Source organism: Citreimonas salinaria, from assembly GCF_900107235.1.
Lineage (GTDB): Bacteria > Pseudomonadota > Alphaproteobacteria > Rhodobacterales > Rhodobacteraceae > Citreimonas > Citreimonas salinaria.
The window spans coordinates 1-98,300 of sequence record NZ_FNPF01000017.1; the positions used below are offsets into that span (position 1 = coordinate 1).

At 66.3% G+C, this 98,300-nt stretch carries 106 protein-coding genes and 1 tRNA gene; 48 read left to right on the top strand and 59 right to left on the bottom strand.

All coding sequences use genetic code 11. From position 1 onward, the window contains the following. Window positions 1–348: transposase (locus tag BLW27_RS16640; protein WP_143042316.1), on the bottom strand; the 348-nt coding region annotated here is incomplete at its 3' end. Between the two features lie 119 nt (window positions 349–467). On the opposite strand from BLW27_RS16640, the gene BLW27_RS16645 reads away from it, so the two are divergent. The 16 genes from BLW27_RS16645 (at window position 468) to BLW27_RS16715 (ending at window position 12,335) form a co-directional block, all read left to right on the top strand. After that, window positions 468–1,583, top strand: coding sequence for a recombinase family protein (locus BLW27_RS16645; RefSeq protein ID WP_089885024.1), 1,116 nt, complete (start codon window positions 468–470; stop codon window positions 1,581–1,583). Between the two features lie 217 nt (window positions 1,584–1,800). Next, window positions 1,801–2,964 (top strand): tyrosine-type recombinase/integrase, encoded by a 1,164-nt coding sequence (locus BLW27_RS16650; RefSeq protein WP_089885026.1) that lies wholly within the window; start codon window positions 1,801–1,803, stop codon window positions 2,962–2,964. 70 nt (window positions 2,965–3,034) lie between these two features. Further along, window positions 3,035–3,235: a helix-turn-helix transcriptional regulator gene (locus BLW27_RS16655; protein ID WP_089885027.1), complete on the top strand. Its 201-nt coding sequence runs from the start codon at window positions 3,035–3,037 to the stop codon at window positions 3,233–3,235. Between the two features lie 778 nt (window positions 3,236–4,013). Further along, window positions 4,014–4,265 carry a helix-turn-helix transcriptional regulator gene (locus BLW27_RS16660; protein WP_089885029.1) on the top strand — a complete coding sequence of 84 codons (252 nt, stop codon included), beginning with the start codon at window positions 4,014–4,016 and terminating at the stop codon, window positions 4,263–4,265. Window positions 4,266–4,371: 106 nt separating this feature from the next. Further along, window positions 4,372–4,728, top strand: coding sequence for a hypothetical protein (locus tag BLW27_RS21475; RefSeq protein ID WP_218141138.1), 357 nt, complete (start codon window positions 4,372–4,374; stop codon window positions 4,726–4,728). A gap of 109 nt (window positions 4,729–4,837) precedes the next feature. Next, window positions 4,838–5,041, top strand: a complete 204-nt coding sequence (locus BLW27_RS16665; protein ID WP_089885031.1) for a transcriptional coactivator p15/PC4 family protein — start codon at window positions 4,838–4,840, stop codon at window positions 5,039–5,041. Next, on the top strand, window positions 5,038–6,000 hold the full coding sequence (locus tag BLW27_RS16670) for a hypothetical protein (protein WP_245710920.1): 963 nt from the start codon (window positions 5,038–5,040) through the stop codon (window positions 5,998–6,000). Before BLW27_RS16665 ends, BLW27_RS16670 begins: the two co-directional genes overlap by 4 nt. Further along, complete coding sequence (locus tag BLW27_RS16675; RefSeq protein WP_089885032.1) at window positions 6,000–6,503, top strand: GntR family transcriptional regulator; 504 nt, start codon at window positions 6,000–6,002, stop codon at window positions 6,501–6,503. Before BLW27_RS16670 ends, BLW27_RS16675 begins: the two co-directional genes overlap by 1 nt. Before the next feature lie 180 nt (window positions 6,504–6,683). Beyond that, complete coding sequence (locus BLW27_RS16680; RefSeq protein WP_089885034.1) at window positions 6,684–6,908, top strand: hypothetical protein; 225 nt, start codon at window positions 6,684–6,686, stop codon at window positions 6,906–6,908. Next, window positions 6,896–8,311, top strand: coding sequence for a hypothetical protein (locus BLW27_RS16685; RefSeq protein WP_089885036.1), 1,416 nt, complete (start codon window positions 6,896–6,898; stop codon window positions 8,309–8,311). The genes BLW27_RS16680 and BLW27_RS16685 overlap by 13 nt, the downstream gene beginning before the upstream one ends. Beyond that, the gene (locus BLW27_RS16690) at window positions 8,308–10,890 is read left to right on the top strand and encodes a hypothetical protein (protein WP_089885037.1); all 2,583 of its coding nucleotides are present in this window, start codon (window positions 8,308–8,310) and stop codon (window positions 10,888–10,890) included. Before BLW27_RS16685 ends, BLW27_RS16690 begins: the two co-directional genes overlap by 4 nt. A gap of 4 nt (window positions 10,891–10,894) precedes the next feature. Next, entirely contained in the window at window positions 10,895–11,326 is a 432-nt protein-coding gene (locus tag BLW27_RS16695) for a DUF5681 domain-containing protein (RefSeq protein WP_089885203.1), read from the top strand. Further along, window positions 11,323–11,559 carry a hypothetical protein gene (locus BLW27_RS16700; protein WP_143042318.1) on the top strand — a complete coding sequence of 79 codons (237 nt, stop codon included), beginning with the start codon at window positions 11,323–11,325 and terminating at the stop codon, window positions 11,557–11,559. Before BLW27_RS16695 ends, BLW27_RS16700 begins: the two co-directional genes overlap by 4 nt. 28 nt (window positions 11,560–11,587) lie before the next feature. Then, a complete protein-coding gene (locus BLW27_RS16705) occupies window positions 11,588–11,785 on the top strand; it encodes a hypothetical protein (protein ID WP_089885041.1) in 198 nt (65 codons plus the stop codon). Beyond that, window positions 11,782–12,036, top strand: a complete 255-nt coding sequence (locus BLW27_RS16710; RefSeq protein ID WP_089885042.1) for a hypothetical protein — start codon at window positions 11,782–11,784, stop codon at window positions 12,034–12,036. Before BLW27_RS16705 ends, BLW27_RS16710 begins: the two co-directional genes overlap by 4 nt. Further along, window positions 12,033–12,335 carry a hypothetical protein gene (locus BLW27_RS16715; RefSeq protein ID WP_089885043.1) on the top strand — a complete coding sequence of 101 codons (303 nt, stop codon included), beginning with the start codon at window positions 12,033–12,035 and terminating at the stop codon, window positions 12,333–12,335. The genes BLW27_RS16710 and BLW27_RS16715 overlap by 4 nt, the downstream gene beginning before the upstream one ends. Window positions 12,336–12,345: 10 nt before the next feature. Here the strand turns inward: BLW27_RS16715 and BLW27_RS21480 are convergent, their stop codons facing one another. From BLW27_RS21480 to BLW27_RS16725, 3 genes are all read right to left on the bottom strand, one after another. Next, window positions 12,346–12,483 carry a hypothetical protein gene (locus BLW27_RS21480; RefSeq protein WP_218141139.1) on the bottom strand — a complete coding sequence of 46 codons (138 nt, stop codon included), beginning with the start codon at window positions 12,481–12,483 and terminating at the stop codon, window positions 12,346–12,348. 140 nt (window positions 12,484–12,623) lie between these two features. Then, window positions 12,624–12,938 (bottom strand): hypothetical protein, encoded by a 315-nt coding sequence (locus tag BLW27_RS20880; RefSeq protein ID WP_143042320.1) that lies wholly within the window; start codon window positions 12,936–12,938, stop codon window positions 12,624–12,626. Between the two features lie 129 nt (window positions 12,939–13,067). Continuing rightward, window positions 13,068–13,337 (bottom strand): helix-turn-helix domain-containing protein, encoded by a 270-nt coding sequence (locus BLW27_RS16725; protein WP_089885045.1) that lies wholly within the window; start codon window positions 13,335–13,337, stop codon window positions 13,068–13,070. A gap of 93 nt (window positions 13,338–13,430) precedes the next feature. On the opposite strand from BLW27_RS16725, the gene BLW27_RS16730 reads away from it, so the two are divergent. Genes BLW27_RS16730 through BLW27_RS16750 form a run of 5 tightly spaced genes read left to right on the top strand, consistent with a single transcriptional unit; the run spans window position 13,431 to window position 15,344 of the window. Next, complete coding sequence (locus BLW27_RS16730; RefSeq protein ID WP_089885046.1) at window positions 13,431–14,054, top strand: hypothetical protein; 624 nt, start codon at window positions 13,431–13,433, stop codon at window positions 14,052–14,054. A gap of 26 nt (window positions 14,055–14,080) precedes the next feature. Beyond that, window positions 14,081–14,398 carry a hypothetical protein gene (locus BLW27_RS16735; RefSeq protein WP_089885047.1) on the top strand — a complete coding sequence of 106 codons (318 nt, stop codon included), beginning with the start codon at window positions 14,081–14,083 and terminating at the stop codon, window positions 14,396–14,398. Beyond that, window positions 14,391–14,597: a hypothetical protein gene (locus tag BLW27_RS16740; RefSeq protein ID WP_089885048.1), complete on the top strand. Its 207-nt coding sequence runs from the start codon at window positions 14,391–14,393 to the stop codon at window positions 14,595–14,597. Before BLW27_RS16735 ends, BLW27_RS16740 begins: the two co-directional genes overlap by 8 nt. Further along, window positions 14,594–14,833, top strand: coding sequence for a hypothetical protein (locus BLW27_RS16745; protein ID WP_089885050.1), 240 nt, complete (start codon window positions 14,594–14,596; stop codon window positions 14,831–14,833). The genes BLW27_RS16740 and BLW27_RS16745 overlap by 4 nt, the downstream gene beginning before the upstream one ends. A 4-nt stretch (window positions 14,834–14,837) precedes the next feature. Continuing rightward, window positions 14,838–15,344 carry a hypothetical protein gene (locus BLW27_RS16750; RefSeq protein ID WP_089885051.1) on the top strand — a complete coding sequence of 169 codons (507 nt, stop codon included), beginning with the start codon at window positions 14,838–14,840 and terminating at the stop codon, window positions 15,342–15,344. A gap of 7 nt (window positions 15,345–15,351) precedes the next feature. On the opposite strand, the gene BLW27_RS16755 is transcribed toward BLW27_RS16750, so the two are convergent. Continuing rightward, window positions 15,352–15,660 (bottom strand): thermonuclease family protein, encoded by a 309-nt coding sequence (locus BLW27_RS16755; protein ID WP_143042322.1) that lies wholly within the window; start codon window positions 15,658–15,660, stop codon window positions 15,352–15,354. A gap of 196 nt (window positions 15,661–15,856) precedes the next feature. Here BLW27_RS16755 and radC point away from each other — a divergent pair, with 196 nt between their 5' ends. Both radC and BLW27_RS20885 read left to right on the top strand, forming a co-directional pair. Then, window positions 15,857–16,801, top strand: a complete 945-nt coding sequence (gene radC / locus BLW27_RS16760) for a RadC family protein (protein WP_089885055.1) — start codon at window positions 15,857–15,859, stop codon at window positions 16,799–16,801. 250 nt (window positions 16,802–17,051) lie between these two features. Next, on the top strand, window positions 17,052–18,353 hold the full coding sequence (locus BLW27_RS20885; protein ID WP_143042323.1) for a hypothetical protein: 1,302 nt from the start codon (window positions 17,052–17,054) through the stop codon (window positions 18,351–18,353). Window positions 18,354–18,749: 396 nt separating this feature from the next. On the opposite strand, the gene BLW27_RS16770 is transcribed toward BLW27_RS20885, so the two are convergent. Further along, window positions 18,750–19,613: a M48 family metallopeptidase gene (locus BLW27_RS16770; RefSeq protein ID WP_089885058.1), complete on the bottom strand. Its 864-nt coding sequence runs from the start codon at window positions 19,611–19,613 to the stop codon at window positions 18,750–18,752. A 116-nt stretch (window positions 19,614–19,729) separates the two neighbouring features. On the opposite strand from BLW27_RS16770, the gene BLW27_RS16775 reads away from it, so the two are divergent. From BLW27_RS16775 to BLW27_RS22145, 3 genes are all read left to right on the top strand, one after another. Then, window positions 19,730–20,359 (top strand): SOS response-associated peptidase, encoded by a 630-nt coding sequence (locus BLW27_RS16775; protein WP_089885059.1) that lies wholly within the window; start codon window positions 19,730–19,732, stop codon window positions 20,357–20,359. Between the two features lie 327 nt (window positions 20,360–20,686). Continuing rightward, entirely contained in the window at window positions 20,687–21,427 is a 741-nt protein-coding gene (locus tag BLW27_RS16780; protein WP_089885060.1) for a HipA family kinase, read from the top strand. Then, window positions 21,424–22,236 carry a DUF3037 domain-containing protein gene (locus BLW27_RS22145; protein WP_177177960.1) on the top strand — a complete coding sequence of 271 codons (813 nt, stop codon included), beginning with the start codon at window positions 21,424–21,426 and terminating at the stop codon, window positions 22,234–22,236. The genes BLW27_RS16780 and BLW27_RS22145 overlap by 4 nt, the downstream gene beginning before the upstream one ends. Before the next feature lie 37 nt (window positions 22,237–22,273). Here the strand turns inward: BLW27_RS22145 and BLW27_RS16790 are convergent, their stop codons facing one another. Next, entirely contained in the window at window positions 22,274–22,597 is a 324-nt protein-coding gene (locus BLW27_RS16790) for an H-NS histone family protein (protein ID WP_089885063.1), read from the bottom strand. Between the two features lie 225 nt (window positions 22,598–22,822). Here BLW27_RS16790 and BLW27_RS16795 point away from each other — a divergent pair, with 225 nt between their 5' ends. After that, window positions 22,823–24,076, top strand: a complete 1,254-nt coding sequence (locus tag BLW27_RS16795) for a hypothetical protein (protein WP_089885065.1) — start codon at window positions 22,823–22,825, stop codon at window positions 24,074–24,076. A 98-nt stretch (window positions 24,077–24,174) separates the two neighbouring features. Here BLW27_RS16795 and BLW27_RS16800 read toward each other — a convergent pair. From BLW27_RS16800 to BLW27_RS16865, 14 genes are all read right to left on the bottom strand, one after another. Beyond that, window positions 24,175–24,251: transfer RNA gene (locus BLW27_RS16800), tRNA-Met, on the bottom strand. 72 nt (window positions 24,252–24,323) lie between these two features. Beyond that, a complete protein-coding gene (locus BLW27_RS16805) occupies window positions 24,324–25,634 on the bottom strand; it encodes an ATPase (RefSeq protein ID WP_089885205.1) in 1,311 nt (436 codons plus the stop codon). Window positions 25,635–25,739: 105 nt separating this feature from the next. Next, complete coding sequence (locus tag BLW27_RS16810) at window positions 25,740–26,234, bottom strand: prepilin peptidase (RefSeq protein ID WP_089885066.1); 495 nt, start codon at window positions 26,232–26,234, stop codon at window positions 25,740–25,742. A gap of 3 nt (window positions 26,235–26,237) precedes the next feature. Further along, a complete protein-coding gene (locus BLW27_RS16815; RefSeq protein ID WP_089885068.1) occupies window positions 26,238–27,098 on the bottom strand; it encodes a tetratricopeptide repeat protein in 861 nt (286 codons plus the stop codon). Between the two features lie 28 nt (window positions 27,099–27,126). Then, entirely contained in the window at window positions 27,127–27,681 is a 555-nt protein-coding gene (locus tag BLW27_RS16820) for a tetratricopeptide repeat protein (RefSeq protein WP_089885069.1), read from the bottom strand. A 3-nt stretch (window positions 27,682–27,684) separates the two neighbouring features. Continuing rightward, window positions 27,685–28,656: a type II secretion system F family protein gene (locus BLW27_RS16825; protein WP_089885071.1), complete on the bottom strand. Its 972-nt coding sequence runs from the start codon at window positions 28,654–28,656 to the stop codon at window positions 27,685–27,687. A 4-nt stretch (window positions 28,657–28,660) separates the two neighbouring features. Continuing rightward, window positions 28,661–29,620, bottom strand: a complete 960-nt coding sequence (locus BLW27_RS16830; protein ID WP_089885072.1) for a type II secretion system F family protein — start codon at window positions 29,618–29,620, stop codon at window positions 28,661–28,663. A gap of 12 nt (window positions 29,621–29,632) precedes the next feature. Then, entirely contained in the window at window positions 29,633–31,084 is a 1,452-nt protein-coding gene (locus tag BLW27_RS16835) for a TadA family conjugal transfer-associated ATPase (RefSeq protein WP_089885074.1), read from the bottom strand. Window positions 31,085–31,098: 14 nt separating this feature from the next. Continuing rightward, window positions 31,099–32,334, bottom strand: a complete 1,236-nt coding sequence (locus tag BLW27_RS16840; RefSeq protein WP_089885076.1) for a CpaE/TadZ family protein — start codon at window positions 32,332–32,334, stop codon at window positions 31,099–31,101. 197 nt (window positions 32,335–32,531) lie between these two features. Further along, window positions 32,532–33,203, bottom strand: coding sequence for an OmpA family protein (locus tag BLW27_RS16845; RefSeq protein ID WP_089885077.1), 672 nt, complete (start codon window positions 33,201–33,203; stop codon window positions 32,532–32,534). Window positions 33,204–33,206: 3 nt separating this feature from the next. Next, window positions 33,207–34,610, bottom strand: a complete 1,404-nt coding sequence (locus BLW27_RS16850) for a type II and III secretion system protein family protein (protein WP_089885079.1) — start codon at window positions 34,608–34,610, stop codon at window positions 33,207–33,209. Window positions 34,611–34,770: 160 nt separating this feature from the next. Then, window positions 34,771–35,646, bottom strand: coding sequence for a Flp pilus assembly protein CpaB (cpaB, locus tag BLW27_RS16855; protein ID WP_089885081.1), 876 nt, complete (start codon window positions 35,644–35,646; stop codon window positions 34,771–34,773). Window positions 35,647–35,755: 109 nt separating this feature from the next. Continuing rightward, window positions 35,756–35,941: a hypothetical protein gene (locus BLW27_RS16860; protein ID WP_089885083.1), complete on the bottom strand. Its 186-nt coding sequence runs from the start codon at window positions 35,939–35,941 to the stop codon at window positions 35,756–35,758. Window positions 35,942–36,024: 83 nt separating this feature from the next. Further along, on the bottom strand, window positions 36,025–36,213 hold the full coding sequence (locus BLW27_RS16865; RefSeq protein WP_089885085.1) for a hypothetical protein: 189 nt from the start codon (window positions 36,211–36,213) through the stop codon (window positions 36,025–36,027). Window positions 36,214–36,561: 348 nt separating this feature from the next. On the opposite strand from BLW27_RS16865, the gene BLW27_RS16870 reads away from it, so the two are divergent. Beyond that, the gene (locus BLW27_RS16870) at window positions 36,562–37,392 is read left to right on the top strand and encodes a lytic transglycosylase domain-containing protein (RefSeq protein WP_089885087.1); all 831 of its coding nucleotides are present in this window, start codon (window positions 36,562–36,564) and stop codon (window positions 37,390–37,392) included. Here BLW27_RS16870 and BLW27_RS16875 read toward each other — a convergent pair. The 11 genes from BLW27_RS16875 to coxB all read right to left on the bottom strand — a co-directional run bounded on the left by BLW27_RS16875 (window position 37,389) and on the right by coxB (window position 47,376). Further along, complete coding sequence (locus BLW27_RS16875) at window positions 37,389–38,813, bottom strand: FAD-binding oxidoreductase (protein ID WP_089885090.1); 1,425 nt, start codon at window positions 38,811–38,813, stop codon at window positions 37,389–37,391. The genes BLW27_RS16870 and BLW27_RS16875 overlap by 4 nt on opposite strands. Window positions 38,814–38,851: 38 nt before the next feature. Then, on the bottom strand, window positions 38,852–39,673 hold the full coding sequence (locus BLW27_RS16880; protein WP_089885092.1) for an MBL fold metallo-hydrolase: 822 nt from the start codon (window positions 39,671–39,673) through the stop codon (window positions 38,852–38,854). A 119-nt stretch (window positions 39,674–39,792) separates the two neighbouring features. Then, window positions 39,793–40,377, bottom strand: a complete 585-nt coding sequence (locus BLW27_RS16885) for a GNAT family N-acetyltransferase (RefSeq protein ID WP_089885093.1) — start codon at window positions 40,375–40,377, stop codon at window positions 39,793–39,795. Beyond that, window positions 40,377–41,639: a M16 family metallopeptidase gene (locus tag BLW27_RS16890; protein ID WP_089885095.1), complete on the bottom strand. Its 1,263-nt coding sequence runs from the start codon at window positions 41,637–41,639 to the stop codon at window positions 40,377–40,379. The genes BLW27_RS16885 and BLW27_RS16890 overlap by 1 nt, the downstream gene beginning before the upstream one ends. Further along, window positions 41,636–43,024, bottom strand: a complete 1,389-nt coding sequence (gene thrC, locus BLW27_RS16895; protein ID WP_089885096.1) for a threonine synthase — start codon at window positions 43,022–43,024, stop codon at window positions 41,636–41,638. Before thrC ends, BLW27_RS16890 begins: the two co-directional genes overlap by 4 nt. Before the next feature lie 4 nt (window positions 43,025–43,028). Beyond that, window positions 43,029–43,703: an SURF1 family protein gene (locus BLW27_RS16900; protein WP_089885098.1), complete on the bottom strand. Its 675-nt coding sequence runs from the start codon at window positions 43,701–43,703 to the stop codon at window positions 43,029–43,031. Between the two features lie 166 nt (window positions 43,704–43,869). Beyond that, complete coding sequence (locus BLW27_RS16905) at window positions 43,870–44,676, bottom strand: cytochrome c oxidase subunit 3 (RefSeq protein ID WP_089885099.1); 807 nt, start codon at window positions 44,674–44,676, stop codon at window positions 43,870–43,872. Window positions 44,677–44,694: 18 nt separating this feature from the next. Then, window positions 44,695–45,276, bottom strand: a complete 582-nt coding sequence (locus BLW27_RS16910) for a cytochrome c oxidase assembly protein (protein ID WP_089885101.1) — start codon at window positions 45,274–45,276, stop codon at window positions 44,695–44,697. Then, window positions 45,266–45,436, bottom strand: coding sequence for a cytochrome C oxidase assembly protein (locus BLW27_RS16915; protein WP_089885103.1), 171 nt, complete (start codon window positions 45,434–45,436; stop codon window positions 45,266–45,268). Before BLW27_RS16915 ends, BLW27_RS16910 begins: the two co-directional genes overlap by 11 nt. Before the next feature lie 4 nt (window positions 45,437–45,440). Further along, window positions 45,441–46,373 carry a heme o synthase gene (cyoE, locus tag BLW27_RS16920; RefSeq protein ID WP_089885105.1) on the bottom strand — a complete coding sequence of 311 codons (933 nt, stop codon included), beginning with the start codon at window positions 46,371–46,373 and terminating at the stop codon, window positions 45,441–45,443. A 121-nt stretch (window positions 46,374–46,494) separates the two neighbouring features. Then, complete coding sequence (gene coxB / locus BLW27_RS16925; protein WP_089885107.1) at window positions 46,495–47,376, bottom strand: cytochrome c oxidase subunit II; 882 nt, start codon at window positions 47,374–47,376, stop codon at window positions 46,495–46,497. A gap of 171 nt (window positions 47,377–47,547) precedes the next feature. Between coxB and tldD the strand changes: the two genes are divergently transcribed. The 6 genes from tldD (at window position 47,548) to BLW27_RS16955 (ending at window position 54,812) form a co-directional block, all read left to right on the top strand. Continuing rightward, entirely contained in the window at window positions 47,548–48,969 is a 1,422-nt protein-coding gene (gene tldD / locus BLW27_RS16930; RefSeq protein WP_089885109.1) for a metalloprotease TldD, read from the top strand. 129 nt (window positions 48,970–49,098) lie between these two features. After that, the gene (gene dprA / locus BLW27_RS16935; protein WP_089885111.1) at window positions 49,099–50,280 is read left to right on the top strand and encodes a DNA-processing protein DprA; all 1,182 of its coding nucleotides are present in this window, start codon (window positions 49,099–49,101) and stop codon (window positions 50,278–50,280) included. A 135-nt stretch (window positions 50,281–50,415) separates the two neighbouring features. Next, complete coding sequence (gene topA / locus BLW27_RS16940; protein WP_089885113.1) at window positions 50,416–53,160, top strand: type I DNA topoisomerase; 2,745 nt, start codon at window positions 50,416–50,418, stop codon at window positions 53,158–53,160. 91 nt (window positions 53,161–53,251) lie between these two features. After that, window positions 53,252–53,974, top strand: coding sequence for a CoA transferase subunit A (locus BLW27_RS16945; protein WP_089885115.1), 723 nt, complete (start codon window positions 53,252–53,254; stop codon window positions 53,972–53,974). Further along, window positions 53,971–54,186 (top strand): hypothetical protein, encoded by a 216-nt coding sequence (locus BLW27_RS16950; protein ID WP_143042326.1) that lies wholly within the window; start codon window positions 53,971–53,973, stop codon window positions 54,184–54,186. The genes BLW27_RS16945 and BLW27_RS16950 overlap by 4 nt, the downstream gene beginning before the upstream one ends. Further along, a complete protein-coding gene (locus tag BLW27_RS16955; protein WP_089885119.1) occupies window positions 54,186–54,812 on the top strand; it encodes a CoA transferase subunit B in 627 nt (208 codons plus the stop codon). The genes BLW27_RS16950 and BLW27_RS16955 overlap by 1 nt, the downstream gene beginning before the upstream one ends. A 328-nt stretch (window positions 54,813–55,140) precedes the next feature. On the opposite strand, the gene BLW27_RS16960 is transcribed toward BLW27_RS16955, so the two are convergent. Both BLW27_RS16960 and BLW27_RS16965 read right to left on the bottom strand, forming a co-directional pair. Then, the gene (locus BLW27_RS16960) at window positions 55,141–55,617 is read right to left on the bottom strand and encodes a phasin family protein (protein ID WP_089885121.1); all 477 of its coding nucleotides are present in this window, start codon (window positions 55,615–55,617) and stop codon (window positions 55,141–55,143) included. A gap of 139 nt (window positions 55,618–55,756) precedes the next feature. Further along, entirely contained in the window at window positions 55,757–57,562 is a 1,806-nt protein-coding gene (locus tag BLW27_RS16965) for a PHA/PHB synthase family protein (RefSeq protein WP_089885123.1), read from the bottom strand. 138 nt (window positions 57,563–57,700) lie between these two features. On the opposite strand from BLW27_RS16965, the gene phaZ reads away from it, so the two are divergent. After that, window positions 57,701–58,969: a polyhydroxyalkanoate depolymerase gene (gene phaZ / locus BLW27_RS16970; RefSeq protein WP_089885125.1), complete on the top strand. Its 1,269-nt coding sequence runs from the start codon at window positions 57,701–57,703 to the stop codon at window positions 58,967–58,969. 81 nt (window positions 58,970–59,050) lie between these two features. Here phaZ and BLW27_RS16975 read toward each other — a convergent pair whose 3' ends face one another. From BLW27_RS16975 to BLW27_RS16985, 3 genes are read right to left on the bottom strand one after another with little or no spacing between them, the layout of a single operon-like run. Further along, on the bottom strand, window positions 59,051–59,584 hold the full coding sequence (locus BLW27_RS16975) for an adenine phosphoribosyltransferase (RefSeq protein ID WP_089885127.1): 534 nt from the start codon (window positions 59,582–59,584) through the stop codon (window positions 59,051–59,053). Between the two features lie 33 nt (window positions 59,585–59,617). Next, complete coding sequence (locus BLW27_RS16980) at window positions 59,618–60,493, bottom strand: S-methyl-5'-thioadenosine phosphorylase (RefSeq protein ID WP_089885129.1); 876 nt, start codon at window positions 60,491–60,493, stop codon at window positions 59,618–59,620. A 28-nt stretch (window positions 60,494–60,521) separates the two neighbouring features. After that, a complete protein-coding gene (locus BLW27_RS16985) occupies window positions 60,522–61,127 on the bottom strand; it encodes a flavin reductase family protein (RefSeq protein WP_089885132.1) in 606 nt (201 codons plus the stop codon). Between the two features lie 75 nt (window positions 61,128–61,202). On the opposite strand from BLW27_RS16985, the gene BLW27_RS16990 reads away from it, so the two are divergent. Next, on the top strand, window positions 61,203–61,694 hold the full coding sequence (locus tag BLW27_RS16990; protein ID WP_089885134.1) for a GNAT family N-acetyltransferase: 492 nt from the start codon (window positions 61,203–61,205) through the stop codon (window positions 61,692–61,694). A 50-nt stretch (window positions 61,695–61,744) separates the two neighbouring features. Beyond that, window positions 61,745–62,524 (top strand): EcsC family protein, encoded by a 780-nt coding sequence (locus tag BLW27_RS16995; RefSeq protein ID WP_089885136.1) that lies wholly within the window; start codon window positions 61,745–61,747, stop codon window positions 62,522–62,524. Window positions 62,525–62,844: 320 nt separating this feature from the next. Here BLW27_RS16995 and ptsP read toward each other — a convergent pair whose 3' ends face one another. The 11 genes from ptsP to BLW27_RS17050 all read right to left on the bottom strand — a co-directional run bounded on the left by ptsP (window position 62,845) and on the right by BLW27_RS17050 (window position 73,791). Next, complete coding sequence (ptsP, locus tag BLW27_RS17000) at window positions 62,845–65,085, bottom strand: phosphoenolpyruvate--protein phosphotransferase (RefSeq protein WP_089885138.1); 2,241 nt, start codon at window positions 65,083–65,085, stop codon at window positions 62,845–62,847. 41 nt (window positions 65,086–65,126) lie between these two features. Then, entirely contained in the window at window positions 65,127–66,365 is a 1,239-nt protein-coding gene (locus tag BLW27_RS17005; protein ID WP_089885141.1) for an aspartate kinase, read from the bottom strand. Window positions 66,366–66,467: 102 nt separating this feature from the next. Further along, window positions 66,468–66,983 carry an SgcJ/EcaC family oxidoreductase gene (locus BLW27_RS17010; RefSeq protein ID WP_245710921.1) on the bottom strand — a complete coding sequence of 172 codons (516 nt, stop codon included), beginning with the start codon at window positions 66,981–66,983 and terminating at the stop codon, window positions 66,468–66,470. Further along, window positions 66,904–67,548, bottom strand: coding sequence for an SDR family NAD(P)-dependent oxidoreductase (locus BLW27_RS17015; RefSeq protein ID WP_089885144.1), 645 nt, complete (start codon window positions 67,546–67,548; stop codon window positions 66,904–66,906). The genes BLW27_RS17010 and BLW27_RS17015 overlap by 80 nt, the downstream gene beginning before the upstream one ends. Continuing rightward, entirely contained in the window at window positions 67,548–67,970 is a 423-nt protein-coding gene (locus tag BLW27_RS17020; RefSeq protein WP_089885146.1) for a DUF1178 family protein, read from the bottom strand. The genes BLW27_RS17015 and BLW27_RS17020 overlap by 1 nt, the downstream gene beginning before the upstream one ends. 60 nt (window positions 67,971–68,030) lie before the next feature. Beyond that, window positions 68,031–69,251 carry a 3-deoxy-D-manno-octulosonic acid transferase gene (locus BLW27_RS17025; RefSeq protein ID WP_089885148.1) on the bottom strand — a complete coding sequence of 407 codons (1,221 nt, stop codon included), beginning with the start codon at window positions 69,249–69,251 and terminating at the stop codon, window positions 68,031–68,033. 128 nt (window positions 69,252–69,379) lie between these two features. Next, window positions 69,380–70,303: a hypothetical protein gene (locus BLW27_RS17030; protein WP_089885150.1), complete on the bottom strand. Its 924-nt coding sequence runs from the start codon at window positions 70,301–70,303 to the stop codon at window positions 69,380–69,382. Then, window positions 70,300–71,085, bottom strand: a complete 786-nt coding sequence (gene nagB / locus BLW27_RS17035; RefSeq protein WP_089885152.1) for a glucosamine-6-phosphate deaminase — start codon at window positions 71,083–71,085, stop codon at window positions 70,300–70,302. The genes BLW27_RS17030 and nagB overlap by 4 nt, the downstream gene beginning before the upstream one ends. A 3-nt stretch (window positions 71,086–71,088) precedes the next feature. After that, window positions 71,089–72,189: an N-acetylglucosamine-6-phosphate deacetylase gene (locus BLW27_RS17040; protein WP_089885153.1), complete on the bottom strand. Its 1,101-nt coding sequence runs from the start codon at window positions 72,187–72,189 to the stop codon at window positions 71,089–71,091. Further along, the gene (locus BLW27_RS17045; RefSeq protein WP_089885155.1) at window positions 72,186–72,896 is read right to left on the bottom strand and encodes a GntR family transcriptional regulator; all 711 of its coding nucleotides are present in this window, start codon (window positions 72,894–72,896) and stop codon (window positions 72,186–72,188) included. Before BLW27_RS17045 ends, BLW27_RS17040 begins: the two co-directional genes overlap by 4 nt. Beyond that, window positions 72,889–73,791: a glucosamine kinase nucleotide-binding domain-containing protein gene (locus tag BLW27_RS17050; protein WP_089885157.1), complete on the bottom strand. Its 903-nt coding sequence runs from the start codon at window positions 73,789–73,791 to the stop codon at window positions 72,889–72,891. The genes BLW27_RS17045 and BLW27_RS17050 overlap by 8 nt, the downstream gene beginning before the upstream one ends. 311 nt (window positions 73,792–74,102) lie before the next feature. Here BLW27_RS17050 and BLW27_RS17055 point away from each other — a divergent pair, with 311 nt between their 5' ends. The 4 genes from BLW27_RS17055 to BLW27_RS17070 are packed head-to-tail and all read left to right on the top strand — an operon-like array spanning window position 74,103 to window position 78,369. Then, entirely contained in the window at window positions 74,103–75,362 is a 1,260-nt protein-coding gene (locus BLW27_RS17055) for an ABC transporter substrate-binding protein (protein ID WP_089885159.1), read from the top strand. A 58-nt stretch (window positions 75,363–75,420) separates the two neighbouring features. After that, a complete protein-coding gene (locus BLW27_RS17060) occupies window positions 75,421–76,389 on the top strand; it encodes a carbohydrate ABC transporter permease (RefSeq protein WP_089885161.1) in 969 nt (322 codons plus the stop codon). Between the two features lie 52 nt (window positions 76,390–76,441). Continuing rightward, window positions 76,442–77,272 carry a carbohydrate ABC transporter permease gene (locus BLW27_RS17065; protein WP_218141141.1) on the top strand — a complete coding sequence of 277 codons (831 nt, stop codon included), beginning with the start codon at window positions 76,442–76,444 and terminating at the stop codon, window positions 77,270–77,272. 5 nt (window positions 77,273–77,277) lie between these two features. After that, complete coding sequence (locus BLW27_RS17070) at window positions 77,278–78,369, top strand: ABC transporter ATP-binding protein (protein WP_089885164.1); 1,092 nt, start codon at window positions 77,278–77,280, stop codon at window positions 78,367–78,369. Here the strand turns inward: BLW27_RS17070 and BLW27_RS17075 are convergent. Next, entirely contained in the window at window positions 78,366–79,217 is an 852-nt protein-coding gene (locus BLW27_RS17075) for a MurR/RpiR family transcriptional regulator (RefSeq protein ID WP_089885166.1), read from the bottom strand. The two genes, BLW27_RS17070 and BLW27_RS17075, sit on opposite strands and share 4 nt — an antisense overlap. Before the next feature lie 98 nt (window positions 79,218–79,315). On the opposite strand from BLW27_RS17075, the gene murQ reads away from it, so the two are divergent. The 7 genes from murQ to BLW27_RS17110 are packed head-to-tail and all read left to right on the top strand — an operon-like array spanning window position 79,316 to window position 87,445. Beyond that, window positions 79,316–80,245, top strand: coding sequence for an N-acetylmuramic acid 6-phosphate etherase (murQ, locus tag BLW27_RS17080; protein WP_089885168.1), 930 nt, complete (start codon window positions 79,316–79,318; stop codon window positions 80,243–80,245). 25 nt (window positions 80,246–80,270) lie between these two features. Beyond that, window positions 80,271–81,779, top strand: coding sequence for an ABC transporter substrate-binding protein (locus tag BLW27_RS17085; protein ID WP_089885170.1), 1,509 nt, complete (start codon window positions 80,271–80,273; stop codon window positions 81,777–81,779). 28 nt (window positions 81,780–81,807) lie between these two features. Beyond that, window positions 81,808–82,767, top strand: a complete 960-nt coding sequence (locus tag BLW27_RS17090) for an ABC transporter permease (RefSeq protein WP_089885173.1) — start codon at window positions 81,808–81,810, stop codon at window positions 82,765–82,767. Continuing rightward, entirely contained in the window at window positions 82,767–83,606 is an 840-nt protein-coding gene (locus BLW27_RS17095; protein WP_089885175.1) for an ABC transporter permease, read from the top strand. Before BLW27_RS17090 ends, BLW27_RS17095 begins: the two co-directional genes overlap by 1 nt. After that, a complete protein-coding gene (locus BLW27_RS17100) occupies window positions 83,603–85,306 on the top strand; it encodes an ABC transporter ATP-binding protein (RefSeq protein WP_089885177.1) in 1,704 nt (567 codons plus the stop codon). Before BLW27_RS17095 ends, BLW27_RS17100 begins: the two co-directional genes overlap by 4 nt. Beyond that, window positions 85,303–86,274: a serine hydrolase domain-containing protein gene (locus tag BLW27_RS17105; RefSeq protein WP_089885179.1), complete on the top strand. Its 972-nt coding sequence runs from the start codon at window positions 85,303–85,305 to the stop codon at window positions 86,272–86,274. Before BLW27_RS17100 ends, BLW27_RS17105 begins: the two co-directional genes overlap by 4 nt. Before the next feature lie 4 nt (window positions 86,275–86,278). Continuing rightward, window positions 86,279–87,445, top strand: coding sequence for an anhydro-N-acetylmuramic acid kinase (locus BLW27_RS17110; protein WP_089885181.1), 1,167 nt, complete (start codon window positions 86,279–86,281; stop codon window positions 87,443–87,445). A gap of 74 nt (window positions 87,446–87,519) precedes the next feature. Here the strand turns inward: BLW27_RS17110 and BLW27_RS17115 are convergent, their stop codons facing one another. The 10 genes from BLW27_RS17115 to BLW27_RS17160 all read right to left on the bottom strand — a co-directional run bounded on the left by BLW27_RS17115 (window position 87,520) and on the right by BLW27_RS17160 (window position 98,029). After that, a complete protein-coding gene (locus tag BLW27_RS17115; protein WP_089885183.1) occupies window positions 87,520–88,239 on the bottom strand; it encodes a FadR/GntR family transcriptional regulator in 720 nt (239 codons plus the stop codon). Further along, on the bottom strand, window positions 88,239–89,072 hold the full coding sequence (locus tag BLW27_RS17120; RefSeq protein ID WP_245710922.1) for a sulfite exporter TauE/SafE family protein: 834 nt from the start codon (window positions 89,070–89,072) through the stop codon (window positions 88,239–88,241). Before BLW27_RS17120 ends, BLW27_RS17115 begins: the two co-directional genes overlap by 1 nt. A gap of 1 nt (window position 89,073) precedes the next feature. After that, window positions 89,074–89,829: a DUF1028 domain-containing protein gene (locus BLW27_RS17125; protein WP_089885186.1), complete on the bottom strand. Its 756-nt coding sequence runs from the start codon at window positions 89,827–89,829 to the stop codon at window positions 89,074–89,076. Window positions 89,830–89,831: 2 nt separating this feature from the next. Further along, a complete protein-coding gene (locus BLW27_RS17130) occupies window positions 89,832–91,622 on the bottom strand; it encodes a gamma-glutamyltransferase family protein (protein ID WP_089885188.1) in 1,791 nt (596 codons plus the stop codon). 14 nt (window positions 91,623–91,636) lie between these two features. Next, the gene (locus BLW27_RS17135) at window positions 91,637–92,536 is read right to left on the bottom strand and encodes an ABC transporter permease (RefSeq protein ID WP_089885189.1); all 900 of its coding nucleotides are present in this window, start codon (window positions 92,534–92,536) and stop codon (window positions 91,637–91,639) included. After that, entirely contained in the window at window positions 92,536–93,480 is a 945-nt protein-coding gene (locus BLW27_RS17140; protein WP_089885191.1) for an ABC transporter permease, read from the bottom strand. The genes BLW27_RS17135 and BLW27_RS17140 overlap by 1 nt, the downstream gene beginning before the upstream one ends. 57 nt (window positions 93,481–93,537) lie before the next feature. Further along, window positions 93,538–95,052 (bottom strand): ABC transporter substrate-binding protein, encoded by a 1,515-nt coding sequence (locus BLW27_RS17145; protein WP_089885192.1) that lies wholly within the window; start codon window positions 95,050–95,052, stop codon window positions 93,538–93,540. 56 nt (window positions 95,053–95,108) lie between these two features. Further along, window positions 95,109–96,212 carry an ABC transporter ATP-binding protein gene (locus BLW27_RS17150; protein WP_089885194.1) on the bottom strand — a complete coding sequence of 368 codons (1,104 nt, stop codon included), beginning with the start codon at window positions 96,210–96,212 and terminating at the stop codon, window positions 95,109–95,111. Then, a complete protein-coding gene (locus BLW27_RS17155) occupies window positions 96,212–97,225 on the bottom strand; it encodes an ABC transporter ATP-binding protein (protein WP_425429304.1) in 1,014 nt (337 codons plus the stop codon). Before BLW27_RS17155 ends, BLW27_RS17150 begins: the two co-directional genes overlap by 1 nt. Before the next feature lie 522 nt (window positions 97,226–97,747). Next, entirely contained in the window at window positions 97,748–98,029 is a 282-nt protein-coding gene (locus BLW27_RS17160) for a metal-sensitive transcriptional regulator (protein WP_089885198.1), read from the bottom strand. Window positions 98,030–98,300 lie beyond the last annotated feature (271 nt).

Here is a 98,300-nt window from a genome sequence, read left to right on the forward strand (position 1 = left end):
CAGCGGCCCGTCGGCGCGGCGATAGGGGACCTGAACGGCCAAGGTCTTCTGCCTCCGGCACAGGGTGGAGAAGTCCGGAACGGGCCAATCCAGCCCCGCCAGTTTCAGCAGGCTCGCCACCATCCCGGCGGTCTGGCGAAGCGGCAGCTTGAACAGGATCTTGATAGACAGGCAGAGTTGTATGGCCGCATCGGAAAACACTGGCGGGCGTCCCGGCCGACCGTCATGCGGCGCGCGCCACGTCATGTCCTTATCGACCCAGATCAACAGCGATCCCCGCTTCCGCAGTGATGCGTTGTAGCTGGACCAGTTCGTGGTGCGATAGCGGGCGGGAGGAGGCTTGCTCATGCACCGCGTCTAACGCCATGGATTCGAAAAGTGAATCCTTCGCCGTCTGACTTGTGCAACAACGCCGTCTCACGGGGGTAATCTTCTTCAAGGATCTGAGGGATAAGGTCCATCGCGGCATGGTCGGCAACATCCGTGAGGGCCTCAGTGCTGGCGGGAAGGCGTATGGCTACTCTCCGGTTTTCGGAAAGCCCGGCGAACTGCAGGTCGAAGAGCATGAAGCCGAGGTGATCCGGCGGATTTTCCATGAATACGCCGACGGGGCTTCCCCGCGTCAGATCGCTCATGATCTCAATGCAGAGGGGATCTTGCCTCCGAGGGGCGGGAAGTGGAACGCCTCGACGCTGATCGGCAGCGCCGATCGGGGCTACGGCATCCTCCGCAATGCCATCTACTCCGGAATCCTGGTGTGGGACCGCGTGAAGATGGTTAATGTGCCGGGATTAAAGAAGCGGATCAGCCGCGTGAAACCGCGCGAGGAGTGGAAATACGCTGAGGTGCCGCATCTGCGGATCGTCGATGAGGTGCTCTGGGACGCTGTCCAAGAGCGGCTCTCGCAGCAGTCTCAGGCGAAATCGGCCGGTAAGTCGATGCGCACACCCGCCCGGCCATTTTCGGGCCTTCTGAAGTGCGGCTGTTGCGGCGGTGGTATGGCGATCCATGACCGAAAGGGAAGTGCGATCCGGCTCGCGTGCTCGACCTCCCGCGAGAGCGGGTCTTGCGACAACACCGGGAAGTTTCGCCTGGATCAGATCGAGGGTGAGATCTTCTCGACCCTTCACGACCATCTCCTGCATCCGGCTTACATCGAGGAGTATATCTCCGCATACGATCAGGAGCGCAGGGCATTGGCCGACGCGGGCAGGGCTGATCAGGGTAAGCTCGAGCGGGACGTCGCAGAGGCACGCAATCGGTTCGAGCGCCGTCTGAATCTCTACGAACGCGGTGTCCTCGATGGCGATGACGGCGAGGCGAAACTCCTGGACGCGAAGAAAAGTCTTCGTGCCGCGGAAGCCAAACTTGCGGCCTTGGACGCAGCTGATGAGGGTATCGTCTTCGATCCGGCCACGCCAGCGCGCTACGCGTCCGCCCTTCGCGACCTCGTGGCTTCGCTCACCTCACCTGATGGCAAGCCCGACAACAAGGCACGGGATGCGGTGAGAGGGCTCGTCTCGGAGATTATCGTCTCTCGTCCCGAGACGACGGTATCCCAGTCGAGGTTAGGGGGCGCTTGAGAGCCCTCATCTCGAACTCGATTTTCGAGTGGGGGGTGCGATGGTAGCGGAGGAGGCTACCGGCATCTGGTATCGTGCAATCTCGGTCCATCTCACAAGTCACTGTCATAACGATGTGAATCCGGCGCTTCGTTCTCATGCGGTCTTGCGCAATCTCTTCCAATCTCGTCTCAGATGATGGTAAGAATGATGGAAAGGATGAAGGGGCGAGGCCTATATGGGGAAGCTGACAGCGCGGAAGGTTGCGACGCTCAAGGACCCGGGCTTCTACGGTGATGGCGGCTGCTTGTATCTCGCGGTGGGCGAGGGGAACTCGAAGTCATGGGTTCTGCGGACCGTTGTTCACGGAAAGCGCCGCGATTTTGGCCTCGGTTCGGTGAGCCTCGTATCCTTGGCTGAGGCACGCGACCTTGCGGCCGAGCTGCGCAAGGTTGCGCGTAAGGGTGGCGACCCGGCGCTGCACCTGAAGCGTGAGACACTGACCTTCGAGCAAGCGACCCGCCGGGTGCACGAACAACTGAGCGAGTCCTTTGACAGCGAAGGGCACGCTGCCCGCTGGATAGCCGGGATGGAGATACACGCGTTCCCGAAACTCGGGGACCGCCCGATAGACACGATCCACAGCCCGGATATTCTCGAAGTCCTTTCCGTAATCTGGGTGGGTAAGCACGATACTGCCAGGCGCATAAAACAACGTATGAGCAACGTTTTCAGTTGGGCAATACAAGCCAAACATTACCCGCACCCCAACCCGGTTGCCGAGATTGAGACCGGGCTTCCGAGGATCAAGCACCAGGCTGAACACATGGAGGCTATCGACTGGCGAGAGGTCCAGGAATTTATGGTCAAACTGAAGCGCAGGGAAGGTAACGCGGCTCGCTGCTTGGAATTCATTCTGCACACGCTGGCGAGATCCAGAGAGGCACGTGAAGCGTGCTGGGACGAGATCAATGGCCAACTCTGGTTGGTGCCTCCGTCTCGGATGAAGCGTCGCATCGGGCACCGGGTTCCCTTGTCGTCCGGCGCTCTGGACGTGCTTGAGCGAATGAACGGGTTCGGGAGAGAACTGATCTTCCCTAGCGCGCATTCCAGGCGGGCAGGTGAACAACCCCTGTCTGATACAGTGTTCAAGGCGCTGATGAAGCGGATGGGGTACCCCGACCTCACTACGCACGGCTTTCGCAGCACCTTCCGCGACTGGTGTTCGGAGTACGCGAGGGTCGAGCGCGAGGTCGCTGAAGCAGCACTGGCCCACGCATACGGGGACAAGACAGAGCGCGCCTATGCGCGTTCGGATCTCTTCGAGCGGCGCGTCGAGATCATGGAGTTGTGGTCGTCCTTCCTCTCGGGCCAGGATGCCAAGGTGGTGAAGCTTGCCTAGTCCGCGGTCCTTAAACTTCGGCGAAACCGCGGCGGTTTATTCCTCCCATCAGTCATTGGAAGGAATAAGGATGATTGATCGAATACTGCGCCGACCGGAAGTCGAGGAAGCTGTCGGACTTAGCCGGGCCACCTTGTACAGAATGATCGAGCGCGGGGATTTTCCGCGGCCAACCAAGCTCGGCGAGCGAGCCGTCGGATGGCGGGAAAGTGCCGTTGAAGTGTGGCTGCATCGAAGATCCTTGGAAACGAACGCGAGTGAAGGCAAATGAAGCCGATAGATCCCGCCAGTGCCATAGATGCTGCGAAGTCATTTTTCGGACCCATTGAGGGCGAGCCGCGAGTTCCCGCCACCGCCGTGCTTCTCAGGGAAGTCATCCACGCCCTAGAGATAATGTGGGGGTACAGCGATCAAGAGCTGCAGTATGGGCACGACCCTAGAGGCGCATATGCAGTGCTCCATGCTCTAAAAAACGCCGACCTTGTCGCACGCGTTTACGACCCTGGACATCCAGTGGCCGAATTCCCGGTAATCCCGACTCCGTCGTGGCCGCATCCTCCTGACGAAGCTCCGCGCTCTTTCATGGAGCCCGATGACGCCGACGCAGTGAGCCCTGTATCTAGCTATTGGATATCGACCATCGAATATGACCAGGACTGCCGCGGCTACGTCGGACACCTCCCCGTTGTGCCGAGAGAGGAAGCGGAGGCATGGCTGAAGCGCGCTGGCGCATCACGGAATTACCCCGCCATTCCAAGGCGGCTAACTCATGCAGACACCGAAGCGGTGTTCCTAGAGTACGTTGCTGAGTTCAATAACGCCACGCCACCCACTCAGGCGGAGCGTAAAGTTTGGCGTCAGCGGCACGGAATAGGGCGGGATCGTCTAAGTGAGCTGGTGAAAGACTTGGCTCCGGAGGAATGGAGTCGGCCCGGACGGCGCAAAACCAAGATTTAATCGCGCGAAAAACTGACACCGAGCGATTTCGGCGTGATTTTCGGCGCGATTTCAGTCGGTCAGGATGGGACCATCCAAGAGAGGATGAGCCCATGACCAAGAATTTCGCAGGAAACCACGCTACAGCGCCGCTGGCGACTGCCGCCCCTCATCACGCCACAGACCATCTCTACTCCGACCGAGACGCCGCCGAACTTCTCGGTTGTGGTCGCTCCACGCTCTGGCGCTGGGCCGCCGAGGGCATCATTCCGAAACCCCTGAAAATTGGCGGCATGAGCCGCTGGAAGCTCTCGGATTTGCAGGCGGTCATCGCCAAGGCCGAAGCACAGAGGGAAGCCGCATAAGAAAACCCCCACAAACCCGACCGGGTTCGCAGGGGCGTTGTTCTTTCAGCGGCAATTGAGAGCATAGCGAAGCGGCTCGGTCCTTTCAACTCGAAAGGCCAACACCTTGAAGACCACAGACAAGAAACCGCCCGAAAACGCGCGCCGGATCTGGCGCGTCGCAGACCTCCCTCAACGTCGTGGGGAAGCATGGTACGGCATCGCGAACTACGATCAACCAGAGACGGCACACCTACTGGCGAAGCGGAAGCGCCAGGTTCTGGACCTTCTAATGCAAGGACCGGTCTACTGCGCATCCCCGGTGCGGATCAGCGACATCGTCTTCGTCTTGAAGCGCGAGAACGGGCTGGAGGTCGACACGGAATTCTATCCGGGCGACCCTGAAACCGGGGCCGGCCAATACGGCGTCTACTTCCTGAAATCGCGCGTACGCCGCCTGATCCGTCAGGAGGTCGCAGCATGAGAATTCAGGAAAATCGGCTCGACAATCAGACCCGACGCATCCGGTGGCAAACCGGACTTCCTGAAAATACCGCGCGGCTTATCGCCGGCTTGGCGTACGGGAGCGGCCGATGACGCACGTCGCGACCATCCGGAAGAACCAGCGCGAGGAAGTCCGCGTGTCCGTGGACGAGTTCAAGGGGCGGAAGCTGCTGAACGTGCGCGTCTGGTTCGAGGCTGAGGCCGGGGAGTATCGCCCCGGCAAGCAGGGCATTGCCCTTCGCCTGGACCTAGTCCCCGAACTCGTCGCCGCTATCCAAGAGGTGGGGCAATGAGCGAAGTTACAGCCAGCCGTAAAATCCCGATCAGCGGAAATGAGGCTGGCCGTAAAACCGGCCGGAACCGCGGGTATATCCCGTCCTACGCTCCGCAGGCTAAGACCCGTGAGCTGCTGGATCAGGCGCAGGCGGTCCTTGCCGAGTACCGGGAATACTGGCCCCTGACCTGTCGGCAAATCTTCTACCGGATGGTCGGTGCGCACGGCTATGACAAGACGGAGGCCGCCTACGGGCGGCTCTGTCACCACCTCGCCAATGCGCGCCGCGGCAAGCTGATCCCATTCGACGCGATCCGCGATGATGGCGTTACGACGTTCAGCGTGGGGCACTTCGATGACCGCGACGCGTTCCTGCGCCATGTCCGCCGCCTCGGTGAAGGCTACAAGCGCAACAGGCTGACGGCGCAGGGCGTCCACATCGAGGTCTGGTGCGAGGCGGCCGGGATGCTGCCCCAGCTGCACCGGGTGGCCGAATGGTACTCCGTGCCCGTGTATTCGTCCGGAGGCTTCGACAGCCTGACCGCGAAGAAGCGGCTGGCGGATCGCATCTGCCAGATGGAGAAGGAAGCTGTCATCCTGCACCTCGGGGACTATGACCCCAGCGGGGTTTCCATTTTCGACAGCGTGGCGGCGGACGTGACAGCGTTCGTCATGGCGGACCGACCCCACGGGCTGGTCAGTGCCGAGTTCGATCGCGTGGCGCTGACCCGTGAACAGGTGCAGGCCCATAACCTTCCCACGGCCCCCGCGAAAGCGACTGACAGCCGCTCCAAGGCCTGGACGGGCGGCACGTGCCAGCTGGAGGCCCTGCCGCCCAACGTGATCGCGGACATCCTGAAAGAGGCTATCGACCGCCGGATCGACTGGACGCAGTTCGTTGATGATCTCGATGCCGAGAAGCATGACCGCCTGATGATCTCGGGACTGTTGCCGGCGCCTGATGGGAGGGCCGGCTGATGGGACGTGACAAGCGCAATGAGCAGCGGCAAGAGCATTTCACGACGCTGACCCGCCCCCTGATGGAGACGGACGCATGGCGGGCGCTCTCGCCCGTCGCGCAGGCCCTCTATCCGTGGATCAAACTCGAATGGCGCGGCCCGAAGGCGAACAACAACGGGAAGATTAGCCTCAGCGTCAGGCAGGCCAAGGGCCGCATGGGCATCGGTATCAACACGGCTGCCCGCGCATTCCATGAACTCCAGGCCAAAGGCTTCCTCGTCGTCCGCGAACATGCGTGCCTTGGCATCGGCGGCGAGGCACGGTCACCGGCGTACGAGATCACCGAGATCCCGCTTCCGCATTCCGACACGAACGTAGGGCGGCGTCTCTACAACGAGTGGCGACCAGGGCGCGATTTCCCGGTTCTCAAGGCCGCAGCCCACAACCCGAACGGCAGCCGCAAAATTCAGAACCCTGTCATCAAATTGGTGACGTGCCGTCACCAAAACGGTGACGTCTGACATGGTTGCCGTCACCAAATCAGTGACGGGGCGTCACCAAATCGGTGACGAACAGGCCCGTTTCAGCACGCTCCACGTCACCATTTCAGTGACATCCTTACTTACCATACCCACAGGCGCTTGCGCTTACAGGCGACAGGCAGCGACGGCGCATCGTGGGCAACTACACGAGGTGCAAGCGTGACCCGCCAGAACCAACCCCATACCTCCCGGCGCTTCGACCCCAGCGAACCCGGCGACCGTAACAACGGGCCGGAAACGGACGCCAGCGCCGCACCCCAGATCCACCACGACACGGACGACGGTCCTAGCGAAGGCGAGAGCCTTCTCGGCTGGGTGTTCCGCAGAGTCCTGGAGCAGGACCAAGCCATGCAGGAAAAGGAGCAGGCCAAATGGCTCAACTAGACAGCCGCATCCCGATGATGGGGACGCAGCCCAACGTGGTCAACGCGTTGGCAGGCGGTGCGCAAGCCGCAAGCGCCGTCAACATGGTTCGCCGCCAGAACGCGCTGACAGACCTCTACGAGCAGCAGGGGCCGGGCATCATGTCGGGCGATCCGAACGCCCTCAACGCACTGGCGCAGCTTTCGCCGCAGGACGCGCTCGGCATCCAGAACAGCCAGCAGATAATGGATGTACGCGGGCAAGAGAACGCGCGCGCCGACGAACAACTGCAGTTGGCGCGCGAGCAGGCGCGGCGGCAGGCTGAGGCGCAGGCGGCGCAACTGAGCGCGGCCGAACGCGCCTCGGAACTGGAAGCCCTGCAACGAGGGCTCGCCGGGGCGGCCGCCATCAACGACCCACAGCAGTGGGACAGCTACATGCAGTCTCTCGGGCTGGAACAGATGGTCGGCCAGTTCGATAACCGGGAAATCGCCTTCGCGAGCGCCCTGGGCATCAAGGATGCGCTGGAGCGGGCGGCGGGGCCGGAAGCCAATTACCAGATCATCGACGGTCAGTACGTGGACACGAACAACCCGCAGGCGGGCGCGCGGGATGTGCCCAACCTGCGGCGCGAGGGCGATGCTTCTGAGGCCGAGCAGGAAATCGCCCGCCTCTTGGAGATTCCCGGCGTCAGTCGCGAGACCGCGATCAAGATCAAAGAAGGCGTCTACAGGGTCTACACGGACCCGGTTGACCGTACGACCTACATCATCGACCTCGCGACACAGCAGCCCGTGCAGATCATCGGGGCAGATGGTTCGCCGACCGGTGGCTCTCAGCCGGCAGCGCCGACCGGGCAAATGCAGCCAGGACAGCAGCCGGCCGCGCAGCCGCAAAACGGGTTGTCTTTCGGGCAGGACATTCCGACAGGCGGCGAAAGCGCGTTCGGCCTCACGGGCCTCGGGACCAACATCGCAAACACCGTCTCGGACGCCGTGGGCATGGGCGAAGTCTTTCCGAACGCAGCAGAGCAGCAGCGGTTCTTCCGGCTCATGGAAGAGGACCTGCTTGTGGATCTGTCACAGGCCTACGGTCGCCAGCCGGCTCAGCAGCTCATGGAACGCATCCGGGCACTCCTGCCGCAAGCCGGTACGCTTGAGGGCGCCGACCGTGCGCGTGGTGAACTGGCCCAGCTGCGGCGCCGGTTCAGCCGTGATCTGGAGCAGGCTGAATCCACGCTCCGCGCGCCAGGGCGGCGCATGAAGCCAGAAGACCGGGACGCGCTGCGCAATCAGGTTGGCGGTCTGCAATCTACCCTTGGTACGATTGACGAGGCGCTGACCCGTCTCGGGGCGGCCCCGGATCAACAAGGCTCGACCGGGGGCACAACATCCAGCGGCGTGCAGTGGAGTGTCGAGCAATGACCGAGCAAATCACCCTGAACATCGAAGGCCAGCGCGTGAAGGTCGGCAGCGACTTTCTCAGCCTTTCCCCGCAAGACCAGGAAGCGACGGTAGAGGAAATCGCCCGCTCCCTGGACGTGAAGCCGACGCAGGGCGGCGAAGGCTTCATGCCGAACTTGAACCGAGGCATCGCGAACACGGTCGACTTCCTGAATCCGTTCGACCAGCCGCACGCGCTCAACCCGTTCCCGAACGGTGCCAGCGCACGCGGCGGAATGGAGCGGCTCGGGATTGACGTAGCCGAGGGTGAACCCCAGACCGTCATGGAAGGCTTTGCGCGTGGCTCCGGTGAGGCGGCCGCGGCTCTGGTCCCCGTGGCAAAGGGGCTGCAAGCGCTGCGAGGCGTCGGTGGCGCCGTCGGCCAGTTCGCGGACGACGCCTATCGCTCCCTTCTCAGCGTCACCGGATCGGGCGCGGAAGTCGTGGCGGGCGGTGTGTCGGGCGCGGCTCAGGAGAAGGCCGAACAGGAAGGCGCCCCGGAGTGGCTGCAAACGACTGCGGCGGTCATGGCACCCATGGGCATCCCGGCGGCTGGAGCGGTCGCACGCGGCGCTCTAGGGGTGGCGGGCAACATGCCTGTCGGCAGCGCCATCAAGCACACGGGACGCGGCATCGCTGCTGCGGCGGCGCCCTACACCAAGACCGGGGCAAGGGAAGTTGCGCGGCGCCGTCTCGTGGACCTTTCCGGCGGCACGGAGCGCGCAGCCGAGCTGGGGGAGCGGATCACGCCGGACAACCCCCTGAGCCTGACCCCGGCACAGCAGACCGGCGACGAACGGATGATCGGCATCGAGCAACTGGCGGCCAGCCAGGACGGCGCCTTGCGTGAGCGTCTGGACCTGCGCGCAGACCAGAGCCGCCGCACCGCGGTCGACCAGATCCAGCAGCCCGGCGACATCCAGGATACGCGGGCCTTCTTCGAGACGCGCCGCCGCGAGTTTGCGAACGACCTGCAGGCGCGGGCAGACGACATCATCGCCACCACCACGAGACGGGTGGAGGGCCTCGGGCCGCAGCGCACGGAAAGCGAGAACTCGCTGCAGGTAGCAAACCAACTTAACCGGGCGCTGGAAGACGCCACCATGCGCGAGAGGGAGTTGTGGGATGCGGTCCCGCGCGGTGCGCAGGTGCCTGTCCAGACGGCCCGCCAGACAGCGCAGCGCCTCATTGCCGAGACCCCCCGTGCACAGAGGAACGACGTTCCGCGCGTGCTGTCAGACCTTCTGGGCGAGGGCGGTGAGTTCGGAGACGTGGAAACCGTGGCCGAGATGCATGGCCTCTATTCCGAACTGCGCCGGGTGGCTCGGTCGGCCATGTCTGGCAACGACCAGAACAAGAACCGGGCGCGCATCGCAAACCAGGCCGCCAACGCGATCCTGCGCGACCTGGGCGCCATCGACGGCACGACGGATATTGGTCGGCAGATCAACGAGGCGCGCGCCTTCTCGTCGGCCCTGCACGAGACCTTCGACCGCGGCGCAGTCGGCCGGCTGATGAAGCGCACCATCGACGGCGACACGTCGATCGACCCGGAGCTGGCACTGAAGCGCACGGTCGGGCGCGGAGGAGCAGAAGGCATGGTCGGATCGCGGCAAATCGAGGAAGGCATCGACTTCAACCGCCCCGATCAGGACGTGCTGCCGCAGGAAAGCGAGTTCGTCGGCGACTACATCCGCGACCGATTCCAGCAGGCCGCCATCACGCCAACGGGCGAGTTCAGCAACCGGGCGGCCGCCAAGTTCCTGCGCGACAATCGCGAACTTCTGGACAGATACCCCGGATTGAAGGACGATGTGTCCGCAGCGGTGAAAGCAAGGGACGATGCGGATGCATTCGCGCAACGTGTCACGGCCCGCATTCAGAGGCTCGAGAACGCCCGGCTCTCTGCCGGCGCGGCCCTGCTGAATGGTTCGCCGGATCAGGCACTCCGGGCGTTCACCGAGGCGCGGAACCCGGTCAGGGCCGCGCGGAGTATCGTCAACGAAGCGCGTAAAGACCCCTCTGGGCAGGCTCTTTCTGGTCTTAAAAGCGTTCTTTCTCGTGAACTGATCGACGGGAGCGCCACGACCGGCGAGGGCGTTCTGAAAGCGCTGGAGAATCCGAAGCTGAAGGCCGCGCTTCGCCAGGTCTTCACCGAGCCGGCACTGTCCCGCCTGCGCAGGATCGGCCACCAGCTTGCGAAGCTGGACAACGCCCGGAAGCCCGTACCGTCCGTGGGCAGCAGCCTTTCCGGGGCATCGACAAACCAGATGATCGAGACCGTCGCGAGGATCAAGGCGGCGCAGCTTGGCGGCAATCTGTCCAGCGGCGGGAACATGGGCGGCAGCCTGCAGAGCGCGAACATTCTGTCGAGCCGGGTTCGTGACGTCCTGGGGCGGCTGACCGCGGACAGGGCGTCGCAGATGCTGGCCGATGCGGTCGAGGACCCGGAACTGTTCAAAGCGCTCCTGACCAACCCGTCCATGAAGCTGACGCCGCAGAAGGCCAACCGCCTGTTGCCCTACCTGATTGGCGGCGGCGTTGCGGCGGGCGTGGAGTGAACACATGAGCGGCGACGAGACCACACCCGAGGGCCGTAACGCGGACGGCACCTTCGCCCCTGGCAATCCGGGGCGCCCACGAGGGGCGCGCCACCAGGTCACGCGGGCCATCGAGGAGCTTCTGGAGGGCGAGGCAGAGGCGCTGACCCGGAAGGCCGTAGAGGTTGCGCTGGAAGGCGACACAACGGCTCTGCGCCTGTGCCTGGAGCGCGTGGCGCCCGCCCGCAAGGACTCGCCGGTGCAATTCGACCTCCCGCCCATGAAGACGGCGCAGGACGCTGCAGAGGCCGCTCAGGCGGTCCTGCGGGCCGTTTCGGATGGCGAGCTGACCCCGATGGAGGCGGCGAGCGTGATGGGACTGGTGGAGACGTACCGCCGGACGCTGGAAACCAGCGAACTGGATGCACGGATCACCGCACTGGAGGGCAGGACATGAGTATGTTGAGCAAGCGGCTGGAGAAGCTGGAACTGAGAAATCTGGGCGGCCTCGTCATTTTCCTCGCGGACGAGTTCACCGCGGAAGGGGTCGAGCCGATCATCCGCCACGCTTGCCTGGACGGCACGATGGTCGAGCGGGGACCGGATGAGCCTCAGGCCGAGTTCATGAAGCGCGTGAACCCACGCAATCGGCCCGCGGCGACGCTGGAAGCCGATTGCGAGATGCTTTGATCGCGAAACAGCAAGAAGGAACGCCCCAATGACCATGAGACGACGCCTAGAGAAGCTGGAGGCTCAGAAGCCGACACCGGCGCCGCGGGACGGCCGCAAGAAGTTGGCCGCGTTCCTCGATGAACTGGCGAGCCGCCTGCAGCCGACGGAAGAGGACCAACGGGAAGCCTCGGACTGGCTGCAAACCGAGTGGCCCGGACACCTGGAAAGGATCAAAAACCGATGACTGCACTCAGCACACGTGTCCGTCGCCTCGAAAGCAGGCGGCCGGAAGGAGACGACCCTGTCGAGATCCTGCTCGTCAACTTTTGCGAGCGCGCCGAGGACGGCACCTTGGTGACGCGCCCCGGATTTGCCCGGTTCGTCGGCTGGGACATCCCGGAGATGCACCCCGAGGAAGGGGAGAGCAAAGAGGCGTTTGGCGCTCGTGCCGATGCGGCGCTGGCAGAGGCGAAGGCAGGAAGGACAACAACATGAGAGTTCAGCAACGACGGCTTAATCGACTGGAAGCGAGGCTCGGCGCCGGCCAGAAGCCGGTGCTGATCGCCTTCCTGCCCATGTTGATGGACAAGGACGACCAGCGCGTGGAAGTTGCGCGGCTGGCGGATCACGAGGGGATTCAGCCGCCCTTTGAGACCATGATCATCGAGACGAGCGACGGCAGCGCCGCGCGAGCCTCGGTTGTCGCCGACTTTGACAGCGTCTTGCGCGAAGTCGCTCAGAACAGCCGCCGTGTGGGTGAGAGGGAGGAACGTCTAAGGCGTCTTCCAACGTAGAAGGTTGGCACTACTCGCCGCTCATCCAAGATTGAAACGCAGCCAGGCTGATAATGAGCACCGAAAAGGTGGCAAGGACCAAGTAGAGCTTCAGAAGCGGCTTGCTGATCCTGATCACGATCACCTCGTGTTCTTCGGGCTTTCCCACGGGTTGCTCTACGAGAACAAACTCGTTGCGTCGTTCGATAAAGGGCACCCGCGACGCTCGCAGCCGCTCAGCTTTCTCGTCTATGTGTAGCCTTGGGTCCAATTTTAAGCTTCCGACACCTCCGCCAAATCTTTGCGCTTTCAATAGCAGGTTCGAAGCGCGCCGGTCCCGATACAGGTAGTTCCAGTACCGGGATTCGAATAGAAGCCGGAATTTTGATCACCGTAGAAGAAGTTGCCCTGGGAGTCGGTACCGCTGTAGCTCCCGTCGTAATCTTGGCGGAGGTTCCAGTTTGTGCCGCCCTGGATGTTGTTCCCGTAGGTCGTCACGCCTTGGCCGTCAGAGTAGTTATTGTACATGTTCCCTGACTGGTAGTCGAAGGTCGACCAACTATCCTGCGCGGACCCCGCTGTAGGGAAAGCCAGAGCGAATACAAAAGCTGAAGTGCGAAGCATGATGAACCCCTTGTCCTGAATGCATTCGACTCTAACGCATCCAGCGCAGATTGTCGCTCATCTAAGTCCGCATCTTAATGCGCAACGGCCGGCCCGGCTTCGAGCGGGGCAATTTTCCTGACGGCCGGGTCATGATGCTCCGTCTCCGGCGTCGGCGCTTCTATGGAATGCCACACCCGGCACGGCCGCCACCTCACCACTCTCTAGGAACTGGACTCCTTCGGCCTCGAAGTACCTCCGCAGGTGATCGAACGTAGAGTCGCGTCCTTCGCCCTTCTCGGCTCGGTTGATCGTGTTTCGATGAAGGCCGGTTTGATCCGCGAGCGCTGGGTTGGACAGGCCGAGCGCAGCCTTCGCCATCCGAACTTGGTCACCGGTGATGCGCCTATTGGCTGCCATTCGCCCTCTTTCTTGTGCAATCAGCACTAATATGTATTGACAGCACATGCTGTGAGCCTATTCTAGTGCTATCAGCACAAGGAGGCAATCCAGATGATGCACGCCAGCTTCCCCTCGACCACATCCGCAACCGCCCTCGTCGACCGTCGCGCCGTTATGCTGGAAGCTTGGCGCTACACCCACGCGCTCGGCTCCGCAATTCTGCGTTTGCACGGCGTCCGTGAGGCCTTCCGCCTTGAACTCATCCGCGCTTGGGCGACCATGAAGCGCCGTGCAACTCTCATGGCCCGCGGCGCCTACAACCTGCGCGCCGAGGCCGACGCAATCGACGCAAAGCGCTGGCTCTCCGCGGCCGAGACGGAACAGGTCCGCGAACTCCGCACCATGGCCGCTGAGGCCGAGCGGATCGAAGCCGCAGAACAGGAAGCCGCCGCGCTGGTCGCGAAGGCCTCGCTTATCGCATCCGCGGAGCGCGCGGTCGTCACCTTCACGAAGGCGAACGGCGACAAGCGCCTGATGCACGTCGAGCCCGGCGAACTGGCGCGCCGTGTCAGCGGCAAACCCTCGCCGGCTGCGCGTACCCGGAAGGCGCGCCACCCGCACCTCATGCCCGTCTGGGACGCCGAAAAGGCCGCGCTCAGATCCATCAACCTCGCGACCGTCAACCGGGTCACAATCGACGGCAGCGACCACGTCTTCAGCGCCGCGAGCGCATGAAGCCCAATCCTGAAGAGGAGGACACCATGACCATCCATGAAACGCCGAAGCACGGGGACGATCCCGCCGTACACGATGAGGCGCAGCCGGCGGCATTTGCGAAATGCGAGGCTGACCTGCGCTCCCGCATCTATGCCCTGTCCGCAGACATGACGATGCTGGTGGGCATGATCGAAGGGGCGGCTGTTCTCTACGATGCGGTTGACGCCGACCTGTCCAACAACCTGGTAGCCCGCCGCGCAGCAAACGCGATGGTGCCTATGCTGGACAACATCATCGCTGAGGCAAGCCGAATCGGTGGCGCCCTGGATGAAATCGAGATGAAGGGGTTCCGCTATGAATGAGAAGATGAACGATCCCAGCCATCGCGCCTACCAAGTCCTCGCGTTGCTTCGCTGCGCCATGCTCGCAGAAGAGAACGAGACCTCAGGCTTGGACTGGAAGGCGACCGCCACGGTGCTGGGCCTCGCGGAGGAACTCATGGCCTCCGTGATCGACGGCATCGAACTGCACGAGAAAGCGAAACGGAAGGATGCGGCATGAAAGCAGACAATCTTGCGCGCGAAGCGGAGTTGCTTCTGGCCTTTCGCAGACTCGATGAGGTTGAAAAGGTCATCCTCATGGCGAGCATGGATGCTCTCAAAGACGACACCCTGAGCATCGACATCTGGCGCGCGCACGTTGGAAGCCTCTTCGCCAAGCATCGTCGCGGCGAGGACATCACGGTGGCCGAACTGGCCGAGATGGCGAAGCGGGCTACACCCGCAGAGCCTGACTGATGCGATGCGCGACTATGCCACCAACCGGCGATGGTCTGACCAATACCTTCCCCGGGTAAAGCAGATCATCGCCGAGCATCTGTTGACCGAGGCGCCCGATCCGCTGGACTGGCACGAAGCCACGGACTTGGTGACCATGGACGTGAACCTCCGCCATGTCGCCGTCAGGGTTCGCCGCCCAGGTTATGCCCAGCGGTATCCATTCGACTTCACGGTGCGCTCCTCGCTGCCCTCCGGCGCCGAAACCGAACTAAGCAAGATAGTGAACGGGCACGGCGACTGGATGTTTTATGGGCACGCCAGCGCTTCGGGTGACGGCATCGACGCATGGTGGTTGATCGACTTGAGGGCGTTCCGTGCCGCCCTGATCCGCCGAGGCATGGCCGGGAATGGCATCCGGTGCGGGAACAGGCGCAATGCGGACGGCACGTGCTTCACATGGTTTGATGTGCGGTCCTTCCCGCAGTACCCGCCGCTTGTGGTCAGTGCCAGCCGGCCGCTGCTCATCTAGGGGACGATCAGCGGCACCAGTTTGCGTTCTTCGACGCCTTGGCCAACCCGCGCTCCATCAGCCCTTCACGGATGTCGCGGCCGTCGCTGCCGTAGAGGACTGCTAAATCCCGCCCGTAGCCGCCCGCGCCACGCCCGATGATGCAGAGTTGCCCCGGCATCATGGATCGAACGTAGCCGGTTGCTTGTGCACCCAGCTTCGCCTCCGACCGGCACTGCGGTTTCCACGTCTCCGGCGTGTCGAATGGCGCGTTCCCTTCGCCGGTCAGGCGGGCGTTGCTGCCGGACAGGCGGACGGTATCTCCATCGATGATCATGGCGGCGGTCACGGCAAGGACAGCGAGGCAGGACATATACGTAGCTCCGAGCTTTTAATGGACGTGGGTAGACCCTACCTCCTAGCATTTCGTGTACGGCGCCGATCAGTTACCCGACCCGGCTGATGCTGAGGCGTTCATAGACCATTAACCATGCCGCGTGCACCTTCTGACCGGTTCAGAAGGATATCGATCAATGTTGCGCTTGCCAGGGTGGATCGCGCGGCAACTGGAGGCCCCGGGGCATGGACGCCGGTCGCTGCCGAAAGGCGCCGCGGGACGAAGGCGCCGAAGCGGGTACGGGTTTGCGGAAGATCCCGTTCAGGGGCTGAAGGAGCTGGAGGCGCGACTTCCCCCGCCCGGCGTAGAAACGCAGCCGGCCTATCCGCCGACCTATGTGCATCGGGATCGACTTGATCCGCGGAACGCTGCCGGCGGCGGGCTGATCACCGACGACCAAGGGAACAAGAGGCCACACTACCACGGGCACAGGGAGCGCCTGCGCCAGCGGTTCCTGAAGGGCGGTCACGAGCCGATGCCCGAGTACGAGATCCTGGAACTCGTACTGTTCAACGCGATCCCGCGCATCGATGTGAAGCCGCTGGCAAAGCGCCTGCTCGCAGAGTTCGGCGACCTGAGCGGCGTCGTGGCCGCTCCGGAGCATCGCATCCTCCAGGTCGCCGGCGCCACCCAGAAGGTGTTCATCCAGCTCCAGCTTGCCCAGGCAATGGCCGTACGAATGAGCAAGGCGAGAACGCTGCAGAGGGACGTGCTGTCATCATGGGCCGCGCTCCTCGAATACTGCCGCACCGCGATGGCGCACAGGGACACGGAGCAGTTCCGCGTGCTTTACCTCGATCGCAAGAACACGCTGATCGCCGACGAGGCGCAGGCCGAGGGGACCATCGACCATGTGCCCGTCTACCCGCGGGAAATCGCCAAGCGATGCCTCGTCCTGAACGCCTCCGCCATCATCCTAGTTCACAACCACCCGTCCGGGGACACCACCCCAAGCGCTCAAGACGTCCGTATGACGGACGAGGTCATCGCCGCGCTTTCTACGCTTTCGGTGACCGTCCATGATCATGTCATTGTCGGCAAGGAGGCGGAATACTCGTTCCGCAGGAACGGGGTGCTATAGCTCCAAACCTCAGAGATTAATTCCGCTCGTCTCAACTCCACTTCTAAGACATTGGCTGTTAAGCTGTTCGCTAAGGCAGAACGATGGTAAGCAGGGGGGGCGGCCACCAGTCCAGAACCGCAAAATGTAGGCGGTCGACCGGTCTGGACGGGCGCTCAACCCGGCGTGACGAAAGGACTTGCTGTCCTAAAAAACTCCCCAAAATATTTTCGAAAATATTGCCATCTTAGAAGAGGACGGCACGCAAAAAATGAAATCTGATAAGAGGCAGGTTGCGCACCTCAGCGATATGAGTCGCTCGAAGATTGATGAGCACGTTGCTGCAGTTCAATTGGCATTCGACGAGGACTGGCTCATTAATCATGGAGACAACATCGTTAGAAATCTATGGCATAGGACGGATGCAGGTGCGACAAATGAAATTATCAATCTAGGATACGCGCTGATCGAGGCGGACAAGAAGAAAGCCGGTCTTGCTTCAAGCTTCGCGAGGAGGATCAAGAAGCAAGAGATCAATAACCAGAGAGGCCTCCTGTTCGAACTGTTCGTGATCGGGTGCATGTTCGCGCGTCGTGGCCGCGTTGAGCCAACGCCAGCGAACGAGCCTGGCTACGACTTACGGATCTCCTTCCAGGACGGCGGTGAACTTCTTCTATCACTCAAAAGCTGGGGAACTTCGACGCATGAACGAACCTTTCGAAAAAAGGCAGCGCGCCTAGATCAATTTGTTCAGAAGATTGCGCATGAAACAGCGTGCCACTCAGTAAATGTTCGAGCTGCCGCAGCCAGCTATCCGGAAGAAAAGGCATGGTCTTCACTTCGCTCGGCTTGTCAGGAGGCGCTTAGAGGTCAGCCGACTGAACGTTCGTCACGCTATGTCGGAGATGAATGGATGCTGGTCATTGGGCCGGTATGGTCGCCCAACGGCCCAATTTGTCGAAACAGATTGTCGCACGAAGTGTTCGTTCTTAGCCCTTACCACAAAAACGAGATTCCAAATTTTCGCGATAAGCTTAAGGGTGCGATTAACAATGCTGAGAGATATGTCAAAGAATCTCCTAATCGAGCGCACGGCATTATCGCGCGTGTGCCAACGAACCTCTCATGGTCGGACGCTAACGCAGTCGTCAAAAATCATTTCGATGACAATCCAAATGGACCAATCGGGATCGTATTTCTGATACAGACGGCCGTGATCACCGACGAGTCTGGCCGCTCGATGCAGCAGTTCTTTGTCCAAACGCACGTCTCGAAGGGGCACAAGTCTTGGAGTTCACCAGAGCGGGATTTCGGACTGCGCTTGCTTCTTGGGGTGGTCAGCGACAAGGCCTCTAAGAACGTAATTGCGAGTGACGATGGACAAAATATTGATTTAGAAGATTTCTACCATTACCATTCAGGGGATCTCTTCGTGCGGTTCGACGGAAACGAGGGCACGCTTGCGCGCCTCGCTCCCGGATTGCGGCAACACGCTGTAATGCGTATCGGTGCAAATGAAGTCGTCTTTTCGGGGATATTTCCGCAGAACGACGACCTTATCATGTTCGACTAAATTACCTGCTCTTCCTTCCACCGCAGACAGTCAATCGATGATCTAGCAGAGGTTCTCGCAGGGAATACCGTCGTTATCCCGGTCCAACCGCCCACCCCACGAGCAGTTGCGCATCAGCCAGTAAGCTTCGTCGCAGCTGCCCACTGTCCTCGAACAGGTCTTGCGCGGCGAGCATGAGTACGACTGGGCCAACTGGAGGAGGCGCTCGGTAGGAGATTTCCAATCCTCACGCGCCTCTTGCCCGAACTGTGAAGCGGCTGACGCTGCAGACGCACTTGCAGCGACTACGCAGGCGATAAAGATCCATTTCATGAAATTGCTCCTCCAGGACAAGCCGATGCCAATATTCTCCTGAGGCGGCGGCTGTGCGCCCTCCCAGGCTCGGGGTGCGGTAGATTACCTGCGTGAGATGCCGCCGCTCACTTCGATACCTTCGATGGTGGCCAAAACGGTGGCGAGCCGCTTTTCATCCGGCGGGTGCGTTCCCCAGAAGCTCAGCCTACCGTTGGCGGTGCGCTTCCCTTCGGGACGTGCGAAGAAGCGAGCGCCCTTCACGGGGTCGTACCCGGCGGCCTTGGTGATCGCGGTCCCGATCACGTCGCTTTCGAGCTCGTACGTCTGGGAATAGGCCATCTGACCAACGCCCGCCCCTAGCTCGATGCTGTTCTGCATGTCCCGCTGATCGTTGCCAGTGTAGCGGTACGGGTTGGCAGCAGTGGCCGAAGCCTGTCCGTAAGCCGTCAACGCACCCAGGATGAGGGCGCCGGCTACGGCCTGCTGCTGCTGCTTGTGACTGTGCTGGCCGATGTGGTGGCCCATCTCGTGACCGAGAACGAAGGCAAGCTCGTCCGGATTTCGCGCGTCCGCGATCATCGGGATGGTGAAGCCGACGACGGGTTTCCCAGCGTCGTTGTAGGTCTGATATGCATTGCGGCCCTCCATCGAAGTGTCGACCACAATCTGGATATCGCAGTCGAAGTTCTCCCGATCCGCGGTTTCCTGCTTACAGAACCGCTCCGCGACGGGCTCCACTCGGCTCACGACCTGCCGAAACTGAGCAACGGCCTGCTGGTCCGAAAGTCGACGGCCGGCCACTGCAGTCGTCGGGTTCTGCTCTTCGGCAAACATGGAAGCCGCCACGCTGACGTGTTCCTCAGATGCATCCGGCACGGCGTAGGTTGTGCTGCAGGCGGAAACGGAAAGCACGGCTAGGGCGCCAAGCGCTCGGCGGGCGAATACGCGGAACCTGGAACTGATCAATGGAATCACCCTTTACCTGTGGTGCGCCGATAACGCGAACGTGAAGAAGCTGGCAAATTGCCCCGCTCCTGTAAAGGAATACGTCCAGAGGATTGTCTGGGAGGGAGTAGGCGAGGATGTGCAACCTCTACTCATTGTCGAAAGGACAAGCCGCGATCCGGCAGCTCTTCGACGGCATCACGGATCGCGCCGGCAATCTGCCCGAGCTGACCGAACTCTACCCGGACTACAGCGCTCCCATCGTGCGGCACGGTGCAGACGGGCTGGAACTGGCGCAGGCAAGGTGGGGGATGCCCTCGCCGCAGTTCGCATTGAAAGGCAAGAAGGTCGACCGCGGCGTGACGAACATACGCAACACCGCGTCGCCGCACTGGCGCAGGTGGCTTGCCGCGCAGCACCGTTGCCTTGTGCCCTTCACGGCCTTCTCGGAGCCCAGCCGCAACGCGGAAGGCAAGTACGAGCCCGTGTGGTTCGCGCTTAATGAAGACCAGCCCATTGCGTTCTTCGCCGGGATCACAATTTCCGGTTGGACGTCAGTCAGGAAGATCAAGGAGGGCGAGGTGACAGCGGATCTCTACGGGTTTCTGACGACCGAGCCCAACGCGGAAGTCGGCGCGGTGCACCCGAAGGCCATGCCTGTCATCCTGACGAACCAGGAAGAGCGTGACGTTTGGCTGAGGGCGCCTTGGGGAGAGGCGAAGGCACTGCAGCAGCCGTTGCCTGACGGCGCGCTGGTTGTCGCGTAGCTTCTAATGCAGCGCGTCAGGCTATCCAACTTTCGCGCGGTGATGACCCTTCGAGGTATGGCGAGAAGCACCTCCGATGCGGGAACAGGCGCAACTCGGACGGCACCTGATTCACCCCGTTCGACGTCCGCTCGCTCCCTGCGCATCCGCCCGTTGTCATCGCTGCATCAGTTCAAGAATCGTCGTCTGTAAGTGATTGAATGTCTTTCGACAGAAGCCGTAACGTCCCAGAAGCTTTTCGGGTCAGTGGGGGCGTCACAGTTGGAGTGCGAGGCGGTTTCCTTCGTCAGGAGAGCTGAGAGCGGCCGATCCAGACCCCCTCTAGTAATGGCTGAAATCCCGGAAGGGGGCACCATCGATGTCTGGATCAAAGCCCCGAAACTGCATGCAACAATCTCCGATGCCGCTCCTGCCCGGGAGTGGATGGCGGCCAGGGTTGCTGAAGCCCTCGGTCTGCCATGCCCGCCGCCTGTCAAGGTGCGCATCACTCATGAATTCGTGGGTAGCATCCAGGATGCTGAACTCGTAAACGCTTTCAACTCAGGCGGAGAGGTGGTTTTCGGCGCTCTGCACCTAGGCGCCGGCTGGCGCCGCTGGAGCGAGGCCGCTGGTATGCCTCAAAGGATGCACCAACTTCATGGGGAAGCCTACCTTTTCGATACGATCATCCAGAACTGGGACAGGCGGATCGCTAATCCTAACATGTTGAAGAAGGGCGACGAGTTCAGACTGATTGACCATGAGGAGGCGTTTGTGTCGGCCACGGGGGCCGACGAAGACCGCGACGTAGTGCGCAAGCCATGGGAGGCGTTCGGTATTGACAACTTCATTGCCGGCGACATGCAGCATCCGTTCTGGCGACGGCTGAAACCGAGCAATCATGTTGACTTTGGACGAGCGGCCGACGCTTGGAAAAGTCTACCTGACGACACATTTTCCCTGTATGCGGCCGAAGCATCCGGTGACTGGGGCCGGGCAACTTGTGATAGTATCGCGGCGTACCTGGATGACGCTCGCCGGAACATCGAAGCAGTGGTAGACGCTATCCAACGGGCACGAGAGCAGTGAACAAGCACGCTTACACATACTCGGTTCTACAGTACCGCCATGACGTCTGGTCTGGCGAATGTATGAATGTGGGCGTTCTCGTGTACTGCCCAGACTTGGGTTACCTGAAGCTGCAGACACGCACAGGCGGATCGCGACTGAGTAATGCGTTCCCCGGAATCAATCGAAAAGCCCTTCTCCACGACATGCGTGAACTTGAGCGCTGGTTCGATAGGAAGTGCAGTGAGCGCGGGTCGGAGTGGATGTGGCGCTCGGCGCACGACGTCGGCCTGCGACTTCTCGGGGATGACGACAGTAGCTTCCGCTGGCACCTGAATGGGACTGGAGTGACAAACGATCCCGCCTCTACCCAAGATCAGCTGTTTCATCGTTTTGTGACTCAACACGATCCCGAGCCTGGGCGGGTCCCTCGCACTGACGAACAAGTCTTTGAAGTTGTGAGGAGCAAGCTGAAAACGTCCGAGATCCTGTCTCGAATGGAACCGCACACGGTTCGAAGCAACTATTCCGAGTTCACCTTCGAGCATTCCTTTAGGAATGGGCGGTGGCATTGCATTCAAGCAATTTCTTTAGACTCGGCGGACGCCGAGCAGATGCAAAGGAAAGCTGAGCGTTGGGCTGGCGTTCTTGTCGGCATATCCGAGGCTCCGGAGCCCTTCACGGTTTACATGGTTACAGGGCGGCCTACGAAGGCCGACCTAACCAAACAATATGAACGTATGATGGAGTTACTGCGGCACGCTCCAACGAAGCCCCTGGTCCTCGATGAGGAAGAAGCGGATGAAATTGGCAGGCGCATAATCGGCTAAGCGGACCAAGAAGGTTGCGCCGCCATCTCGAACCGCGTTAGATGGCAAACTCCTCCAGCGATTGCCCCGCTTCCAGCCGCTCTTTAATCCAGCGCGGCTGACGTCCACGCCCCGACCAGGTTAGCTCAGGGTTTTCGGGGTGGCGGTACTTCGCGGGTCGGGCAGCTCGCGTCCCGGACTTGGACCGCGCGCTCCCGACAATATCGGCCAGCGATATGCCATACTCTGCGGCTGCTTTCTCTGCGGCCGCCCGCGCTTCGTAGCGGCGCCGCTTCTCATAGCTGACGATGGCCCGGTCGATGTCCTTTCGAAGCTGCTTGAGGTCCTGGATGTCCATCTGGTCGAGTTCGTTTTTCTGCATTCAGCCCTCACGATTGCTGAAACCAATTCGCCTGCGGTAAGTGCCTCAGGTTCTTCGAATTGTAAATCGCCCGCCTAGCGGCTCACACCGGAAGCTATCCCGGGCTTCCTCAGCCGGTAGTGGGTTTCAGTTTTCTCGCACCTGCATGTTTCTTGCGACGCCACAGCCACCTCCCTCCCCGACACCAATGGGGAAAGATAAATGGCACCTAAGGCAGCTATCCGGATGGCGAACCTGACACACGGCAACGGCAAGCGCAGCCTCGCCGGCACGCAGCGCCACGCCAAGCGGCAGGACGAGGTTTCCCGGAAACGCAGCATCGGCGATCCGCTGCAGAACTACGCGTGGTCAAAGGCCGGCCTCGGCATGGCAAACGGCGGCTGCGACATCATCCGAGCCCACCAGATCCACCTGGAACAGACCGGGGCCGGGCAGCGGGCAAACAGCGCGCCCGCGATGCACCTGCTTGCGGTGGTTTCGCCGGCCTGGCTTCTGGAGACCGGCGACCCTCGCGAAACGAGCAACCCGCGCGTCAAGGATCTCATTCTCGAGGCCCAACTCTGGGCGGAAGACTGGTGCGGTCCGGGCTCTGTTTTTCACGTCCGGTACGACACCGACGAGCGCGGCGCAGGAGTCGTCGACATCCTCGTCGCCCCTGTCAGGATGCAGCGGCACAAGACCGGAGCCGAGAGACCGACCATATCCGGCCGGAAGGCCCGCGAGGAACTCCTTGCGCAGGAGCGGGCTTTCGACCCGGCCGCCACCACAGCCACCGCTGCCATGCAATCCAGCTGGGCGCGCTGGTGCCAAGCGCACCTGGACCCGCGCATCGAACGCGGAACCCCGAAGCGGCTGACGCGACGCGAGCATGTCCATGCAGAGGTCTACGGGCAAATCCGGGACGAGGTCCGCGAGGAGCTCCGGGCGAGCCTCCGCGCGGAAGTGCGAGAAGAGCTTGCGCGATCCGAGGTAGAGGCCGCCCACAAGCTGGCACAGGCAGCAATCGAACGACTGAACGAGGAGGTCGCGCGGCACAAGGCTAAGGTCGCCTCCGCACGCAGCCGGTTCTACAGGGCGAGAGCCACCAGTCAGGCCAGGCTCAGGATGTTCTCAAGGCAGCTGAAGAAGCTTGAGGAAGGGCGTGCGAGCATGGAAGCGGAACAGGCTGCCCTCCGCCGGGCGCGGGAGGGCAGCGACCCGCACCTCGATCATCTTCGGAGCCTCATAAAGGCCTTCGAAGCAGCTTCACCCGCAGACCGAGCCCACGGGACGCGGCAGGCTATCGCTGGATCTCTCGCGATCCATAAAGACCTTGAGCGCCTCGTGTTGGGAAAGAAGCACCCGACCTTTGATGCGCTCATGGACGCGCTGGAGGCGGCATGGAGAGAGAACCCGGGGAACCCCAACCTACATCCAGGCGGGAGGGCGGCATCTTCTCTTTCACGGGGCGCGCCGCACACAAGGCCCGGTTACCCCTGATGAGGACATTCCTGGCGCAGCATGATGGTAGGCGTGATGGTAAGGAGTCGGACTCGATCCGAATTTCCCTTCAATCACAATGCCCTATGATGATGTTATGGTAGCGGAGGAGGGACTTGAACCCCCGACACGCGGATTATGATTCCGCTGCTCTAACCAACTGAGCTACTCCGCCAGCGCGTGGCGGCTGATTACGGGCGGGGCCGGATCGCGTCAAGCGGAAAATCCGGCCGGCGCGCCGCGGCCGTCAGGCCATGAAGTCGTCGGCAACGAACATGTTCGACCAGGCCCGTTCGACAAGGTCGGGGCTCATTCGGTAGGGCAGGCCCTCGAAGTCGCAGATCGAGATCATCTGGTCGATCAGGAAGACCGGCTGATAGTTCGCAAAGATATTGCCAATCGTCGGGTATTTTTGCCTGAGCAGGTGCACCAGGCTCGCCTCGTCCAGCTGCAGGCCCTTCTTTCGCGCCACAAGTGCGAAGATCTTCAGGAAATCATCCTGGTTCGGGCCCTCGACCTTGATCTTGTAGAAAATCCGCCGCAGTGCCGCCTGGTCGAAGATCTCGTTGGGATGGAAGTTGGTCGAGAAGATCACCAGCGTGTCGAACGGAACTTCGAACTTCTCGCCGGATTGCAGAGCGAGGATGTCCCGCCCCTCCTCAAGTGGGACGATCCAGCGGTTCACCAGCTTCTGAGGCGGTTCCTGCTGACGCCCGAGGTCGTCGACGATGAACACGCCACCGGTCGCCTTGAGCTGTAGCGGCGCCTGGTACGTCCGTGCCGTCGGATTGTGGACGAGGTCCAGCATCGACAGGTTCAACTCGCCCCCGGTGACCACGGTGGGACGGCGGCACATAACGTAGCGGCGGTCGAAGCGATCGGTCCGCCGAAGTGCCGACACAGGTTGCACGTCGTCCTCCATCGCGGCGTGCACGATGGGGTCATAGACGGTGATGATCTGGCCAGAATACTCGATCGCGCGGGGAACGTAGATTCGGTCGCCCAATGCCTCGCGGATGCCGTTGGAGATCGAGCTCTTGCCGTTGCCGGGCGGGCCGTACATCAGGATCGACCGGCCGGAACTGACAGCGGGGCCGAGTTGCGAGATCAGGTCCTGCGGCAGGATCAGGTCTCCCATTGCCGCGCTCAGCTGGGCACGTGTCACCTGCACGTTGCGGATGGATTGCCGCTCGACCTGTTCGCGATAGACGCCTAGCGGCACCGGCATCGGCCCGAAATATTCCGACTGTGCCAGCGCATCGAGCGCGCGGGCCTTCCCGCTTTCGGTCAACTGGTAGGGCATTTCGGCGCTGACGGTGCCGCCCGGTCCCAGAGTGCCCATCGCCTCGACCAGTCCTTGGCCGCGGGCCATGTCCACAAGTTCCTGCGTGATCGGGACCGGCAGGCAGATCGTACGCGCCAAAGCGGTCACAACGTTGGTGTTTCGGCGAAACAGCGTCTTGAGCAACGTGTCGCGCATCAGGACGGGCGACAGGCCGACATCGGCGACGGATTTCGGGGCAGGAGGCGCCATGACGGCGCTGGGTTGCATGGTCATCTCGGGCTCCGCCAGGGGCATCGGTGCTTGACTGGCAGGGCAATGTGGCCAATACGCGGCGCGGCCGTGACTTTGACTTGCATTTTCAGGCGGAGCATTGGGCGGTCAGCGGCCGTAGAGCGCGCCCATGACCAGATACAGGATCAGTGTTCCCCCCAGCGCCAGGCCCATCGGGAAGCGGGAACCGCTGCGCCAGCTTTCCCAGTCGGGCGCCATGCGATGCAGCGCGGTGTGCTTGACCGCGCGGTGCACGGCAAAACCCGTCAGCAGGGTCGCGGCGAACAGGGCCAGCAGGAAACGCAGATCCGCGATGTGGACGAAGGGCGCGGCGGCGGCGGCGAACTTGGCGTCGCCCGCACCCAGGGCGCCCCCTGCGTTCAGCGCGATCCCGGCGATCAGGACGACGGCGAGGTGGACGTAGCGCCAGGCATAGACGTCCAGCGGTATGACGAAGGGCCCCAGCAGCGCGAAGACCGCGAACAGCGCGATCACCGCGTGGTTGCGGATGCGCATCGTGCTGAGATCGGTGTAGCAGACGTACAGGCAGATCGGCAGCGCCAGCGGCAGGAACCACGTGGCGACGCTGGCCGAGATCCCCAAGGCCTAGTTCGCCACGCCGGTTTCGAGCGCCGCGAGCGAGCGCGCGGCGGCGTCGAAATGCTGCGGATGCGTCTCTATCGCGTCGCGCAGCAGCGATTTTCCGGTCTGCACGTCGCCCCGCTTGATCGCAGCAAGGCCCAGCGTGTGCAGCAGCTGCGCGCGCTCGGTCTGGGTCATCGGGATGACGGGCAGGGTGTAGTCGCCTTGGGCGCCCCGCGCCATGACCAGGTTGTTCTTGGCGGTGAACAGCGTGCCGTCTTGCCGGATCGCGTCGGTGAACAGGCGCGCCGCGGCGGGCGCATCGCCGCGCGTCAGCTTCGAATAGCCCCAGTTGTTCAGCACGGGGGCGGGCGTGTCGGTCAATCCGGCTGCGATTTCATAGAAGCTGTCGGCCTTGCCCCATTGCTGGTTGCTGTCGGCAACCATCGCCTCGAGCCGGTAGCGCTCGTGCGTCTCGTAGGTGGGCGGAATGGCGTTCAGGGTGGCCTCGGCGGCATCCCATTCGCCTGCGCGGATCAGCGTTTCGGCGAGGCCGACTCGATCCCCGTGGGTAGCGTCCTCATGCGCGACGACGGCGTCCCAGGCGGTGCGGGCCTCGGGGATGCGGCGGGCGCGCACCAGTGATTTTGCCAGACCACGGCGGACATCGATGCGTTCGGGGTTATCCGTCAGGGTGCGCTGAAAATACGCCACCGCCTCGTTCGGATCGCCGGCCGTCAGCATCACCTCGTTCAGGTTGGATTCGTCGACGACGTTGACGCCCCGAAGGCTGCGTTCGACCAGGTCGGCGTCGGTCGTGCCGCTGCATCCAGCCAACGTGCCGAAGGTCACCGCGAGCGCGGTGGCGATAACGGGATGGCGCATGGGAGCGTCCCCTCGATGCTCTGCCTCGTCAAGGTGCGCGCCGGATCCGGTAGGATCCGCTGCCTTCGCGCACCAAGCGGTATTGTTGTTGTGCGCCGTCAGCATAACCTGGATCTTCCAGTTTTGCGAGAGCCAAGCGCAGATTGTCGCGAATGGCGGTGCTTTGACCGTTGTCCAGCGCGAACGCCTTCCGGAAGACGGCGGCCGCCTCGGCCGTCTGGCCGCGCTCGATCAGCACCACGCCCAGATTGTTCCAGGCTTCGGGCCATTCGCCGTCTTCGCGCGTGGCGCGGCGCAGAAGGTCCTCGGCCTGGTTCAGCCGGCCCAGCGCAAGGTTGGCAGACCCCAGCGCCACCAGGACCTCGGCCGTAAGGCCTTTCTGACCGGCGGCACGCGTGAACGCGTCGAGCGCCAGCTGATATTCGCCGGCCTGCATCAGGCGGTGACCCACGACCAGCCCGTCCTCGGCTTGGGCGGCGGGGTCGATCCCGGGCGCGAATACCCCGTCACGCGACAGGCCGCCTGCGGTGCAGGCGGCCAGGAAAAGCAGCGCGGCGATAATGCCGGGCGCGTTCAGGCGCATGATCTACTGTCCGATGTTGCCCATGTTGGCGATGCCGACCGCCGATGGTCCGACCAGGATGATCAGCAGTGGCGGCACCGTCAGCATCATAGTCACCAGAGTCATCTTTGTCGGCAGCTTGTTGGCCGCTTCTTCGGCCCGCATGACCCTTTTGTCACGCATCTCGCCGGCGTAGACCCGGAGCGCGTCGGCGATCGACGTGCCGAAGGTCGCCGCTTGGTTCAGCACCGTGACGAAGCTCGAGATGTCCTGCACGCCGCAACGGTCGGACATGTCCGACAGCACCGCGGCCTTGTCCTTGCCGGCCTTCATCTCGTTCGCGATGATCTGGAATTCGTCGGCCAGCGCGGGGTACGAGGCGCGCATTTCAGCGGCGACGCGAACGATGGACTGGTCCATAGATTGGCCGGCCTCGACGCAGACCAGCATCATGTCGAGCGCATCGGGAAAGCCGCGCTGGATCTCGTCCTGGCGTTCGGCGACGCGCCGCGTGACCCAGTACTTGGGTGCCATGTAGCCGACTGCGCCGGGGCCGATGATGTAGATCAGCTTCTGCTTGATCGACGCGTCCGGGCTGTCCACCGCCCCAAAGTAGTAGGCCGTGCCAAGAGCCAGCAGGCCGAGTCCCAGCACCACCTGCGCGAAGTAGTAAACCTGGACCGAGTCCTTGCTGCGATACCCGGCCTGAAGCAGGCGTGTGCGGATCGCCGACAGCTCCTTGGCGTCCTGCGGCTCCAGAAACTGCGCGTACTTGTTCAGCTTCTCGTTGCGCCGCTTCTCGCGCAGCACGGCACGCGTCTCCGCCTCCAGCCGCTTGCGACCGGTTTCCTTCAGCTTGTCCAGCGGGTCCGGCTTGGCGTTCATCACCATCGGTACGGCCAGAAGCAGCATCAGTGCGGCCAGCCCGGCGACCGCGATCAGCGGACCGGCGGGGCCGAGCGCGTCCACCAGCATCGTGTTCAGCGTGTCGAGCATGGGATCAGACCTTGATGTTCACCAGCGCGCGCATCACGAAGATGTTCAGCACCAGCATGATGGCGACGACGAAGCAGGCGGGAATGAAATACGGGTGGTCGAGAACCTCGTCATAGAAGTCGGGCTTCGAGATCTGGATGAAGGCCAGCGCCCCAAGAGGAAAGCCGGACAGGAACTTGCCTGACCATTGTGCCTCGGCGGTGATGGCCTTGACGCGCCGGAACAGGCGAAAGCGTGCGCGGATGACCTTGGCCAGGCCGTCCAGGATCTCGGCGAGGTTGCCGCCGGCTTGCTGCTGGATCGCCACGGCCACCGCCAGGAAGCGCAGGTCCTGGATGTCCAGTCGCTCGGCCATGTGCTTGAGGGCCTCGCCCATGTCCCGGCCATAGGTCGCCTCGTCGGCGATGACGCCGAACTCGGTGGCCAGCGGGTCCTTGATTTCCTTCGACACGATGGAGATGGCGCTGCTGAACGGATGGCCGACGCGCAGGCTGCGCACCATCAACTCGACCGCGTCGGGCAGCTGTTCCTCGATCATCGAGATGCGCTTCTTGGCCTTGTAGTTGACCCACATGTAGACGCCGCCCACGCCCATCGCCGCCGACATCAGCAGGCGCACCGCGCTGCTTGCCTCGGTGCCGGCGCTCAGTGCCGCGAACGAGAACAGCGCCAGCGCCGCCATCAGCATCAGAAGCTGCTGCGGCGTGAACGCGATGTTGGCCTTCTGCGCCTTTTCGGCCAGCAGGGTGTAGAGCGGCAGCCCGCGCGACCCCATGTGCTGGTCCATCTCCTTGCGAAGCTTGGCCAGCACCTCCTCGCGGCCGGTGCCCTTTTCCAGCATCTCCAGCCGGCGGTTCACCTTGTTGTTCAGGCTGATCGACTTGCCGAAGGCGACGAGGTAGGCGCCCTCGACCAAGGCGAGGACGCCCAGGAAGATCATGCCGTAGATGATGGCTTCAGACATCGTAGAGGGTCCTCATTCGCCGCGGAAGGGTTCGTAGATCGACGGTGGCAGGTCGTAGCCCCACATGCGGAAGCGTTCCGAGAAGGACGAGCGCACGCCCGTCGCCGTGTAGTGGCCCAGGATCTTGTTGTCGGGCGTCAACCCGACGCGCTGGAAGCGAAACATCTCCTGCATCGAGATCACGTCGCCTTCCATCCCCGTCACCTCGGTGATCGAGGTCATCCGGCGCGAACCGTCCTGCAGGCGGCTCACCTGCACGATCAGGTTCACGGCCGACGCGATCTGGCTGCGCATGGCCTTCAACGGCATCTCGATCCCGGACATGGCGATCATGTTCTCGAGCCGGGCCACGCCGTCGCGCGCGCTGTTGGCGTGGATCGTGGTCATCGATCCGTCGTGACCGGTGTTCATAGCCTGCAGCATGTCGATGACTTCCTCGCCGCGGGTTTCGCCGACGATGATGCGGTCGGGGCGCATCCGCAGGGCGTTCTTCAGGCAATCGCGAGGCGTGACGGCGCCCTTGCCTTCGACGTTCGGCGGGCGGCTTTCCATCCGGCCCACGTGGGTCTGCTGCAGTTGAAGTTCCGCGGTGTCCTCGATTGTCAGGATGCGTTCGCTGTCGTCGATGAACGAGGACAGCGCGTTCAACGTGGTGGTCTTGCCCGAACCGGTACCGCCCGAAACGATGATGTTGAGCCGCGTGGCCACCGCGGCTTGCAGGTAAACGGCCATCTCTTCGGTGAAGGCGCCGAAACGCACCAGGTCGTCGATGCCCAGCTTGTCCTTCTTGAACTTCCGGATGGACACCAGGCTCCCATCGATGGCGATGGGCGGGACCATTGCGTTGAAGCGCGAGCCGTCCGACAGGCGCGCGTCGACATAAGGATTGGATTCATCGACCCGCCGGCCCACGGCCGACACGATCTTGTCGATGATCCGCATCAGGTGCTTTTCGTCCTTGAAGGTCACGTCGGACAGCGAAAGCTTGCCATCGCGTTCGACGAAGACCTGACGCGGCCCGTTCACCAGAATGTCGGAGACGGATTCATCCTTCAGCAGCGTCTCGAGCGGCCCGAGCCCCTTTACCTCGTCGTAGAGGTCGTTGTTCAGCGCGCGGCGTTCGTCGCGGTTGAGGATGATGCCCTTTTCCTGCAGCGCCTCCGAGGCGATCGCGGTGATTTCCTCGCGCAGCTCGGCCTCGCTGGCTTGGTCGAGCGCGGCCAGGTTGAGATTGTCCAGCAACGCGCGGTGAAGCTCCAGCTTGATATCTCCAAGCCGTTCCTTGCGCTTCTTCTCCTTGTCCTGCGGGTTCGCCTGGGCGGCCGGCGGTGTGGGCTTTCGCGTGGCCGAGGGCCGCGACGGCGCGACGGCCAACGCCTCTGCCGACGCGGCGGGGGACGGGGTCGGGGGGTCGGAAACGGGCGCGGCGCCCGTGACCTGTGTCTTGCGGTAGCGCGAGAACATCGTCAGTCCCCTCCTCAGGCTGCTTCGGCTTCGGTGGCGCCGATGGCGTGCAGATCCTGCGCAAGCTTGGCAATTTCCTTGCGCAGCGGGTTCTTCGGAGCGGCCTGCGCCAGCGGGGAGCCGTGGTCGCATGCCTGCGCGACAGCGTATCCGCCGTCTGGTAGCCTCAGATCCATCGCGATGCCGAGACTTTCGGCCATGCGCTTGACGCGCGACCGGCCTTGCAGGTCGGTGAATTTCGGCGCGCGGTTGAGGACGAAGCGCAGCTTCTCGAAGGGCAGATCCTCGGCCTGCAATGCCCGCTTCAATCGCAGCGTGTTCTGGGCCGAGCGCATGTCGAGCTGGACGAGCGCGAAGAAGACCTGCGATTCCGTGAGCACGGTCTCGGTCCACTGAACGATGGTCGAGGGCATATCGACGACGACGAAGTCGAAATGCTCGCGCGCCATGTCCAGAAGTTTCTTCACGTCGTCCGGCGAGAGCATGTCGAGTGGCAGGATGTCCGGCGGCGCGGTCAGCACCTGGAACGACCCTTCGACGGTTTCGAGTGCCTGGCCGAAGCTTTCGCCGTCCATCGACTGGACGTCCGACAGGACCTCGAGCACCGCCTCTCGGCGGTCCAGGTCCAGGTAGGTCGCAACCGAACCGAATTGCAGGCCCAGATCCAGAAGGCAGACACGGGGGGGCTTGCCCGCGCTCTCGGTGAGCGAAAGCTCGTTGGCCAGGTTGACCGCCATGGTGGTCGCGCCGTTGCCGCCGGCCAATCCCTGCACCGCAATTAGCACACCGTCGCCGCCGCCCGACAGCGCGACGCTCTTGCCGCCGTGCGCCGCGCCGAGGGCAGGTGCCTGGGCCAATCGGTCGACGGCGGCAGCAAGTTCGCCTTCGGGCAGAGGGTAGGGCACGAACTCATCGGCACCCTGGCGTAGCAACTGGTGCAGCGACGCAGGCGTCACATCCTCGGCGATCAGCACGACCCTGACGCCGCGCGCCCGGGCCTGTGCGATGATGCTGCCCAGCCGGGCCAGGTCGGCTTCGTCCTGTGCGTCTATGGCAACGGCAACGAACTGAAGCTTGGCCGCCTCGGGTTGATCCAGGAACGCCGGTGCGTCGTCGAAGCCGAGGTCGCCCCAAGCCTCTCCAAGCAGCGACTCCATGTCCTCGATCAGCAGGTCGAAGGTCTGCACATCTCGGCTGATCGTGCAGGCGACAATCGGCGCCGCGTCCAGCTGGGAGGGTGTTCCCGTCATTTTGCCTCGCGTTCCTTGCACTCGTGCGGTCCGGGCGGCGGGCGGATATCGGATGTACGAAGACCGCCACGGGCCGGATCGCGGCGCCGATTCGAGATCAGGCGCCTTGGTCCGTGGGGCCAATGTGGGCGGCAATCCGGGCAGGAATGGGGCTGAATTACCCCGATTCTGGGAAAATGTTCACGCTGCGGGGAAAATCACTCTGCGGCCGGCGCGGCGGATGGCGAACCCGTCAGCGTTGTTGGCGGTACAGCGGAGGCAACATATCCGCGCCAGATCACCTCGGCGTATTGGCCGTTCAACACCCGGGGGTGATCGGCTACGAACCCCGAAACCTCGGTCACCGTGCGTCGGTTGCGGCGCTCGCGGCCCTCGGTCACGATCAGTGGCTGCTCCTCGCCGTAGGAGACGAGCGCTTCGAGCCGGGAGGTGCTGATGCCTTGCGCGGCCAGGTAGGCCACGACGGCCTGCGCCCGCCGCAGGCCCAGCCGGTAATTGTAATCCTCCGAACCGACCAGATCGGTGTGGCCGTAGACGCGGAACGTGACCTCGGGGAACTGGCGGATGAACCGCGCCTGCTCTCGCAATGTCTGCCGGGCCTGATCGCTGAGTTGGGCACTGTTGAAGGCGAAGTTCACCACCGTTACGACCTCGTCGGCGAACCGGCGTGCCATGTCGTAGGTATACCGTTCCGCCCTTGTCATGGCCAGGTGGTTCGCCATCGTCGCGTTACCGAACTGCCCGCCGTCCAGTTGCGCCCCCGCTCCACGGTTGAACGAACCCTGCTCAGGTCCGCCGGTGCCGCAGGCTGCGACGGCGATCAGGGCGGCAAGCGCGGCAAAGGTGCGGGTCTTGGGCGCGGTGAGCATCGGTCAGTCCATTACATAGCCGTAGGAGCCGCTGAAGTCCTGACGCGCGACCTCTCCGGCAGCGCCACGCGTCGGAGCGGACGAGCCGCCGGACACGCGGCCATACAGGAACAGGTCCCGTTCGGTCGGCGGGACGACGCGGTCTGTGGGCAGGGCCAGCGCTTCTCCGCGGGTGGGCGTCACCAGGTGCGGCGTGACGATGATCACCAGTTCGGACTGCTCGCGCGCATAGTCGGCGCTTCGGAACAGCGCGCCAAGGATGGGGATGTCGCCCAGCCAAGGGACCTGCCCGCTGACATCACGGAAATCGTCCTGCAGCAAGCCCGCGATCGCGAAGCTTTCGCCGTCGCGCATCTCGACCGTGGTCGAGGTTTCGCGCCGACGGAACCCGTCGATGCGAATGTCGCCGATGTCGATGCCGTTGTTCGTGTCGATCGACGAGACCGCGGCCTTGAGTTCGAGGTTGATCAGGTCGCCGTCGACCACGCGCGGTATAAAGTTCAGCTCCACGCCGAACGGCTTGAACTCGACCGTCGTCGTATCGTCCGTCTGCGCCACGGGAACGGGATATTCGCCGCCGGCCAGGAACTTGGCTTCCTGTCCCGACAGGGCCGTCAGGTTCGGCTCGGCCAGAGTGCGCACGACGCCCTTGGATTCCAGCGCCTCGAGCAGGATGCCGACTTCGAGTCCCCCTGCGTCGAAGCCGAACAGCACGCCGCCCTCTATATCGCCGCCAGAAGGAGTGGGCGTGGCGAGCGATCCGGCGGCATTTCCGGTGCCCAGGTCAAGCGTACCGCCCAAGGCCGTGCCATTTGCGGCGATCGAGGCGCGGAGGCTCTTGGCGACCGAGCGCTGCATCTCCGCGAACCGGACCTTGAGCATGACCTGCTGAACACCGCCCACCGACATCAGGTTCGAAACCCGCTCCGGGGCGTAGCGCTGCGCCAGTTCCAGCGCGCGCTCCATCTTCAGCGTCGAGGATACGACGCCCGACAACACGATTCCGTCATTCGCGGTACGGACCTCGATCGTCTCGCCGGGCAGGATCTGTCCCAGGCGCTCCTTGAACTCGGCCACGTCGGCGGCGACGCGAACGTCGACGTTGGTGATCAGCTGCCCTTGGCCGTCCAGGATCGTCAGCGTCGTCGTGCCGGGGCTTTTGCCCAACACGTAAATGGATCGGTCAGACAGGGACGAAATGTCTGCGATAGCAGGGTTGGCGATAGAAAGCTCTGCGAAGGGAATGTCGCTCTCGACCACGACGGCTCGGTTCATCGGCACCGACAGCACGCTGTCCGTGCCGCTGCGGACGATGCGCAATGTGTCGGCCTGCGCCGATGGGGGCGGCAGCGCCACCCCTGCGGTGATCCCCATCAGGGCCGCCGCGATTAACCTGCCGATTGTCATCTGGCCCGCCTTTCGATCACGCCTCGCGTGCAGGTCTGCGCCCGCTTCGACGAAAACTATGGGCGGGTTGAAGAATTATTACAACGATCAACCGTTTCCGCCGCGGGGTCGTTGTGGAGAACCCGCAACACAGAGTCCAATCCCGCGCGCGGCGCGTGGGTCAGTTGGTGCACGGGATGGGGGTATCGATGACGTCACCGCCGCGGCGCGTCCGGATCGAGCATTGCTGCTCGAGCGGCTGTCGCGGGACCGGGGCCAGTGCGGTCTGGGTCTCCTCGACGATTCCGAGCAGGTCGCGTTCGTTGAACTCGATCGGGCCGGTTTCGGCCGTAGCGTCGTCGAGGCCGACCAGCGAAAGCGACATCCGGCCCGTCGACTGGGCCTGTGCAAGCGCGGCAACCTGCAGCGGCGTGGCTGCGACCGTGACGGTGCGCGCGATCGCGACCTCGCGGGTTTCAGTATTGGCCATCTGGTCGATGGCGATCAGGCGCACGGTGCTTTCGATTAGGCGGGTGACCTCGCCTTCCGGCATGCCGCCGTCGCGCGCCTGCGGTCGGCCGGTCCAGTAGATATCGACTAGGTCGCCGGGGCGCAGGAAACCGGACACGCCCGATGCCACGTCGACCTTGATGGCGAATGCGCGCTCGCCCGGGTTCAGGCGCGAGACCAGACCGGCGTCGCCGCCCGGCTCGCTGAGCTTGACCGCCAGCAGCGGTTCGTTCCGCTCGATCGCACGCAATACCACGCGCGGAGGCGCGCCGTCGGCCGCCACGGGGCGAGCCTCGTCGAAATGACCTTCGGGCAGGATTGCGGTGGGGTAGTGCACTAGGACAACATCATCGGCGGTCACTGCCTCGCCGTACGCGAGCGGGCGCTTGGCGATGTAGATCTGGGTGGTGGCGATGCTTTCGTTGGTCTTCTGACGCTCGGCGGCAAGCGCGGCCTCATAGGTGCCGACGTAGTCCATCGCCATCTTCACGGCGAAGCCGGCCATGGCTAGGCCTGCGATCAGAACGAGTCCGAATACAAGTCGCATGTCTTGCCTCCATCAAGGGCGGTCCGGATCCAGGCAGGATCTGTCGGGTGCGCGCTCGGTCGGCGCAACTGGTCATCCCGGACGCCGTCGCCCGGAACGTCCCGGAACGTCACTGTCCGTAAGTGGGCATGTTCTGCATCGACGTTGCCGAAGCATTCACGGCACTCATCGAGCTGGAGCCCATCAGGCTCATCACGGCGATCACGAAGGCCACGAGGGCTGCGCACAGAACGACCCAGTCGACTGTGACTGCGCCGTCTTCGGCGTGTGCAAATCTGTTGTTCCGCACCGTCATGTCACGCCTTCCTGGAGGGTCGGATGAAAAGGCCAGGCCGGAGGCGAGCTCCGACCTGGCCGAAATTCCGGCTGGGTCGGAGTCTACGCGCCGTCGTTCGGATCGTACGCGTCGACCTCGCCAGCGGCGTTGTTGATCATGTTGGTTGCACTCGTGCCGATCGTGTCGAATGCGACGACGGCCAGGGCGACGATTGCTGCGGTCAGCACGACCCAGTCCACGGTGACTGCACCGTTTTCGTCTTTGCGGAAATTCTTGATGAAGTTGAACATGGTGTCTCTCCGTTGCGTTCGCTCTCTCTGACCGCGCCAGTCCGTCCCGGGCCTCTCTCACCTTGCCCTGTCCTGCTGCGGTATTGGGTCATATAGACGTTGGTTTGGGGCAAGAGTGTGGCTGGAATTGGCTCAATTCGGTGTTTCTCGGAGGCAGCCGCATTCACGCGACGTGTCCTTTTTCACCAATCCCCCAAGCTTCGGCCAATTTCTCCGCCGTAAATTTCTCCGCCGTAAAGAAGGGCAGCGGCCTTTCCGCCTGCGTCACATTTCGATTGCGGTTACCTTCTGGAGAAAGTTCGTGCCCTGTGCGAGCATGCCTGCAAATCCCACGGGGCTCGGAGTGGCATGATATCGCGATTCACCCTGGCGCTGACATGCGCTCTGCTGGGCTCGTCACCCAGCACCCAGGCCGAGCAGGCGCCGGGAGATTTTTCCGCGCGGCGAGTCACGCCGCCGGCGCCCGACGTCCGCAAGCGGATCACCGTCCAGATCGCGCCGCGTGCCGAGCCCGCGATCCCGCCGCGCCCGACGCCGTCAGTACCCGTCACGCGCGCGATCGCGGCGCCGCCCGGTGCTTCGCCGGCCTCGCAGCATGCCTGGTTCTGGGAAGCCGTGTCGCCCCGGCTGGCTGACAGCGGGCCGGGTCGGCTCGAGCCCGCCTTGGCCGCACTGACCAAGGCCGCGCCGCGCGGTGGCGGGGTCGCTGCCCCGCGACTCGAGACGCTGCGTGCGATGGCGAAGGAACATGGTGCCCGCGTGATGCGCGCGACGGTCGGCACGCGGGTCTCGCCGGCGCTGGCTCTCGCCGTGATGGCGGTGGAGTCCGGGGGTCGTGCCGATGCGGTCAGCCGGGCGGGCGCCCAAGGGCTGATGCAGCTGATGCCCGCGACCGCGGCGCGCTTCGGTGTCTCGGATCCATTCGACGCCGATCAGAACGTGGCGGGAGGCGTGGCCTTCCTGAACTTGCTGGTAAGCATGTTCGACGGCGACCCGATCCTGGTGCTCGCCGGCTACAACGCCGGCGAAAACTCGATCGCCGACAACGACGGCGTCCCGCCCTACGCCGAGACGCGCGACTACGTGCCCAAGGTGCTCGAGGCGTTCCGCACCGCGCGGGCGCTGTGCCTGACCCCGCCCGAGCTGATCTCGGACGGTTGCGTGTTCGTGCGGCCCTAGGCGCGGAGAACCGCGCCGGGATTCATAATCCCCGCGGGGTCCAGCGCGGCCTTGATCGCGCGCATCGCCGCCAGCTTGGTCGGGTCGCCGTATTTCTCCAGGTCCGACACCTTCAACCGGCCGATACCGTGTTCCGCACTGACCGAGCCATCGAATGAATGCACGAGATCGTGGACGCAGGTCTTGATCGCGTCGCGCCTGTCCTCGTGGTCGGAGCGCGTCTCGCCTGGCATGGGAAAGACGTTGTAGTGCAGATTTCCGTCGCCCAGATGGCCGAAGCAGTTGATGCGGAACCGGCCCAGAGCGGCAAGCGCCGGCCCCGCCTGCTCGATGAAGTCCGGGATCGCGCCAAGCGGGACAGCTATGTCGTGGCTGGAAATCGCGCCCACTTGGCGGTTGGCCTCCGGGATGCGTTCGCGCAGCGCCCAGAACTCGGCCGACTGCGCTTCGGACTGCGCAATGAGCCCGTCATTCGTCAATCCGGCCTCGGTCGCTTCGACGAAAAGTGTCTCGAGCGCCTCGACCGGGTTCAGTCCGCGCCCCAGCCCCAGCTCGATCAGAACGCACCATTCCGGCGGCTCGCTCCAAGGCTGTCGTACCTCGGGCAGCGTTTCGCGCAGGAAATCTAAGCCCATTCGGTGCATGATCTCGAAGGCGCTGATGCCTTCGCCCACCTGGTCGCGCGCCAGTGCCAGTAGCGCAAGCGCCGCCTTGGGGTCGGGAACGATCAGCAGCGCGGTGCCGGTCGAGGCGGGGCGCGCGGACAGCTTCAGCACGGCGGCGGTAATGACGCCCAGCGTTCCCTCGGCGCCCAGCAGAAGGTGGCGCAGGTCATAGCCAGTGTTGTCCTTGCGCAGGCGCTTCAGCCCGTGCCAGACGCTGCCGTCGGGGAGCACCGCCTGGAGCCCGAGAACGAGATCGCGGGCGTTACCGTAACGCAGGACGTTCACTCCGCCGGCATTGGTGGACAGCAAGCCTCCGATCCGCGCCGAGCCTTCCGAGGCCAGCGACAGCGGAAACAGCCGGTCCACGCCGCGCGCCGCCGCCTGAATATCAGCCAGGATAGCGCCGGCTTCGACGATGGCGGTGTTTTCTTCCGGGCGGACCGCGCGGATCGCCGCCATACGCTCGGTGGACAGCAGCAGGGGCGCCGGACCATCGGACGCGATCTGGCCGCCCACCAAGCCGGTGCCGCCGCCATAGGGAATGACCGGCACGCGCGCCTTTGTGCAGGCGCGCAGGATCGTCGCGACCTCGTCCACGGTGCGGGGCCGCGCCGACCACTGCGCCACGCCGCGCCACCGGCCACGCGGCTCTTCGAGCTGGCCGGGTCGGGCAGGTTCCAGCGTGCCGTCGGGCAGGCGCGCGCGCAGGCGTTCGGCAAAGGCGTCGTCGGCGGGTAAGAGCGGATGATGCGTCATGCGCCAGACTTAGCCGCATTACGGGGCGAACCGAAAGGTCAGTCGCCGCGCAGCCATTCGGGGCGCAGCACCACCACCGTCGGCCGCGAAGGCAGGGTCCGCAGCGAGACGTCCATTGACGGCCCGTCGCGTCGCTCCACGGCGAAGGTGTCCGAGACGTCGGCCAGGAACCGGTCGAGCGCACGGTCCGAGAACCAGTGCATCGGGATCACCACCGAACTGCGCAGGCGGTCGACCACGCGGATCACCGTGTCCAGCGGCAGCGTATAGCCGCCATCGACCGGCACCATCAGCACGTCCAGCCGGCCCAGTGCGGCGTATTGCGCATCGGTCGGCTCGTGGTGCAGGTGACCCAGGTGGCCGACGCACAGCCCCGCGACCTCGAACACGAAGATAGAGTTTCCTTCATCCTCGCGCCCGCCGAAGGCCGAGCGGATGTCGGTCGACACGTTGCGCACCAGCATCTCGTCGAGGTCCAGGTAGTGATCCACCCCGGCGCCGTGGGTTTCGCCCCAGCCGGGCAGGATATGCGGGATGCGATTGTCGGGAGCGGTCGTCCAGTGCGTGGAATGCGCGTGGTTCATCGTCACCACGTCCGGCACCATCGCAGTATCGCCAATGAAGCCCGAATAGTCCGTGACCGCGTTCAGCCCGCCGGGCGTGCGGATCAGGAAAGAGGCATGCGTGATGTAGTGGATGCGGACCGAGTGCTCCTCGACCGGCGCCGACCAGCTGGAGTGCTGCAGGTATTCCAGCCGCGGCGCGGCATCCGCCACGGCGATGCAATGGCTTGGCTGGCGCGTCTGGGCGGCGGCACTGGTGGCCAAGGCGAGGATCAGGGCGAGGGCGAGACGGATCATCGGCAGCTCCGTGTTGAGGCTTGACCCTACGGTAGATCGGAATGGCCTCGCGCCATAATCACGGTTGCGCAAGCGCGCCGCCAAAAGTCTGAGATGCCCGTTTCGCAGGCAGCGGGCGCCTATCCGGTTTCGGTGCGCCCGCGCCGATCCGACCGAAGCGCTGCGTAAAGAACATGCGTCCGCCAGCGCCCGTCGATCTGTAGGTAGCTTTGCGCCACGCCTTCGTACTTGAACCCCGACCGCTCAAGCAGCCCGCGCGAGGCGACGTTCTCGGGCAGGCAGGCTGCTTCGAGCCGCGACAGGTCCATGCGGCCGAAGGCGTGGTGGACCATCGCGGCAATCGCCTCGGACATGAAACCCATGCGCGCGAACGGCGCGCCGACCCAGTAGCCCAGCGTGCCAGCTTGCGCGGGGCCGCGGCGGATGTTGTCCAGGGTGATCGCGCCGACGATCTCGTCGGTATCGCGGCGCACCAGGAACAACGGCAGCGCGGTTCCTGCGCCGATCGACCGCGATGCCCAGTAGACACGGTTCGTGAAGGCCCGCCGGGTCAGGTGATCCTCGGCCCAGGCGGGCTCCCACGGGGTCAGGAAATCGCGGCTGTTCTGCCGCAGGCGCGACCACGGAGTGAAATCGGAATGCACGGGCGGGCGCAGGGTCAGCCGCTCGGTCTCGAGCGTCAGCTTGCGCCGCAGGATCAGCATCAGGCGGCCCGTCGGGCCTTCAGTGCGTCGAGGTCGGGCGCACCCGTCACCGGCCCGTACAGCGCAAGCGCCGGTTCGGCCTGCACCGCCTGCGCCTGCGCGAAGGCGCGCACGTCGGCGCCGTCCACGGCCTCAATCTTCGCCACGGTGCGCTCGATGTCCGGCACTTCGCCCCAGATCTGGATCATCCGCGCCATCCGCTCGGCCCGCGACGAGGGGCTTTCCAGTCCCATCAGCAGGCCGGCCTTCATCTGGGCGCGGGCGCGCTCGATCTCGGCGTCGGTCATGTCGTCGGCGGCGCGCTTCATCTCGTCGATGGTCAGGCCCATCAGCTCGCCGATCTCGCCGCCCGACGTGCCGGCGTAGATCGTCGTCGTGCCGGTGTCGGAGTACGCGCCGCTTTGCGCGAAGATCGTGTAGCACAGGCCCCGCTTCTCGCGGATCTCCTGGAACAGCCGCGAGGACATGCCGCCCCCCAGCGCGATCGTGTAGACCTGCGCGGTGTAGAAGGCGGGATCGCGATAGCCGGGCGCCTCGAAAGCCAGCGCCATGTGCGCCTGCTCCAGCGGCTTGTCGTTGCGGATCTCGCCGCCGTGAAACCGCGCCGCGTCCGGGTTGCCCGAGGGGCGCGGCGTCATGTGGCCGAACAGCGCCTCGGCCTGTTTCACGATCGCGTCGTGATCCACCGCGCCGGCGGCCGAAATGATCAACTGGCCCGGCCCGTAACGTTCGTCGACGAAGCGGAGCAGGTCGTCGCGCGAGAAGCCGCGCACGCGCTCGGCCTCGCCCAGGATGGTGCGTCCGATCGCCTGGTCGGGGTAGCACTGCTCCTGCAGCCAGTCGAAGATGATGTCGTCTGGCGTGTCGGCGGCCTGGCCGATCTCCTGCAGGATCACGCCGCGCTCGGTCTCGATCTCGCGGTTCTCGAAGACGGGGTTCATCAGGATGTCGCCGATCACGTCCAGCGCCAGTTCCGTGTCCTGCCCCAGTACGCGGGCGTAATAGGCCGTCGTCTCGCGCGAGGTATAGGCGTTGATGTAGCCGCCCACGTCCTCGATCGCCTCGGCGATGCCAAGCGCGCTGCGCGTCTCGGTGCCCTTGAAGGCCATGTGCTCGAGGAAATGTGCGATGCCGTTCTGCTCGGGGCGTTCGTGCCGGCCGCCAGCCGACACCCAGACCCCCAGGGCAGCCGAGGCGAGGTGCGGCATGTGTTCGGTCACGACGCGGACGCCGTTGGACAGGGTGGCGAGTTGGACGGTCACGGGGCGATACGCTCCTCGATCAGGGTTTCCAGGGCCTTGAGATCATTGGCGACACGGGTCAGCCGTTCCGGCCGGTCATACAGGTCCTCCATGCGCTTTGGAAGGGGCGGGCGGATCTGGCTGGCGGCCTCGACCGCGTCGGGGAACTTCGCCGGGTGCGCGGTGGCCAGCGTGACCATCGGCACGGCGGGGTCGCGCTTGTCCTCTGCTACCTTCACGCCGATCGCCGAGTGCGGGCACAGCAGTTCGCCCATCGTCGCGTGGGCCTGGCGGATCATCGCGCTGGTCTCTTCCTCGGACACGCGGCCCGAGGCGAAATCCTCGCGCAGTGCCTGAAGCGCGCCCTGGCTGACCGAGAAGCCGCCGGCCTTCAGCTCGTCCATCAGTTGCGCGACCGCGGCGCCGTCCTGCCCGTAGGCGTAGAACAGCGCGCGCTCGAAGTTGGAGCTGACCTGGATGTCCATCGACGGGCTGATCGAGGGCACGACCTCGCCCTTCGTGTAGTCGCCCGAGGTCAGGCAGCGGTGCAGGATGTCGTTCTGGTTCGTCGCGACCACCAGACGGTCGATGGGCAGGCCCATGCGCTTGGCCACGTAGCCGGCGAAGATGTCGCCGAAATTGCCCGTGGGGACGGTGAAGCTGACCTTGCGGTCGGGCGCACCGAGGCTGGCGGCGGCGGTGAAGTAGTACACCACCTGTGCCAGCACCCGCGCCCAGTTGATCGAGTTCACGCCCGCCAGCCGCACCCTGTCGCGGAAGTCGAAGTCGTTGAACATGTCCTTCAGCCGTGCTTGGGCGTCGTCGAAATGGCCGTCGATGGCCAACGCGTGCACGTTCGCCTCGGCCGGGGTCGTCATTTGGCGGCGCTGCACCTCGGACACGAGGCCGTGCGGATACAGGATGAAGACGTCCACCGCCTCAAGCCCCCGGAACGCCTCGATTGCGGCCGAGCCGGTGTCGCCGCTGGTCGCGCCCACGATGGTGACGCGGTTGCCGTTGCGGGTCAGCACATGCTCGAACATCTGGCCGATCAGTTGCATCGCGAAGTCCTTGAAGGCCAGCGTCGGCCCGTGGAACAGCTCCAGCAGGAAATGGTTCGGCGCCAGCTGCTTCAGTGGCGCACGGGCGTTGTGGCCGAAATCTGCGTAGGCGCGGTCGATCAGATCGCGGAAGGTTGCGTCGTCGAACGTGTCGCCGACGAAGGGGCGCATCACGCGAAACGCCGTTTCCTCGTAGCTCAGCCCCTGAAGCGCGCGGATGTCTTCGGGGGACATCTGCGGGATCGCCTCCGGAACATAAAGGCCGCCGTCGCGGGCGAGGCCGGACAGCATCGCCTCCTCAAAACTCAGGGACGGCGCTTGGCCGCGGGTCGAGATATAGCGCATCGTGTCAGTCCTTGCCTTTGGCCTGCGTCCGGATCCAGGCGAGTGTCATCGCGATCCACACCGCGGCGAGCGAGAACCACGTGATCGCGTATTGCAGGTGATCGTTGGGGATGCCGGCGCTGTCCACCGGCAGCGGCCGGACACGCGCATCTGCCGGGTCGACGTCGCTCGCGACGACCAGCAGCGGTTCCGTCTGCAGCGCCTCGGCCATCGGTCCGATGTCACGCGCGTACCAGGTGTTGTCCTGCGGCGCGTTCTCGGGCGTCGCGCTGTTGCGGTCGTCGGGCCAGTGCAGGTTGCCCAGCACCGCGGCCGGTCCCGCGCGCAACGGCGTGTCCTTCTCCGCCGCCGGCACGAACCCGCGATCCAGCAGCACGCGCCGCCCGTCTTCGGTGGTGAACGGAGAGATGACGCGCCAGCCCGCGCCCTGCCGCTTGACCGAGACGAGGACGTAGAGCGCGCCCTCGCCGATCTCGCCCTGCAGCGCCACGGGCTGGTAGCGCTGCGTGGCGGGGTCGACGACGCGGGGCAGGGGCTGCGGATCGGCGGCGATCATGCTTTCGATGTCGGCGATGATCCCCTCTTTCCACGCCAGCCGCTGGACCTGCCAAAGCCCCAGCGCGACGAGGATCGCGGCGCCGACGAGGCCGATCAGCAGGGGAGCGACGTAGCGGGTCAAGGGTGTCTCCAAGGCTCTGCCGGGTTTATCGAAGCGCGGGGCGGGTGCAATCCCCCTCGGCTTCACTCTGGCGCGTTGTGCCCGAGCCGGCCGTGGCCGCGGGCGTTCGGAACGCGAAGCGCCCGCCGGAGGGGCGGGCGCCTGCAGGTCGTGTCGGTTTGGCCGTTCAGCCGCCCCAGACGTAGACGGCCGCGAACAGGAACAGCCACACGACGTCGACGAAGTGCCAGTACCAGGCCGCCGCCTCGAAGCCCACGTGCTTGTCCGGCGTGAAGTGCCCACGCATCAGGCGCATCAGGCAGACGAACAGGAAGATCGTCCCGATGATGACGTGCGCCCCGTGGAAGCCGGTCGCCATGAAGAAGTTCGCGCCGTAGATGTTGCCCGAGAAACCAAAAGCCGCGTGCGAGTACTCGTAGGCCTGAAAGAAGGTGAAGATCACACCCAGTACGATGGCGATGATCAGGCCCCACTTCATGTCCTGGCGGTTGTTCTCGTGCACAAGGGCATGGTGCGCCCAGGTGGCCGCCGCGCCCGAGCACAGCAGGATCAGCGTGTTGATCAGCGGCAGGTGCCAAGGGTCGAAGGTCTCGATCCCCGCGGGCGGCCAGACGCCGTCGACCGCCGGGCTCATCCCGGTGGGGTCCATCGGGTAGAGCGCGTGCTTGAAGAAGCTCCAGAACCAGGCGAAGAAGAACATCACCTCGGACATGATGAACAGGATGAAGCCGTATTTCAGGCCGATCTGCACCACCGGGGTATGATCGCCGACCTGGCTTTCGGCGATCACGTCCGACCACCAGCCGAAGGCGCAGTAGAGCACGCCGACGAACCCGATCAGGAACATCCACGGCGCGTAGCCCTTCATCCAGAGCACGGCGCCGAACAGCATGACGAACGTGCCCACGGACGTCAGGAACGGCCAGACTGAGGGGTTCAGGATGTGGTAGTCGTGGTTTTTAGCGTGAGCCATCGGGTCCCTCGTTCGCCATCAGTTCGTTGTTGATCCGGCATCGCCGGTTGCAAGTGCGGCCTGCATGTCCTCGGGCAGGTCGATCTCGTAGAAGGTGTAGGACAGGGTGATGTGTTTCGACCGGTTCGCGTCCAAGTCGTCCACGATGTCGGGGTCGACGAAGAAGACCACCGGCATCTGCACCCGCTCGCCGGGCTGCAACACCTGTTCCTCGAAGCAGAAGCAGTCGATCTTGGAGAAGTATCCGCCCGCGCCGAAGGGCGCGACATTGTAGCTGGCCGATCCCGCGACCACGCGGTCGGTGGGATTGTAGGCCTCGTAGAAGGCCATGCCCTCTTCGCCGATGCGCAGGGTCATCTCCTGCTGGACGGGCTTGAACTCCCACGGCATGCCCTTTTCCAGCGAGGCGTCGAAGCGCACCTTGATCGTCTGGTCGAGGATGCGGCCATCGGTCGCCTCGGCCACGCCGGTCGCGCCGCCGTATCCGGTCACACGGCAGAACCAGTCGTAAAGCGGCACCGAGGCCCAGGCCATGGCGCCCATGAACACGACGACGCCGACCGTCGTCGCCAGTGTCTTCCTCTTCCCGTCAAATGCCATCCGACGACTCCGTGGCTGGTTGCAGTTCCAGCCCGCCGCGCGTCACCTTGACCACGGTCAGGCCCAGAACGATCACGATCAGCGCGGCCAGCGACAGGCCGACGCCAATATTGCGGCCCCTGCGGCGGCGGTGAAGCTCGTGCTGTTTGCTCAGGCTCATAGGTTCACCACGCTCCGAGACGGCCGGCGGCCGCTTCCACAAGGATCGCGCCGAAATGCGCGAATAGATACAGCAGCGACAGTTTGAAGAATTTCTTCTCGACGGCGAAGTTGTCACCTTCGGCGGCAACCTCGTCGCGGCGCCAGATCTGCACAGCGCCCCTGAGGAACAGCGCGTTCAGCACCAGAGCCACCGCGAGGTAGACGGGCCCGCCGATCGCGGTGAACCCGGTGCCCACCGCCAGCGCGGCCAGAAGCGCGGTGTAGACAAGGATGTGCACGCGGGTGACGCGGCGGCCGTGCGTGACGGTCAGCATGGGCACGGTCGCGTTGTCATAGTCCTGCCGGACGAACAGCGCCAGCGCCCAGAAATGCGGTGGCGTCCACATGAAGGTCAGCGCGAACATCAGCACCGCCTCGATGCCGATGCTGCCGGTCGCGGCGGCCCAGCCGATCATCGGGGGGAAGGCGCCGGCGGCCCCGCCGATGACGATGTTCTGCGGCGTCGAGCGCTTGAGCCACATGGTGTAGACCACCACGTAGAAGAAGATCGTGAAGGCCAGCAGCGCCGCGGCCAGCCAATTGGTCGCCAGCCCCAGGAACACCACGGCGAAGCCCGACAGCGCGAGGCCGAGGCCAAGCGCCTCTTCACGGGCGACGCGCCCGGCGGGGATCGGGCGTTTCGCGGTGCGGCGCATCAGCGCGTCGATGTCGGAATCGTACCACATGTTCAGCGCGCCCGACGCGCCGCCGCCCACGGCGATGAACAGCACTGCGCAAAACGCGACGAAAGGATGCACCGCCACCGGCGCGGCCAGCAGGCCCACCAGCGCCGTGAAGACGACGAGCGTCATCACCCGCGGCTTCAGAAGCGCGTAGTAGTCGCCGAACTGGGCGTCGGTCTCGTAGGTGCGGCTGTCGAAGCTGGTATCGCTCATGCGGTCCTCTCGTGCGGTGCCTTCGGGCCTGTCGTGCCGATTTCCGGCAGGGCATGCTCCTTCGGCGTGACGCGCGCGGCTTGCGGCGCCGTTGGCGGGGCGGGCGAACCCGCCCGTGGCCTCAGTTGGTCAGAACCGCGCGGACGTCGGTATAATAGCCTTCTTCCTTCGACGCGGCGAGCCATGCATCGTACTCGGCCGGGGTGACCACCTTGACCGTGATGGGCATGTAGGCATGCGCGATGCCGCACAGCTCCGAGCACTGGCCGAAATAGACGCCCTCGTTGCCCTCGTCGACCTCGAACCACAGCTCGGCCAGGCGTCCGGGGATGCCGTCCTGCTTCACGCCGAAGGCCGGAACGGTCCAGGAATGAATCACGTCGGCACCGGTCACCTGCATCACGATGGTGGCTCCCGACGGGACGACGACGGCGGTATCGGTCGCGAGCAGGAACTCGTCCTCGGAATAGCCCGCTTCCTGAAGCTGCTCGACCACGGCGGGGGTGAGACGGTTGTCGCCGCCGGTCGCCGGAGAGCCGATCATGAAGCTTTCGTAGCTCAGATCCTCGCCCACGTATTCGTAGCCCCAGTACCACTGGTAGCCCGTCACCTTGATGACGACGTCGCCCTCGGGGATCTCCTGCTGCTTGAAGAGCACCGGAAGCGAGAACGCGCCGATGAACACCAGAACCATGATCGGGCCCAGGGTCCACGCGATCTCAAGCGGCGAGTTGTGCGTGAAGCGGCTGGGCGTCGGGTTCGAGCGGCGGTTGTAGCGGACGATGGCGAATGCCAGCAGACCCGTGACCAGAAGCGTGATGACCGAGATGATGATCACCAGCAGGCCGTCCAGCCATTGCATGTCGCGCGCAAGCTCGGTCGCGGCGGGCTGGAAGTTGAGGCCGCCCTGCACCGGAGTGCCGATGATGGGCAGGTCCTGTGCGAAAGCCGGGGCTCCGGCGATGAGCCCTGCAAGGGCGGTCAGCATCGTCTTGGTTCGCATGTCTCACCTTGATCGGTTGTTCGTCGGTGCCCGCATCGGGCGGCCGCACGACGGGCTTGGGGCCGGCCATTGCGTATCCGGCGCTATGAACCATATTCTTCCCAAGGGATAAAGCACGATCCTTGCGGCAAACCGCCGCTTTTTTCCAACACCTTTTCCGATGAGGCCCGCATGGCTGACGCACCGTTCCGCCCGTTCGAGACACATCTGGACCGCGACCGGTCCGCCGCGCTGCTGCGCGAGGCGCTGGCGGGGGCCGAGGATGGCGAGTTGTTTCTGGAGCGCCGCCGGTCCGAGGTGCTGGTCTTCGACGACGGCCGCGTCAAGACCGCAAGCTACGACGCCGCCGAGGGATTCGGCCTTCGCGCCGTGCGCGGAGAGGTGGCGGGATATGCGCATGCGACCGAGATCAGCGAGGCGGCGCTGAAGCGCGCGGTCGATACCGCGCGGCTGGCCGTGGGCGATGGCGGCGGGGTGATGGCGCCGCCGCCGCCGGGCACCAACCGCACGCTTTACACCGACGCGGACCCGATCGAAGGCGCTGCCTTCCCGGTGAAGCTCGACACCCTGCGCGAGATCGATGCTTTCGCGCGCGACCTCGATCCGCGTGTCGTGCAGGTGACGGCGAACGTGGCGGCCTCGCTTCAGGAGGTGTCGATCCTGCGCCCCGAGGGGGGGCTGGTGACCGACGTGCGCCCGATGACCCGCGTCAACGTTTCGGTCATCGTCGAGGAGAACGGCCGCCGCGAGGCCGGAACCGCCGGCGGCGGCGGGCGCGTCACGCTCGACGGTCTGCTGGAGCCTGCGGACTGGCAGGCCAAGGCGCGGGAGGCGTTGCGCATCGCGCTGGTGAACCTGCGCGCCGAGCCCGCGCCGGCGGGTGTCATGGACATCGTGCTGGGCCCCGGCTGGCCCGGCATCCTGCTGCACGAGGCCATCGGGCACGGCCTCGAGGGCGATTTCAATCGCAAGGGCAGCTCGGCCTTTGCGGGTCTGATGGGTCAGCAGGTCGCCGCCAAGGGTGTCACCGTTCTGGACGACGGTACGATCCCGGATCGGCGCGGCAGCATCACCATCGATGACGAGGGCACGCCCAGCGGGAAGAACGTGCTGATAGACGACGGCAAGCTGGTCGGCTACATGCAGGACCGCCAGAACGCGCGCCTGATGGGGGTCGAGCCCACCGGCAACGGCCGGCGCGAAAGCTTTGCCCACATCCCGATGCCGCGCATGACGAACACCTACATGCTGGGTGGCGATGCCGATCCGGCCGACATCGTCGCTGACCTGAAGGACGGTATCTGGGCCGTCGGCTTCGGCGGCGGCCAGGTCGACATCACCAACGGCAAGTTCGTGTTCTCCTGCACCGAGGCCTACCGCGTAAAAAACGGTAAGGTCGGCGCGCCGGTAAAGGGCGCGACGCTGATCGGCGACGGCGCCACCGCGCTGAACCAGATCCGCGCGCTGGGCAGCGACATGGCGCTGGATCCCGGCATGGGCAATTGCGGCAAGTCCGGCCAATGGGTGCCGGTGGGCGTCGGCCAGCCCACGGTGATGATCGGCGGATTGACGGTGGGCGGCTCGGGCAGCTGAGCCGCCCGTTGGCTTCTTGCCGATCAATGTGACTATGTCGGAGTTGAAGGCGATATTTCCGTAATCGGTTTACCGAGGGTTAACTATCCCGGCGCTATCCAGAACAGGCAAGACGACGGGGCCTCGACGATGGACGACATTTATTCTTCCACTCACCCCCCACTCCCACCCACCACGGAAGACGACCGTGTGTCCCGGCTCCGTCTCTTGCGCTCGCGCCGCGTCGGCGTGACTACCTTCTGGCGCCTCATGGGCGAACACGGCTCCGCCGCCGCCGCGCTCGACGCGCTGCCGCAGGTCGCCCGTGCCGCCGGAATCGAGAATTACCAGCCCTGCACTGAAGCCGCCGCCCTGGCCGAAATGGCCGAAGCCCGGCGTGCCGGCGCACGGATGCTGTTCCGGGGCGAGCCAGGCTATCCCGCCGATCTCTCTTCTCTCTCCGACGCGCCTCCTTTCCTGTGGGTGATCGGCGACACGGCCGCGCTGCAGCGCCCGATGGTGGCGCTGGTGGGGGCGCGCAACGCCTCGTCGCTGGGCACCCGGATGGCGCGGCGACTGTCGGCGGAACTGGGCGAGGCCGGTTTCGTCGTCGTCTCGGGACTGGCGCGCGGAATCGATACGGCGGCGCACGTGGCCGCGCTCGACACCGGGACGGTGGCCGTGATGGCGGGCGGCATCGACATGATCTATCCGCCCGAGAACGCGCGCCTGGCCGACGACATCGCGGCGAAGGGCGGCGCGCGGGTCAGCGAGCAGCCGATGGGCGTGCAGCCGCAGGCGCGGCATTTCCCCACCCGCAACCGGATCGTCGCCGGTCTGGCACGCGGCGTCGTCGTGGTCGAGGCGGCCGCGAAGTCCGGCTCGCTCATCACCGCGCGGCTCGCGCTGGACATCGGGCGCGAGGTGCTCGCCGTGCCCGGCCATCCGCTGGATGCGCGGGCGGGCGGCTGCAACATCCTGATCCGCGACGGCGCGCGTCTGGTGCGCGGTGCACAGGACGTGCTCGAGGCGTTGCCGCCGGACGAGGCGCAGTCCGTGCTGCCGCTGGAGCCGTTGGCCGCCCCCAGGCGGTCCGAGGACGAGCCGCAAGCCGACCCGCAGCCGCCCCGCGACCGCAGCTTGCGCGACACCGCCCGCCTGCATGACGCGATCCTCGCCCGCCTCGGGCCGTCTCCCATCGCCGAGGATCAGCTGATCCGCGATCTCGGCGCTACCGCCGGGCACGTCGCGCCGGCGCTGACTGACCTCGAGCTCGACAATCGCGTCCTGCGCCAGCCGGGTGGCCTTCTCAGCCTGCTGCCGCCCGCCTGAGACGGTCTGTCGGCGCGACGTCGGGCGGGCCGCCGGGCGGCTTCGGATTGACAAGCCCCCGTCCGACCCCACATGGCTGAACGCCGGAACACGGGCTTTCCGCGCCCGGAAACAAGCCAAGAGGTCAGTCAGCAGATGCCCGTCGTCGTCGTCGAGTCCCCGGCCAAGGCCAAGACCATCAACAAGTATCTTGGCCCTAACTACACGGTTCTCGCGTCCTACGGACATGTCCGCGACCTGCCGCCGAAGAACGGATCCGTCGCGCCGGACGACGATTTCGCCATGACCTGGGAGATCGGGGCCGATTCGCGCAAGCACGTCGCCGCCATCGCCGAAGCGCTGAAGACTGATGACGCGCTGATCCTCGCGACCGACCCCGACCGCGAGGGCGAGGCGATCAGCTGGCACCTGCGCGAGGCGCTGACCAAGCGGCGCAGCATCAAGAAGACGACCGACGTCAAGCGCGTGACCTTCAACGCCATCACCAAGACCGCCGTGACCGAGGCGATGAAGAACCCCCGCGACATCGACGCGCCGCTGGTCGAGGCCTACTTGGCACGCCGCGCGCTGGACTACCTCGTCGGCTTCAACCTGAGCCCCGTGCTGTGGCGCAAGCTGCCCGGCGCGCGCAGCGCCGGCCGCGTGCAGTCGGTCTGCCTTCGCCTGATCGTCGAGCGCGAGATGGAGATCGAGGCGTTCCGCCCGCGCGAATACTGGCAGGTGAAGGCGCAGCTTGCGACGCCGCGCGGCCAGACCTTCGAGGCGCGGCTGGTGACGCTGGCCGGCAAGAAGCTGGACAAGTACGACCTGGAGAACGCCACCCAGGCCGAGATGGCAGTGCAGGCGGTTTCAAGCCGCGCTCTGCAAGTGGCTTCGGTCGAGGCCAAGCCGGGCAGCCGCAACCCGTCCGCGCCGTTCATGACCTCGACCTTGCAGCAAGAGGCCAGCCGCAAGTTCGGCATGGGCGCGCGGCAGACCATGTCGGCTGCGCAGCGGCTCTATGAGGCCGGGCACATCACCTACATGCGGACTGACGGCATCGACATGGCCCCCGAGGCCGTGATGGCCGCGCGCGACGCGATCAAGGAGCGTTACGGCGACAGCTACGTGCCGAAATCGCCGCGCATGTACAAGAACAAGGCCAAAAACGCGCAGGAAGCGCACGAATGCATCCGGCCGACGGACATGCGCAAGGACGCCGCCGCACTGCGCCTGACCGACGCCGACCAGCGCAAGCTGTACGATCTGATCTGGAAGCGCACGCTGGCCTGCCAGATGGAGGCGGCACGGCTGGAACGCACCACCGTCGAGATCGAGAGCGACGACCGCCAGGTCGGCCTGCGCGCGACCGGCCAGGTCGTGCTGTTCGACGGTTTCCTGAAGGTTTACGAGGAAGGCCGCGACGAGCCGGTCGAGGACGACGACAAGCGCCTGCCGCAGATATCGCAGGGCGACAAGGCGCCCTTCGCCAAGGACGCGCCGCTGGCCGGCGCCTATGCCAAGGCCACCGGCAAGGACGACGAGGTGGTCGAGGCCGCCGCGCCCAACGGAATGATGCGCCACGAGGCCGCCGTTCTGGCCGAGAACGGCGCCGTGCTTGCCACGCAAAGCCACACCCAGCCGCCGCCGCGCTACACCGAGGCGACGCTGGTCAAGCGGATGGAGGAGCTCGGCATCGGGCGTCCGTCGACCTATGCCAGCATCGTCACGACGATCCAGGAACGCGAATACGTCCGAAAGGACCAGAACCGCCTGATCCCCGAGGACAAGGGCCGGATCGTCACGATCTTCCTGCTGAACTTCTTCAAGCGCTACGTGGAATACGACTTCACCGCCGCGCTCGAGGACGAGCTGGACGAGGTCAGCGCCGGCAAGGAAGACTACAAGGAACTGCTGGGCAAGTTCTGGCGCGACTTCTCGGCAGCCATCGCCGAAACGTCGGACCTGCGCATTGCCGAGGTGCTCGACGTGCTGGACGACGCGCTGGCGCCGCAGCTTTACCCGCCGCGCGAGGACGGCACCGATCCGCGCACCTGCCCGCTGTGCGGACAGGGCAGCCTGCATCTCAAGACGTCGCGCTCGGGCGGGTTCGTGGGCTGTTCGCGCTATCCCGAATGCCGCTACACGCGCCCCATCGGCGGCGACGCGGCCGAGTCCGAGGATCGCGTGCTGGGCGTCGACGAGAACGGCGAGGAGATAAGCCTGCGCACCGGCCGCTTCGGGCCCTATGTGCAGCGCGGAGAGGTGAGCGAGGAGAACAAGAAGCCCGACCGCGCGAGCCTGCCCAAGGGCTGGCAGGCCGACCAGATGACGCTGGAAAAGGCGCTGACGCTTCTGTCGCTACCGCGGATCGTCGGCATGCACCCCGAGGGCGGCGAGGTGAAGGCGAACTTCGGCCGCTTCGGGCCCTACATCTTCCACCAGGCGCCGGACGAGCCGAAGGGCGTCTATGCAAACCTGAAGGACCCGCAGGACGTCTTCGAGATCGGCATGAACCGCGCGGTGGAGCTTCTGGCCGCCAAGCGCGCCAATCCCGGCGGACGGGGCAGGGCGGCCGCGAAACCGCTCAAGGAATTGGGCGAACACCCCGAAGGGGGCGGCGCGGTCAGCATCCTCGACGGTCGTTATGGCCCCTACGTGAAGTGGGAGAAGGTCAACGCCACGATCCCCGACGGCACCGCGCCCGAGGACGTGACCATGGACATTGCCATGGGCCTGCTGGCCGAGAAGGCCAAGAAGGGCGGCAAGAAGAAGGCCGCGCCGAAGAAGGCGGCGGCGAAGAAACCCGCTGCGAAGAAACCCGCGGCCAAGAAAACGGCGACCAAGAAGACCGCGACGAAGAAGTCCGCCGGCTCGACCAAGAGCGACGCGGCCGAGTAGATCGCGCCCCGCCTCTGACCAGGCGGCGCGTTGACTTCGCGCGCCGCAGGCGCGAAAACACGCGCGATCCAGCCATTCAGGGAGACGATGTATGAAGAAGGTCTATGGCTCGGCCGCCGAGGCGCTCGACGGGCTGCTGCGCGACGACATGCTGATCGCGGCGGGCGGCTTCGGCCTCTGCGGCATCCCCGAGCTTCTGATCGACGCGCTGGTCGCGTCGGGCGTGAAGAACCTCACGATCGCGTCGAACAACGCGGGCGTCGACGGGTTCGGTCTCGGCAAGCTGCTGGAATCCCGCCAGGTGACAAAGATGATGTCGTCCTACGTGGGCGAGAACAAGGAATTCATGCGCCAGTATCTCGGCGGTGAACTCGAACTGGAATTCAACCCGCAGGGCACCTTGGCCGAGCGGATGCGCGCCGGCGGTGCGGGCATCGCGGGCTTCTACACCAAGACCGGCTACGGCACCCAGATCGGCGAGGGCAAAGAGGTCAAAGTCTTTCCGACCGGCCCCGATGGCGCCGAAGAACACTACATTCTCGAGCAGGGAATCTTCGCCGACCTCGCCATCGTCAAGGCGTGGAAGGCCGACACGACCGGCAACGCGATCTTCCGCAAGACCGCGCGCAACTTCAATCCGCCGGCGGCGATGTGCGGCAAGGTCTGCGTGATGGAGGTCGAGGAGATCGTCGAGCCCGGCACGCTTGACCCGGACCACATTCACCTGCCGGGCATCTACGTGCATCGGATCGTGCAGGGCGAGCACGAAAAGCGGATCGAACAGCGCACCGTGCGCAATCGGGAGGAAGCATGATGGCCCTGAAGGCGAGCGATATCGAGAAACTCCTGCGCGACAGCGGCGCCGGAGAGGTTTTCATCGAAATGGAAGAGCGCGAAGTGGAGATGGACACTGGGCACCACTCGCTCGCCGATCTGGCGGAGGGCAATGGCTACCGTCTGGGCGACGTCGACACCCGCGAAGGCCGTGTCGGCCGGATCTTCCACCCCAAACCGGAGGGCGCCTGATGCCTTGGGATCGTGACCAGATGGCGGCGCGGGCCGCGCAGGAACTCGAAGACGGCATGTACGTCAACCTCGGGATCGGCATCCCGACGCTGGTGGCCAACTACATCCCCGAGGGGGTCGAGGTCACGCTGCAATCGGAAAACGGCATGCTGGGCATGGGCCCCTTCCCCTACGAGGGCGAGGAAGACCCCGACCTCATTAATGCCGGCAAGCAGACCATCACCGAGTTGCCGCATACCAGCTTCTTCGACAGCGCCACCAGCTTCGGGATGATCCGCGGCGGCAAGATTGCCATGGCGATCCTGGGCGCGATGGAAGTGGCCGAGAACGGCGATCTGGCGAACTGGATGATCCCCGGCAAGCTGATCAAGGGCATGGGCGGCGCCATGGACCTGGTGGCCGGCGTGAAGCGGGTCATCGTGGTGATGGACCACACCAACAAGGCGGGTGAGCCGAAGCTGCTCAAGGCCTGCACCCTGCCGCTGACCGGGACGGGGGTGGTGAACCGGATCGTGACCAACCTGGGCGTGCTCGACGTGGTCGAGGGCGGGCTTAAAATCGTGGAATGCGCCGACGGCGTGACCGAGGACGAGATCCGCGAAAAGACCGAGGCCACGATCGTCTGAGACCGGGTGTCCCACGGTGGGACACCAAGGCGCCTAAACGATATCAAGGACTTGCAGGGACGCTTTTACCTTTCCTTCAGGAAGTCGGGAAAAGCGGCCCTGAGATGAACCATCTAAACCCCGGCCTGCCAGACGTGCGGGCCGGGGTTTTTCGTGCCCTCTCGGCCGGGCGCATCGCCGGCATTTCCGCCGCAGGCGGGGGCCGGCTGATCCTGCGCGCCGGAGGCGCTCGATCCTGCAACCCCGGATACGAAAAGGGCGGGTTCCGAAGAACCCGCCCGCAGGATTGCGCCGTCAGGGAGGGATGGGCGCAAAACCCGTTTTCCGCTTACTTTGCCGCGGCGGTCGTCGCCTTCTTGGCGTTCGCGGTCATGTCGTCGGTGGCTTTCTTCATCGCGGCGGAGGCGTCTTCCGAGAAGTTCTTGCCGGCGGCCATCATCAGCTCTACCGTGTCCATCTGGACCTTCTTCGCGATCTCGGCGAAGGCGGCCATGTGCTCGGCTGCGGTCTCGGCCTGGGCGGACGCGAACTCGGTCATCGCGCGGGCATAATCCGAGGGCTCGGCCTTCGCCTTGGCGATGTCCGACATGCGGTTCAGCGTGTCCTGCGTCCACTTGGCCGAGATCTCGGTCGACTTGCCGGCCGCTTCCAGCGCGACGGTCGACAGCTTCTCGTTCATGGTCGCGGTGGTCTTGAAGGCATCTTCCATCGCCTTCGTGTCCACCGGGAACGAGCCCATCATGTCCTTCGGGAACGCGCCCATCATGTCTTTCATCATCGTGTTGATGTCTTGTGCTTTGGCCATGATATCGATCCTTTTCCGTCTCGAGTGTCCGGCGGGCCCACCCCGCCTTCCGCTTGGCTGAGAGGAATATGCATGCCGCAGCGCAGCATTTCAAGGGGAATTGCTGCGCTGCGGCAAGTTTCCCCTAAGTCACCGAAACTCATTGGTTTTGCTGCGCGGCCTTCAGCTTGACGTAGGTGCCGGGGGCCGGACAGACCACCGGATAGCGCGAATCGGCGCCCGGTTCGCGGGCCGGAACCTGCTTGCCCGCGCGCTTCTTCAGCCAGGCTTCCCAGCGCGGCCACCACGAGCCTTCGTGCCGTTCCGCGCCCTCGAGCCACTCGGCCGGGGACAACGACAGGTCGTCGTTGGTGTAATGGCCGTACTTGTTCTTCGTGGGCGGGTTCACGATCCCGGCGATGTGGCCGGACTGGCCGACGATGAAGGTCTTCGAGCGCGACTTCATCATCTGCACGCCGCGATAGACGTCCTTCCACGCGGCGATGTGGTCACCCTCGGTCGCGACCGAGAGCAGCGGCACGTCCACATCGGCCACGTCCAGCACCTCTCCCATCAGTTCGAACCGGCCCTCGGCGAAGGCGTTGTCCTGACACAATCCGCGCAGGTACTGCATGAACATCTTGCCCGGCAGGTTCGCGCCGTCGCCGTTCCAGTAGAGCAGGTCGAAGGCGGGCGGGGTTTCCCCCATCATGTAGGACTTGATCGCAGGCCCGTAGATCAGGTCGTTCGAGCGCAGGTAGGAGAACGTGCGCGCCATGATGAACGACGGCAGCACGCCCTCGGCGTTGATCTCGGATTCGATGCCTTGCGCGAAGTCTTCCTGCAGGAAGGGGGTGAATTCGCCCTGGTCCGAGAAATCCGTGAGCGCGGTGAAGAAGGTGGCCGACTTGATCGACTTGTCGCCGCGTTTCTTCAACAGCGACAGGACCAGCGCCAGCGTCGTGCCGGCGATGCAGTAGCCGACCGCGTTGACCTGCCTGGTGTCGCTGACCTCCTTGGCGATCTCGATGGCCTTGAGGTAGCCGTCCTCGATGTAATCCTCGAGGCCCGTGTCGGCGTAGCCCTTGCCGGGGTTGATCCAGCTGACCACGAACAGGGTATAGCCCTGGTCGACGATCCAGCGGATCAGGCTGTTGTTGGGCTTCAGGTCGAGGATGTAGAACTTGTTGATCCAGGGCGGGAACAGCACGATCGGGGTCTGGTGCACCGTCTCGGTGGTCGGAGCGTACTGGATCACCTCCATCATGCGGTTGCGGAAGATCACCTCTCCCGAAGCCGTGGCGATGTTGCGGCCGATCTCGAAGGCGGATTCGTCCGCCAGGCGCACGATCAACTCGCCGTTGTTGGCCTCGATGTCGTTGACGAGGTTTTCCATCCCCTTCACCAGGCTTTCGCCGTCGGTCTCGATCGCCTTCATCAGCGCGTCGGGGTTGGTGGCCAGGAAATTCGTCGGCGCGACCATGTCGACGATCTGTTTCGCGAAATAGCCGACGCGACGTTTTTCCAGCGGATCGAGATCGTCCATCTGCTCGACCGCGTTGGCGACGGTCTCGGAATTGATCAGGTATTGCTGCTTGATGAAGTTGAAATACGGGTGTTCGTCCCACAGCGGGTTCGAGAACCGCTTGTCCTTGGGGCCGGGGTCTTCGGGCGCGGCCAGCTTGCCCTGCGCCAGCACCTGCTGGGCCTCGATGAAGTGGCTCATCGTCTTGCCCCAGTACTGGGCCTGCTGCTCGATGATCTTGGCGGGGTTGTGCATCCAGTCGTGCCAGTACGCCTGCGCCGCCTTGGCATAGAGCGACGGGTCCGGCCCACTGAGCGCGGTGGGGGTCGGCCTGCGGTTCGCAAGGGCCGCGACGAGGCGCTGGGACAGTTCCTCGACGCGGGCCATGTTCGCGTCGAGCCGGGCACGGCGGGCGCCCGTGTCGTCGTCGTTCATTGCCATTGCGGATTTCTCCCCCTATTTTGCAGGTGCAGAATATCGTCGCCGGCTTGGGGGGCAAAGCGACGAATTGGCTCGGGGCCGGGATCGGCCGCTTTACGTTTCCGGACGCCCGTGGCCGGACGAATGAAAGGAACACCCATGCGCTACATGGCGACATACGACCTGATGGAGACCATGCGCAACACGAATCAGTGGCTGGGCGCAACCGCGCGCACGCTGGCCTCGTATCCCGGCATGGCGATGCTGCCCAACCCGGCGATCCGCTGGTGGGGCGCCTGGGGCGAGGTGACCGAGCGGTCCTTCGAGCGCATGGCGGCCAAGCCCGACTGGGGCATCCATACGGTCACCGGCGACGACGGCCGCGACCACCTGGTCAGCGTCGACACCGTGGTCAGCAAGCCGTTCGGCGACCTGCTGCATTTCGACGTGGTCGGCCGCCCGGAGCAGAAGCGCAAGATCCTGCTGGTGGCGCCCATGTCGGGCCATTACGCGACGCTGCTGCGCTCGACCGTGAAGTCGCTGATCGTGAACTGCGAGGTCTACGTCACCGACTGGCACAACGCGCGCGACATCCCCGTCAGCTGCGGCAAGTTCGATGTCGAGGACTACACCCTCTACGTCATGGACTTCATGCGGCATCTCGGTCCCGAGACCAACGTGGTCGCGGTGTGCCAGCCGGCGCCGCTGGTGCTGGCGGCGACGGCCTACCTGGCCGAGCTGGACCCCGACGCGCAGCCGCGCACGCTGACGCTGATCGGCGGGCCGATCGACCCGGACGCGACGCCCACCGACGTCACCGATTTCGGCGCGCGCGTGACCATGGGCCAGCTGGAAGAGACGATGATCCAGCGCGTGGGCTTCAAGTATCCCGGCGTGGGGCGGATGGTCTATCCGGGCCTGCTGCAGCTGGCGAGCTTCGTGTCGATGAACGCGGATCGGCACTCGAAGGCGTTCAACGACCAGATCCTGCGCATCGCCCGCGGCCAGGCGAGCGATCACGACGCGCATAACCGCTTCTACGACGAATACCTGTCGGTGATGGACATGCCGGCCGAGTTCTACCTGTCGACCGTCGAGCGGATCTTCAAGAACCGCGAGATCGCGAAGAACGAGTTCGTCGTCGCCGGCCACAAGGTCGACATGGGCGCGATCACCCGGGTGGCGGTCAAGACCGTCGAGGGCGCGAAGGACGACATCTCGGCGCCTGGGCAATGCGTCGCGGCGCTGGACCTGTGCACCGGGCTGCCGGATTCGAAGAAGGCCAGCCACGTCGAGCCGGGGGCGGGCCATTACGGCATCTTCGCCGGCAAGAGCTGGCGCAACAACATCCGGCCGCTCGTGCTGGGCTTCATCGACCAGAACGCGGCCGACGCGGCGAAGGCGCCGGCGGCGGTCGAGGTCGCCTGAGCGCGAGGCGCGGGCCTTCGGGCCCGCGTCGCGGCCCGATGCCGGGCCGTCAGTGCGCGCGACCTGCCGCGGGGGACGGGGTTACATCCCCTCGTAGGCGCAGAGCGCGTGCACTTCCATGCCGAGCGCCTCGAGCCGTCTGCGGCCGCCGAGGTCGGGCAGGTCGATGATGAAGGCGCAGCCGATGATCTGGCCGCCGAGGCGCTCGATCAGCTTGATGCCGGCCTCGGCGGTGCCGCCGGTCGCCAAAAGGTCGTCGACCACCAGCACGCGTTCGCCCGGCTTGATGGCGTCGTCGTGGATCTCGACGATCGCCTCGCCGTATTCCAGCTTGTACTCCTGCGAGATCACCGTGCCGGGCAGCTTGCCCTTCTTGCGGATCGGCACGAAGCCGGCCGAGAGCTGGTGCGCCACGGCGCCGCCCAGGATGAAGCCGCGCGCCTCGAGCCCCACGACCTTGTCGAAGCGCACGCCCGCATAGGGGTGCAGCAGCTGGTCGATCGCCATGCGGAAACCGCGCGGATCGGCGAAAAGCGTCGTCACGTCCCGGAACAGGATGCCCTCGTGCGGGAAATCGGCGATCGTGCGGATGTAGTCGCGGACGTCTTTCTTCATGGTCGGTCCCTGTCGTTCCGGTTCGTGCCGTGCTTACCCGCGCAGCACGCGGCCCGCCACCGAATCCAGTCGCGCCACCACGTCGGGGTCGCGTTTTTCCGGCGCGGTGAGGATCGCGTGATCCAGCGCGCGGTCGCAGCCGCAGGGGCAGGGGGCGCGGTCTGGTCCCAGCCGATCGGGCAGGCCGCGGGCCAGCGCGCGGCCCTTGCCGGCGTTGCCGGTCAGGGTTGCGATGATGTCGGTGATGTCGACAGCGCCGTGGTCGGGATGCCAGCTGTCGTAGTCGGTGACCATCGCGATGCTGGCGTAGCAAAGCTCGGCCTCGCGGGCGAGGCGGGCCTCGGGCATGTTGGTCATGCCGATCACGTCCGCCCCCCAGGCGCGGAACATGCGCGATTCCGCGACGCTGGAGAATTGCGGCCCTTCCATCGCCAGGTACGTGCCGCCGTCATGCACGGTGATGCCGGCCGCCTGCGCCGCATTCAGGCAGGTCCGCGACAGCCGGGCGCAGGTGGGGTGCGCGATCGAGACATGCGCCACGCAGCCGGTGCCGAAGAACGACCGCTCGCGCGCGTTGGTGCGGTCGATGAACTGGTCGACGACGACGAAGTGGCCCGGCGCGTATTCCTCGCGGAAGGACCCGCAGGCCGAGACCGACACCACGTCGGTCACGCCGAGGCGTTTCAGCGCGTCGATGTTGGCGCGGTAGGGCACGGTCGTGGGGCTGTGCACGTGGCCGCGCCCGTGCCGCGGCAGGAAGGCCATCGGCACCCCGCCCAAAGTGCCGGTCAGGATCTCGTCCGAGGGCGCGCCCCAGGGCGTGTCGATCGCCTGCCAGCGCGCATCTTCCAGTCCGTCGATCTGGTAGAGGCCCGATCCGCCGATCACGCCGATCATGGTTGCGGTCATGGTTGGTCCTTTCGGTCGGGCGGCGGGGTCACTCGCCGGGGCGCTTGAGCGAGAACTTCTCGCGCACGACGGTGTAGTCGCGGTAGCCCATGCGCGACAGCGGGTTGAACCGCAGCACGTCGAAGGTGCCGTCGACCACGCAATCGTCGCGCATGTGGACGCCGACCACCTCGCCGAAGACGGCGAAGTTCGCCTCGCCCGGCAGTTGCACGATCTGCGTCAGTTTGCATTCGAAGTTGGCGGGGGCGTTCGCCACGCGCGGGCAGTCGATGGTCTCGCACTGCGCCTTTTCGATGCCGGCATGGGCGAATTCGTCGACCTCGCGCGGGTGGGCGCCCGAGGTGGCGTTCATCGCGTCGCGCATCGCGTATTCGACGATGTTGACGCAGAACACGCCGGTGTCGCGGATCTGGGCGACGCTGTCCTTGGTGTCGCCGCGGTCCTCCTTGGCGGAGGTCGAGGCGAACATCACCTGCGGCGGCACGTAGGCCACGGCGTTGAAGAACGAATAGGGCGCGAGGTTGTCCTGCCCGTCCGACCCGCGGGTCGAGATCCAGCCGATGGGGCGCGGCGTCACGATGGCGTTGAACGGGTTGTGCGGCAGGCCGTGGCCGTCTTCGGGGCGGTAGAACATGCGGGGTGGTCTCCGGTTTGCGCGTCTGTCGGACCCGTGATACGGCCGCTTGCGCCGGATTGCACGGGGGGTCGCGTGTTTACGCTTGCACAGGAAACGCGCGACGACGGCTGGGAGGTCGAGGCGCTTTACGACACCTGCTTCGCGCCGGGGCGGCAGGCGCTGTCGTCCTACCGGCTGCGCGAGGGCGTGGCGCCGATCGCAGCACTGTGCGTGGTGGCGCGCGACGAAAGCGGACACATGGGCGGCGCGATCCGCTACTGGCCGGTCTGCGTGGGCGGCTCGCGCGCGCTGCTGCTGGGGCCGGTGGCCGTGCATCCCACCGCGCAGGGCGAGGGGCTGGGTGGCGCGCTGATCCGCGACACGCTGGCGCGCGCCGAGGCGATGGGCGAGGCGCGGGTGATGCTGGTGGGCGACGCGCCCTATTACGCCCGTTTCGGCTTTGCCCTGCTGGCCGGCGTCGAGATGCCGCCGCCCACCAACCCCGAGCGGGTCCTGGGCGTTGCGCTTCGTCCGGGGGCATGGGACGGCGTGACCGGCGTGGTGGAGGCCGCGCGGAACGGTTGACGCGGCACGACGGTTTGTCATCGTGAAGCATACGCCTCGAGGGAGCCGCCATGACCGCAGATGCGACGGGAACAGACTCGACCGGAACAGCCCTGGTCCCCACCGGTATCGAGCCGCAGCTTGCGGCGCTGGCACGGCGTCACCAGGCGGCGAACAACCTCGGCATGCAGCTGATCAACCTGCTGGGCGGACGGGCCGAATCGCTCGTCGAACGCCTTCCGAAGGGCGTGCGCGACCGGCTGGAGGACGCGACGGGCCGCGCGCTGGAGAACGCCTTGCAGGCGGCGCAGGCCTCGCGCGGGGTGGTGCCGGACCAGCGCGGTTGGTTCAACACCGCGCTGACCACCGCGATGGGCGCGGCCGGTGGCGCGGGCGGGCTGCCCACCGCGCTGGCCGAGCTGCCGGTGACGGTGACGGTGCTGCTGCGCACGATCCAGGGCGTGGCGGCCGAGCACGGCTTCGACCCGGCCGATCCCGAGATCCAGAAGGCGTGCCTGGCGGTCTTCGCCTCGGCCGGGCCGCTGGCGCGCGACGAGGGCGTGGACATGGGGTTCCTGTCGGCGCGGATCACGCTGAGCGGGGCGACGGTGCACGGCATCGTCGCGCGCGTGGCGCCGCGGCTGGCCACGGTGCTGGGCCAGAAGCTGGCGGCGCAGACCGTGCCGCTGCTGGGCGCCGCGGCGGGGGCGGCCACGAACTACGCCTTCACCAGCTACTACCAGGAGATGGCGCATGTCGCCTTCGGCCTGCGGCGGATCGCGCAGGACAGCGGCACGTCCTACCCGGCCGTCGTGGGCGCGTTCGACGAGGCGGTGAAGAAAATCGGCTGATCCGCCGCCGGCGTTAACCGTTCGTTGAGGTTAACGGCGCTAGATGCTATCGACCGCGCCGGAACGGGCAAGGTCGCAAAGGCCCGCAGAAGAACCACGGCCCGCCACGGTCGCAAAAGGCGGCAGGGGCAGGGTCGACAAGGGCCCGCCGCTGCGCGAAACGCGCAACCGGCGCCAATGGGCAGAACGCGCGTTGGTCACGGCACGAATGGGACACGCACCCGGTCGCAGGAAAAACTCCGCGGCCGGGTGTCTTTTTGCGCGTCTGGTCCGGGCTGCGCGCAAGACCGGCCGCGGCGCGGCGCGGCTTTCCCTGCGGATCAGGCGTTGGCGCGCAGGAACTGCATCACCGCCTCGCGCACCGACTGGTCGCCGCGGTCGCGCGACCGGGCCATCACGTCGCGCAGCTGCCTGAGGTCGGTGCGCATCAGCAGGCTCTTCACCGGCCCGACCGAGGCCGGGCGCATCGACAGCGTCTCGAACCCGATGGCGGCAAGGCACACCGCCTCGATCGGGCGGCCGGCATCCTCGCCGCAGAAGCTCAGCCGCGTGCCGCTCTCGCGGCAGCGGTCGACGATGCCCTGCAGGAAGGTCAGGAAGCTGACGTTGAGCGTGTCGTAGCGCTTGCGCACGCGCTCGTTTTCGCGGTCGGCGGCGAAGAAGAACTGCTTGAGGTCGTTGCCGCCCACCGACAGGAACTTGACCTCGTCGAACAGCCGCTGCGACGCGAAGGCGAGGCTAGGCGTCTCGAGCATGGCGCCGATCTCGATCGCTTCGGGCAGGGGGTGGCCCAGCCGGACCTCGCGGTCGATCGCCTTGTCGACCTCGGCGCGCGCGGCGGCGAATTCGTCGTATTGCGCGACGAAGGGAAACATCAGCGACAGCGGGCGCCCGTTCGCGGCGCGCAGCAGGGCCTGAAGCTGCATCCGCAGCACGCCCGGCTTGTCGAGGCCCACGCGGATCGCCCGCCAGCCCAGGGCGGGGTTGGGCTCGTCGTTGGGCTTCATGTAGGGCAGCACCTTGTCCGAGCCGATGTCGAGCGTGCGGAACACGACGCGCTTGCCTTGGGCGGCATCCAGCACGCGCGAATAGAGCGCGGCAAGCTCGGTCCGGCGCGGCATCTGGTTGCGCACGAGGAACTGCAATTCGGTGCGGAACAGGCCCACGCCCTCGGCGCCGGAGTTCTCCAGCGAGGGCAGGTCGGCCATCAGGCCGGCGTTCATGTGCATCTCGATCCGGGTGCCGCAGGCGGAAACGCAGGGCGTGTCGCGGATCGAGGCATAGCGCTCCTGTGCCTTGGCCTGCATGGCGATCTTGTCGCGGAACGCGTTGACCACCGTCTCGTCGGGGCGCAGGTGGACGATGCCCTGTTCGCCGTCGACCATGATCCGGTCGCCGGTCAGGGCCTCGTTGGTGATGCGCTGGGCGTGCACAACCAGCGGGATCGCCAGCGCGCGCGCGACGATCGCGGCGTGGCTGCCGACGGAACCCTCTTCGAGCACGACGCCCTTCAGCTTGCGGCCGTATTCCAGCAGCTCGCCGGGGCCGATGTTGCGCGCGATCAGGATCGGGTCCTCGGGCATCTCCGAGCCGGTCTCGGAGCCCTGACCGGTGAGGATGCGCAGCAGGCGGTTGGACAGGTCGTCGAGATCGTGCAGCCGGTCGCGCAGGTAGGGATCGGTCGCCTGCGCCATGCGGGCGCGCGCCTGGGACTGTTCCTTTTCCACCGCGGCCTCGGCCGACAGGCCGCGGGCGATGTCCTCGTCCATGCGGCGCAGCCAGCCCTTGGAATTGGCGAACATGCGGTAGGTTTCCAGCACCTCGGCCTGCTCGCTGTCGGTGCCGGCATCGGCGAGGATCTCGTCGACGCTGACGCGCAGCCTTTCCACCGCCTCGGTCAGGCGGGCGGCCTCGGTCTCGGGGTCGTCGGCGACCACGCGCGTCACGACGACGCGCGGCTCGTGCAGCCAGACATGGCCCATCGCGGTGCCTTCCTGCCCGGTCGTGCCGCGCAGCATGACCGGCTGGGTGTGCCGGGCCTTGAGCGCGGCACCCTCGCCCACGAAGGCGCCCAGCTCGGTCATCTCGGCCAGCACCATGGCGACCACCTCGAGCGCGTAGACCTCGTCCTCGGTGAAGGCGCGGGCCTGCTTGGACTGAACCACCAGAACGCCCAGTTTTTCACCAAGACGCTGGATCGGCACGCCGAGGAAGCTGGAATAGATCTCTTCCCCGGTCTCGGGCATGAAGCGGAAGCCGCGTTCCGACGGCGCGTCCGCCGAGTTGATCGGCTTGCCACGTCGCGCGACGCGGCCGACGAGGCCCTCGCCCAGCCTCATGCGGGTCTGGTGCACGGCCTCGGGCTTCAGGCCCTGGCTTGCGCAGAGCTCAAGCGTGTCGTCGTCGCGGAACAGGTAGACCGAGCACACCTCGGTGCCCATGGAATCCGCGGTCAGGTGGGTGATCTTGTCCAGACGCGCCTGGCCCGCGGCCTCTTCGGCCATCGTGTCGCGCAAGCGCTTGAGCAGCTTGCGGCTTTCGCTTTCAAGCCCGTCGGCCATGACGTCCGCCCGTTTGCCCCGTGCCGCATCGGGCAGGCCTGTCAGCCCGCCTTCTCCAGCTCGAAGGCATCATGCAGGGCCTGCACGGCCAGTTCCATGTATTTCCGGTCGATCAGGACGGAAATCTTTATCTCCGAAGTTGTGATGACCTTGATGTTGATCCCTTCCTGCGCGAGCACGCGGAACATCTTGGCCGCCACGCCCGCGTGGCTGCGCATGCCGATGCCCACGACCGACACCTTGGCGACGCCGGTATCCGCCTTGATGTCGGTGAAGGTCATGTGACCGGCCGTGCGCGCGTCGTTCAGCGCCTTTTCGGCGCGCTTCACCTGGTCGGTCGGGCACGAGAACGTCATGTCCGTGCGGCCGTCCTCGGAAATGTTCTGCACGATCATGTCGACGTTCACGCCGGCCTCGGCCAGGGGGGTGAAGATCGACGATGCGATGCCGGGCCGGTCCTCGACCGAGACCAGCGTCATCTTCGCCTCGTCGCGCGAATGGGCGACGCCCGCGACCACGTTGCTTTCCATGATGTCCTCCTCGTCGCACACGATGGTGCCGGACCCGTCCGTCTGTTCGCTGAGGGATGACAGCACCCGCAGCTTGACCTTGTAGCGCATCGCCAGTTCGACCGACCGCGTCTGCAGCACCTTTGCGCCGAGGCTGGCAAGCTCGAGCATCTCCTCGAAGGCGATGCGGTCGAGCTTGCGCGCCTTTTCGCAGATGCGCGGGTCGGTGGTGTAGACGCCGTCGACGTCGGTGTAGATGTCGCAGCGTTCCGCCCCGAAGGCGGCGGCGAAGGCGACGGCGGTGGTATCGCTGCCGCCGCGGCCCAGCGTGGTGATGCGGCCCTCGGGGCTGACGCCCTGGAAGCCGGCGACCACGGCGACCTTCATGCCCTCGCCGAACTTGGCGGTGATGTTGTCGGTGGGGATCTCCTCGATCCGCGCCTGCGAGTGCGCGGACGTGGTGCGCAGCGGCACCTGCCAGCCCTGCCAGGAGCGCGCGGGGATGTCCATTTCCTGCAGCGTCAGCGCCATCAGCCCGGCGGTCACGTTCTCGCCGGAACTCACGACGGCGTCGTATTCGCGCGCGTCGAACAGGGGCGAGGTGTCCTGCACGAAGCCCACAAGCTTGTTTGTCTCGCCGGCCATGGCCGACACGATGACGATCACGTCGTAGCCGCGCGACACCTCGACGCCGACGCGCTTTGCGGCGCGGCGGATGCGGTCCAGCGTGGCGACCGACGTGCCGCCGAATTTCATCACGAGAACGGGCATGGGATATCCTGCGCGGGGCTCGTGCGCCGTGTAAGTGCGGCGCCCGAAAAGGGCAAGATGGCAGATGCGGGGCGCGCGCGGCTGTCGCGGCGCGGCCACGGATCAACGGCGGTAATCCACCGGGCGGGTGGTGTCATCTTCGGCCAGGTGCGTCTCCATCCCGGGCGAGACTTCGGTGTTCTGCGCGGACACGGCGAGCCAGCTTTTTCCCTCGCGCCGCAGGATCGCCGTGAGGATGGTCTGCCTGTCACCCGCGCGGCTGCCGTCCGGCGCGCGCTGGCCGGTCAGGTGCAGGCGCGTTCGCACCACGGCCACGTCGGGGCCCAGGTGCCGCGTCTCGGTTCGGCCGATGCGCAGGGTCGTGTCGGCGAAGAAGGACTTCAGCGCATAGTCGTGCGGCTTGGCGATCGCACCGCGGCCGCGCCACCACAACCCGGTCACGTTGACGAAGTCCGCGTCGTCGGTGAACAGCGCGGCGATCGCGGTCCCTTGCCGCGTGGCCCAGGCGTCGGCGAAGGCGCGCGGGAAGGCTTCGGGCTCAGTAAGGATGGGCGCGTCCGTCCCAAGTCTCGAAACAGCCGGTCGTGTCGGGCCCGAGCGCGTCAATGCGCGCGACAAGGCCCCGCGCCGCCTCGTCGGGCGTAATGTCGGCGCTGCCGCCGCCCATGTCGGTGCGCACCCAGCCGGGGTGGTAGATGCCCACGGCGATGCCCTCGCGCCTGAGGTCGGTGGCGAGGTTGCGCCCTAGGTTCAACGCGGCGGCCTTGGAGGCGCGGTAGACGTAGCTGCCGCCCGGCGCGCGGGTGTCCGAGGCCATCTGCGAACTGATGATCGCGATTTTCGCGGACCTGGCGCGGCGCAGCGCGGGCAGCATGGCCTGCACGCTCAGGAAAACGCCCGTGACGTTCACGGCGAAGGCCTGCGCCGACATCTCGGCCGGATAGCCGTCGTCCAGCCGCTGTCCCTTGTCGGGATAGACGCCCGCGTTGCAGACAAGCGCATCCAGCGGCGCATCGCCGAGGCGCTCGGCCAGAGCGCGGTGCGAGGCCGGGTCCGTCACCTCGAGCGGCAGCAGCTTGCCGCCGCCGCGCGCCGTTCCCAGCGCCTCGTCGCCGCGGGTGGCATAGGCGGACAGGAGGGCGGCGCCGACGCCGCGGTTCGCTCCGGTGATCAGGACGCGCATCAGTTCGCCTTTCGCGTGGGGGTGAAGGGCAGGGGCGCGATCGGCACGCCGTCCTCGACCAGTTGGCGCGCCTCGTCGCCGCGCGCCTCGCCCCAGATGGCGCGGCGGGGGCTGTCGCCGTCATGGATGGCGCGGGCCTCGCGCGCGAAATCGCGGCCGACATAGTCCGAATTGGCCTCGATATGGCGCTTGAGCGCGGTGAGCGCGGTTTCGGGCGCGCCCTCGGCAGGCGACAGCGGCCGCTCCGGCACCGTGGTGGCCGAGGACACGCGCGGCGCCATCGGCGCCTTGTCGACGGTGGCATCGCCGCAGACCGCGCAGGAAACATGCCCCGCCCGCTGAAGGGAATCGTAGGCGGCGGCAGACTGGAACCAGCTGTCGAAGACGTGGCCATCGGCGCATTTCAGGGAATATCGTATCATTGCCAAATTCCGTCCCGGTCCGGTCCAACGTAGATATAGGCGCCGCGGGTTCAAGTTTCCTCAAGATACGGGGGGCAGGCGGTTCACGATTTCCCGCACCAGCCCGTCCACGCCTGTCTCGGCGCGCAGGGCGTCCGCCGCACGTTGGCCCGCGTCGCGCTGCCTTTCGGGCGGGGCGAGCGCGGACAGCCCGGCGGCGAGGCTTCGGGCGTCGTGCACCGAAATCGCGATCCCCTTCAGGCGCGCGAAGGGCGCGGCGAAGTTCGTCACGTCGGGGCCGTGCAGCAGCGCCGCGCCGAAGGCGGCGGGCTCGTAGGGGGTGTGCCCGCCGCGTGCGACCAGCGTGCCGCCGACGAAGACGCGGCCGGCGAGCGCGTACCACAGCGGCATCTCGCCCATCGTGTCGGCGAGATAGACATCCGCGTTTCCCGGCGCCGGGTCGCGGCTGCGGCGCGCAACCGAGAAGCCGCGCGCCGTGATCAGCGCCTCGACCGCGTCGCCGCGCGCGGCATGGCGCGGCGCGAGGATCAGGCGCAGCGCCGGATCGGTCGCGCGCGCGGCCTCGTGCGCGTCGAGGACGATCGCCTCTTCGCCATCGTGCGTCGAGGCGGCGAGCCAGGTCTGCGCGCGCGGGAAGGCGTCCTTCAGGGCCTGCGGGATCATCGGCTGCGGCGGCATGTACAGCGCCTTGAGGTCCGCCACCGGCCCGCGCGCCGCCGGGGGCAGGCCCAGCGCGGACAGGCGCTCGGCCGAGGCCGCATCCTGCGCCGAGACGAAATCCAGTCGCCCTGTCAGGTCGGCCGCCAAGCGCGGCAGGCGCGCCCAGCCGCGGGCGGTGCGTTCGGTCATGCGCGCGCCCAGCACGATGACCGGGCCGGGGCAGAGGCGGACGCGGTTGGGCCACAGCTCGGATTCCAGCGTCACGTGCGCGATCACGCCCCAGCGGCGGATGAACCGCCGCGTGACCCAAGCCGGGTCCAGCGGCGCCGGGCGCACCGTGACGCGCTCCAGCGCCCAGCCGCGTGCGAGGTCCAGCCCCGTGGCACTGTTGGCGGTCAGCACCACGTGCAGGTCGCGGCGCGCTTGCAGCAGGGCGTCGAGCACCGGCCGGGCCGAGGCGAGCTCTCCATTGGAGGCGCCGTGCCACCACAGATGCGGGCCGGGCGTGGGCGCGCCGCCACCGCCGAGGCGCGCCCGCAGCAGCGCCACGCCGCCGCGCCGCAACGCCGCGGGCAGCGCGAACAGGGCGAACAGCGAGACGAGAAGGCGGTAGACGATCACGCGAGGGCTCCGGCGGACATGCGTGCCGGGAGTAGGCGGAAAACGGGCTTCCAGCAAGGCGGCAGACCGCTGTCGCGGTCCGCCGGAGCGGGCACCTGTCGACGCGACGCTCGCGCAGTCCGGTCCGCCTAGACCCGGATCGCCTCGGCGCGCACCCGTCCGGCGGGCGATGCGCGCCAGACGAGCGTCGCGCCGTTGCTGCGCAGGGTGCCCCGGGCGTAGGGGGCGTTCACGCGCAGGCGCAGGACGGTCACGTCGTCGGCGGGCTTGGGTGCCTTGCCGTGGCCCAGGTTCGCGCGTTCCCATGCGCGCAGGTCGTGCAGCACCCGCGCGGCGCCGACCTGCGCCGTGGTCCTGATGGCGTCTTCTTCGGTCTGCAAGGCGTACTCCGTCCACAGCCGGGCGTAGCCGTCGCTGCCCAAGACGATTTCCGATCCGGGATATGCGATTTCCCGGCGGCGGCGGCCCATGCCGGCGCTGGAGGGGTCGATGGTGATCGCGGTGCTCGCCAGATCCCGGACCTGCGCCGCGCGCCGCCTGCGCATGCGCTCGATCAGCGGGCCGGTGGCGGGAAGAGACGCCTTCGGCAAGGGCGCAGGCAGGGCAGCGCCGGGCGCGATCCGGGCAGGCGCAACCGGACCCTGCAGGTGGAAGCAATCGGCGAATTTCAGGCTGTCGATCGCGTATCGCCGTCCGTGCCGCGAGATGCGCAGGTAGGTCATGGCCGCGACCGGAAAGTCGTGATGGTCCAGCTCCGGCCCGGCGCGATCGATGAAGCGACGGCGCAGGTGCGAGAGGCTGCGTGCGAGCGCGTCGTCGGTCAGTTCGCCGTGACGCAGGGTGCGCCGGATCTCGTCGGACAGCGCGCGGGCGAACCAGCCCGGATCGCTGAGACGGGACAGGACCTTGTTCGGCCGCTCCGAGACCGAGGTCGCCCCGTCGATCACCCAGGCATGAAGCACGCCGGGGCGGTGCAACAGCCCGAAGGCGTCGTCGCTTGGCGCGGGGCCGGGGGCGCTGTGCAGGATCTCGACCGGGGTAGCCGGGATCACAGAAGATCGCGGTATGCGTCCCACTTTTCCTCGTTGCTGCAGACGAAGCGGTAATAGTCGATGTCCTCGAGCCCGGCGGCGGCCTCGGCGTCGAGCACGACCTTGCACCGGGTGTGAAGCTGGATAGCCGAGGCGCTGACGCGCGAGGTCAGCGGCCCCTCGACCGCGCGTGCGACGACGCTTGCCTTGGCGGTGCCCGAGGCCAGCAGGACCAGTTCGCGGGTGTCGAGGATGGTGCCCACGCCCATGGTCAGTGCGCGTTTCGGGACGGCGGCGCTGTCGCCCCCGAACATGCCGGCGTTCTGCCGGCGCGTCGTCGGCGTCAGGATCTTGTCGCGCGTGCGCGAGCGCAGCGCCGAGAGCGGCTCGTTAAAGCCGATGTGACCGGATTCCCCGATGCCGAGAAGCTGAAGGTCGATGCCGCCCGCGGCGGCGATCCGCGCCTCGTAATCGGCGGCGGCGGTGCCGAGATCGCGTGCCATCCCTTCCGGCAGGTGGGTGCGGGCGGGGTCGATGTCCACGTGGTCGAACAGGTGGTGCCGCATGTAGCTGGCGTAGGAGTTCGGGTCTTCGGGCGGCAGTCCCACGTATTCGTCGAGGTTGAACGTGGTGCAGCGCGCGAAGGACACGCCGCTGGCGACGAGGCGGGCATAGACCTCTTCCATCGTGCGGCCGGTGGCGAGGCCGAGGACCAGATCGGGCTTGGCGCGCAGGCGCGTCTCGATCAGGCGGGCGGTCAGGGCCACGGCCCGGTCGCGATCGGGGCAGGGGATGACTTCCATGGCTTACCTCGGGTTGGGAATGTCGTGGCCGCCCGCGATCACGCGCGACAGCGCCAGCGAAGCGTCCAGAACCACGATGTCGGCCCGGGCGCCGGGCGCAAGCCGCCCGATGTCGGTCAGGCCGAGCCAGTCGGCTGGGATGGTCGAAAGCCGCCGGGCGGCCTCGTCCAGCGGCAGGCCGATGCCGACCAGGTTGCGAAGGGCCTGGTCCATGGTCAGCGCCGAGCCCGCGAGCGTGCCGTCGGCGAGCCGCATGGCGCCGTCCGCCTTCTCGACGTCGAGCGAGCCGAGACGATACGTCCCGTCCGGCATCCCGGCGCCGCCCGTCGCGTCGGTCACGCCGTAAAGGTTCGGAATCGCGTGCCGGGCGGCAAGGATCGCGCCGGGCTCGACGTGAACGAGGTCGGGGATGATCTCGGCATAATCGGCATGGGCGAAAGCCGCGCCGCACAGGCCGTTGTTCCGATGGGCGAGGGCGCTCATCGCGTTGAAGAGGTGGGTGACGCCGACGCCGCGCGCCAGCGCCGCCCGCGCGAGCGCGTAGTCGCAGAGCGAATGGCCGAGCTGCGCGCGGATGCCGGCCGCGGCGAGCGCGTCGAGCAGCGCGCCGTCCTCGTCCATCTCGGGGGCGAGGGTCATGATGAGGACCGGCGCGCGCGCGGCCCAGGCCTTCAGCTGCGCCGCATCGGCCGGGCGGGCGAAGGGAGGCTGCGCGCCGAGCTTGTCGGGATTGATGAACGGCCCTTCGAGATGCGCGCCGAGCACGCGGGCGCCATCCGTCGCGGGGTCGGCCATGACGGCGGCAACGTCGTCCAGAAAGGCGTCGATGTCTCCCGTCGGGGCGGTCACCGAGGTCGCGCAGAGCGCGGTCGTGCCGTGCCGGGCATGCAGGCGCGCGGCGGTGCGGATCGCCTCGGCCCCTTCCATCATGTCGGCGCCGCCTCCGCCGTGGACGTGGCAATCCACGAAGCCGGGCAGGATGTAAGGCGGCCTTGGCGCGGCGATGGCGTCGCCCTGCACCGAGACGATCTTCGCGTCGTGGTCCAGGCGGCCGGCGATCCAGCCGTCGGGGGTCAGGATCGATCCGTCGATGTGGTTCGTCATGTCAGCTCCGCTACGAAATCCCAGCGATCGCCGCGGAAGGTCGAGCGGGTGAACTCGACCGCGCGATCCTCGGCGGTGTAACCGATGCGGGTGATGAGAAGGGCGGGGGCGCCGGGCTGCACCTCGAGCAGGTTCGCGGCGTAGGGGTCGATCGCGATGGCGGTGAGCCGCTGGACCGCGCGCACCGGGCGCATCCCGTGCTCGGCCAGCGTGGCATAGAGGGAATCCCCGATGAGCGTGGGGTCGGGCAGCGCCTCGCCCAGAACCGTCGCGGCTTCGAGCGCGAGCGGCTGGCCATCGGCGGAGCGCAGCCGGGTGATGCGCGTGACCGAATGGCCCGGCGCCACGCCGAGGCCGATGACTTCCTCGGGGCTGGCGCGGCCGACGCCGCTGTGGACGAGGCGCGATTCGGCGACCATGCCGCGGGCGGCGACGTCTTCGGAAAAGCTGGTCAGGACGGACAGGGGCTGGGACACGCGCCTGGCCACGAAGGTGCCGGCGCCGCGGCGCTGCTCGATCAGGCCGCGGCCGCTGAGCTGCTCCATCGCCTTGCGCACGGTCACGCGGCTGACGCCGTGACGCTCGGCCAGCGTGCGTTCGGGCGGCAGGGCGGAGCCGGGCGACAGCGCGCCCTCCTCGATCTGGCGGGCGATGTGATCCGACAATTCGCGGTAGCGGGGCAGCCGGGTTTCGGGACCATCAGCCATCCTGGCGCTCCAGTTCGGGCACGACCTCGTCCCGCCAGCCGCGCCGCTGCATCAGCACGAGCCCGTCGAGCGCGTTGCCGCGCGCCGGCGTCAGGCGCGCCGCCAGCGGGGCCGAGAGGCGCGGGGCGAAGACCGGGGCAAGCCCCCCGAGAAGCGAAACCGGCCCGCCGTCGTCGATGGCGGCGATGGCGGTCTCGAGCTCTTCGGTCGCGGCGTCAATCAGCTGCGCGGCCAGGTCGTCGCCCGCCGCGGCGGCATCGATCACCACGGGGGCGAGGGTGGCGAACCGGGTCGCATTCGCGTCCGACAGCCAGGTCTGGATGGCGTTGAAGTCGCCGCCGACGCGGGGCCGCAGCGCCTCGAACAGCGCGGACGGGCCCGGGAGCCGGCCGTCGAGGTGGCGGCTGAGAAGCGAAACGGCGCGCCGGCCGATCCACGCGCCGCTGCCTTCGTCGCCGATGGCGAAGCCCCAGGCGCTGGCGCTGGAGACGCGGCCGTCCCGGCCCAGCGCATAGGCGGCGACGCCGGTTCCGACGGCCAGGACCACACCGGGCCGACCCCCGTGGGCCCCGAGGAGCGACGCGAAGCCGTCGGTGACGATGACGATGTCGGCACAAACCGGGCCTGCCAGCGCGCGGAACCGTGCCTGCCGGTCCGGCGAGCGTCCGCCGGCAAATCCGCAGACGAGCCGCGCGTCGCCCAGGCCCGATCCGGTGGTCGTGGCAAGTGCGTCGAGACCGGCCGCCACGTTGCGCCAGGCCTGCTCGACCCCGAGCGTCAGGCTCGACGGACCGGACGTGGTCTCGGCCAGCGTGGCGCCGTCGGCGCCCACGGCGCGCAGGCGCGTTCCTGTGCCGCCCCCGTCGATGACGACCGCGTCGATCTGTTGGCGCATGACTGGTCCACGCTCCCCCTCGGCTCGTCCCGTTTCTATAGGGGCACAGGGGGCGCGGCAATACCAAAGGGTGCATTGGTATTGCCGATTGCGGACATTGGGCTTGATAATGGTCGCGCCATCCGCAATGCTTGGCCCTGTCGGCGATCAGGTCCGATCGGAACGCCACGGCCGGATTATGGCAGGATACATGGCGGAACCGGATCGAGTCGCGGCATTCCCGGCGCGTCCCTGGCGCGCGCCGGCCGCTGGTTCCGCGATTGCCGCGGGGCCGCCGGACAGACCAGGTCAAGCATGACAGGGAGTAGGAAATGAAGCATATCATGATGAAGACCACGGCGACGGCCGCCCTCTGCCTCGCCGCCGGCGGCGCACTGGCCCAGGAGGTCACGCTGACGATCGAAAGCTGGCGCGCGGAGGATCAGGCGATCTGGGACGACACGCTGATCCCGGCCTTCGAGGAGAGCCATCCCGACATCAACCTGGAGTTCACCCCGACGGCACCGACGGAATACAACGCCGCGCTGAACGCCCGGCTCGAAGGGGGCACGGCGGGCGACCTGATCACGTGCCGGTCCTTCGACGGCTCGCTGCCGCTTTTCCAGCGCGGCCAGCTGGCTGACATCTCGGACCTTGAGGGGCTGTCGAACTTCCCCGATTTCGCCAAGGCCGCCTGGTCCACCGATGACGGCGAGAGCACCTTCTGCGTGCCGATGGCTTCGGTCATCCACGGCTTCATCTACAACGCCGACGCTTTCGACGAGCTGGGCCTCGAAGAGCCGCAGACCGTCGAGGAATTCTTCGCGGTCCTCGACGCGATCAAGGCGGACGGCACCTACATCCCGCTCGCCATGGGCAGCGCGGACCAGTGGGAAGCCGCCACGATGGCCTACACCAACATCGGCCCGAACTACTGGAAGGGCGAGGAGGGGCGTCAGGCCCTGATCGAGGGCGAGGCCAAGTTCACGGACGAGGAATTCGTCGCCCCCTACGAGCAGATGGCACGCTGGTCCGACTACATGGGCAGCGCCTACCAGGCGCAGAGCTACTCGGACAGCCAGAACCTGTTCACGCTGGGCCGGGCCGCGATCTATCCGGCGGGCTCGTGGGAGATCACCGGCTTCAGCGACCAGGCCTTCTTCGAGATGGGCGCGTTCCCGCCGCCCGTGCCGGCCGAGGGCGACACCTGCTACATCTCGGACCACACCGACATCGGCATCGGCATGAACGCCGACACGGATCATCCCGAGGCGGCGCGCACCTTCCTTGAATGGGTGGCGAGCGCCGAGTTCGCCGCGCTCTACACGAACGCGCTGCCGGGCTTCTTCTCGCTCTCGAACGCCGAGTTCGAGGTTGAGAACCCGCTGGCCCAGGAATTCATCTCGTTCCGCGAGGAATGCGAGTCGACGGTCCGCGTCGCCAGCCAGATCCTGTCGCGCGGCGAGCCGAACACCTGGAACACCATGTGGGTCAACAGCGCGAACGTCCTGAACGATACGATGACGCCGCAAGAGGCGGCGGCGGATCTGCAGCAGGGCCTCGAGTCCTGGTACGAGCCGCAGCAGGACTGATCCCGGACCGCGCCCGTCCCGACCGGGGCGGGCGCACGCCTTTGCCAGAGGACCACCCATGACCGAGATCGTGGAGCAGGCGATCGGCCGCAGCCGGACCGCGCGCCGTCGCCGCAAGACGGGCGGGATCACGCATATCGCCGTCTTCCTTGCGCCGACCGTGCTGATCTACTCGATCTTCTCGATCTACCCGCTGATCGAGAGCCTGCGGCTGAGCCTTTTCGACGGGCAGCCGGACGGCAGCGCCGTCTGGATCGGGCTCGGCAACTACGCAACGCTTCTCTTCGACGCGAACTGGGCCGTGCGGTTCTGGAACGCGCTTTGGAACAACCTGATCCTGTTCTTCATCCACATGATCGTGCAGAACCCGCTGGGCCTGCTGCTTGCCGCACTCCTTTCGCTCGCGCCGCGGTTCGGGGGCACGTACCGCACGCTGATCTTCGTGCCGACGCTTCTGTCGGTCGTCATCGTCGGCTTCGTGTGGGAGCTGATCCTGTCGCCGCTGTGGGGCGTGGCCGAGGGCATGATGTCCGCGGTCGGGCTTGGCTGGCTCTACGCGCCGTGGCTGGGGCTGGAGGATTCGGCGCTGACGGCGGTGTCGCTGATCTCGGTCTGGCAATATGTCGGCATCCCGATGATGCTGATCTATGCCGCCCTCCTGTCGATCCCGGACGAGCTTCTGGATGCGGCGCGGGTGGACGGGCTGTCGGGGTTTGCGATCTTCTGGAAGATCAAGCTGCCGCTGATCCTGCCGACGCTCGGGATCGTGGCGATCCTGACCTATATCGGCAACTTCACCTCGGCCTTCGACCTGATCTACTCGATCCAGGGCGTGCTGGGGCCGCCGGACTATTCCACCGATATCATGGGCACCCTGATGTTCCGCACCTTCTTCGGGCAGCAGACCCAGATCGGCGACATCCATATGGGCGCCACCGTGGCCAGCATGATGTTCTTCATCATCCTGATCGGCGTGACGATCTACCTCCTCGGCGTGCAGCGCCGCCTGACCCGCTACGAGATGTGAGGAGAGCGGCGACATGAGCACCGTCGACACCACCCGCGCGCGGCGCGGCCGCATGGGCCGGCTCGGCGCCGCCGCCGGGGTCCATGCCGTCCTTCTGGCCTACACGATCATCGCGATCTTCCCGGTCCTGATCGTGGTGCTGAACTCGTTCAAGAACCGCCGCGGCATCTTCACCGAGCCGCTGGCGCTGCCCCGCACGGAGACCTTCAGCGTCGAGGGCTACGCCACCGTCCTGACCGAGGGAAATTTCCTGCTGTATTACTCGAACTCGCTGATCGTGACGGTGGTGTCGCTGTTCCTGATCCTGCTGTTCGGCGCGATGGCGGCACACGCGCTGTCCGAGTACCGCTTCAAGCTGAACGCGCTTCTTGGCGTCTACCTGATCCTCGGGATCATGGTGCCGATCCGCCTGGGCACGGTGGCGATCCTACAGCTCATGGTGGACCTCAGCCTCGTGAACACGCTGATCTCGCTGATCCTCGTCTACACGGCGCAGGGCCTGCCGATCGCGGTCTTCATCCTGACCGAGTTCATGCGGACGCTGTCGCGCGACATCAAGGACTGCGCCCGCGTGGACGGGCTGTCGGAATACCGCATCTTCTTCGAGGTCGTGCTGCCGCTGGTCCGCCCGGTGCTGGCGACGGTCGCGGTGTTCTCGATGATCCCGATCTGGAACGACCTGTGGTTCCCGCTGATCCTCGCCTCGTCGGACGCGACCAAAACCGTGACGCTGGGCGTGCAGCAGTTCATCGGACAATACACCGTCAACTGGAGCGCGGTGCTCGCCTCGCTCTCGATCGCGATCCTGCCGGTGCTGGTGCTCTACGCGATCTTCTCGCGGCAGCTCATCTCGGGGATCACCGCCGGTGCGGTAAAAGGATAAGACGAATGGCACAACTTGTTCTGCAGGACGTCCGCAAGCGCTTTGGCAAGGTCGAGGTGATCCACGGAGTGGATCTCGAGGTGAAGGACGGCGAGTTCGTCGTCTTCGTCGGCCCGTCGGGCTGCGGGAAGTCCACCCTTCTGCGCATGATCGCGGGGCTCGAAGAGGTCAGCGGCGGCGACGTCGTCATCGGCGACGAGCGCATGAACGAGGTCGCGCCCTCGGATCGCGGCATCGCGATGGTTTTCCAGTCCTACGCGCTTTACCCGCACAAGGACGTCTACGGGAACATGGCTTTCGCCCTGCGCCATGCCGGCGAGGACAAGAAGGTCATCGACGAGCGGGTGCGCAAGGCGGCCGACATCCTCGGCCTCGAGGACCTGCTGAAACGCCGCCCCAAGGAGCTTTCGGGCGGGCAGCGCCAGCGCGTCGCCATCGGGCGCGCGATCGTGCGCGACCCGGCGATCTTTCTGTTCGACGAGCCGCTGTCGAACCTCGACGCGGCGCTGCGGGTGCAGATGCGGGTCGAGATCCTGCGCCTGCACCAGCGGCTGAAGACGACGATGGTCTACGTCACCCACGACCAGGTCGAGGCGATGACGCTGGCCGACCGCATCGTGGTCCTGCGCGACGGCCGGATCGAGCAGGTGGGAACGCCGCTCGAGCTTTACCACCACCCGAAGAACCAGTTCGTCGCGGGCTTCATCGGCTCGCCCCGGATGAACTTCCTGCCCGCCCGTGCCGCGGGCGAGGGGCGCGTCACCGCCGCCGGGTCCGGCCCGATCGAGATGCCGGTCGAGCCGCGCGCGGAGGCGGGCGAGCTGACGCTGGGCATCCGGCCCGAGCATGTCGAGATGGTCGCGCCGGGGCAGGGCACGGTCGCGGGCGAAGTGCTGGTGGCCGAGCGGCTGGGCGGCGAGACCTTCCTGCACGTCGAGTTGGACGGAAAGGAGACCGTGGTGGTGAAGGCGGACGGTGGCGTGACGCAGAAACCGGCGGACAGGGTCGGCCTGCGCTTCCCGCCCGAGGCGCTGCATCTCTTCGGTGGCGACGGACAGGCTTTCGCGCGCCGCGAACGGCAAGGCGTGATCGCCTAGAGCTTCAGCGGCGCCACCGCGTCGATGGCGCCCCGGATCAGGTCGGCCGCGTCGTCCTGCGACTGCACGAGCCGCAGGAACAGAAGATCGAGAAGCATCAGCTGCGCGTCGCGCGAGGTGATCGCGGACGAGCGCACGCGTTCCTCGTCGTCGACGGTGAACAGCGCGATCCGCGCCAGTCCCGACAGCGGGTTCGTTTGCAGGCCGGTCACCGACAGAAGCGTCGCGCCGCGCCGGGCGGCGGTCTCGGCGATGCGCAGGGTCTCGAGGCTTTGGCCGGATTGCGAGATGGCGAGCATCAGGTCGTTCTGTCCAAGCGTCGCCGCGTTGGCCATCTGGATGTGGCTGTCGGCGTCGAAGGTCGTGCGGCGGCCCAGCTTCTGCAGCTTGTAGCCGAAATCCCGCGCGACGAGCGATGATGCCCCCACGCCCACAAGCTGGATCTGCCGCGCCCCGGCCAGCGCGTCGCGCGCCGTGTCGAGCGACTCCGCGCCGTTGACCGACAACGTCTCCTGCATCGCGCGGATCTTGCTGCCCAGCAGCTTCTGCGCGGTCGTGGCAAGGTCATCGGCCGCTTCGATCGAGCCGTGGACGATCCCGCTGGCGTCCGCGACCCCGCGGCGCGCGGTGGCCTGGCTGATCTCGATCTTGAGGTCCTGGAAGCCCGAGAAGCCGAGCTTCTGGCAGAACTTCACGACGCCCGACTGGCTGCGTCCCGCCAGCCGAGCGAGGTCGGCCGAGGATTGCCGCAGCACGCCTTCGGGATCGTCGAGGATCGTGCGCGCGATCTGCCGCTCGCCCTCGGTCAGGGTGCCAAGGCGGGCTTCGATCAGCGTCAGAACGGACATGGCTGGACCTCCACGGCTTTTGGAATAGACTACCACGCTTTTCTTTGACTAAGGGAATTAAAAATTCTACTCTGCGCGCAGGCTCAAGGAGACTCGTCATGCCGGCCCCCGTGCAACAGGATCTGCGCAATCTGGTTTCCGAGGAGCGGAACCGCAGAACGACCGGGATCGACCGCCTGCCGGCCGAAGAGATCGTCGCGCTGATGAATTCCGAGGACGCCGGCGTGGCCGACGCGGTCCGCGCGGAGCTTCCGCGGATCGCGCAAGCGGTGGACCGGATCGTCGCGGCCTTCGAGCAGGGCGGGCGGCTGATCTATATCGGCGCCGGCACCAGCGGGCGGCTGGGCGTGCTCGACGCGTCGGAGTGCCCGCCGACCTTTTCCGTGCCGCCCGGCATGGTGGTGGGGCTGATCGCCGGCGGGGACCACGCGCTGCGCCATTCGGTCGAAGATGCCGAGGACGATGCCGGACAGGGTGCGCGGGATCTCGACCGCACCGACCTGACCGCGCGGGACGTGGTTGTCGGCATTGCCGTCAGCGGCAAGACCCCATACGTCGTCGGCGCGCTGGAACGTGCGCGACAGGTCGGGGCCGGAACGGTGTCGCTGTCGTGTAACCCCGGCTCGGTCATCGCGGAACTCGCCGACATCGCCATCTCTCCCGTCGTCGGCCCCGAGGTCGTAACGGGCTCCACCCGGCTGAAATCGGGCACCGCGCAGAAGATGGTCCTGAACATGCTGAGCACCGCCAGCATGATCCGCATCGGCAAGACCTACGGCAACCTGATGGTCGACGTGACGATCTCGAACCGCAAGCTGGCCGAGCGGGCCGTGGGCATCGTCATTGACGCGACCGGCTGCCCCGAGGACGAGGCGCGCCGCCTGCTGGACGCCAGCGGGGGCAAGGTGAAACTGGCGATCCTCATGCAGCTGAGCGGTCTCGACGCCGACACCGCGCGCAGGACACTCGAAGCCGAGCAGGGCTTCCTGCGCCGCGCCCTCGAAAGAGCGGGAACGAACCCCGCCTGACTTCAACCCCACAGGGAGACACGACATGACCATTGCACGAACCCTCGTTTCCACGATCGCCATCGGCGCGTCGCTCGGGCTGTCCGCGCCGCTGGCCGCGCAGACGCTGAACGTCGCCTGGTCGCAGGACGCGACCGGGCTGGACCCGCACACGCAGACGGCCTTCGCGTCGATCCGGCTGCTCGAGCTGCTGTACGAACCGCTAGTGCGGCTTGGCCCGGACCTCGAGATCCAGCCCGCCCTGGCCGAAAGCTGGGAGTTCTCGGACGACGCCACGACGCTAACCTTTAACCTCGATCCCGAGGCGACCTTCCACGACGGCAGCCCTGTCACGGCCGGTGACGTCAAGGCGTCCTTCGAGCGGATCCTCGACGAGGCGACCGGGGCGTCGGCGCGGGCGAACTATGCCTCGATCACATCGATCGAGACGCCCGACGACCACACGGTCGTCTTCCAGCTCGACGGTCCGAACGTCCCGATCCTGAACGGCATGGCGTCCGTCAACGCCGCCATCGTGCCGGCAAAGGCCATCGAGGCGGGCACCGTCGGCACCGAAGTGATGGGTTCGGGGCCGTTCACGCTGGAGCAGCGCACGCCGAACGCCAATGCCAGCCTGGCGGTCTTCGAGGACTGGCATGGCGGCGACATCGCCTATGACGGCATCGACATCAGCGTCCTGCCCGACGAAACGGCGATCCTTGCGGCCTTGCGCGCAGGGCAGGCGGATTTCGCCTTTCTGAGCGATCCGCTGGTGGCGACGCTCGTGCCGCGTGACGAAGGGCTGACGCTGAACGCCGCGCCGACGCTCGACTACCACGTTCTGCAGCTCAACGCCTCGCGCGAGCCGATGGGTGAGCTGAAGGTGCGCCAGGCGATCTCCTGCGCGCTGGATCGGCAGGACATCCTTGACGCGGCGCTTCTGGGCGAGGGCGAGGTGACCGGACCATTGACCTCTCCGGCGTATCGCAACGATCCGTTCAGCCTGTTCTGCTATGAGCAGGACCAGGAGCGCGCCCGGCAGCTTCTGGCCGAGGCAGGCTACGAAGACGGGTTTTCGGCCACCATCATGGCCGCCAACGGCGAGCCGCCCACCGCCGCGGCCGAGGCGCAGCTGATCCAGTCGCAACTGGCCGAGGTCGGCATCGACCTGTCCATCGAGATGCAGGAGATGAACGTCTATGTCGACAGCTGGCTGGCCGGCGATTTCGACATGGCGGTGGCGCTGAACGGCGGCCGGGCAGATCCCTACACCATGTACAACCGCTACTGGACGAAGGACGGCAACCTTCAGAACGTCGCCAACTACATCGACGACACGCTCGACACGCTGATGCAGGAAGGACGGGTCGAGACCGACGAAGAGGCCCGCAAGGAAATCTTCGCAGAGTTCGAGCGTCACCTTGCCGAAATGGCGCCGTGGGTCTGGCTTTACACCGGCTACACCTACACGGCGCAGCGTGAGGGCGTGCAGGGCTTCGAGGCGACGCCGACCGGCTCGCTTTTCGGCCTAGTCGATGTGACGCTGGCCGAGTGAGCCTGTCCGAGACGTCCGAGGGGGCCGCATGAACTACGTCCTGCGCCGTCTGCTGATGTTCCCGCTGGTCATGCTGGGCGTTTCGGTCTTCGTCTTCGTGGCCATCCGGCTGGTGCCCGGCGACGCCATCACGGCAATGCTGGGCACCGAATCCGGCCTGCTCACCCCGGCGCAACGCGAGTCTCTGGCGGCCTATTTCGGGCTCGACCAGAACTGGGCGGTGCAATACTGGCGCTGGCTCGGCGGGCTGGTGCAGGGGGATCTGGGCCTGTCGGTCACTTACGGACAGCCGGTGTCGCAGATCATCGCCGAGCGCTTTCCGCTGACGCTGGAATTGGCGCTCTTGTCGATGGTGATCGCGCTTCTGATCGGGCTGCCGGCGGGGGTCTTCGCCGCCACGCGCGCCGAGCGGCCGTCGGACTTGATCGTGCGGGTGTTCGCGATGATCGGCCAGTCCACGCCCAACTTCGTCGTCGCGCTTCTGGCGATCTACGTGCTGTCCGTGGGCTTCGGGACCCTGCCGACCATGGGCCGGTTCGTCCCGCTGACCGAGGACCCGCTTGGGAACCTGGCGCAGCTGATCCTGCCGGCGCTGGCGCTGGGCACGGCGTTCGCGGCCGCGGTCACGCGCATCGCGCGTGCCGCCATGCTCGACATCCTGAGCGAGGACTACGTCCGCACCGCCCGGTCCAAGGGGTTCTCCCAAGGCTATGTCATCTGGAGGCACGCGCTGCCGAACGCGCTCATCCCGGTGGTGACCCTGAGCGGGGTCGAGTTCGGATACCTGCTGGGCGGAGCCGTCATCGTCGAGCAGATCTTTGCCCTGCCGGGCGTGGGGCGGGTGGTGCTGGATGCCATTCTCCAGCGCGACTACGCGCTGGTGCAGGGGGTGGTGCTGTTCATCGCCTTCAACTTCCTTCTGGTGAACCTCCTCGTCGATCTGGCCTATGCCGCGCTCGACCCCCGCATCCGGTACGGAGCCAGCTGATGTCGTTCCTTCGGGCGCTGCTGCGCCACAGTTCGGGCCGGATCGGGGCGATCATCATCGCAGTCTTCGCGGTGGCGGCGATCCTGGGGCTGGCCGGGCTGACGCCGCACGATCCGCTGGCGCAGGACCGGCTGGCGCGGTTGCAGGCGCCGGGGGCGCGCTACTGGATGGGCACCGACCTGTTCGGGCGCGACATCCTCAGCCGCCTCATGGTCGGGATCGGCCAGTCCTTCGCGGTGGCACTTCTGTCGGTCGGGCTGGCCACCTCGGTCGGCACGGTGCTGGGGCTGACGGCGGCGTGGTTCGGCAGGCTCTGGGACGGGGCGGTGATGCGGGCGATGGACGTGTTGCTGTCCTTCCCGGCGATCCTGCTGGCGCTTCTGATCGTCGCGATCATGGGGCCGGGGCTGGTGACCTCGGTCGTGGCCATCGCCATCGTCTACACGCCGATCTTCACGCGCGTCGTGCGGGGGCCGGCGCTGTCGCTCAAGACGCGCAGCTTCGTGGACGCGGCGCGGACCTTCGGCAGCTCGCGGCGCTACATCCTGACGCGGCACCTGCTGGCGAACCTCGTGGCGCCGCTGACGGTGCAGATCACGCTGGCGCTGGCCTGGGCGCTTCTGACCGAGGCGGCGCTGAGTTTCCTCGGCCTCGGCGCGCAGCCCCCCAACCCGTCCCTGGGTCTGATGCTGTCGGACAGCCGCAACCTGATGGAGAGCGCGCCCTGGATGCTGGTCTTCCCGGCGCTGGTCATCATGCTGGCGGTGCTTGGCTTCAACCTTCTGGGCGACGCGTTGCGCGACCTGTTCGATCCCCGCACGCGGAGGGCGCTGGCATGACCCTTCTGTCGGTCGAGGATCTGCGCGTCGGCTTCGGCAGGACGGGCCGCGAAACCGAGGTGGTCCACGGCGTCAGCTTCGACGTGGCAGCGGGCGAGACGCTGGCCATCGTGGGCGAAAGCGGCTCGGGCAAGTCCGTCACGGCGATGGCGGTCAACCGCCTGATCGACTACGGCGGAGGCCGCATCCTGGGTGGGCGGGCGATCTACGACGGGCGGATCGACGTCGCGGCGGCCACCGAGGCCGAGATGCAGCGCCTGCGCGGGCGCGAGATCGGAATGATCTTCCAGGAGCCGATGACCGCGCTCAACCCGGTGCTGAAGGTCGGCACGCAGATCGGCGAGATCTTCCGCAAGCAGCACGGGATGAGCGGTCGTGCGGTGCGCCAGGCGTCGGTCCGGGCGCTCGACCGGGTGCGGATTCCGGACGCGGCGCGGCGTCTGGACCAGGCGCCGCACCAGATGTCGGGGGGCATGCTGCAGCGGGTGATGATCGCGATGGCGCTGGCGGGCGAGCCGCGCCTGCTGATCGCCGACGAGCCGACGACCGCGCTCGACGTCACCATCCAGGCGCAGATCATGGCCCTTCTGGCCGAGCTGCAGCGCGAGACGGGAACGGGCCTGATCTTCATCACCCACGACATCGGGCTCGTCGCCGGGCTGGCCGACCGGGTGCTGGTGATGCAGGGCGGCAAGGCGGTCGAAAGCGGCCCGATCGACCGGGTGCTCGACCGGCCATCGCACGACTACACGCGGCACCTTCTGAACGCGGTGCCGCATTTCCGCGCCGGACAGGCCGTCCGCACGGACGGGGTACGCGACGGTCGCGCCCCTGCGCTGGACGTGCGCGACCTTGCCGTGCGCTTTCCCGTGGGCGGTGGCTTTCTGCGCAGGACCCGAGGCGAGGTTCATGCGGTGGACGGCGTGTCCTTCGACCTCGTCCCGGGCGAGACGCTGGGCATCGTCGGCGAAAGCGGCTCGGGCAAGTCGACCACCGCGCGTGCGATCCTAAACCTCGTGCAGCCGTCGGCCGGCGCGATCGACACCGAGGGGCGAACCGCCGTCCAGATGGTGTTCCAGAACCCGAATGCGTCGCTTAACCCCCGGATGGACGTGCGCGCCCTCCTGGCCGAGCCGGTGATCGCCGCTGGCCAGCGGGTCGACGACGCGGTGGTCGGGCGGATGCGCGCGCTTCTGGCGCGCGTGGACCTGCCGGACGACCTTGACCGCTTCCCGCACGAATTCTCGGGCGGTCAGCGCCAGAGGCTTTGCATCGCGCGGGCGCTGATGCTCAATCCCCGGGTCCTTGTTCTGGACGAGGCGGTCTCGGCGCTGGACGTGTCGGTTCAGGCGAAGGTGCTCGATCTGCTGGTCGATCTGCAGCGCGAGTTCGGCCTCGCCTATCTTTTCGTCTCGCACGACATGGCGGTGGTCGAACGGATCGCGCATCGCATCGCGGTGCTCTATGCCGGGCGGATCGTCGAGATGGGCGCGGCCCGCGCCGTGCTGTCCGACCCGCGACATCCGTATACGCGAAAGCTGATCTCGGCCGTTCCCTCGATCGAGCGGCGGCGGATCGACTACGCGCTCGACACCGAAGAGGTCCCGTCGCTACTGCGGCCCGTGGGATTCCAGACACCGGCGCAGGTCTGGCGCCAGATCGGCCCCGACCACCGCGTCGCATCGGAGCAAACCGCATGAGCCTTGACCGCGCGCTCGACCGGGTCGAGGCGGCCATCGACGCGGGACGCATCCCCGGCGCCGTCCTCGGGGTGATCGAGGGCGGCGAACGGCAACTGGCCGCGCGCGGCCTGTCGGCGCTTCTGCCCGGCAAGGAACCGATGCGCGAAGAGACGGTGTTCGATCTCGCCTCGCTGACGAAGGTGATCTTCACGACCGAGCGGATCCTGCACCACGCCCGGGCGGGGCGCATCGACCTGGATGCCCCGCTGATCACCGCGATCCCCGACCTGCGCCAATACGACATGGCCGCGTGGGAGCGGCAGGTGACCTTCCGCCAGTGCCTGGGCCACCAGACGCCGTTCCCCGCGGTCGCGCCGATCTACACCTACGGCGGCGATCCGGCGACGCTCCGCGCGTTCGTTCTGCAACGCGAATGGCAGCGGCGCGAGACGCCGATCTATTCCGACATCAACTATATTCTGCTGGGAATCGCGCTGGAGCGGATCGAGGGGCGGGGAATTCGCGCGATGGACCCCGGCCCCGGCTTCACCTTCGGCCCCGCCGCCGAGGCCTGCGCACCGACCGAGGTCTGCGCGTGGCGCGGTAGGCTCGTCCGGGGCGAGGTGCATGACGAGAATTGCCATGCGCTGGGCGGATCGGGTCATGCAGGCCTTTTCGGGACCGGCGCGGCGGTGCTGGTTTTCGCCCAGCGGCTTCTGCATCGCGGCTCCGGCCTGATCGGCGAGGCCCTGTCCGACACCCGGACCCACGGATGGGAGCGGCGGCATCCCGGATGGTCCGGCGGCGACGCCTGTTCGCCCGGAACGATCGGGCATACCGGGTTCACGGGCACCGGGCTCTGGATCGATTTCGACACCGGGCGCGCCTGGACCCTGCTGACCAACCGCGTCCACCCCACACGACATGCCGAGAGCGGGATCGCAGATCTGCGCCGGCAGGTGGGCGACGCCCTGAACGGAGAGTGACACAATGGACCCAGTCTGGACCGTGGGATTGATGACCGGGACCGTGCTCGACGGGAATATCGACGTGGCGCTTCTGCGCACGGATGGTGAGCGCGTGGCCGAGTTCGGCCCCTACACCCTCGCGCCCTACGACCGCGAGACGCGCGATCTGCTGACGGCGTGCCTTGCCCGGGCGCGGGCATGGGCCTTCGACGGGCCTGAGCCCGCGATCTTCGCAGAGGCCGAGGAGCGCATCACCCGCGCCCAGTCCGAGGCGGTGCGCGCGCTGGTCGAGGAGGCCGGCCTGTCGATGGACCGGATCGCGGCGGTGGGATTCCATGGCCAGACGGTGCTGCACCGCGCGCCCGAGGCGGGGCGCAGGGGGGAGACCCGCCAACTTGGCGATGGCAGGCTGATGGCCGGGATCCTCGGAACCCGCGTCGTTTACGATTTCCGCAGCGGTGACATGGAAGCGGGCGGGCAGGGCGCACCGCTGTCGGCGGTCTATCACGGCGCCCTTCTGGACCAGCTGGACACGGATGGGCGGACGGCCGTGCTGAACCTTGGCGGCGTGGCCAACGTGACGGCGCGTGATGCGGGGGGAGAGCTCGTCGCATTCGACACGGGCCCCGCGAACGCGCCGATCAACGACTTCGTTTCGCATCTGGGACTTGGCGAGATGGATCGCGATGGCGCGCTCGCCGCCGCGGGCCGCGTGGACGAGGCGCGGCTGATGGCGCAGCTCGAACACCCTTATCTCGGCCGGCCCTATCCGAAGTCTCTGGACCGCTTCGATTTCGGCTACGACTGGGCCCTTGGCCTGTCCCCCGAGGACGGAGCCGCGACGCTGACGGCCTTCACCGCGTCGGCGGTGGGACGCGCGCTGGACCTGCTTCCGGTGCGTCCCCCGCGGCTGATCGTCTGCGGCGGCGGGCGGCACAATCCGACCCTTCTTCGGATGCTGGAGAGGTATGCCGAGGTGCGCGCCGAGAAGGCCGAGGCCGTCGGCTGGCAGGGTGACGCGATCGAAGCTCAGTGCTTCGCCTTCCTCGCGCTGCGCCGTCTGCGCGGCCTTCCCGCCACCTTTCCCGGAACGACTGGTGTACCCGAACCCATGCCCGCGGGCCGCGTGGCTGCCGAACCGGACGCGGAGGAATGGTCCGCCTGGATCGCGTCCCGCCGCGAGGTCTAGCCGGGCCGGGTGAAGGCGGTGGGGAAACGGGCGACGATCAAGGCGAAGTCGTGCGTGCGTAGGCCGTCGGTACGCTAGTCGGGACTGGAAGGATCGGCAGGGGGAAGGCCGGTATTCCCCTGTTTCGCCCCGCGCAGGACCGCGCGATTCACGTCGACGAGATGCTCTTCCATAAGCCGCGCGGCTTTGGGGCCGTCGCGGTCCGAGATCGCGGCGAAGAGGGCGCGGTGCTGTTCGCCGAACCGGGCCATGGTCTCGGGCGTGTGGCTTTCGCGCCGGATCTCGCCCCAGGCGGCGAGTTTCCGGACCGTGCGGATCGCGTCGTAGACCTCGAGGAAAAGCGGGTTCCGCGCGAGCACGGCGATGTTGTAGTGGAAGATGTCGTCGGCAGTCTCGTAGGCGATGCGCTCGTCCTGGTCGATCGTCGCCAGCATCAGTTGCCTCAGCCGCGCGAGGTCGTCCGACCGCGCCCGGGCGGCGGCATGGGCGGCAAGGGCGGGCTCGATCTCGAGCCGCACCTCCATGATGTCCTGCGGCGTCACCTCGCGCGCGATCCGGTTGAGCACGCTCGACCCGTTCGCGACCGGCGGCGCCGCGAAGGTTCCGCGGCCCTGACGCCGGTAGATCGTGCCCTCGTCCTCAAGGCGCTCGAGCGCCTGCCGCAGCCTCGCGCGGCTGACGCCGAAGCGTTCGGCCAGCTGTCGCTCCGGGGGAAGGCGGCCGTCGGCGGGAACCTCGCCCGAGGTCATCAGCGCGCCCAGCCGTCGCGTCAGATCCTCCTCCCCCGCCACCATCAGAACGCCCTGTAGAGATCGACGAACATGCGGATCGACGTGATGAGCAGGAACACGCCGAAGCTCAGTCGCAGGACACGGCGCGGAATCCTGTGGGCGATGGCGACGCCGACGCGGGCGAAGACGACCGTGAGCGGGGTGATGATGAGAGCGGCGGCGATGTTCACGTAGCCGAGCGAGAGGGGGGGCAGTCCTTCGTGCCCGAGGCCGGTCAGGACGTAGGTGATCGCGCCGGGCACGCCGATGATGAACCCGATCGCGGCGGATGTGCCCACGGCCCTGCGGATCTCGTAGCCAAGGAAGTTCAGGAGCGGCACGCAGACCGTCCCGCCGCCGATCCCCATCATGGCGGAAATCGCCCCCGCGATGACGCCGAAGAAGGCCCAGGCGGGTTTGGAGAAGCTGCGCGGGCTGTCGATCTCGCCGCCGCCGCGCAGGATCATGTCGAGCGCGACCAGAAGCGCCACGACCGCGAAGACGGCGATGAGGGCGAGGCCCGAGACCACGCCGCCGAGGATGCCGCCGATCACCACGCCGACGAGGATCGACGGCCCCCAGAGCTTCAGCAGGTCGAAGTCGATCGCGCCGCGCCGGTAGTGCCCCAGCGACGAGCTGAGCGAGGTGAAGATGATGGTGGCCAGCGACGTGCCGACCGACAGCTGCATGACCTGGCCCGGGTCCATGCCCGTCAGCGAAAGGGCGAAGTAGAGCGCGGGCACGATGACGATGCCGCCGCCGACCCCCAGAAGACCGGCGAGGATGCCGCCGAAGATGCCGGCCACGGTGGCGGGCAGCGCGATGGTCGCGAAGAGGGCTGCAAGCTGGTCTTCCACGTCAGGCGTCCTTGTTTTCGGTCGCCTGCGAGCGGCTGGGGATGCCGGCGGCCTTGCGTCGTTCTTCCTCGGCCGAGATGGCCGCATCGATGGGGCCGCGATCCGTGCAGCCCGAGAAATTGGCCGATGTGGCGAAGGCCTGGGTGACGTGGACGTAGCGTTCGCGCGACACGTCGAGCAGCCGGCCGATCTCGGCCAGCGGATCGGGATGGTCGTCGGCGCGCAGGTCGAGGATGGCATAGGCCTCGCCGCTATGGATCTTGAGCCCGGCGGCCTGGCGCCCCCGCTTGTCTCCGCCCGCGGCCTCACCGGCGCGCATCGCGTGCAGCAGGCGGTCGGGCAGGGGCAGGTCGCTCGCATCGGCATAGGCGTCGAACGCGGCGCGGACGACTTCCGGGCCCGCCAGCATGTTGCCTGCGACCGAATGCGTCTCGCCCGTCAGGTGACCGCACCACTCGACGCAGTCGTCGCCGGTATGGGCCGCGAAACGCCCAAGGCTGTCGAGCGTGTGGCACTGGCGAATGTGCTGCCCCCCGTCGCGCGCGACGAAGTCGGCCAGCACGTCCTGCGCGCTTTCTCCGGCTTCGAGGCGGGACAGACCTTCGGTTCCCCAGAGCGGGTTCACGAACGCCTGCGTCGCGACGGCGGAGCGGGCTCCGATATGCGGCACGATCGCGCCGCAGGCGAAAAAGCGCGAGGCGACGGCGATGCCGATTTCGCCGGTATCGGAAGAGCGAGCGATTATCGAGTATGTCATGGTCAGCGTCCGATCGCGTAGGCTTGCATGAGGCGGGGGGTCGCGGCGGCCGTCAGGGTGCCGTCGGGGTTGCGCAGGGCTGCCGTCAGACGCCCGACGGTCCACGGTTCGGCCACGGTCACGCGGTGGCCGCGCGCGCGCAGCGAGGCGATGCAGGCCTCGCCGACGCCGGGTTCGATCATCATCTCGCCGGGCTGTGTCGCACGGGGAAAGAAGGAACTCTGGAAGTGCATCGAGTGGAAGAGCGGGGCGTCCATGCCCTCCTGCAATCCCAGTCCGTGATGGACAAAGCGGAGGAACCAGGCGAGTTGCCACTGGTCCTGTTGATCCCCGCCCGGGGTGCCGAAGACAAGGCGGCGGCCATCTCGATGCTCGGCCAGCGTCGGCGTCAGCGTGGTGCGCGGCCGGCGACCCGGGGCAAGCGAGGTCGGCAGGCCCTCTTCCAGCCAGAACATCTGGGCGCGCGAGTTGAGCGGAAAACCGAGCCCGGGAATGACCGGGTTCGACTGCAGCCAGCCTCCCGAAGGGGTGGCTGCCACGCAGTTGCCCCAGCGGTCGATCACGTCGAGATGGACCGTGTCGCCCTTCCTGTCGGTCAGGTGGGCCATCGTCGGTTCCTGCGCGCCGACATCGGACACGCCGAAGTCGCGCGTCGCGCGGGCGATGCAGGCGTCTGCCAGTTGCTCGAAACCGGGGACGCGGCCGGGACGCTGGTCCAGCGACGCCTCGGAGCCGATCAGCCTGGCACGCCCGGCGTTGTAGGCGTCGGACAGCAGGTGCTCCATCGGCACGTCGCCATGTTTCGGGTCGCCGTAATAGGCCTCGCGGTCGGCATATGAAAGCTTCATCGCCTCGATGACCGTGTGGACGAAGTCCGGGCCGAACGGGTCCATCGACGCGAGGTCGACATGCTTGAGGATGGCCAGCGACTGGAGCAGGACCGGACCCTGTCCCCACGGCCCGGTCTTGTGGACCGTCCAGTCGTGGTATTCGTAGGACAACGGCGTCTCGATCTCGGCGCGCCACCCGGCCATGTCCTCAGGCGCGAGGACGGCGCGGTTCCTGCGCTCGCTCACGTCGTGGACCTCGGTGTCCTTCAGGTAGTCGAAGATCGCGTCGGCGACGAAGCCTTCGGCCCATTCGGCACGCGCCGCGTCGATCTGGGCCTCGCGGTCGTCGCCCGCGGCTTCGGCGACATCCACGAGGCGCTCGTTGGTGCGGGCGAGGTCGGGGTTGCGGAAAAGCGCGTGGGGCGCGGGGGCCTTGCCGCCGGGGGTCCAGACCTCGGCGGAGGAGGGCCATTCGGCGGCGAAGTATTCGGCCAGACCGGCGATGGTGTCGGCCACGCGGGGCAGCACCGGATGACCGTCGCGCGCGTAACCGATGGCCGGCTCCATCACCTCGCGGATGGTCATGGTGCCCTGGTCGCGTAGCATCAGCATCCAGCCGTCGAAGGCCCCCGGCACCACCGTGGACAGAAGCCCCGAACCCGGGATCAGTTCGAGGCCCTGCGCCCTGTAATGATCGATCGTCGCGGCCGCGGGGGCCACGCCCTGCGCGGCGACGACACCGTTGCCGGTCTTCACGCTGTGGAAGACGATCGGAAGGTCGCCTGCGGGACCGTTCAGGTGCGGCTCGACGATCTGCAGGGTCAGGCCGGTGGCGACGGCGGCGTCGAAGGCGTTGCCGCCTTTCTCGAGGATCGCCATTCCGACGGCGGACGCGATCCAGTGGGTCGAGGTGACGACGCCGAAGGTGCCGCGGATGTCGGGGCGGGTGGTGAAGCTGGGCATGGTTTTCCGAATCGTTACTGTTCGCGGGGATCGAGCGCGTCGCGCAGCCCGTCGCCCAGCAGATTGAAGCCGAGCACCACGAGGAAGATCGCGATGCCGGGCCAGAGCGCCATCCACGGCGCCTGGTTGAGGAAGTTCTTGGCCGTGTTCAGCATCGATCCCCAGGACGGCGCCGGGGGCTGCTGGCCGAGGCCGAGGAAGGACAGCGACGCCTCGGCGATGATCGCGGTGGCGATCGTCAGCGTGGCCTGCACCAGCACGGGCGGCAGAATGTTCGGCAGGATGTAGCGGGCCAGGATCTTGTGCGTGGGCAGCCCGATCGCACGCGCGCTGTCGACGTAGTCCTCGGCCGCGACGCTCAGGACCTGCCCGCGGGTCAGTCGCACGAACAGCGGCGTGGCCGAGATGCCGATGGCGATCATCGCGTTGGTCAGCGACGGCCCGAGGAAGGCGGCAAGCGCGATGGCCAGGATCAGGAAGGGCGCGGCCAGCAGCGCCTCGGTGCAGCGCGAGATCACGGCGTCGGTCCAGCCGCCGAAATAGCCGGCCGCGATGCCCAGGGGGACGCCCATGAAGACGGCGATCAGGACCGACACGACGCCCGCCAGCAGAGAGGCCTGTGCGCCCCAGATCATGCGCGCCAGGACGTCCCGGCCGATCTCGTCCGTGCCGAAGGGATGCGCGGCGGAGGGTGCCTGACGCACGGCGCCCCAGTCGGTGGCGGTCGGGTCCGGGATCGGCAGCAGCGGGGCGAGGATCGCGATGGCCACGAAGAAGGCCACGAGCACGCCGCCCAGCATCGCGGACTTGTGGGTGCGGAACTTCTTCCAGACGCGGTTCTCGGGGCGGCGGTCCAGGACGGGATCGTTCGCGCTTTCGGCGTCGATGGTGATGGGGGTGGCGACCTGCGGCATCAGCTTTTCCTCAGGCGCGGGTTGAGAAGGACATAGGCCACGTCCGCCAAGAGATTCATCGCGATGAAGCCCACGGCGGTGACGAGGACGATCCCCTGAACCACGGCATAATCGCGGTTGAAGACGGCGTCGACGACCAGCTTGCCGAAGCCGGGGACGGTGAAGATCTGCTCGGTCAGCACGGCGCCTGCGATCAGCTCGCCGAACAGCAGCGCGGAAAGGGTGACGATCGGCGTCAGCGCGTTGCGGAAGGCGTGTTTCAGGATCACCCGACGCTCGGACAGGCCCTTGGCGCGGGCGGTTCGCACATAGTCCGAGGTCAGCACGGTCAGCATGGCCGACCGCGTGTGGCGCATCAGCGTGGCGGCCAGCGCCGTCCCGAGGACGAAGGCAGGCATGATCATGACCTGGATCGACCGGAGCGGGTCCTCGTCGAACGGGACGTAGCCGCTGGCGGGCAGAAGCTGCCATTTCACCGAGACCAGCAGGATCAACATGATGCCGAGCCAGAAGTTGGGGATCGACAGGCCGGACAGCGCGACCACATTGGCCACGTAATCGGCGACGGTGCCCTTCTTGATGGCCGACAGGATCCCCGCGGGTATGCCGATGGCCAGAGCGAAGACCATCGCCATCGTCGCAAGCTGGATCGTCACGGGAAGCTTCTCGGCGATCAGCTCCAAGACCGGCTGGTTCGTGCGAAGCGAAATACCCAGGTCGCCGGTCAGCGCGTTGCCGACCCAGGTGAAATACTGGATCGGGAGCGGATCGTTCAGGCGGTACTTTTCGCGCAGGAAGGCGATGGTCGCGGGGTCACGCTCCTCGCCGGCCATGGCGAGCACGGGGTCTCCGGGCAACAGCTTCTGCAACGCGAAGACGAAGACCGAGATCAGGATGATCGTCGGAATCGCGATCAGCAGGCGGCGGACGATGAAGGACAGCATGGCGGCTCTCTGGATCGGGTGTCGGCCCCGCGCGGATCACGCGGGGCCGCTGGAACGTCAGCCTTCGGTCTCGGTGACGCCCTCGAGGCGGATCATGCCGTCGGGATACGGAACGAACCCTTCGATGTCGTCGTCGAGCGCCCAGATCCACGTCTGGTGGTACAGGTACACCAGCGGAGCGTCCTCGTTCAGGATGTCGCGCGCCTGGTCGTAAAGCGCCTTGCGCTCGGCCTCGTCGGTGGTTTCGCGGGCGTCGTTCAGCAGTCGGTCGACCTCGGCGTTCGAGTAGCCCGAGTCGTTGATCCCGCCGTCCGTGGTGACGAATTGGTGGATGTTGCCATCCGGATCGACCCGGCCCGACCAGCCGATCTGGCTGGCGGTGTAATCGCCCGCCGACTGGTCCTGCAGGAGAGTCGCGAACTCCTTCGAGGTGATCTCGATGTTGATCCCGGCCTCGGAGGCCATCGACTGGACGACCTGCATCAGCTGCAGCGGCACCGTCGTGTTCGGAACCTGCACCTCGAGCGTGATGCCGTCGGCATAGCCGGCTTCTGCCAGCAGGGCGCGGGCGGCTTCCACGTCCCGCTCGGGGATGGGGTGGTCCTCGTCATACCAGGGCGAGTTCGGCGGGAAGGGCTGGTTGCCCGGGGCGAACGAGCCCTCGAAGACCACCTGATTGATGATGTCGCGTCCCACGGCAAGGCTGAGGGCCCGGCGCAGGCGGGCGTCGTTGCCCCACGGGTTGTCGCCACGCTCGCCGTTGCCGACGTTGAACGTGATGCCCTGATAGCCGAGCGAGACGGCTCTCTCGACGTTGATGCCGCCGTCGCTTTCCACCTGGGCGAGGTCGGTCGCGGCAAGCCGTTCGAGGATGTCGATATCGCCCGACTGAAGGTTCGCCAGACGCACGGTCGTGTCCGGGATGGGCAGGTAGGTGACGCTGTCGAAGTGGATCTCGTCGGCGTTCCAGTAATCGTCGAAGCGCGTCAGGACGATCCGGTCCTGTGCGACGCGCTCTTCGAAGGCGAAGGGGCCCGAGCAGACGGGGTTCAGGCCGAAATTGGCGCCGGCCTCGTCTGCCGCCGTTGGAGAGATCATCATGCCCGCCCGGTCGGCCAGTTGCGCCAGGAGCGTCGCGTCGGGCTGGGTCAGATCGAAGCGGATCTGGTACTCGCCCAGAACTTCGGTGCCGGCGACCGAGGTCAATTCGGACTTGCGGCGGCTTTCCTCCATCGTCTGGCTGCGCTCGATGTTGCGCGCGACGGCTTCGGCGTTGAACGGCGTGCCGTCGTGGAAGGTCACGCCCTCGCGCAGCGTAAAGGTGATCGAGGTGTTGTCGTCGGACCATTCCCACTCGGTGGCGAGCTGGGGAATGATCTTCAGATCGGGCGTGATGTCGACGAGCTTGTCGCAGAGGGAGGCGTAGACGATCCGCCCCACGAAGGTGCGCGACTGGTCGGGGTCGAGCACGTCGGCGTCCGATTGCAGCGCGATCCTGAGATCCTGGGCCTGCGCGCCCAAGGCCGTCGCGCCCAGAAGCGCCGCGGCGAGCGTCATGCGTGTGAGTGTCATTTCAGGCATTCTCCTTGCTGGTGTCTTCCGCCCTTTCCGGGCGGTTCTTCGGGTGTTCAGGTCTCGGCGCGCGGGCGCGTCTCGGTGCCGGCGATCGCATCGGCGTACAGGGCAAAGCGCGCGCGGGCGGCGTCCGTGCGGCCGCTGCCCTCGGTCGCGGGGGGCGGCGGGTTTTCGGCCGCGATCTCTTCGAAGAAGTGGCAGGCTGCGCGGTGGCCCGGCGCGGTGTCGGTGGCGCGCAGGACGGGCGCCTCGGTCTTGCAGGCATCGCGGGCGAAGGGGCAACGGGTATGGAACCGGCAGCCGGAAGGCGGGTCGAGAGGGCTGGGCATCTCGCCCTCCAGCGGGATCTGCTGGCGGGTACGCCCGTACTCGGCTACCGGGATCGCGGAAAGCAGGGCACGGGTGTAGGGATGGCGGGGCCGGGCGAAGATGTCGTCCGTGCCGCCTTCCTCGACCACCGAGCCCAGGTACATCACCGCGACCCGATCGCTCATGTGGCGGATCACGGCAAGGTCGTGGGCGATCACCACCAGCGTCAGCCCCAGCCGATCACGCAGGTCCGCAAGCAGGTTGATGACCTGCGCCTGCACCGACACGTCGAGCGCCGAGACGGGTTCGTCCCCGATGATCAGCTTCGGCCCCGAGGCGAGCGCGCGCGCGATGCCGATGCGCTGGCGCTGGCCGCCCGAGAACTCGTGCGGGTAGCGGTCCGCGTGCTCGGGGCGCAGGCCCACCTGCGCCAGCAGCTCGGCGACCTTCGCGCGGCGCTCTCTGGCCGAGAGCTGCGGGGCGTGCGTCTCGATCGGTTCGCCGACGAGGCGGCCGACGGTCATGCGCGGGTTGAGCGAGCTGAACGGGTCCTGGAAAATGAACTGCATGTCGCGACGCAGTTCGGTCAGTGCGCGCCCCTGCGCGAGATCGATCTGGCGCCCCTCGAAGGTCATTTGCCCCGAGGTCGGTTCGATCAGCCGCATCAGCATCCGGGCCAGCGTGGACTTCCCGCAGCCGGATTCGCCCACGATCGCCAGCGTCTCGCCCTGCTGGACCGTCAGCGACACGTCCTCGACGGCGCGCAGGATCTTCGGCTTGCGAAACAGCGAGCCGCCCACCTTGAAGTGGCGCGACAGGTTCGTGGCCTTGAGGATCGGTTCGGACATCAGGCGCGTTCCAGCCGCTGATTCAGGGGGGCAAAGTGGCACAGCGCGCGGTGGCCGTCGCCGAGCGCGTGGTCGGGCGGCGTTTCGGCGCAGATCGGGCGCGCGAAGGGGCAACGGGTGGAGAAGCGGCAGCCGGGCGGCATCGTGTCGGTGGTGGGAACGGTGCCGGGCACCGTGGCCAGCCGCTCGCGCGGGCCGGTGAGCTTCGGCATCGAGGACATCAGGCCGATCGTGTAGGGATGCTGCGGGTCGTTGAAGATCCGCTCGACCGGGCCGGCCTCGACGATGGTGCCGGCATACATCACTGCCACCGTGTCGGCGATCTCGGCCACGACACCGAGGTCGTGGGTGATCATGATCGTTCCCATCCCGGTTTCGGCCTGCAGGTTGCGGATGAGGTCGAGGATCTGGGACTGGATCGTCACGTCCAGCGCGGTCGTCGGTTCGTCGGCGATCAGCAGGGCCGGGTCGTTGGCCAGCGCCATGGCGATCATCACGCGCTGGCGCATGCCGCCGGAAAGCTGGTGGGGGTATTCGTTCATCCGCGCCTCGGGAGCGGGAATGCCGACGCGGCGCAGCATCTCGATCGCACGGTCGCGCGCCTGCGCGTCCGAGACATCGTTGTGGGCGGTGACGGCCTCGGCGATCTGGTCGCCCACCCGAAAGGCGGGGTTGAGCGACGTCATCGGCTCCTGGAAGATTATCGCGATGTCGGCCCCGCGGTGGCGCCGCAGGGCAGCCGGGTCGCTCAGGTCGTACGGTTCGCCGCGGAAGCGGATGTCGGCTTCGGTGATGCGCGCGGCACCTTTCGGCAGGAGCCCCATGATCGCCAAAGAGCTGACGCTTTTCCCGCAGCCCGATTCACCGACGATACAAAGCGTCTGACCTGCGTTTACGGCATATCGAACGCCCTTCAGCAGCTCGGTCCGGGACGGGCCGAAACCGAGGCTGAGGGCGCGGACCTCGAGCAGCGGAGTGGAGGCGGATGAGAGGGAGTTCTGAGCCAAGGTCAAACCATTTGTTGATTGGTTGAAGCTACAGGCTTCCTCTCCCCCGTCAAGACCTCGCTTCATTTTCGCCGAATGCTCGAGGTTCTAGGCCGGACGAGGGGCGCCGTTGCTCGATGATTGGGCGCTGCGGGCCTGAACCTGCTGTTCGACGCGGGCGGTCCGGGCCTTTGCCATGCATGCGGCTACGGTCCTGCAGCTTGACGACCCATGGCCACCCGAGGGAAACGCCGGTCAGAAACGGGCCGCCATCGCTTCTCAAGCTGGGCTCCGGGAGCGCGAACGAAGGTGCGCCATCCGCGCCTTGGTCAGCCGGAACCGGTTGCTCGCGGTCTTCTTGCGGAGGCAGAAACACGATCAGCGTCTGCAATCGATGGGTCCTGAGCCTGAAGGGCCGCAATTTGTTGCGGGCGATCTATGGGTGCGCTGGCATCAGCGTCGCGCTTCGAGCGCGCAGATGTTCCCCCGATCCCCGCGGAGGGGCAGGGTATCTGCGCAGTAACGGGATGATGGCGAATCCCCGCCCGGTCAGTCGCGGACCTTTTCCAGAAGCCCGACGACTTCCTGGAACATGACGCGCTGGCGCTCCTGATCGCCGGCAACGATCGCCTCTTCCATGCAGGTCCGCGCGTGGTCCTCGATCACCAGACGCTCGACCGCGCGGAGGGCGGACCGGATGGCTGCCGTCTGATTCAGGATGTCGACGCAGTAGCGGCCGTCCTGGACCATGCGGGACACGCCCTGAACCTGGCCGGTCAGGCGCGAGAGGCGCTTCAGGATTGCGTCCTTGTTTTGCTTTTCGTGCCACACCCTGTCCTCCGTCCGGTTGGAACCGATCTCTGCGGAATGCCATTGCACTTATACATCGGAGGGGTATACGGCAACGCGCGAGATACCCCTATAGGGTATGGGGCGTTGCCGGAGAAGTGGAATGGAACGGAAGCACGTCACGGATTGCCAGCATCAGAGAGACCATGATCATCACGATCATGGTCACGATCACCATGCGTCGGCGGCGAAACAGCCAGAGCCGGGCAAGGCAATAGATCCGGTCTGCGGCATGTCCGTCACCATGGAGACG

Bases quoted from the DNA above. Each gene is read 5' to 3' on its own strand.
- BLW27_RS16645 (WP_089885024.1), top strand. From the start codon at position 468: ATGGTCGGCAACATCCGTGAGGGCCTCAGTGCTGGCGGGAAGGCGTAT.
- BLW27_RS16650 (WP_089885026.1), top strand. From the start codon at position 1,801: ATGGGGAAGCTGACAGCGCGGAAGGTTGCGACGCTCAAGGACCCGGGC.
- BLW27_RS16655 (WP_089885027.1), top strand. From the start codon at position 3,035: ATGATTGATCGAATACTGCGCCGACCGGAAGTCGAGGAAGCTGTCGGA.
- BLW27_RS16660 (WP_089885029.1), top strand. From the start codon at position 4,014: ATGACCAAGAATTTCGCAGGAAACCACGCTACAGCGCCGCTGGCGACT.
- BLW27_RS16665 (WP_089885031.1), top strand. From the start codon at position 4,838: ATGACGCACGTCGCGACCATCCGGAAGAACCAGCGCGAGGAAGTCCGC.
- BLW27_RS16670 (WP_245710920.1), top strand. From the start codon at position 5,038: ATGAGCGAAGTTACAGCCAGCCGTAAAATCCCGATCAGCGGAAATGAG.
- BLW27_RS16675 (WP_089885032.1), top strand. From the start codon at position 6,000: ATGGGACGTGACAAGCGCAATGAGCAGCGGCAAGAGCATTTCACGACG.
- BLW27_RS16685 (WP_089885036.1), top strand. From the start codon at position 6,896: ATGGCTCAACTAGACAGCCGCATCCCGATGATGGGGACGCAGCCCAAC.
- BLW27_RS16690 (WP_089885037.1), top strand. From the start codon at position 8,308: ATGACCGAGCAAATCACCCTGAACATCGAAGGCCAGCGCGTGAAGGTC.
- BLW27_RS16695 (WP_089885203.1), top strand. From the start codon at position 10,895: ATGAGCGGCGACGAGACCACACCCGAGGGCCGTAACGCGGACGGCACC.
- BLW27_RS16700 (WP_143042318.1), top strand. From the start codon at position 11,323: ATGAGTATGTTGAGCAAGCGGCTGGAGAAGCTGGAACTGAGAAATCTG.
- BLW27_RS16705 (WP_089885041.1), top strand. From the start codon at position 11,588: ATGACCATGAGACGACGCCTAGAGAAGCTGGAGGCTCAGAAGCCGACA.
- BLW27_RS16710 (WP_089885042.1), top strand. From the start codon at position 11,782: ATGACTGCACTCAGCACACGTGTCCGTCGCCTCGAAAGCAGGCGGCCG.
- BLW27_RS16715 (WP_089885043.1), top strand. From the start codon at position 12,033: ATGAGAGTTCAGCAACGACGGCTTAATCGACTGGAAGCGAGGCTCGGC.
- BLW27_RS20880 (WP_143042320.1), bottom strand. From the start codon at position 12,938: ATGCTTCGCACTTCAGCTTTTGTATTCGCTCTGGCTTTCCCTACAGCG.
- BLW27_RS16725 (WP_089885045.1), bottom strand. From the start codon at position 13,337: ATGGCAGCCAATAGGCGCATCACCGGTGACCAAGTTCGGATGGCGAAG.
- BLW27_RS16730 (WP_089885046.1), top strand. From the start codon at position 13,431: ATGATGCACGCCAGCTTCCCCTCGACCACATCCGCAACCGCCCTCGTC.
- BLW27_RS16735 (WP_089885047.1), top strand. From the start codon at position 14,081: ATGACCATCCATGAAACGCCGAAGCACGGGGACGATCCCGCCGTACAC.
- BLW27_RS16740 (WP_089885048.1), top strand. From the start codon at position 14,391: ATGAATGAGAAGATGAACGATCCCAGCCATCGCGCCTACCAAGTCCTC.
- BLW27_RS16745 (WP_089885050.1), top strand. From the start codon at position 14,594: ATGAAAGCAGACAATCTTGCGCGCGAAGCGGAGTTGCTTCTGGCCTTT.
- BLW27_RS16750 (WP_089885051.1), top strand. From the start codon at position 14,838: ATGCGCGACTATGCCACCAACCGGCGATGGTCTGACCAATACCTTCCC.
- BLW27_RS16755 (WP_143042322.1), bottom strand. From the start codon at position 15,660: ATGATCATCGATGGAGATACCGTCCGCCTGTCCGGCAGCAACGCCCGC.
- radC (WP_089885055.1), top strand. From the start codon at position 15,857: ATGTTGCGCTTGCCAGGGTGGATCGCGCGGCAACTGGAGGCCCCGGGG.
- BLW27_RS20885 (WP_143042323.1), top strand. From the start codon at position 17,052: ATGAAATCTGATAAGAGGCAGGTTGCGCACCTCAGCGATATGAGTCGC.
- BLW27_RS16775 (WP_089885059.1), top strand. From the start codon at position 19,730: ATGTGCAACCTCTACTCATTGTCGAAAGGACAAGCCGCGATCCGGCAG.
- BLW27_RS16780 (WP_089885060.1), top strand. From the start codon at position 20,687: ATGGCTGAAATCCCGGAAGGGGGCACCATCGATGTCTGGATCAAAGCC.
- BLW27_RS16790 (WP_089885063.1), bottom strand. From the start codon at position 22,597: ATGCAGAAAAACGAACTCGACCAGATGGACATCCAGGACCTCAAGCAG.
- BLW27_RS16795 (WP_089885065.1), top strand. From the start codon at position 22,823: ATGGCGAACCTGACACACGGCAACGGCAAGCGCAGCCTCGCCGGCACG.
- BLW27_RS16805 (WP_089885205.1), bottom strand. From the start codon at position 25,634: ATGACCATGCAACCCAGCGCCGTCATGGCGCCTCCTGCCCCGAAATCC.
- BLW27_RS16815 (WP_089885068.1), bottom strand. From the start codon at position 27,098: ATGCGCCATCCCGTTATCGCCACCGCGCTCGCGGTGACCTTCGGCACG.
- BLW27_RS16820 (WP_089885069.1), bottom strand. From the start codon at position 27,681: ATGCGCCTGAACGCGCCCGGCATTATCGCCGCGCTGCTTTTCCTGGCC.
- BLW27_RS16825 (WP_089885071.1), bottom strand. From the start codon at position 28,656: ATGCTCGACACGCTGAACACGATGCTGGTGGACGCGCTCGGCCCCGCC.
- BLW27_RS16830 (WP_089885072.1), bottom strand. From the start codon at position 29,620: ATGTCTGAAGCCATCATCTACGGCATGATCTTCCTGGGCGTCCTCGCC.
- BLW27_RS16835 (WP_089885074.1), bottom strand. From the start codon at position 31,084: ATGTTCTCGCGCTACCGCAAGACACAGGTCACGGGCGCCGCGCCCGTT.
- BLW27_RS16840 (WP_089885076.1), bottom strand. From the start codon at position 32,334: ATGACGGGAACACCCTCCCAGCTGGACGCGGCGCCGATTGTCGCCTGC.
- BLW27_RS16845 (WP_089885077.1), bottom strand. From the start codon at position 33,203: ATGCTCACCGCGCCCAAGACCCGCACCTTTGCCGCGCTTGCCGCCCTG.
- BLW27_RS16850 (WP_089885079.1), bottom strand. From the start codon at position 34,610: ATGACAATCGGCAGGTTAATCGCGGCGGCCCTGATGGGGATCACCGCA.
- cpaB (WP_089885081.1), bottom strand. From the start codon at position 35,646: ATGCGACTTGTATTCGGACTCGTTCTGATCGCAGGCCTAGCCATGGCC.
- BLW27_RS16860 (WP_089885083.1), bottom strand. From the start codon at position 35,941: ATGACGGTGCGGAACAACAGATTTGCACACGCCGAAGACGGCGCAGTC.
- BLW27_RS16865 (WP_089885085.1), bottom strand. From the start codon at position 36,213: ATGTTCAACTTCATCAAGAATTTCCGCAAAGACGAAAACGGTGCAGTC.
- BLW27_RS16870 (WP_089885087.1), top strand. From the start codon at position 36,562: ATGATATCGCGATTCACCCTGGCGCTGACATGCGCTCTGCTGGGCTCG.
- BLW27_RS16875 (WP_089885090.1), bottom strand. From the start codon at position 38,813: ATGACGCATCATCCGCTCTTACCCGCCGACGACGCCTTTGCCGAACGC.
- BLW27_RS16880 (WP_089885092.1), bottom strand. From the start codon at position 39,673: ATGATCCGTCTCGCCCTCGCCCTGATCCTCGCCTTGGCCACCAGTGCC.
- BLW27_RS16885 (WP_089885093.1), bottom strand. From the start codon at position 40,377: ATGCTGATCCTGCGGCGCAAGCTGACGCTCGAGACCGAGCGGCTGACC.
- thrC (WP_089885096.1), bottom strand. From the start codon at position 43,024: ATGCGCTATATCTCGACCCGCGGCCAAGCGCCGTCCCTGAGTTTTGAG.
- BLW27_RS16905 (WP_089885099.1), bottom strand. From the start codon at position 44,676: ATGGCTCACGCTAAAAACCACGACTACCACATCCTGAACCCCTCAGTC.
- BLW27_RS16910 (WP_089885101.1), bottom strand. From the start codon at position 45,276: ATGGCATTTGACGGGAAGAGGAAGACACTGGCGACGACGGTCGGCGTC.
- BLW27_RS16915 (WP_089885103.1), bottom strand. From the start codon at position 45,436: ATGAGCCTGAGCAAACAGCACGAGCTTCACCGCCGCCGCAGGGGCCGC.
- cyoE (WP_089885105.1), bottom strand. From the start codon at position 46,373: ATGAGCGATACCAGCTTCGACAGCCGCACCTACGAGACCGACGCCCAG.
- coxB (WP_089885107.1), bottom strand. From the start codon at position 47,376: ATGCGAACCAAGACGATGCTGACCGCCCTTGCAGGGCTCATCGCCGGA.
- tldD (WP_089885109.1), top strand. From the start codon at position 47,548: ATGGCTGACGCACCGTTCCGCCCGTTCGAGACACATCTGGACCGCGAC.
- dprA (WP_089885111.1), top strand. From the start codon at position 49,099: ATGGACGACATTTATTCTTCCACTCACCCCCCACTCCCACCCACCACG.
- topA (WP_089885113.1), top strand. From the start codon at position 50,416: ATGCCCGTCGTCGTCGTCGAGTCCCCGGCCAAGGCCAAGACCATCAAC.
- BLW27_RS16945 (WP_089885115.1), top strand. From the start codon at position 53,252: ATGAAGAAGGTCTATGGCTCGGCCGCCGAGGCGCTCGACGGGCTGCTG.
- BLW27_RS16950 (WP_143042326.1), top strand. From the start codon at position 53,971: ATGATGGCCCTGAAGGCGAGCGATATCGAGAAACTCCTGCGCGACAGC.
- BLW27_RS16955 (WP_089885119.1), top strand. From the start codon at position 54,186: ATGCCTTGGGATCGTGACCAGATGGCGGCGCGGGCCGCGCAGGAACTC.
- BLW27_RS16960 (WP_089885121.1), bottom strand. From the start codon at position 55,617: ATGGCCAAAGCACAAGACATCAACACGATGATGAAAGACATGATGGGC.
- BLW27_RS16965 (WP_089885123.1), bottom strand. From the start codon at position 57,562: ATGGCAATGAACGACGACGACACGGGCGCCCGCCGTGCCCGGCTCGAC.
- phaZ (WP_089885125.1), top strand. From the start codon at position 57,701: ATGCGCTACATGGCGACATACGACCTGATGGAGACCATGCGCAACACG.
- BLW27_RS16975 (WP_089885127.1), bottom strand. From the start codon at position 59,584: ATGAAGAAAGACGTCCGCGACTACATCCGCACGATCGCCGATTTCCCG.
- BLW27_RS16980 (WP_089885129.1), bottom strand. From the start codon at position 60,493: ATGACCGCAACCATGATCGGCGTGATCGGCGGATCGGGCCTCTACCAG.
- BLW27_RS16985 (WP_089885132.1), bottom strand. From the start codon at position 61,127: ATGTTCTACCGCCCCGAAGACGGCCACGGCCTGCCGCACAACCCGTTC.
- BLW27_RS16995 (WP_089885136.1), top strand. From the start codon at position 61,745: ATGACCGCAGATGCGACGGGAACAGACTCGACCGGAACAGCCCTGGTC.
- ptsP (WP_089885138.1), bottom strand. From the start codon at position 65,085: ATGGCCGACGGGCTTGAAAGCGAAAGCCGCAAGCTGCTCAAGCGCTTG.
- BLW27_RS17005 (WP_089885141.1), bottom strand. From the start codon at position 66,365: ATGCCCGTTCTCGTGATGAAATTCGGCGGCACGTCGGTCGCCACGCTG.
- BLW27_RS17015 (WP_089885144.1), bottom strand. From the start codon at position 67,548: ATGCGCGTCCTGATCACCGGAGCGAACCGCGGCGTCGGCGCCGCCCTC.
- BLW27_RS17020 (WP_089885146.1), bottom strand. From the start codon at position 67,970: ATGATACGATATTCCCTGAAATGCGCCGATGGCCACGTCTTCGACAGC.
- nagB (WP_089885152.1), bottom strand. From the start codon at position 71,085: ATGGAAGTCATCCCCTGCCCCGATCGCGACCGGGCCGTGGCCCTGACC.
- BLW27_RS17040 (WP_089885153.1), bottom strand. From the start codon at position 72,189: ATGACGAACCACATCGACGGATCGATCCTGACCCCCGACGGCTGGATC.
- BLW27_RS17045 (WP_089885155.1), bottom strand. From the start codon at position 72,896: ATGGCTGATGGTCCCGAAACCCGGCTGCCCCGCTACCGCGAATTGTCG.
- BLW27_RS17050 (WP_089885157.1), bottom strand. From the start codon at position 73,791: ATGCGCCAACAGATCGACGCGGTCGTCATCGACGGGGGCGGCACAGGA.
- BLW27_RS17055 (WP_089885159.1), top strand. From the start codon at position 74,103: ATGAAGCATATCATGATGAAGACCACGGCGACGGCCGCCCTCTGCCTC.
- BLW27_RS17060 (WP_089885161.1), top strand. From the start codon at position 75,421: ATGACCGAGATCGTGGAGCAGGCGATCGGCCGCAGCCGGACCGCGCGC.
- BLW27_RS17065 (WP_218141141.1), top strand. From the start codon at position 76,442: ATGGGCCGGCTCGGCGCCGCCGCCGGGGTCCATGCCGTCCTTCTGGCC.
- BLW27_RS17070 (WP_089885164.1), top strand. From the start codon at position 77,278: ATGGCACAACTTGTTCTGCAGGACGTCCGCAAGCGCTTTGGCAAGGTC.
- BLW27_RS17075 (WP_089885166.1), bottom strand. From the start codon at position 79,217: ATGTCCGTTCTGACGCTGATCGAAGCCCGCCTTGGCACCCTGACCGAG.
- murQ (WP_089885168.1), top strand. From the start codon at position 79,316: ATGCCGGCCCCCGTGCAACAGGATCTGCGCAATCTGGTTTCCGAGGAG.
- BLW27_RS17085 (WP_089885170.1), top strand. From the start codon at position 80,271: ATGACCATTGCACGAACCCTCGTTTCCACGATCGCCATCGGCGCGTCG.
- BLW27_RS17090 (WP_089885173.1), top strand. From the start codon at position 81,808: ATGAACTACGTCCTGCGCCGTCTGCTGATGTTCCCGCTGGTCATGCTG.
- BLW27_RS17095 (WP_089885175.1), top strand. From the start codon at position 82,767: ATGTCGTTCCTTCGGGCGCTGCTGCGCCACAGTTCGGGCCGGATCGGG.
- BLW27_RS17100 (WP_089885177.1), top strand. From the start codon at position 83,603: ATGACCCTTCTGTCGGTCGAGGATCTGCGCGTCGGCTTCGGCAGGACG.
- BLW27_RS17105 (WP_089885179.1), top strand. From the start codon at position 85,303: ATGAGCCTTGACCGCGCGCTCGACCGGGTCGAGGCGGCCATCGACGCG.
- BLW27_RS17110 (WP_089885181.1), top strand. From the start codon at position 86,279: ATGGACCCAGTCTGGACCGTGGGATTGATGACCGGGACCGTGCTCGAC.
- BLW27_RS17115 (WP_089885183.1), bottom strand. From the start codon at position 88,239: ATGGTGGCGGGGGAGGAGGATCTGACGCGACGGCTGGGCGCGCTGATG.
- BLW27_RS17125 (WP_089885186.1), bottom strand. From the start codon at position 89,829: ATGACATACTCGATAATCGCTCGCTCTTCCGATACCGGCGAAATCGGC.
- BLW27_RS17130 (WP_089885188.1), bottom strand. From the start codon at position 91,622: ATGCCCAGCTTCACCACCCGCCCCGACATCCGCGGCACCTTCGGCGTC.
- BLW27_RS17135 (WP_089885189.1), bottom strand. From the start codon at position 92,536: ATGCCGCAGGTCGCCACCCCCATCACCATCGACGCCGAAAGCGCGAAC.
- BLW27_RS17140 (WP_089885191.1), bottom strand. From the start codon at position 93,480: ATGCTGTCCTTCATCGTCCGCCGCCTGCTGATCGCGATTCCGACGATC.
- BLW27_RS17145 (WP_089885192.1), bottom strand. From the start codon at position 95,052: ATGACACTCACACGCATGACGCTCGCCGCGGCGCTTCTGGGCGCGACG.
- BLW27_RS17150 (WP_089885194.1), bottom strand. From the start codon at position 96,212: ATGTCCGAACCGATCCTCAAGGCCACGAACCTGTCGCGCCACTTCAAG.